Origin of the sequence: Bradyrhizobium sp. B124 (assembly GCF_038967635.1) — a bacterium.
Lineage (GTDB): Bacteria > Pseudomonadota > Alphaproteobacteria > Rhizobiales > Xanthobacteraceae > Bradyrhizobium.
Window position 1 is genome coordinate 7,878,868 of the sequence record NZ_CP152413.1, and the last position, 115,343, is coordinate 7,994,210.

The 115,343-nt window shown below is 58.6% G+C and carries 83 protein-coding genes and 19 pseudogenes (2 of these 102 only partly in view); 48 read left to right on the plus strand and 54 right to left on the minus strand.

The genetic code is table 11. From position 1 onward, the window contains the following. A protein-coding gene (locus AAFG13_RS37175) for a CmcJ/NvfI family oxidoreductase (protein ID WP_342709979.1) crosses the window boundary here: on the plus strand, positions 1–522 show its 3' portion. It extends 342 nt beyond the left edge of the window; 522 of the gene's 864 nt are visible here — the last part of the coding sequence; its start codon lies off the left edge, out of view; the stop codon is at positions 520–522. Here AAFG13_RS37175 and AAFG13_RS37180 read toward each other — a convergent pair. The 4 genes and pseudogenes from AAFG13_RS37180 to AAFG13_RS37195 form a co-directional block, all read right to left on the minus strand. Beyond that, positions 513–779, minus strand: coding sequence for a hypothetical protein (locus tag AAFG13_RS37180; protein ID WP_342709980.1), 267 nt, complete (start codon positions 777–779; stop codon positions 513–515). The genes AAFG13_RS37175 and AAFG13_RS37180 overlap by 10 nt on opposite strands. A 431-nt stretch (positions 780–1,210) precedes the next feature. Further along, positions 1,211–1,363 (minus strand): hypothetical protein, encoded by a 153-nt coding sequence (locus AAFG13_RS37185; RefSeq protein WP_342709981.1) that lies wholly within the window; start codon positions 1,361–1,363, stop codon positions 1,211–1,213. 284 nt (positions 1,364–1,647) lie between these two features. After that, a complete protein-coding gene (locus tag AAFG13_RS37190) occupies positions 1,648–3,096 on the minus strand; it encodes an IS4 family transposase (protein ID WP_342709982.1) in 1,449 nt (482 codons plus the stop codon). Positions 3,097–3,270: 174 nt separating this feature from the next. Next, a pseudogene (locus AAFG13_RS37195) lies at positions 3,271–4,342 on the minus strand (transposase). Positions 4,343–5,617: 1,275 nt separating this feature from the next. Between AAFG13_RS37195 and AAFG13_RS37200 the strand changes: the two are divergent. Both AAFG13_RS37200 and AAFG13_RS37205 read left to right on the plus strand, forming a co-directional pair. Further along, positions 5,618–6,331: an SDR family oxidoreductase gene (locus AAFG13_RS37200; RefSeq protein WP_342709983.1), complete on the plus strand. Its 714-nt coding sequence runs from the start codon at positions 5,618–5,620 to the stop codon at positions 6,329–6,331. 643 nt (positions 6,332–6,974) lie between these two features. Continuing rightward, positions 6,975–7,180, plus strand: a pseudogene (locus AAFG13_RS37205) (IS110 family transposase); the annotation flags it as partial. Between the two features lie 12 nt (positions 7,181–7,192). On the opposite strand, the pseudogene AAFG13_RS37210 reads toward AAFG13_RS37205, so the two are convergent. Beyond that, positions 7,193–7,417, minus strand: a pseudogene (locus AAFG13_RS37210) (transposase domain-containing protein); the annotation flags it as partial. Positions 7,418–7,505: 88 nt separating this feature from the next. Between AAFG13_RS37210 and AAFG13_RS37215 the strand changes: the two are divergent. Together AAFG13_RS37215 and AAFG13_RS37220 are read left to right on the plus strand one after the other, a co-directional pair. Then, positions 7,506–7,724 (plus strand): annotated as a pseudogene (locus AAFG13_RS37215) (transposase); the annotation flags it as partial. 78 nt (positions 7,725–7,802) lie between these two features. Further along, positions 7,803–8,840, plus strand: coding sequence for an IS110 family transposase (locus AAFG13_RS37220; RefSeq protein WP_342713483.1), 1,038 nt, complete (start codon positions 7,803–7,805; stop codon positions 8,838–8,840). 282 nt (positions 8,841–9,122) lie between these two features. On the opposite strand, the pseudogene AAFG13_RS37225 reads toward AAFG13_RS37220, so the two are convergent. The 3 genes and pseudogenes from AAFG13_RS37225 to AAFG13_RS37235 form a co-directional block, all read right to left on the minus strand. After that, positions 9,123–9,434: pseudogene (locus tag AAFG13_RS37225) on the minus strand (transposase); the annotation flags it as partial. 74 nt (positions 9,435–9,508) lie between these two features. Continuing rightward, positions 9,509–9,853: an IS66 family insertion sequence element accessory protein TnpB gene (gene tnpB, locus AAFG13_RS37230; RefSeq protein WP_342709984.1), complete on the minus strand. Its 345-nt coding sequence runs from the start codon at positions 9,851–9,853 to the stop codon at positions 9,509–9,511. After that, entirely contained in the window at positions 9,850–10,197 is a 348-nt protein-coding gene (locus AAFG13_RS37235) for a transposase (RefSeq protein ID WP_342709985.1), read from the minus strand. The genes tnpB (AAFG13_RS37230) and AAFG13_RS37235 overlap by 4 nt, the downstream gene beginning before the upstream one ends. Positions 10,198–10,318: 121 nt before the next feature. On the opposite strand from AAFG13_RS37235, the pseudogene AAFG13_RS37240 reads away from it, so the two are divergent. From AAFG13_RS37240 to AAFG13_RS37260, 5 genes and pseudogenes are all read left to right on the plus strand, one after another. After that, positions 10,319–10,970, plus strand: a pseudogene (locus tag AAFG13_RS37240) (transposase); the annotation flags it as partial. 516 nt (positions 10,971–11,486) lie between these two features. After that, entirely contained in the window at positions 11,487–12,692 is a 1,206-nt protein-coding gene (locus AAFG13_RS37245) for an acyl-CoA dehydrogenase family protein (RefSeq protein ID WP_342709986.1), read from the plus strand. Between the two features lie 38 nt (positions 12,693–12,730). After that, positions 12,731–13,879 carry an acyl-CoA dehydrogenase family protein gene (locus AAFG13_RS37250; protein ID WP_342709987.1) on the plus strand — a complete coding sequence of 383 codons (1,149 nt, stop codon included), beginning with the start codon at positions 12,731–12,733 and terminating at the stop codon, positions 13,877–13,879. A gap of 168 nt (positions 13,880–14,047) precedes the next feature. Then, positions 14,048–15,280 carry a CoA transferase gene (locus AAFG13_RS37255; protein WP_342709988.1) on the plus strand — a complete coding sequence of 411 codons (1,233 nt, stop codon included), beginning with the start codon at positions 14,048–14,050 and terminating at the stop codon, positions 15,278–15,280. A gap of 126 nt (positions 15,281–15,406) precedes the next feature. Next, on the plus strand, positions 15,407–16,060 hold the full coding sequence (locus AAFG13_RS37260) for a hypothetical protein (protein WP_342709989.1): 654 nt from the start codon (positions 15,407–15,409) through the stop codon (positions 16,058–16,060). A 502-nt stretch (positions 16,061–16,562) separates the two neighbouring features. On the opposite strand, the gene AAFG13_RS37265 is transcribed toward AAFG13_RS37260, so the two are convergent. Together AAFG13_RS37265 and AAFG13_RS37270 are read right to left on the minus strand one after the other, a co-directional pair. Next, positions 16,563–16,754 carry a hypothetical protein gene (locus AAFG13_RS37265; RefSeq protein WP_342709990.1) on the minus strand — a complete coding sequence of 64 codons (192 nt, stop codon included), beginning with the start codon at positions 16,752–16,754 and terminating at the stop codon, positions 16,563–16,565. Between the two features lie 467 nt (positions 16,755–17,221). Continuing rightward, on the minus strand, positions 17,222–17,701 hold the full coding sequence (locus AAFG13_RS37270) for a MarR family transcriptional regulator (RefSeq protein ID WP_342709991.1): 480 nt from the start codon (positions 17,699–17,701) through the stop codon (positions 17,222–17,224). 452 nt (positions 17,702–18,153) lie between these two features. On the opposite strand from AAFG13_RS37270, the gene AAFG13_RS37275 reads away from it, so the two are divergent. Beyond that, on the plus strand, positions 18,154–19,686 hold the full coding sequence (locus AAFG13_RS37275; protein ID WP_342709992.1) for a porin: 1,533 nt from the start codon (positions 18,154–18,156) through the stop codon (positions 19,684–19,686). A 15-nt stretch (positions 19,687–19,701) separates the two neighbouring features. Here AAFG13_RS37275 and AAFG13_RS37280 read toward each other — a convergent pair whose 3' ends face one another. Further along, positions 19,702–20,334, minus strand: a complete 633-nt coding sequence (locus AAFG13_RS37280; RefSeq protein WP_342709993.1) for a hypothetical protein — start codon at positions 20,332–20,334, stop codon at positions 19,702–19,704. A 4-nt stretch (positions 20,335–20,338) separates the two neighbouring features. Between AAFG13_RS37280 and AAFG13_RS37285 the strand changes: the two are divergent. From AAFG13_RS37285 to AAFG13_RS37295, 3 genes and pseudogenes are all read left to right on the plus strand, one after another. After that, a pseudogene (locus tag AAFG13_RS37285) lies at positions 20,339–20,757 on the plus strand (ATP-binding protein); the annotation flags it as partial. A gap of 564 nt (positions 20,758–21,321) precedes the next feature. Next, on the plus strand, positions 21,322–21,591 hold the full coding sequence (locus AAFG13_RS37290) for a transposase (RefSeq protein WP_342709994.1): 270 nt from the start codon (positions 21,322–21,324) through the stop codon (positions 21,589–21,591). 1,264 nt (positions 21,592–22,855) lie between these two features. Further along, positions 22,856–23,092, plus strand: a complete 237-nt coding sequence (locus AAFG13_RS37295) for a tyrosine-type recombinase/integrase (RefSeq protein WP_342709995.1) — start codon at positions 22,856–22,858, stop codon at positions 23,090–23,092. A gap of 633 nt (positions 23,093–23,725) precedes the next feature. Here the strand turns inward: AAFG13_RS37295 and AAFG13_RS37300 are convergent. The 4 genes from AAFG13_RS37300 to AAFG13_RS37315 all read right to left on the minus strand — a co-directional run bounded on the left by AAFG13_RS37300 (position 23,726) and on the right by AAFG13_RS37315 (position 26,764). Then, the gene (locus tag AAFG13_RS37300; RefSeq protein ID WP_342709996.1) at positions 23,726–24,061 is read right to left on the minus strand and encodes a hypothetical protein; all 336 of its coding nucleotides are present in this window, start codon (positions 24,059–24,061) and stop codon (positions 23,726–23,728) included. Positions 24,062–24,379: 318 nt separating this feature from the next. After that, on the minus strand, positions 24,380–24,784 hold the full coding sequence (locus tag AAFG13_RS37305; RefSeq protein ID WP_342709997.1) for a hypothetical protein: 405 nt from the start codon (positions 24,782–24,784) through the stop codon (positions 24,380–24,382). After that, complete coding sequence (locus AAFG13_RS37310) at positions 24,735–25,430, minus strand: transposase DNA-binding-containing protein (protein WP_342709998.1); 696 nt, start codon at positions 25,428–25,430, stop codon at positions 24,735–24,737. The genes AAFG13_RS37305 and AAFG13_RS37310 overlap by 50 nt, the downstream gene beginning before the upstream one ends. A 287-nt stretch (positions 25,431–25,717) precedes the next feature. Beyond that, entirely contained in the window at positions 25,718–26,764 is a 1,047-nt protein-coding gene (locus AAFG13_RS37315) for a RimK family alpha-L-glutamate ligase (protein ID WP_342709999.1), read from the minus strand. A 997-nt stretch (positions 26,765–27,761) separates the two neighbouring features. Here AAFG13_RS37315 and AAFG13_RS37320 point away from each other — a divergent pair. The 3 genes from AAFG13_RS37320 to AAFG13_RS37330 are packed head-to-tail and all read left to right on the plus strand — an operon-like array spanning position 27,762 to position 31,442. Continuing rightward, on the plus strand, positions 27,762–29,858 hold the full coding sequence (locus AAFG13_RS37320) for a 3-hydroxyacyl-CoA dehydrogenase NAD-binding domain-containing protein (RefSeq protein ID WP_342710000.1): 2,097 nt from the start codon (positions 27,762–27,764) through the stop codon (positions 29,856–29,858). 40 nt (positions 29,859–29,898) lie between these two features. Then, the gene (locus AAFG13_RS37325; protein WP_342710001.1) at positions 29,899–31,053 is read left to right on the plus strand and encodes a thiolase domain-containing protein; all 1,155 of its coding nucleotides are present in this window, start codon (positions 29,899–29,901) and stop codon (positions 31,051–31,053) included. 8 nt (positions 31,054–31,061) lie between these two features. After that, on the plus strand, positions 31,062–31,442 hold the full coding sequence (locus AAFG13_RS37330; protein WP_342710002.1) for an OB-fold domain-containing protein: 381 nt from the start codon (positions 31,062–31,064) through the stop codon (positions 31,440–31,442). 605 nt (positions 31,443–32,047) lie between these two features. Here the strand turns inward: AAFG13_RS37330 and AAFG13_RS37335 are convergent. Both AAFG13_RS37335 and AAFG13_RS37340 read right to left on the minus strand, forming a co-directional pair. Continuing rightward, entirely contained in the window at positions 32,048–32,929 is an 882-nt protein-coding gene (locus AAFG13_RS37335; RefSeq protein WP_342713484.1) for an acyl-CoA thioesterase II, read from the minus strand. A 1,148-nt stretch (positions 32,930–34,077) separates the two neighbouring features. Further along, entirely contained in the window at positions 34,078–34,281 is a 204-nt protein-coding gene (locus AAFG13_RS37340) for a hypothetical protein (RefSeq protein WP_342710003.1), read from the minus strand. Positions 34,282–34,487: 206 nt separating this feature from the next. Between AAFG13_RS37340 and AAFG13_RS37345 the strand changes: the two genes are divergently transcribed. Further along, positions 34,488–37,004 (plus strand): CoA transferase, encoded by a 2,517-nt coding sequence (locus tag AAFG13_RS37345; protein ID WP_342710004.1) that lies wholly within the window; start codon positions 34,488–34,490, stop codon positions 37,002–37,004. A gap of 621 nt (positions 37,005–37,625) precedes the next feature. On the opposite strand, the pseudogene AAFG13_RS37350 reads toward AAFG13_RS37345, so the two are convergent. Beyond that, positions 37,626–38,401 (minus strand): annotated as a pseudogene (locus AAFG13_RS37350) (IS5 family transposase). A 134-nt stretch (positions 38,402–38,535) separates the two neighbouring features. Between AAFG13_RS37350 and AAFG13_RS37355 the strand changes: the two are divergent. Continuing rightward, positions 38,536–39,636 carry an IS5 family transposase gene (locus AAFG13_RS37355; RefSeq protein WP_342713485.1) on the plus strand — a complete coding sequence of 367 codons (1,101 nt, stop codon included), beginning with the start codon at positions 38,536–38,538 and terminating at the stop codon, positions 39,634–39,636. A 302-nt stretch (positions 39,637–39,938) separates the two neighbouring features. Here AAFG13_RS37355 and AAFG13_RS37360 read toward each other — a convergent pair whose 3' ends face one another. Together AAFG13_RS37360 and AAFG13_RS37365 are read right to left on the minus strand one after the other, a co-directional pair. Next, the gene (locus AAFG13_RS37360) at positions 39,939–40,730 is read right to left on the minus strand and encodes an SDR family oxidoreductase (RefSeq protein WP_342710005.1); all 792 of its coding nucleotides are present in this window, start codon (positions 40,728–40,730) and stop codon (positions 39,939–39,941) included. Between the two features lie 704 nt (positions 40,731–41,434). Next, a pseudogene (locus AAFG13_RS37365) lies at positions 41,435–42,359 on the minus strand (IS630 family transposase); the annotation flags it as partial. A 580-nt stretch (positions 42,360–42,939) separates the two neighbouring features. On the opposite strand from AAFG13_RS37365, the gene AAFG13_RS37370 reads away from it, so the two are divergent. Beyond that, positions 42,940–43,338 carry a hypothetical protein gene (locus tag AAFG13_RS37370; protein WP_342710006.1) on the plus strand — a complete coding sequence of 133 codons (399 nt, stop codon included), beginning with the start codon at positions 42,940–42,942 and terminating at the stop codon, positions 43,336–43,338. A 196-nt stretch (positions 43,339–43,534) separates the two neighbouring features. Here the strand turns inward: AAFG13_RS37370 and AAFG13_RS37375 are convergent. Next, a pseudogene (locus tag AAFG13_RS37375) lies at positions 43,535–43,675 on the minus strand (transposase); the annotation flags it as partial. A 627-nt stretch (positions 43,676–44,302) separates the two neighbouring features. On the opposite strand from AAFG13_RS37375, the gene AAFG13_RS37380 reads away from it, so the two are divergent. The 5 genes from AAFG13_RS37380 (at position 44,303) to AAFG13_RS37400 (ending at position 54,428) form a co-directional block, all read left to right on the plus strand. Further along, positions 44,303–46,819 carry a CoA transferase gene (locus AAFG13_RS37380; RefSeq protein ID WP_342710007.1) on the plus strand — a complete coding sequence of 839 codons (2,517 nt, stop codon included), beginning with the start codon at positions 44,303–44,305 and terminating at the stop codon, positions 46,817–46,819. 1,712 nt (positions 46,820–48,531) lie between these two features. Further along, positions 48,532–49,416 (plus strand): crotonase/enoyl-CoA hydratase family protein, encoded by an 885-nt coding sequence (locus tag AAFG13_RS37385; RefSeq protein ID WP_342710008.1) that lies wholly within the window; start codon positions 48,532–48,534, stop codon positions 49,414–49,416. Positions 49,417–50,485: 1,069 nt separating this feature from the next. Beyond that, positions 50,486–51,172, plus strand: coding sequence for a hypothetical protein (locus tag AAFG13_RS37390; protein ID WP_342710009.1), 687 nt, complete (start codon positions 50,486–50,488; stop codon positions 51,170–51,172). Between the two features lie 380 nt (positions 51,173–51,552). Then, positions 51,553–52,926 (plus strand): aspartate aminotransferase family protein, encoded by a 1,374-nt coding sequence (locus tag AAFG13_RS37395; RefSeq protein ID WP_342710010.1) that lies wholly within the window; start codon positions 51,553–51,555, stop codon positions 52,924–52,926. 212 nt (positions 52,927–53,138) lie between these two features. Then, a complete protein-coding gene (locus AAFG13_RS37400; RefSeq protein WP_342710011.1) occupies positions 53,139–54,428 on the plus strand; it encodes an aminotransferase class I/II-fold pyridoxal phosphate-dependent enzyme in 1,290 nt (429 codons plus the stop codon). Between the two features lie 213 nt (positions 54,429–54,641). Here AAFG13_RS37400 and AAFG13_RS37405 read toward each other — a convergent pair whose 3' ends face one another. Then, positions 54,642–54,851: a hypothetical protein gene (locus AAFG13_RS37405; protein WP_342710012.1), complete on the minus strand. Its 210-nt coding sequence runs from the start codon at positions 54,849–54,851 to the stop codon at positions 54,642–54,644. 169 nt (positions 54,852–55,020) lie between these two features. Between AAFG13_RS37405 and AAFG13_RS37410 the strand changes: the two genes are divergently transcribed. Further along, on the plus strand, positions 55,021–55,809 hold the full coding sequence (locus AAFG13_RS37410; protein ID WP_342713486.1) for an SDR family NAD(P)-dependent oxidoreductase: 789 nt from the start codon (positions 55,021–55,023) through the stop codon (positions 55,807–55,809). 1,087 nt (positions 55,810–56,896) lie between these two features. Here the strand turns inward: AAFG13_RS37410 and AAFG13_RS37415 are convergent. The 5 genes and pseudogenes from AAFG13_RS37415 to AAFG13_RS37435 all read right to left on the minus strand — a co-directional run bounded on the left by AAFG13_RS37415 (position 56,897) and on the right by AAFG13_RS37435 (position 61,356). Then, a pseudogene (locus AAFG13_RS37415) lies at positions 56,897–58,491 on the minus strand (IS66 family transposase). A 74-nt stretch (positions 58,492–58,565) separates the two neighbouring features. Next, positions 58,566–58,910, minus strand: a complete 345-nt coding sequence (tnpB, locus tag AAFG13_RS37420; protein ID WP_342709984.1) for an IS66 family insertion sequence element accessory protein TnpB — start codon at positions 58,908–58,910, stop codon at positions 58,566–58,568. Further along, positions 58,907–59,254: a transposase gene (locus AAFG13_RS37425; RefSeq protein ID WP_342709985.1), complete on the minus strand. Its 348-nt coding sequence runs from the start codon at positions 59,252–59,254 to the stop codon at positions 58,907–58,909. Before AAFG13_RS37425 ends, tnpB (AAFG13_RS37420) begins: the two co-directional genes overlap by 4 nt. A gap of 1,187 nt (positions 59,255–60,441) precedes the next feature. Then, complete coding sequence (locus AAFG13_RS37430; protein WP_342710013.1) at positions 60,442–60,723, minus strand: helix-turn-helix transcriptional regulator; 282 nt, start codon at positions 60,721–60,723, stop codon at positions 60,442–60,444. 111 nt (positions 60,724–60,834) lie between these two features. Further along, positions 60,835–61,356 carry a hypothetical protein gene (locus tag AAFG13_RS37435; RefSeq protein ID WP_342710014.1) on the minus strand — a complete coding sequence of 174 codons (522 nt, stop codon included), beginning with the start codon at positions 61,354–61,356 and terminating at the stop codon, positions 60,835–60,837. Between the two features lie 31 nt (positions 61,357–61,387). On the opposite strand from AAFG13_RS37435, the gene AAFG13_RS37440 reads away from it, so the two are divergent. Together AAFG13_RS37440 and AAFG13_RS37445 are read left to right on the plus strand one after the other, a co-directional pair. After that, positions 61,388–61,657, plus strand: a complete 270-nt coding sequence (locus AAFG13_RS37440; RefSeq protein WP_342710015.1) for a DUF2285 domain-containing protein — start codon at positions 61,388–61,390, stop codon at positions 61,655–61,657. 301 nt (positions 61,658–61,958) lie between these two features. Then, positions 61,959–62,606, plus strand: a complete 648-nt coding sequence (locus AAFG13_RS37445; RefSeq protein ID WP_342710016.1) for a DUF2285 domain-containing protein — start codon at positions 61,959–61,961, stop codon at positions 62,604–62,606. Positions 62,607–63,617: 1,011 nt separating this feature from the next. Here AAFG13_RS37445 and AAFG13_RS37450 read toward each other — a convergent pair. After that, the gene (locus AAFG13_RS37450) at positions 63,618–63,860 is read right to left on the minus strand and encodes a helix-turn-helix transcriptional regulator (protein ID WP_342710017.1); all 243 of its coding nucleotides are present in this window, start codon (positions 63,858–63,860) and stop codon (positions 63,618–63,620) included. A 361-nt stretch (positions 63,861–64,221) separates the two neighbouring features. Here AAFG13_RS37450 and AAFG13_RS37455 point away from each other — a divergent pair, with 361 nt between their 5' ends. Both AAFG13_RS37455 and AAFG13_RS37460 read left to right on the plus strand, forming a co-directional pair. After that, the gene (locus AAFG13_RS37455) at positions 64,222–64,500 is read left to right on the plus strand and encodes a DUF2285 domain-containing protein (protein WP_342710018.1); all 279 of its coding nucleotides are present in this window, start codon (positions 64,222–64,224) and stop codon (positions 64,498–64,500) included. A 286-nt stretch (positions 64,501–64,786) separates the two neighbouring features. Further along, positions 64,787–65,452: a DUF2285 domain-containing protein gene (locus AAFG13_RS37460; protein WP_342710019.1), complete on the plus strand. Its 666-nt coding sequence runs from the start codon at positions 64,787–64,789 to the stop codon at positions 65,450–65,452. 452 nt (positions 65,453–65,904) lie between these two features. Here the strand turns inward: AAFG13_RS37460 and AAFG13_RS37465 are convergent. The 3 genes and pseudogenes from AAFG13_RS37465 to aepX (AAFG13_RS37475) form a co-directional block, all read right to left on the minus strand. After that, positions 65,905–66,820 (minus strand): annotated as a pseudogene (locus AAFG13_RS37465) (IS630 family transposase). A gap of 593 nt (positions 66,821–67,413) precedes the next feature. Beyond that, a complete protein-coding gene (locus AAFG13_RS37470) occupies positions 67,414–68,202 on the minus strand; it encodes a phosphocholine cytidylyltransferase family protein (protein WP_342710020.1) in 789 nt (262 codons plus the stop codon). A 183-nt stretch (positions 68,203–68,385) separates the two neighbouring features. Further along, positions 68,386–69,324, minus strand: coding sequence for a phosphoenolpyruvate mutase (gene aepX / locus AAFG13_RS37475; protein WP_342710021.1), 939 nt, complete (start codon positions 69,322–69,324; stop codon positions 68,386–68,388). 484 nt (positions 69,325–69,808) lie between these two features. On the opposite strand from aepX (AAFG13_RS37475), the pseudogene AAFG13_RS37480 reads away from it, so the two are divergent. Then, a pseudogene (locus tag AAFG13_RS37480) lies at positions 69,809–69,935 on the plus strand (transposase); the annotation flags it as partial. Between the two features lie 167 nt (positions 69,936–70,102). On the opposite strand, the gene AAFG13_RS37485 reads toward AAFG13_RS37480, so the two are convergent. The 3 genes from AAFG13_RS37485 to AAFG13_RS37495 form a co-directional block, all read right to left on the minus strand. After that, a complete protein-coding gene (locus AAFG13_RS37485; protein ID WP_342710022.1) occupies positions 70,103–71,137 on the minus strand; it encodes a hypothetical protein in 1,035 nt (344 codons plus the stop codon). A gap of 247 nt (positions 71,138–71,384) precedes the next feature. After that, complete coding sequence (locus AAFG13_RS37490) at positions 71,385–72,236, minus strand: Crp/Fnr family transcriptional regulator (protein ID WP_342710023.1); 852 nt, start codon at positions 72,234–72,236, stop codon at positions 71,385–71,387. A 671-nt stretch (positions 72,237–72,907) separates the two neighbouring features. Beyond that, positions 72,908–73,384 carry an Lrp/AsnC family transcriptional regulator gene (locus AAFG13_RS37495; RefSeq protein ID WP_342710024.1) on the minus strand — a complete coding sequence of 159 codons (477 nt, stop codon included), beginning with the start codon at positions 73,382–73,384 and terminating at the stop codon, positions 72,908–72,910. A gap of 1,482 nt (positions 73,385–74,866) precedes the next feature. On the opposite strand from AAFG13_RS37495, the gene AAFG13_RS37500 reads away from it, so the two are divergent. Beyond that, the gene (locus AAFG13_RS37500) at positions 74,867–75,070 is read left to right on the plus strand and encodes a DUF2285 domain-containing protein (RefSeq protein ID WP_342710025.1); all 204 of its coding nucleotides are present in this window, start codon (positions 74,867–74,869) and stop codon (positions 75,068–75,070) included. 16 nt (positions 75,071–75,086) lie between these two features. Here AAFG13_RS37500 and AAFG13_RS37505 read toward each other — a convergent pair. The 3 genes and pseudogenes from AAFG13_RS37505 to AAFG13_RS37515 all read right to left on the minus strand — a co-directional run. Further along, positions 75,087–75,868, minus strand: a pseudogene (locus AAFG13_RS37505) (IS481 family transposase); the annotation flags it as partial. A gap of 251 nt (positions 75,869–76,119) precedes the next feature. Further along, positions 76,120–77,028, minus strand: a complete 909-nt coding sequence (locus AAFG13_RS37510) for a LysR family transcriptional regulator (protein ID WP_342710026.1) — start codon at positions 77,026–77,028, stop codon at positions 76,120–76,122. A 375-nt stretch (positions 77,029–77,403) separates the two neighbouring features. After that, the gene (locus tag AAFG13_RS37515) at positions 77,404–78,246 is read right to left on the minus strand and encodes an isocitrate lyase/phosphoenolpyruvate mutase family protein (RefSeq protein ID WP_342710027.1); all 843 of its coding nucleotides are present in this window, start codon (positions 78,244–78,246) and stop codon (positions 77,404–77,406) included. 1,276 nt (positions 78,247–79,522) lie between these two features. On the opposite strand from AAFG13_RS37515, the gene AAFG13_RS37520 reads away from it, so the two are divergent. From AAFG13_RS37520 to ltrA, 7 genes are all read left to right on the plus strand, one after another. After that, positions 79,523–81,103, plus strand: coding sequence for an ABC transporter substrate-binding protein (locus tag AAFG13_RS37520; RefSeq protein WP_342710028.1), 1,581 nt, complete (start codon positions 79,523–79,525; stop codon positions 81,101–81,103). A 5-nt stretch (positions 81,104–81,108) separates the two neighbouring features. Beyond that, positions 81,109–82,110, plus strand: a complete 1,002-nt coding sequence (locus AAFG13_RS37525; RefSeq protein ID WP_342710029.1) for an ABC transporter ATP-binding protein — start codon at positions 81,109–81,111, stop codon at positions 82,108–82,110. Beyond that, positions 82,110–83,099 (plus strand): oligopeptide/dipeptide ABC transporter ATP-binding protein, encoded by a 990-nt coding sequence (locus AAFG13_RS37530; RefSeq protein WP_342713487.1) that lies wholly within the window; start codon positions 82,110–82,112, stop codon positions 83,097–83,099. Before AAFG13_RS37525 ends, AAFG13_RS37530 begins: the two co-directional genes overlap by 1 nt. Then, positions 83,099–84,034, plus strand: a complete 936-nt coding sequence (locus tag AAFG13_RS37535; protein ID WP_342710030.1) for an ABC transporter permease — start codon at positions 83,099–83,101, stop codon at positions 84,032–84,034. The genes AAFG13_RS37530 and AAFG13_RS37535 overlap by 1 nt, the downstream gene beginning before the upstream one ends. Before the next feature lie 38 nt (positions 84,035–84,072). Continuing rightward, complete coding sequence (locus AAFG13_RS37540) at positions 84,073–84,912, plus strand: ABC transporter permease (protein ID WP_342713488.1); 840 nt, start codon at positions 84,073–84,075, stop codon at positions 84,910–84,912. Between the two features lie 320 nt (positions 84,913–85,232). Further along, on the plus strand, positions 85,233–86,627 hold the full coding sequence (locus AAFG13_RS37545) for an FAD-binding oxidoreductase (protein WP_342710031.1): 1,395 nt from the start codon (positions 85,233–85,235) through the stop codon (positions 86,625–86,627). 574 nt (positions 86,628–87,201) lie between these two features. After that, on the plus strand, positions 87,202–88,524 hold the full coding sequence (ltrA, locus tag AAFG13_RS37550) for a group II intron reverse transcriptase/maturase (protein ID WP_342710032.1): 1,323 nt from the start codon (positions 87,202–87,204) through the stop codon (positions 88,522–88,524). A gap of 155 nt (positions 88,525–88,679) precedes the next feature. Here ltrA and AAFG13_RS37555 read toward each other — a convergent pair. Further along, positions 88,680–89,136: pseudogene (locus AAFG13_RS37555) on the minus strand (transposase); the annotation flags it as partial. Here AAFG13_RS37555 and AAFG13_RS37560 point away from each other — a divergent pair. Together AAFG13_RS37560 and AAFG13_RS37565 are read left to right on the plus strand one after the other, a co-directional pair. Next, a pseudogene (locus tag AAFG13_RS37560) lies at positions 89,132–89,266 on the plus strand (transposase); the annotation flags it as partial. The pseudogenes AAFG13_RS37555 and AAFG13_RS37560 sit on opposite strands and share 5 nt — an antisense overlap. Before the next feature lie 418 nt (positions 89,267–89,684). Next, on the plus strand, positions 89,685–89,921 hold the full coding sequence (locus tag AAFG13_RS37565) for a hypothetical protein (protein ID WP_342710033.1): 237 nt from the start codon (positions 89,685–89,687) through the stop codon (positions 89,919–89,921). 71 nt (positions 89,922–89,992) lie between these two features. Here the strand turns inward: AAFG13_RS37565 and AAFG13_RS37570 are convergent, their stop codons facing one another. The 4 genes and pseudogenes from AAFG13_RS37570 to AAFG13_RS37585 all read right to left on the minus strand — a co-directional run bounded on the left by AAFG13_RS37570 (position 89,993) and on the right by AAFG13_RS37585 (position 92,243). Then, positions 89,993–90,586 (minus strand): hypothetical protein, encoded by a 594-nt coding sequence (locus AAFG13_RS37570; RefSeq protein WP_342710034.1) that lies wholly within the window; start codon positions 90,584–90,586, stop codon positions 89,993–89,995. Positions 90,587–90,662: 76 nt separating this feature from the next. After that, a pseudogene (locus AAFG13_RS37575) lies at positions 90,663–91,385 on the minus strand (SOS response-associated peptidase family protein). A 1-nt stretch (position 91,386) separates the two neighbouring features. Next, a pseudogene (locus tag AAFG13_RS37580) lies at positions 91,387–91,835 on the minus strand (hypothetical protein). A gap of 30 nt (positions 91,836–91,865) precedes the next feature. Then, entirely contained in the window at positions 91,866–92,243 is a 378-nt protein-coding gene (locus tag AAFG13_RS37585; protein ID WP_342710035.1) for a hypothetical protein, read from the minus strand. Between the two features lie 186 nt (positions 92,244–92,429). Here AAFG13_RS37585 and AAFG13_RS37590 point away from each other — a divergent pair, with 186 nt between their 5' ends. Then, positions 92,430–93,110 (plus strand): hypothetical protein, encoded by a 681-nt coding sequence (locus AAFG13_RS37590; RefSeq protein WP_342710036.1) that lies wholly within the window; start codon positions 92,430–92,432, stop codon positions 93,108–93,110. Here AAFG13_RS37590 and AAFG13_RS37595 read toward each other — a convergent pair. Both AAFG13_RS37595 and AAFG13_RS37600 read right to left on the minus strand, forming a co-directional pair. Further along, positions 93,082–95,490 (minus strand): ThiF family adenylyltransferase, encoded by a 2,409-nt coding sequence (locus AAFG13_RS37595; RefSeq protein ID WP_342710037.1) that lies wholly within the window; start codon positions 95,488–95,490, stop codon positions 93,082–93,084. The two genes, AAFG13_RS37590 and AAFG13_RS37595, sit on opposite strands and share 29 nt — an antisense overlap. Next, entirely contained in the window at positions 95,483–96,625 is a 1,143-nt protein-coding gene (locus AAFG13_RS37600) for an MBL fold metallo-hydrolase (protein WP_342710038.1), read from the minus strand. The genes AAFG13_RS37595 and AAFG13_RS37600 overlap by 8 nt, the downstream gene beginning before the upstream one ends. A gap of 419 nt (positions 96,626–97,044) precedes the next feature. Between AAFG13_RS37600 and AAFG13_RS37605 the strand changes: the two are divergent. Both AAFG13_RS37605 and AAFG13_RS37610 read left to right on the plus strand, forming a co-directional pair. Then, a pseudogene (locus tag AAFG13_RS37605) lies at positions 97,045–97,373 on the plus strand (transposase); the annotation flags it as partial. A 332-nt stretch (positions 97,374–97,705) separates the two neighbouring features. After that, on the plus strand, positions 97,706–99,199 hold the full coding sequence (locus tag AAFG13_RS37610) for an alkaline phosphatase family protein (protein WP_342710039.1): 1,494 nt from the start codon (positions 97,706–97,708) through the stop codon (positions 99,197–99,199). Positions 99,200–99,360: 161 nt separating this feature from the next. On the opposite strand, the gene AAFG13_RS37615 is transcribed toward AAFG13_RS37610, so the two are convergent. From AAFG13_RS37615 to AAFG13_RS37630, 4 genes are all read right to left on the minus strand, one after another. Then, positions 99,361–100,509 carry a PLP-dependent aminotransferase family protein gene (locus AAFG13_RS37615; protein ID WP_342710040.1) on the minus strand — a complete coding sequence of 383 codons (1,149 nt, stop codon included), beginning with the start codon at positions 100,507–100,509 and terminating at the stop codon, positions 99,361–99,363. A 229-nt stretch (positions 100,510–100,738) separates the two neighbouring features. After that, positions 100,739–101,071, minus strand: coding sequence for a hypothetical protein (locus tag AAFG13_RS37620; protein ID WP_342710041.1), 333 nt, complete (start codon positions 101,069–101,071; stop codon positions 100,739–100,741). A 345-nt stretch (positions 101,072–101,416) separates the two neighbouring features. Beyond that, positions 101,417–102,226 carry a hypothetical protein gene (locus AAFG13_RS37625; RefSeq protein ID WP_342710042.1) on the minus strand — a complete coding sequence of 270 codons (810 nt, stop codon included), beginning with the start codon at positions 102,224–102,226 and terminating at the stop codon, positions 101,417–101,419. Next, positions 102,219–103,424 (minus strand): hypothetical protein, encoded by a 1,206-nt coding sequence (locus tag AAFG13_RS37630; protein ID WP_342710043.1) that lies wholly within the window; start codon positions 103,422–103,424, stop codon positions 102,219–102,221. The genes AAFG13_RS37625 and AAFG13_RS37630 overlap by 8 nt, the downstream gene beginning before the upstream one ends. Positions 103,425–104,269: 845 nt before the next feature. Here AAFG13_RS37630 and AAFG13_RS37635 point away from each other — a divergent pair. From AAFG13_RS37635 to AAFG13_RS37645, 3 genes are all read left to right on the plus strand, one after another. Continuing rightward, positions 104,270–104,410, plus strand: coding sequence for a hypothetical protein (locus tag AAFG13_RS37635; RefSeq protein ID WP_342710044.1), 141 nt, complete (start codon positions 104,270–104,272; stop codon positions 104,408–104,410). A gap of 214 nt (positions 104,411–104,624) precedes the next feature. Next, entirely contained in the window at positions 104,625–105,137 is a 513-nt protein-coding gene (locus AAFG13_RS37640) for a hypothetical protein (RefSeq protein WP_342710045.1), read from the plus strand. Positions 105,138–105,557: 420 nt separating this feature from the next. Further along, positions 105,558–107,822, plus strand: a complete 2,265-nt coding sequence (locus AAFG13_RS37645; RefSeq protein WP_342710046.1) for a pentapeptide repeat-containing protein — start codon at positions 105,558–105,560, stop codon at positions 107,820–107,822. Positions 107,823–108,576: 754 nt separating this feature from the next. Here AAFG13_RS37645 and AAFG13_RS37650 read toward each other — a convergent pair. From AAFG13_RS37650 to aepX (AAFG13_RS37675), 6 genes are all read right to left on the minus strand, one after another. Beyond that, entirely contained in the window at positions 108,577–109,764 is a 1,188-nt protein-coding gene (locus AAFG13_RS37650) for an MFS transporter (RefSeq protein WP_342710047.1), read from the minus strand. 11 nt (positions 109,765–109,775) lie between these two features. After that, positions 109,776–110,558, minus strand: a complete 783-nt coding sequence (locus AAFG13_RS37655) for a methyltransferase domain-containing protein (RefSeq protein ID WP_342710048.1) — start codon at positions 110,556–110,558, stop codon at positions 109,776–109,778. Between the two features lie 409 nt (positions 110,559–110,967). After that, positions 110,968–111,573, minus strand: a complete 606-nt coding sequence (locus AAFG13_RS37660; protein WP_342710049.1) for a CDP-alcohol phosphatidyltransferase family protein — start codon at positions 111,571–111,573, stop codon at positions 110,968–110,970. Next, complete coding sequence (locus AAFG13_RS37665) at positions 111,567–112,376, minus strand: phosphocholine cytidylyltransferase family protein (RefSeq protein WP_342710050.1); 810 nt, start codon at positions 112,374–112,376, stop codon at positions 111,567–111,569. The genes AAFG13_RS37660 and AAFG13_RS37665 overlap by 7 nt, the downstream gene beginning before the upstream one ends. A gap of 85 nt (positions 112,377–112,461) precedes the next feature. Next, positions 112,462–113,634, minus strand: coding sequence for an aminotransferase class I/II-fold pyridoxal phosphate-dependent enzyme (locus tag AAFG13_RS37670; RefSeq protein ID WP_342710051.1), 1,173 nt, complete (start codon positions 113,632–113,634; stop codon positions 112,462–112,464). Between the two features lie 310 nt (positions 113,635–113,944). After that, a complete protein-coding gene (aepX, locus tag AAFG13_RS37675; protein ID WP_342710052.1) occupies positions 113,945–114,874 on the minus strand; it encodes a phosphoenolpyruvate mutase in 930 nt (309 codons plus the stop codon). A gap of 341 nt (positions 114,875–115,215) precedes the next feature. Between aepX (AAFG13_RS37675) and AAFG13_RS37680 the strand changes: the two genes are divergently transcribed. Continuing rightward, positions 115,216–115,343, plus strand: the 5' end (the start) of a protein-coding gene (locus tag AAFG13_RS37680) for a glycoside hydrolase family 18 protein (RefSeq protein ID WP_342710053.1). It continues 1,060 nt past the right edge of the window; 128 of the gene's 1,188 nt are visible here — the first part of the coding sequence; its start codon is at positions 115,216–115,218; the stop codon falls past the right edge of the window.

A 115,343-nucleotide genomic window follows, 5' to 3' on the forward strand; every position in this document is an offset into this window, starting at 1 on the left:
ATTAACTTGCGTTCTCTCGGAGGGGAGGGCTTCTTCACTCGCCCGACGGACGACACCAAATCCGGTATCAGGAAGACCGGAACCAGTCATGCCCACATCGATTACTCGCCGGTCGGGGGGCCGATGATCGCTGCGCGGGACTGCCAGCTGCAGGGCATCGAGATCCGGGCGTATTCCCGCCTGATGATCATCCAGGCGTGGCAGGCTCTTTCGCCGCCGCCGCAGGACCACCCCCTCACTTTCTGCGATGCCGGCTCAATCGAGGCCGGCGACTTGGTCGAAGTCGACTACCGAGGCCATGGCGTGACGCACAAGTCATGGGCCCTTCGCCACAATCCTTCGCATCGCTGGTACTATCTGCCTGACATGACACACGACGAGATTTACCTGTTCAAAGGCTACGATTCCGCGGACCATCACCACCGATGGTCTGCTCATTCGACATTCGAAAATCGCGGCGCCTATCCCGACGCCAAGCCGCGCGCCAGTATCGAGAGCCGGTTCTTCGTGTATTACGAATGACGTTTGGCAGCTTTGGGACAGGAAGACTGTGGATGGTTGTAACTCCTTTCTTCCTGATCGTCGCGATCCCTTGATCGCTCGCGGCAAGGCGCAAAGGCATAGTCCGAAGCGGGGTGCCAAGAGTGGCGCGATGAATCAGGCTGCGGCGCGTGTCCACGGTAGAGTAGAAGCGTAGCCGTTGGTCGCCGGAGTGATCTAGCCGCGTTATTGGCAGTGGCCAGATGAAACTTGCCGGTGCCCCACCCGCCGAGCAGCACGACATTCTGCGCAGTCTCGATGAAGGCGCGCCGGCCAGCCGCCTCAACAGCTCGCGCTCAGCGACGAATCCTCGAACTCGAAGCCGGCCAGATCGCGATAGCGCGGCGTGGTCCGTGGCGTCGACGCGTAGCATCGGGTCCATCAGCCAGCGGCCGCCTTGCTCGCTGAGCTCCGCTCACGTGACCACCATGCCGTGCAATCACAGCGCCTTCAGCTGCGTGATGACGCCTCCGAAAAATGCTCGGTCTCCTCAAATCGTCGCAGCCGATCGTAACGCACGGGGTCGCAACCCGGCGCCGTCAGCAATGCCAGGCGCGTGTCGGCTGCCGCCGGGACGGCTGCGCGTTCAGCCGCGCCAGCGCATTGACCACATGCCCGACGCTCACGCGTCCGGACGGTGGCGCTTCCTGCGCCGGCTGCGCGGTCATCACTACAGCTTCGAGGCCAGCTCCAGACCAGCGTCAGCACGCGCCATGAGGCAAGCGCCGCCGTTTTCGCGCAGCAAACTGCGCAGCGCTTCGGTCAGCTCCGCGAGCAGTGTGCCGCTGGCGCGGCGCCCCGGGCTTGAGGGCGCCAGCGGCATCTAGTGCTGCCGTGGCGCGTACGGCCCTTTCGGTCAGGCAGCTCTTGCTGCGCCACTGCCACCGATGGTTCGATGCGGTCGTAGTAAATGAAACGCGTCTAGGCCCTGAGAGAGCGCGAGAGGACGGGCCGGATGGCCGTCGGCGAGCTTGATCTTTTTGGCTGATGAGAGCCTGTTTGGCGCAAGGACAGGCATCGATCTTCGGCGAGCGGCCAGCTGCTGCCGCACCAGACGGCGTTCCTTCGTACGCATACGACGAAGCTTACGATTACCCACATTTTGAGTCAGAGTTTCGCGCCCGTTGCGATATCGATGAATCGCGATAATCCGCGCCACATGATCAGATTCCCTGGTGGCGGATCGTTGGCGCGGGCGAGATAGCCGCCGAGCCTGGCGATCTTGATGAGATAATGCGACAATGTCTTTCGTTGTGTGCTGACTGTCTTCTTGTCTTTGACGAGCCGATCAAGCAATTGGATTTCAGCTTTGGTCAGCACAAATTCCGGTGAGGCATTTGGCGCTGAACGATTGAGCATCGTCATCCAAAAAATGCGCCAGCTCACGATGCAGAATACCGAGATCAGATTCGTCAATCGCTGAGCAGTCCGCAGTTGCGAGTCCTCTGCCCTACATCCGGATTTGAGTATCTTGTGGAAGACCTCGATCTTCCATCGCAGGGAATACCATTCGAGTTTCTCGATCGCATCCCCGCGCGATTGCACCGGAAGATCGGTCAGGAGTTTCCATTCAATCTTCTTTCTGTTCTTTGGCGCTCCTCTTTCGTCAGCGTGGATCACTGTCAAAGTCAAAGCTGGATACCGCGACTGCTTGCCTATCGGTGGTAGAATACGGATTTTACGATACCGGATTTCAAGAACAGCCTGGTCTGGATTGCCCTTGCTATCCTGGACTTCGATCCGATGGAGACCTTTGACCACGACCTCGTCCATTATCGTTGCAACGGTATGGTCGCCATCGCCTGCCAGGCGATTGACACAGGTCCTTACCAAGAAGTGCGTTCCAACCTCTTGGGCGGCGCAAAACAATTCATAAATATCGGCCTCACGATCACCGATATGGATGCACTGCGATGGCTCCTCGAAAAGCTCCGTGGATTGCTTGAGGTTCTCCAGCCACCGAATGCTCTCCTTGGTTTCAATGGGGATCCGTGTCAGGTTGACCTCGCGCCTGAGCGCAGCGACCCCTCTGAATTTCTTTCTGGTCCAGAACTTCACGGCGCTGAGCCCCAGTGGAAGCCCCTCGAGGGTCACCGCAAGGCTCGAATGCATCAATATTCCGCATGTCGTGTATGTTTGGGGTTTTCCGTCCAATCTTCGAGAGTTGCTTTTGGGGATACGCTTAATCATCCCGATCAGATCCGGGCGCTCTCTTTGATAGGTGAATTCGGTCGTATCATGCAGGACAAGAACAGGCCCTTTCGCGGCCGCGATACGTTCCCGCGTCGATTTAAAATGACCAGACAGGATGTCGGCCTCGCTTACTCGTTCATTGGAGAAGAAACGATAGGCCGCCTTGGTGTTCGCCCAGTCTTGGCAAACCATCGGAATGCTCTGTCCGATGTCTCCACCAATCTGCTTCAGCAGCATGCGAAATCTCTCGCCAAGTCGAGCGTCCTGGAATTCGCACAGCGCAGCTTCGCGGTCAAACCAGGTCACCGCGTCAGACCCCAACCGATGCGCCTTCTCATCCCGGGCGCGTGAAGTCAGTCCCATAGAGCACCTCTTCTCGAATCAGGTGCCCATCAAAGAATCACAAGCGATTCTGGCGACTCAAGTTTTTCGACTCACTGCACCTCAAAAAATGTGGGTAATCGTAAGACGACGAAGACCGCCTGATTGACGCATGCGCGCGGGCGCGGCGAGCTCTATGATGGCGTTGCGTGAAGGTCAGGCAGCCTGCTGATCGGCGGACTTGTCAGCTAGGCGCAGGAGCTTCCATTCCCAGGGCAGCAGTTCGTGCAGACGCGATGCGGGAAGATCGGCGATACGGGCGAGGACGTCGGCGAGCCAGGCCTTGGGATCGACGTCGTTGAGGCGACAGGTCGTGATCATCGTCAGCATGATGGCGGCACAGTCGGCGCCACGTTGGCTGCCGGCGAAGGTCTAGTTGCGCCTTCCCAATGCGATGCCTCCCAATGCGCGCTCGGCACAATTGTTGGTCAAGCAGATCCTGCCATCGTCGAGGAAGCGGGCGAAGTCGTCCCAACGCCTGAGCATGTAGTTCATGGGCTTCAGAACCTCGGAGGAGCGCGAGAGGGTTTCGCGCTCACGCAGCAACCAGATGTGCATGTCGTCGAGAAGCGGAGCGCGCGCTCTGGCGGTTGAGCGGGATATGCATGCCGAACTTGTCGAACAGGATCGTCGCCAGCAATTGTGGGCCGATGAAGCCGCGCGGCGTGGCATGGAACGGCGCAGGCGGCTGGCTGATCTTCTCGCAATCGCGGCAGGTGAACTTCTCGCGCACTGTCTCGATGACCTTGAAGCGACGCGGGATCTCCTCCAGCGTCTTGGTCACATCCTCGCCGACCTTCGCCAGCCGCGATCCGCCGCAGCAGGCGCAGCTTGTCGGAGCGTCAATGACGACGCGCTCGTGTTCGATGTCGTCCGGCCAAGGCTTGCGCACCGGCCGCTTGCGCGTGAAGGGGCGGACGTTCTGCGTCTTCGCCGCTGCGGCCTGCGCCGCAAGCTCATCCTCGCTCGCCGTGGCGACGAGGTCTTCGAGCTGCAGTTCCAACTGCTCGAGCAGCAGCGCCGTGCGCTCGGAGCGCTGCCCGTACAGTTCGCGTTTGAGCTTCTCGATCCGCAGCTCGAGATGCGCGACCAGCGCCTCGTTGTCCGACAGCTCCGCCCGCGCACTGGCAGCCACCGCCTCGGCTCGCAGCCGCGCCTCACGCTCGGCCTGCAGCGCCGCCAGGGCACTGACAAGGTCCGATGGAAGATCGTCCGGCTTTGATATCACGAAGCCATTGAATCAGATCAAGCAGCACCTGTAAAACGACTAACCGACCCGCGTCGGACGCCGGGTTTCTTGAGGGTTGCGCCAATCGATCCCGGACAACGAGGGCATCGGGAGATAGTTCGAGCAGGTGGCGCGATTTAGGCTCAAAGGACGACATATGCTGATGATGGTGCAACGACGGCGCGAAGAGGATCATGTAAAGTAAGAGCCCACTCGATGCAGCCTTGCTGCGCAAGAGATGAGGGTAGGTCCACGGACTTGGATTACAGGATCGGGGTCCAAACCACCGCAAGCTGCTCGCTTCAATGACTGGCTTGGTGAGCGTTACGGAAAATGCGGGTAAACCGTCAGGTTCGTGCTGGCAAGGCAAACGCAAGTGAATCGTTGACGACGTGTCGAAAGCGTGGGGACGTCGCCCAAGCGAGCCTCCAGTCGTTGACTTGGAATGAAGCTCAGAGGAGGCCTGCCGACTGTCCGAGTGGTAACCGAATGGAGGCGGCGTGAGGCCAGTGAGAGGGTCTTGGGTGGAACCTGGAAACCTGTCGCGTCGATCCAAAGGGCGAACTCCAAGTTGCTGACCTATGAAGAGCGGACTACTGATGCGGATACAGGGGCGGACGGGTCTGTACCAGCGAGGAAGCCTTGTAACACGGGTGGAGCAAAGCGACACCACTCTCCAACCACAGACGCTGGCCAACCAGCATCGGATGAGCCGGTGTCTGAGACAAAGCCGTCTGAAATCCGGAAGCGGCTTGTGTGGGAAGCCTACAAGCGGGTGTGAGCGAACCGCGGTGCCGCGGGCGTGGTTGGTGAGATGACTCGCGCGGCGTAGCTGCCACCACAATCCGCCTTTGGTCGCGCTTCCAGGCCGTGCCCTCGCGACATCAGCTGCGACCAGTTCTCACACGCCGCCTCACTCAAGGTGGCCGTCATTGGACGTCGTCAGACGGATACGAGGTTTTCGAGTATGCCGGAGTAGTGACGAGACTCGCCCGAACATGCATGATCGCAAGTTCCGCGCGGATTTCATCAACTTGCGCAGAATGTAAGCTCGAGAAGCACGAAATTGTCGGCGATCAACCTACCTTGTGCACTATATTGGACGTACTAATTGGTGGTTATGTGTCTCATATCGTAACGTTGCGCAGCCGAGGCAACATTGACGCGCGACGGTACGTGAGCCGAGCGAAGAGCTATGACGCAGTGGTGTGTTCCCCGTCACCTTAAGTCGAGTACTTGTGCCTGATCTTTGGCGCTCATAAGAGGAGTACAGTGATGAGGGGGCGTGTTCTTGTAACAGGTGGCTCCTCGGGCATCGGTTGTGCCATAATGTCAAGGCTGGTTCAAGACGGATTCGATTGCGTCAATCTCGACAAAGCTGCACCACTTGAATTGGCCGATCGCTGGGTCCCCGCCGATCTGTCCACTTCCGAAGGAACCATCGAAGGTCTCAAACAAGCTATGTCACATGGGCCGATTGCTCGTCTCGTTAATAACGTGGGGGTCGTACGCCCTGCGTCGATCGAAGATGCGACTTTGAAAGATCTCGAGGCTGTCGTGTCATTGAATATTCGCTGTGCTTTGCAATGCATGCAGACATTGCTGCCCGGGATGAAGCATCTGGGCTTTGGACGCGTGGTAAACATTTCCAGCCGGGCCGCGCTTGGCAAGGAAATGCGCTCTCTTTACGCTGCGACAAAGTCTGGCCTGCACGGGATGACCAAGACGTGGGCGTTGGAGCTGGCACGGCACGGCATAACTGTAAATGCTGTGGGCCCCGGTCCAATAAGAACCGCGCTTTTCGAAGCGGCCAATCCTGACGGAGATCGACGCACGCAGGCTATAATCGACGCTGTCCCAACTCGACGTATGGGTCAACCTGAGGAGGTCGCACACGCTGTTGCAATGTTCCTCGATGAGAGAGCTGGCTTCATTACTGGACAGGTTCTGTATGTCTGCGGCGGAATGACGGTGGGACATGCAGTGTGACAGATAGCAAATAGGGTATGGCAAAACCACGACGCCGCCCCGTGGCGTGCCACTGTAAGTGCGTCCGGAGACCCAATTTTTCATGTAACCTGCTTTGAGCCTTCCTTCGATCAGACCGATGAACCTGTCGTCATCCGCAGTCTTGTGAAGAGGCTGGCGATGCGATATCGGACCACGAGGGGCAAAAACCATGGCGTTGCTGCCAATGAGATGAAGAACCAAAACAGCCTCACGATGCTGCGTCACGCTCAGCACAACTCGTGATACTAGCAAACTGCTAAAAGGACGAAAGATAGCGACAAGACGCCTCCGGTATGCGCGCCGGAGGCTATTGTTTTGTCCAGCTGCCATCTGTCAAGTGTGCGCAAGTGCGCGCTCATGATGATGACGCGCTCGTCGATCGAGGCTCGGGAAATGCCGCTCCACGCATGCCTGACCTTCGGATTGATAAGATGAGCACTATGAGCTGCTGGTGCGCCACGGGCCCGTGTGCATCTTGGAGGGGGCAATGCAGCGCCAAGTCCTTTTATGCGATCGCGGTCTCTGTGGAAAGCCTTGGCTTCTTGATGAAACGCCGTTGAGGCTCGCGCCAGCGACGGTCCGCAAGTGCAGCAGAGAAGGGCGCATGTCGAGCAGATTCCGCGTGGTGGCGCCATCGCTGATCCCAAGGAAGCCGGGCGATCGCGTGAAGACGAACCGCCGGGACGTCGTTTCTCTCGCGCGGCGGTACGCGCCGGCGAGCTGACGGCTGTGTGGGGTCCCGATGAAGGTCACGAAGCGATGCGCGATTTCGTTCGCGCCCGATCGGCAGTGGTTGAGACGCTGCGGATTCACCGGCAGCAGGTAAGCGGTAAGCGGCCGTCAGGCGGCGTGGTTCCATGGCATAAGCGCGTCGATTTCGCTGCTCGGCCAGCCGTTGGCGATACGCTGAAGTGTTAGGCGGGGCCAGGCGAATGGATCGACGTTGTTTATTTTCGCTGTCTGCCGCAGTGTTGCGATGGTTGCCCAGGTTCGTTCGCCGCCGTCGCTGCCCGCGAAGAGGCTATTCTTTCTCGCAATTGTTTGTGGCCTGATGGCGTGTTCGACGTAAGCGTAGCGCCGAGGCCCTTGAGATTGTTTGTGCTTAGATTTGGGAGGATCGCTAGAAGAGTCACCTTCGGCAAGGGTGCTCACAATGGACGACCATTCGGACGACATAAGACGACCGTTGTCGCCGCGTATCGAAGTGTATGCTGGCGTAGGTCGAAAGCGCTGGCCGGATGATTTGAAGGCACAGATTGCGGCGGAAAGCCTCGAGCCGGGTGCGATTGTCACAGATGTCGCCCGCCGCCATGGCTGCCGGCCCCAGCAGGTGCATGACTGGCGCCGTCGAGCGCGTTTGGGCCAGTTGGTGCTGCCGGCTTCGGCGGATACCTTATCGTTTGTGCCTTTGGTACCGGAAACGACGCTACCGGCGGCTGCGGAGCCCTCCGTGTCGCCGGTAGCAGCCGTCGTTAGCATCGTTGGTTTGGATTTGGCTAAGAACGTGTTTCAGGTCCACGGCGCGGGGCAGGATGGAAGGATGGTCCTGCGTAAAGAGCTCAACCGCAGCAGATTGCTCGAGTTTTTCGCCAAGTTGCCAAGGTGTGTGGTTGCGATGGAGGCCTGCGCCAGCGCTCACTATTGGGGACGGGAGATCGGTAAATTGGGGCACGAGGTCCGGCTGATCCATCCCTCCTACGTGAAGCCCTTCGTTAAGCGTCAGAAGAACGATGCAGCGGATGCGGAAGCGATCGCCGAAGCCGCGTCTCGACCAACGATGCGCTTTGTCGGCGTCAAGAGCGCCGAGAAGCAAGCCTCTTCCATGGCATTCAAGGTTCGTGATCTCTTGGTTCGACAGCGTACACAGGCGATTAATGCTTTGCGCGGACATCTTGCGGAATACGGCTTGATCGTTGCTCAGGGCGTGAGACATATCCCCCGCCTGGATGAGCTCTTGGCAGCATATCCGGACCTGCCCGATCTTGCTCGTGGCCTTTGCCAGAATCTCTTGAGGCATGTGGAAGCCCTGTCGCAGCAGATAGCAGAGCTGGAGAAGGGGCTACGGATGCGCGCTCGACAGGACGAGGTCGCCTCTCGCTTAATGACTATTCCTGGGATCGGGGCAATCTGCGCCACAGCGATAGAGGCCTTGGCGCCCTCGGCGAAGACCTTTTCCAAGGGGCGTGATTTTGCGGCCTGGATTGGTCTCACGCCCAAACAGAATTCTTCCGGAGGCAAGGACAGGCTTGGCAAAATCTCCAGGATGGGTCGGCGAGATCTCCGACGCCTCCTTGTGCTTGGTGCGACCGCCGTCGTGCGATGGGCAAGACGATATGGATCGCCAGCAGGATCCTGGCTGGCGAGAATTCTCTCGAAGAAGCCTCCAAAGCTGATTGCGGTCGCTTTAGCGAACAAATTGGCGCGTACCGCTTGGGCCTTGATGGTCCGCGGTGGCGCTTACCAAGCTCCAGCGTCTGGCACTGCGTAGCGCAAGGCCAGAAGCCGAGAGACGTCGGGAAATGTGGTAAGGTCTAACGGAGGATTATGGGCCATCGGTCAGGGACTGGGATTGGAAGAATCAATAAGTGGATGAGTGCCACGAGCACGCATAGCCGAATTGGATCCAATCCACGCATTCCATAAGGGCCCGCGACGTGTCGAGGTCGCATCAAAGAGGCCGGACACACGTCAGCACCCGACCACATGCCTGTTCCGAAGTTAAATTTTGCTTGCATTTAGTGGGGCGTCCACACACGTCCGCCTGCTCACGGCCCTTGCTGACCTGGGCCTTGATCGCAGCGATGCCGGTCTCGATTTCCTCGAAGACAAAGCTCTGCTGTTCATCGTCACCGTTCGCAGAGCCGAGCTTTTCCGATCGTCGGCCGAACCGGGCGCGGTCGAAGGCCTTCAGGATCTGCGTCAGCCGCGCGATGCGCGCATCGGCATCGGCGTTGCGCGCCCTGAGATCGGCGACTTCGCTCTCCAGAGCATCGGCGCGGGCCGCCTTCTCGGCCATGGCAAGTACCATGGCCTTCAGCGTCTCTATGTCATTCGGGAGGCTGAGATCGGGCGGCGGCGTCATTGGCCCGACCCGAGCACATTTTGCCCCGGTTCTCTTGCCCTTTCAGCTCACTGATTCACTTCGCCGCAGCGCTTTTACCCAACAATCTCCGGCGGCTTGACCGCCACGGTCCGGACCCGCTTCCAGTCCATTCCATCCACCAGTGCCATCAACTGCGCAGGATTCATCTGCACCCGATGATGCCCGATCCGCGGCCAGCAGAACTTCGCCTTTTCAAGCCGTTTTAAATAGAGGCACACGCCGGAGCCATTCCACCATACGATCTTTATTCTGTCGGCTCTTTTGGCCCGGAAGACATAAAGCGCACCGTCGAACGGATCTGAGCCCGCATCGCGCACCAGCGCAACAAGGCCATCGATACCCTTGCGGAAGTCGACTGGATGGCTGGCCAGGAACACCTTCACACCAGAGGGGATCATGCCGAACGGACCGCCGGGATCACCCGCTGCAAGTGCGCCTCGTCAACATCCACGCCGGCGCGCACGACCACCTCGCCAATCGCAATTTCGATCACCGCGCCTGCCACAGAAGCCACCACACCCTCGCAACTCGAGGGCCGCGAGCGATAATGCCGCTCGGCCCGAGCATCACGGCGCCAGGCGAACAGCTGCGACGGGTGAATGCCGATCCGGCGGGCGATCGCCGAGACGCTCGCGCCAGGCTCCAGCGCCTCTGTCACAACTTGCGCCTTGAACTCGTCCGACCAGCGTCGGCGAAGCTGACGCGGCGCTCCCTCAAGACGGTCGGCGACCGCTTCGATCATATGGAAGGTTCTAGTTCCAGAACTAGGCGCAGACATAGAAGCTCACATCGGCTCACAAACTCAGCAGCCGATAGCCGATCGCTCACCCACTCCGCCAGACGGCGTCTCTTTGCCGCTGGCGGTAAGCGCCTTCATGCTCAAGCATGGCCGCACCTGTCCCCGCAAAAAGGGCTGGACGATGCGCTATTTGCGTGGCTCCAGGAAGCAGTTCGATCACCCCGCACATCAGATCGCACTACAAGAAATGGTCGAAGCGGTTTGTGTCGCCAGGAACCGGGTCGACCGGCTCGAGCGCACAATCGAAGAGTTCGTCTCGGCCTGGTCTCTGGAGCCACTCGTGCGGGCGCTTCAAACTTTGTGCGGCGTCGATCTGCTCGTCGCAGTGACGATTGCGACCGAGGTTGGTGACGTGAGCCGTTTGAGGCCCGCGTCAACTTCTGGTCACCTCGGCCTGGTGCCAGGCGAACGATTGACGGGAGAATCTGTCAGGCGTGGCGGCATCACCAAGTCCGGCAACTCCGTGTTCGCCACATGTCGGTCGAACGCGCCTCGACATATCGACACCCGCCGAAGATCGGCTAGACAAAGCTATACCGGCTCGAGCAGGCGTCGCCAGCAGTGCGTGAGAAACTGCTTGGGAGGCGCAGAGCCGCTTGACGGCCCGCTGCCGGAAACTAGCTTTGCGCGGCAAACGAACGACGGTGGTCTGCACAGCTATCGCTCGTGAATTGGCCGGGTTCAGTGGGCGGTTGATGCAAGTGCAGAAAGCTTGATTGGGCACCTTCTTATCAACGTGCATGGGCGGAGGCGGAATCACGGCAGAGAGAATGCTCGTCAGACCCTTTGTGGCCGGAAACAGCGCCGACGACCGCAGCGGGATAGGAGCAGACCTCGGACGCACAGTCGGGAATGCGGTACCCAATCCGCGCATCAGAGCTTGATCACCGACGTGCTTTGGTTCCGCCTCCACCTATGCACGACCATCTCTATGAACAGCCGATCGACGATCGGACGGTACTCTGCGTTCTAATCCTTGACAGCGGGCATCAGAGCGCTGTTTTCGGGCCACAGTTTTGAGGTCGTAACGGTGATAGGCCCCTTGAAAAGCGACGATGTAGAGAAAAACCGCGCCAAGCGCTACTCAGCTGCGGGCTTTCTGCAGTCGGGAATACATCTTTTCCGCCTTTGATTGGAGGACGTCTTTATACTTATCTCGGCGCAATCGCGCGCGCAGTTCTTGCCTAGAACTGCCCACGATTTGAAGACTCGCTTTGAGGAGATAGTAGACCTTGGACTTCGAATTGACTGACGCTCAACTGAAATGGCGCGACGAAGTGCGGGCGTTCATTCGTCATAACGTCACGCCAGAACTTCTTCATGAGCGCGACAAGTCTCCGGAGGGCATGTTGCGATATGGTCCCGAAGGCTTGGGGTTTCGCAAGAAGGTGGGGCGGACCGGATGGCACGGCTTGGCATGGCCAAAAGAATATGGCGGCATGGGAAGGGGTGTCATCGAGCAGTACATCTTGGTTAGGGAGCTCGATTACGCCAAAATCAGTCCCCATACGGTCTACGACATGACTGTGACCGTTGTGGCGCCGACGATCATGCGTTATGGCACGGAGCAGAATAAACAGGAATTCTTGCCGGCGATAGCTCGAGGCGAAATTCGCACTGCGTTGGGCTATTCAGAGCCTGATGCTGGAACGGATCTCGCCAGCTTGAGGACGCGAGCGGAGCTCGATGGTGACGAGTGGGTCATCAACGGATCCAAGATCTGGAACAGCTCAGCGCATGGCTCGACCCATCAGTGGCTTCTGGTTCGGACTGATCCGCAGGCGCGAAGGCATGAGGGTATCTCCATCGTTATGGTGCCGATGACGGCAAGGGGCATCGAGGTGCGGCCGCTCATCGCTTGGAGCGACTACCAAACTAATCAGCTGTTCTTTACGGATGTTCGTGTCCCCCGCGGGCACCTGATCGGCGAAGTCAATAAAGGGTGGCAATACATTGTGGGGGCGCTCGATCTTGAGCGCGGCGGGCTCGCGGAAACTGGTGATTTGAAGCGTGAGTTGGACGAATTGATCGAGGCTTGCCGCGCGGTGCGAATCGGCGATGCTTCGCTCATTGATCAGCCGCATGTGGGGCGGCGTCTCGCCGAACTTGATGCCGATGTTGAGGTTGCTCAGCTGTACGGCTTGTACGGGGCGTCATTGCTTGAGGGCGGCGAGGTTCCGTCGACGACATTGACCGCATCAAAGGTATATAGCAGTGAACTGCGTACGAAGATCGCCGACTTCGGGATGCAGATCTTCGGTATTCATGGGCAACTCAGCTGGCGAGACCCGGATGCACCTGGTCGTGGAGCGATGGAGCGACTCTACAGGAGTGCCCCTATGAACCGCTTTGGGGGCGGGACTAACGAGGTGATGAGGGACATCATCGCGCAACGTGGGTATGGAATGCCGACTTACGGAAGATCTAAGCGCAACTGATCTCATGCGCTGTCACGTTTATTTCGAGGAATTAATGCATGAAGGCTACGCTTTCCTACGAGCAGAAAGAGTTCGTTCGGTCGCTCCGGCGCCTTTTTGCGGACGAGTGCCCGCCGTCTCTGGTCCGAGAACTCCAGAACCCGGCAGCGAATCCTAAGCCTGCCTCGCTTTGGAGGCAACTTACGAAAGTCGGAGTGTTCGAGCTGGCGCTCAGCGAGGTCAGCGAAGATGGGGGCACGCTTTTCGATTTGGGCCTTGTTTACGAAGAGGGCGGACGAGCACTCTGCCCGACCATCGTATACACCACGATCGAATTGGGCTTAGCACTATTTCGCTTTGCCCCGGCATCCAAGTGGCTGCCTAGAGTCGCGGCCGGCGAGGTTCTCGCAACTAGTGCACTTGCTGATGCTGGCGATAGCTCGAATACTACTCCGTCACTGCGTGCAGAGCGTCACGGCTCGAAATGGCTGCTCTGCGGATTTCTCGACTTCGTTCCAAATGCCGATGCTGCGGACGTGCTTCTGACAACAGCTCGAGTCCAAGATCGGAGCGGAGTACCATCTGTTCTCGCCTTCCTCATTCCGCGAGAGGCCATCAAGGCGCAACGGAGACTCACGTTCGCTCGGGACACTCAGTGTCGGGTCGATCTCAATGGCGTACAGATAGATAGGACGCACGTACTTGCTGAGGGCGTAGGCCTGAAGCAAGAAGATCTGCACTGGGTCGCAAACGCGACAACGGCGCTCCATTGCATGGACATGGCGGGTGGAGCGCAGGCGGTAATCGATCGGACCGTCACGTTCCTGAAAGACCGACACCAGTTCGGGCGGCCAATCGCCAGCTTTCAGGCCGCGCAACATCACATTGCGAACATGCATATTGCCGTTGAGGGGGCCAGGCTGGCTGCCTATAGCGCAGTGTCGCTGCTGGGAAAGAACAGGACGGCCGAGCGTGAAACGGCGATTGCTAAGCTGAAGGCGAATGAGGCATACAAATTCGTCACATTGACCGCCCATCAGCTTCACGGAGGCATGGGCTTTATGCGTGAGTTTGACTTGCATCTGTGGTCGGAGCGCGCAAAAGCCATGGAACTTCGTCATGGAGCCTGGGATACGCAAATCCGCCGAATCGCGTCGGAGCTGACGGAAAGACGCCGTGAAGAGTGGGTGAGCCATCAAGCACCATAAAGTGAGGGACCGGGAATTTCCACTGCAAGCGGTTGGCTAGCAGAAGTGGTGGTGTTTGAATGGTCAGGCTACTTTCAGCTTTCATCTCAGCTAAGTTGAACCGCCGCGGGTTGCAAAATCTATGCGCTTAGCTTCTTGGGGCGACATACAGCAACAGAGAGCATCCTATTGAACAAATCAGCAATGAGCCCCACAGCAGACGAGATCATGCGGCAGCCGCTGAGGGGGGTTCGCGTAGTCGATCTAACCCACGTTCTTGCTGGCCCCTACTGCACCACAATCTTGGCTGACTTGGGGGCGGACGTTATCAAAGTCGAGAGGGTCGGTCTCGGCGATATGGGCCGCAGGGCTGATCCTTTGCGCGGGGGCGAGAGTTACAACTTCGTTGGCCTAAATCGGAATAAGCGTAGCGTGGCGCTGGATCTTAAGAATGACGCGGCCAAACAGATACTTGAGCGGCTAGTACAGCGTGCGGACGTCCTAGTAGAGAACTTCCGCCCCGGCGTCCTAGAATCGCTCGGCTTCGGTTCCGAGCGGCTCCTCGAGCTAAATTCCAAGCTGATCGTTTGTTCGATCTCGGGCTTTGGCCAGAGTGGACCGATGCGAGACCAGCCGGCTTTCGATCTCGTGGCGCAAGCGATCGCGGGAGTCATGAGTTTGACCGGGGAGCCCGGACGTCCCCCGGTGCGAGCGGGAGTGCCGATCGGAGATATTCTTCCGGGCGTTTTTGCTGTGGCCGCGATTGCGTCGGCACTCAACGGACGCATAAGATCGGGGCGAGGCTGTTTCATCGACATGAGCATGTTCGATTGCCTGCTCGCGACGCAATCGTATTTTGCGAGCCGCTATTTTGCCGATGGCGATATTTTGCCGCCGGTTGGATCAGGCGACCCTAAGGAATGCCCCTATGGAGCATTCGAGGCCGCCGACGGCTACGTCGCGATTGGCGTTTATGGCGATCATTTTTGGCCGCTGTTTTGCGAGGCGGCCGAGCTGCCCGATCTTGCTGTCGATCCACAGTTGAAAACGGCGGCCGGTCGTGTCGAACGACGGGAGGAGGTCGAGTCTGCCGTTGGCAAGTGCCTGAAGCAGAGGTCGGTCGCGGAATGGTGCGAGGCCTTCTCCCGTGTAGGGATTCCGAACGCCCCTGTCCTCGACGTCGGCAAGGCATTGGATCATCCGCAAACGCTCGCGCGGCGTATGATTTTGGAATTGCAGCACCAGAAGTCCGGGAACGTAAAGGTCGTCGGTAGCCCGATCAATGTTAATGGCAGATCCATCACGGAATCCGCGAAGCCGGCACCGATGCTCGGAGAGCATACTGAGCAAGTACTGTCGGAACTAGGATACGACGAGGCAATATTTAATCGGCTGCGTACCGAGGGTGTGATCGGAGCATGACCACATCATCAGGAGAACTCCTCGGGGGCTAGGGCGAGGGTTCGTGCAGCACGGTCCTCCAAAGCGGGTCAAGAGCGTTCTACCTAAATGAGACTGAAAACAGTTTGAACGACAAATGAAGGACCGATGATGGTTGAAATCATGCACTTGGAGCGCGAGAGCATGGAGTTCTCGCAGTTTTTTCGCAATGCTGGCGGGCAATACACCCAATGCCGGCCGGTGGTTCCCGACATTGGTGCAACGCTCGGTGCCACAATCGCTACGTATGACGGCTGTTCCATCGAATGGACGACAAAATATGAACAAGCTGCCATCGTGTTGGAAGGAGTTCTTCGAATCCGCACAGGCGATGATTTTGCCCGTGTGATCGAAGCAAGGCCTGGCGACGTGCTTTGGTTCCGCAAAGGAACCAGGTTGAAGTATGAGGGAGAAAAGGCAAGGGCGTTTTTCGCCATCTACCCCGCGGACTACCGCATCAACATTGCGAATACCCTTGTTGATGCTGCAGCAAAGCACTTCCAAGACGTGGGTGTCCAAGGTGAACTGATCAGGGGCACGAGAGCGGACACTTGGACTAGCTATGAAGTAAAGGCCTTCCTCGATCGTGTCTTTACTGAGAGCGGCAATGCCAAAGTGCACGTAAAGAGTCTTCGCATACCGCGAAGATGGCTCAGTACGGTCGGTGCCGCGGAGGATTCAGTGCACGAAGAGACATTCGGTGGGGTACCTTTGGCGCTGGCAAGCGATGACGACATAGAGATCGTGTTTCAACGGTCTTGACCGGGCAGGCATGGGGACGCCTCTGCCGGATTTTCTACAACGCACTTGAATGCCGTCGGCAGGCGCGGATCGGTACGACTGCCGCGCCAGTGCAGCCGATAGCCGATCGCTCACCCACTCCGCCAGACGGGGTCTCTTTGTCGTTTACGCTTCGATCTCCCATTTTATCCCGTCGGCGTACCGACGCGCTGTCGGAGGATATTTTTCACCCAGGTATCGAACCTCATCGTTGCTCGGCAATCGCAACTGCATGCCGATCTTTGGCAACATCCAAACCTACGAAAACCTAGTTATTGTCTTCCACGGTTCGTCCTCCAGGCGATAGGCTCTTTGAGTAACCCTCATTTCAATACCGCGTAGGGTGAACCACCTCACCGGCGGCATCCAGAAGAACAGAGACGCTACGCATCTCGAAGCACTGGCGGGCATTTTCCGGGAGACGGTTATCAGGGAGCCGCTGCCAGATGCTCGCGAACTGCTTAGCGTCGCACAACGACCATTGCTAGGACCGCGGAGATGGCCCCGGCGATGAGCTGTTAATTTCGGCAGACATCCACTGGCTGTCTGCCGGCCAGCGCCGCATACCGTCAATCCAACGGGACTCCACATAATCGGCGCTCGACAGCGACATCGGGATCAGCGTCAGATGAAGCAGTGCCAGCAGCAGCAATACGAGCGCGACGAACATGCGCATGTGCCGCGCCATCCAGCTAGTAAGGGCTCCGCAGGCGCGGACGTCGTGCGATCTTCGCACCGTCGCCGCGTGACAGCGACACGTGTATTACAAGTCGTCCGCCAGAGCTGTTGTCAAAAGCGCCGGAGTTCTACTCACATCTAGCGACAGCTGTCGAACACGTATCCCTCTAGATGAGGTAGGGGGGCTGCCAATCCCGAAGGTTTGCGCTATTCTCCAAGTCAATCTTCATTTCGAAGCGCCGCTCGGCCTCGCACAGGATTCACGGCCAAGATCGTTGTCGTGGATGCAGTTTTGGTCGTGCGTAATCAACTAGAGACCATGCCGGTTTCAATGAGTCGAAGTTGTCGCTTCCGTTATGCAAGCTTACTTCCGTCCGGCACGTGCGTGGCAGGACGTTATCGTGCGCGGGCAATCGTGGCTTGCGACTTGAAGACGACTTTGCGACAAGCACAGTCAGTATGCGCCTACAATACGCCTATGTTCAGTTTTTGAGATGCTAGTCGGCTATTCTTGGCGATCGAGGTCAGCCGTCTATTGAGATAGTCAAGCGACTCCTCATCAAGGCCGCCGAACATGGTCGAGTAGAGGGCTTCTCTTTTTTCTGATAGCTTCGTGATTTCTGCTCGCGCCTTTTGAGTCAGCGAGATCTGCAGGAATCTTGCGTCATCAGGCGACGTTACGCGGGTCAGGAACTCCATGTTCTCGAGTTTTTTCGTCTGATTAGTAACGAAGGCGGCGTGTATTCTCAGCTTATTTGCGACCGCAATTCCCGAGACGCCGCGACCACGGTCGAGCTCGTCAATGGCCATTAGGATCAACCATTGCGGTTCAGTCATTCCTAGCATCTGGGCCCAGCTTTTGTGTATTGCCTCAAGTTGGGAGTGGAGCTCGACAATGTTCCAGATGAAATCCGTAACGGCTCTATCGAATTGTTCTTCGGCCATTTGGTCTTTCCGTCTCAGGTGCCCATGCACCGCATGCTCTCATCGTTAAATCGCACATATCCGTCTCGGATGCTCTCCCGACATAAGCGGCATGTTATAAGCTTACTTACACAATTAATATAGCCAACCGTTGGTGCTCCAATCCGTATCTCCCCAGCTAACGTCTTGGCTGAAATGGGGTACCTGCGCAGGCCCAGAGGCAGACAAAGTGCCTGTCAGCTCGCTTTTTCTGCTCATCCCAGGCCCGGATGTTGCTGAATTGTGACATATTCGCAGTGAAAAACGACTACTCAAATTAATTAATTGAAACAATTGATATTCGTAAGTAAAACTTAGTCACCAAGGGGGACGACTCGAAGTTGTTCCGTCAAGCAGCCGCCCGCGGGCAAGGGCTAGTCGCGGCGGGTCTTGGAAGTCACGTAAACGATATTTCCAGCCTGGAGGTCTTATCAATGAAGCTGACAAAGCGTCTTGTCCTCTGTTCTGCAGCCGCGCTTGTCGGAGGCGGGGCACAGGCGGCGGATCTTCCCGTGAAGGCGAAGGCGATGGAGTATGTGAAGGTCTGCTCCCTCTATGGCCTGGGATTCTACTACATTCCGGGCTCTGACACTTGCATCAAGCTTAGTGGCTATGTGCGTATGTGGACCAGTGTGCGCTCGAATGTGATCGCTGCCACCGCCGATAGTGGCGCGGGTGGCGCACAAAATCGTCTTACAAACGACTACACCATCCGAACTCAAGCGAATTTTGGCATCGATACGCGCACCGCGACCGAGTATGGCCTCCTCCGCACCTACTTCCTGGCTGGTTTCAGGTGGACTGATGCGAGCTACAGCGCGCAAGGAAACGGAACGACCGTTTACCAGTCGATCGGCGGCGTTCAGGCGCCGAACAACGCTAATCCAGGTTCTGTTGCTGGCGGTACAGTCGCCGCCTACTACGCCTTCATTCAGTTCGCTGGTTTCACAATCGGTAAGGCGCAATCGCAATTCTCGCCGCCCTGGGCCGACTATCCGGCCAACTGGTACGACGTGGTTGGCGGCAGTGGCTGGGAGCCCGTCAACCAGTTCACGTACACCGCCGACTTCGGCCAAGGCGTCTCAGTCTCCGTCTCCGCCCAGGATCAAGTTGCCAACTACACAACCAACATCTGGAACGTGAGCGCGGTAACGCCCGCGAGTCTCGCCTCCGGTACCTATGGCGGCAACGACATTGGCGGAACGCGTGCGCCAGATCTCGTCGCCATGCTTCGTGTCGACCAGGCTTGGGGACTGTTCCAGGCGTCAGCTGCTGCTCACGACAATCACGCGGCTTTCTATGGCGCAACTGAGCTGACTGGCCATCCGGACGACAAGTGGGGTTGGGCTGGTCTGCTGGCGTTGTCGATCAAGAATATCCCGACTGGTCCGGGTGACACGATCAATATGGCGGGCGTGTACACAAAAGGTGCAAGCCGTTACAACTTCAACAGCTATATTGGCAGCACCTTCGCGATGTACGGCGGTACGAATTTGCAGGGCGTTTACCAGAGTGTCGGTCTCGCCGGTCTTTCCGACTCCGTGTTTGCCACCGCCTCCAGCCAGGAGTTGACCACCACCTACGGCTTTAACGGCGGCTATACCCACAATTGGAATCCGCACTGGGCCACCGCGATCTACGGCGGATGGGCCGCTGTGCGTTATAACGGTACCGCCAAGGGCTACATCTGCAATGCGGTAGTCACAGGCCTTGCGTTGTCGAGGGGGTTCGCCGGCTGTAACCCCGACTTCAACTATGCGAGTGTCGGTACATACACATCCTGGACTCCGGTCAAGAGCCTGACCTTCTTGGCTGAGCTCAACTACACGATGCTAGACCAGAAGTATGCGAGCGGAAGCACCGTGACGCTGCCACAGCAGTCCGGCATTGCCAAGCCTGGTGCCGCCTATGAGCTGAAGAATCAGAACAGCCTTACGATGCTGCTCCACGCTCAGCGCAACTGGTAACGCGCTGGCAAACCGCTAAAAATGCGAAAGAAAGCGACCTCCAAAGAACGCCTCCGGCATGCCGCCGGAGGCTCGTTTTGTCTGCCGAGTATAAACGACAGCCTGGACGTGGAAGTCCTCTATCCAGCCTGATGGAAGGGTTCGCAAAGCGCAAGGCGTCACCGCGAGGTGGGGCCTGAAGAAAGCGTGGAGCAAAGCCACGTCCAATGGACAAGATAAGAGGCCTACCCGGCGGGTTCGCGCGCCAAGGAAAACTGCGCCCTCGGCGTCACGAGGAATTGCCCCCTCCTTGGATAGCCGAGGAGAGAGCGAATGAACGAGGAGCGAATCACGGAAGGCTCGTCGTGGATTGATCCACGGGCAGGTGATGAAGACGCGAGATGACGTGGCGGAGATATTGCGCCTCAGGGCGTGCGGGTGGGTCTGAAGCGGATCGCGCGGCAGCTGGAGTGCAGCCTCCACACGGTGAAAGGCTACGTGGCGGCGGGCGGGGTGAATCCATTCAAGTCGCCTGAGCGTCCGAAGCGGCTCGATGGCCTTGAAGGTTGGCTGCGCGAGAGGTTCATTCAGCACCGCGACGATGCGGATGTGAGGCGTCAGGACCTTTTGGCCGAGGAAGGTGTAGCAGTCAGCCGGCGAACGCTGCATCGGCCTCGCCAAGGCGCATGGCGAGCGGCGCCAGGACGAGAAACTGCTCGCGCTGGCGAAGCGGCGAAGCCAAAGCCAAAGCTGCTGATCGTCGACGAATTCGGCTACCTGCGGCTAGGGCCCTACGCGGCGCATCTGTTCTTCCAGCTGGTCAGCCGCCGCTACGAAACCGGCGCCATGCTGAACACGTCGAACCGCAGCGGTGCCGAATGGGGCACCGTATTCGCCGATTCTGTGGTCGCCACCGCGATCCTCGACCGGCTCCTGCACCACAGCCACGTGCGGGTCCGCGGCGACAGCTACCGGCTCCGCGCCAAGCGAAAGATCGGCCTCATCAAGCCGCCGGCCGCTGACGGCCCTCCGGTCGGCTCCGCCTCCCTCCGTCCCGTCAGCGGCGGAGCCAACCTTCAACCGACATCATGAACCCGAGGGTGGGGCAGTTCTTCATGACGCAAAGGGGGCAGTTCCGGATGGCGTTTGGCAGCGGGATGAGCGGGCGAAGGAACGCGGTCCATCAAAACCGGGGTGGTAAATCCGGCGGGCGTGCGGCGAAGGCGGTCGATCTTACTCAAAGGGACCGAAACCCCGCAAGGCGGCCTGACCGCAGCGCAGAAGTCAGCCGAGGGCACAGTGTGCGCTGGGCAGCGCGTGAATCACGAGGGTTGAAGTCCCTTCGGTGCTCGAATGCCGAGCACCGTATCCGAAGACGGGGTAATGCCTCGTTGGTCAGGCGCGATAGCGTTTGAGAACAGAGTGTCCGGAGCGATTCGGAATCCGAAGGGTTTAAGGAGAAGTATCGGGCTGTATCGAGGGTAACTCACAGATGAATAGGTCGCCCAAAGAGCAGCCGGCTTTCGCCGGACGGGAGCCGATGGATCGCGTGCCGCCCCGGCTATCAGTCGTCGTACTCTCCCGACTCTTGCGGCGACTATTTCTCGAAGGCCAGCAAAGGGCATTCGAGGCCGGTGAGTTGCGACTCTTTTGTCATTGGAACGGCTGCGCGATTTCGTCGCATTCCGGCGCTATCTGGATGCCGTCCGTCAGGTCAACTGGGTGGTATATGCCACGTCACCCTTCGCGGGCGCTGAGCAGGTTCTGGAATATGTCGGACGTTACACACATCTGGTGGCAATCGCCAACAACCGGATCGTCAATATCGAAGATGGCAAGATGCGCTTCCGGTGGAAGGACTATCGCAACGAGAACCGGCAAAACGCTCGACGCCGGGGAGTTCATCCGAGCGGAGGGCACGGTTAGGCAGAGTTGCGGCGAGCCGATCGGAGTTCTTTCCTTCTTATCAACGGCCTAGACCGAGGCCAGCGGGATCTGACTCAGCATAATTCGAAGTTTCCTTAGCTGTCTTGATAGCAGCGAGAGTACGCCAACGATGGTCAAGCCGAGGCAAGGTTGCAGCAATCATCAACGTAATATGGACGCGGGTGACCTCGCACGCTAGTGACGCAGCTCATGGCCCATCTCCGGGCCCTGGGCATTCCTGCTTGACGGTGAGCAACTACCAGGGTCTGCTCGCCACCTCGCCTGCTGGCTCGTCAGGGAAAGGCTTGCAGTCGGCAACGTCGATGTCGCGTCATTTTGCGCGGCATCGCTGTCGCTGTCCCGGCATTCGCCGAGTGAAAGGACGTATCCGAGAAATACGTGGGAGAGCGCGCAGGCCTTGGCTTGCGAGCGGACGACATTCTCGCACCTCGTCTTCACGACTTCGATTGGCAGCACGCGACACTCACCGTTCGCGGAAAGGGCCGAGACCTGGATTCCGCTTCCTCAGGATGCTGGTGATGCTGTACTCGACTATCTCAAGCGAAGCCGACATGCGCGGACCAACAGGAGTTCTTCCTCACCTCGAATGCTATATTCCGTGTGCTGTCCGGCTCGACCGTCTCAAGCGTTGTTCGACGTCCGGTAGACAGCAGTGGCATCGTCGCTCCAGCTTCGGCATTCGGCCGCGCCGGCGATAATGCGAGGGGGCGCCACGCTTGACATGGTCGGCGCGTACTGCGTCACCGTTCGCTGGACACGACCGCACATTATACCAAGGTCGACATCGTGATGCTGCAGCAGATCGCGCAGCCCTGGCCGGAAGATGCGTGATGCTAAGCGGAGATCTTGCGCGATACCTGAACCAGCAGCGCCCGCTGGGCTTCAAGTTCCGCGTCTAGGAGATCCTGCTGAGAGGCTACGGTGCCTTCGTCGAGGAACTTGGCGATCGGCATATCTAAGGACAAGCGTGTTCTTGAATGGGCCGCACGCGCGGCACCCGGAGCAGCGCCGCAACCGGCTCCTCACCGCGCGACGGTTTGCGCTGTGATGTGGGCTGAGAACCTGCGCGATCAAGCTCCGGCGACGGACGCGCTCAGCCACGCTGTCTCCAAGCGTTGCTCGCCGTACATCTATAGTGCGGACGAGCTTGCGCGACTTCTTCGCGCGGCAGGGGCACTCCGGCCGGAGGGCTCGATCAGAGCGATTATGTGCGCACAAAGCTCTTCTGCTCGCCGCTACGGGCATGAGGATCGCAGAGGGATTGGCGTTGCCAATCGACGATGTGATCACCGACCGACCCGTCGTACAAGAGACCAAATTCCAGAAGAGCCGGCTGCTGCCACTGCACGCAACGGCACGGCTGGCACTCCAAAGGTATCTGGTCGCCAGCCAGAGGTTGGCCGCCATGGATCGCGCTCTCTTCATATCGGTCGCCGGCCGACCGCTGTCATACAACACCGTGCGCGGTGTCTTTCCGTAACTCCTCGATCGCACCAATCTCAGGGGCGCACACTCGGGGCGAGACCCGCGCATCCACGATCTACGCCACACCCATTGCGGTCCGATCGCTGGAGCAGTGCAGCCACGACTCGTTCTGCAATCGTTCGGCGTATCGTCGTGCTCGGCACCTACCTCGGTTATGCGCACGTAACCGACACCTATTATTTGTAGTTTGCGGGCGACGCCGGCTCCGGTGAGCCAGATCGCCGAGGCGGGCGAGGCGTTACCCACCGAAGGTGCCGCTGACTGCGCTCGCGCTCCTATTCGAGCGACTTCTTGCGCGAGCATCTGCCCAAAGAGCGCAAGGCAAGCCAGCGTACCTGTGAGGCGTACGCGCAGAGCATCTAACTCCTGCTTGTCTTCGCAACTGGCCGGCTCAAGACCATGCCGGCCAAGATCGAGCTCGAGCAGCTCTATGCGCCGCTGATACTGGCATTCCAGGAGCATTTGGAGAAGAAGCGCGGCAACTCAGCGCGAACACGCAATGCCCGACTCGCTGTGATCAACTCGTTCTTCCGCTTCCTGGAGTACAGACTGCCATCTTGCCTCGACCAGTCGCGGCGGATCCATGCTATCCCGATAAAAAAGACAGATCGGGCCCTTATCGGGTACCTCACGCGCGAAGAGCTGCAGCAGCTTGCTCGCAGCCAGCGTCGTCACATAGCCTCTTTTCGGTTCTCCCTGGCTCCGGCTCAGTCAAAGCCGCGACAAATCCCGGTTTCCCGTCGCTGGCGCCAAGCGCGCCTTGTCGCGCCAGCCGGCGCCACCCGAACAGATGGCTTGGGAAAAGTCCGTGCAACGACAGAAACAGGATCGCGCAAGAATACATCTCCTCCACAATCCGGCGCATCGCTTCGACGCTGAACCGCCGACGCCGTCCCGTGTCGATGATCTCCAGAACCTTCACGTCATTGACAGTCGATATGGTGTCCATATCGCCTGCAATCATGACAATCGCACACTTCTACAAGGCGGCCTCGCTCGGCTTTCAATTACCAACATTTCCAGCCGATGCGATTTCGGCGCCGAGTTCGATATCTGTGAGTCTCGAGGCCGCGCCAGATGACAACATTTCTGGTGGCGGATCGCCGGCCCTGGCCAAGTAGCCACCTAGTCGTGCAAGCTTGGTAAGGTAAGATGCAAGGGTTCCAGGGCGACATCGTCGATGGCTGGCGCCGCTGATGAGTTGATCGAGCAATGCGATCTCGGTGTCCGTCAATGCGAGCTTCGGTGACCCGTCTGGGGCGATGCGATTGAGCATGGTGAGTCAGAGGACGCGCCAGCTGAGAATGCAGAAGACCGCCATTAGATTGGCGAGTCGCTCCGCGGTCCGGAGTTTTGAGTCTTCCGCCTTGCAGCCCGATTTCAGGATTTTGTGGAACACCTCGATTTTCCACCGCATGGCGTACCAGTTGATCTTCTCGATTGCCTCGGAGCGCCCGCAGACGGCCAGGTCCGTGATGAGCTTCCACTCAATCGGTTTACGGCCCTTTGGCGTGCCGCGCTGTGGATGGACTATAGTCAGGTCGAGGGCTGGATAACGTTTCTGCTTCCCGATGGGAGGCAAGACTGCGATCCGCTTGAATTTGATTTCCAGCGCGGCCTCCTTCGTCTCGCCCTTGTCATTGCGCACGTCGATATAATGCAAGCCTTTGACGCTGGTCTCTTCCATCTCGATTGCAATCGTATGACCGCCATCGCCCGCCAGCCGATCGACGCAGCCGCGATACAAGGAAGTGAGCGCCAAGCTCTTGCGTCACGCAATACAATTCGTAGATGTCGCTTTCGCGGTCACCGATATGAATGCAACACTCCGGCTGTCCGAGGAGCCGCTCGATCGATTGCCTGAGATTGTCGAGCCAGCGAACGCTCTCCTTCTTCTCGATCGGAACGCGGGTCGGGTTGATCTTCTTGAGCTGCGCTGTGCCTTTGAACTTTTTCTGTGTCCAGAACTTCACCGCCGCCAATCCCAGCGGTAGGCCCTCGACAGTCACGGCAAGACTGGAATGCAGCAGCATTCCGCAGACCGTGTGATGGCGCCAACGGCCATCCTTGTCCCGGCCGGTGTTGTGACGCTCTTGGTGGCCGATAGCGCTCGTGTTCGCGCGTTGGTAGGAGAATTCCGTCGTGTCGTGAACGAGGAGAATTCGGCCTGTACAATCATCGTAACGCGCGCGTGTGGCGGCGAAGTGGCCGCTGAGGATGTCGGCTTCCTCCACGCGCTCGTTGGCGAATAAGCGGTAGGCCGCCTTCGTGTTCGCCCAGTCCCGGCACGCGAACGGTATGCTCCCGCCCATGCCGTCACCAATTTGCTTCAACTAGCTCGCCAAATCGCTGACCAAGACAGGCATCCTTGAAAGCTGTCTTGTCGATCTCGCGCTCTGTCCAGTGTTCGACGACGCTTTCATCACCATCATCCCGGCGACCATCCGGGCCGGCCGACCAACGAGACGTCGTTCCGCTTGAACACATCAAGGCACCTCGTCGTCGCGATTCAGGTGCTCGACAATGAATCACAAGCGATTCATCCGATTCAAGATTTTTCGATTAGGGCTACTGCAATCGAATCAAGCATTTGTGGGTAATTGCAAGCTCGCTCGGACGCTTACTGACAGTGATGAGGTCCGCGCCCCAATCCTGGATGACAATGCTTCTCGAAGTGAGCAATGATTAGCTCCGCAACCTGGTCCGAATGATCTATCCCAGAAGTAAATTTCGCATCGTATAGCCCCGCAGGATTTGCAATATTAAGTTCTAGTATATAGGGATACGCCATATCTATTCCGACGAAATTGATCCCATGTGTCATCAGCTTTCGACCGATCAACTCCGCAAGCTCGATTTCACCGGAATGTAAATCGACTGAAATCGGCTTTCCTCCTTGCGTTATATTCGACCTGTGATCGTCTGGAGGGTTGCGTCGACCATGCCAAGCAACCGCCTTTCCACAAGCCACGATAACGCGCTTTTCTCCTTGAGCTACTTCCGGGATAAATTGCTGAAGAACAGCGTACTCTGCTTTGAAGCCGGCTGGCCCATAGCCGAATTGTCCGGCAGTGTCGAATTCGTCTTGTGCGACAGTGTTTCCGGTAAGGCATTGGAGGATCGTCCGAACGTTCGGACCGTTCGGAGGAAGTAAGAAGACGTTTTGCCCGCAAAAGGCATTTGGCGGCTTTGCCACCCACCACTGATCAGGGCTCTGCTGATAGCGTTTCCAGAGTAGCGAAAAATCATTTGATATATATGAAAATGCCCTGTTCTCTTTTGGCAGGACATAGCCCAGTGCATGTTTTGTATCTAGAAACATCATACCTTCAATGCTGTTAACAAAGGCGGTATGTTGGGAAGCTAGCCACAGCATTTGCCAGACGTCTCGGGCCATGCTGTCCTGGGGCATATCCAGGACCCAAATAAGCTGGCATTCGTCAAGGAAATATGCTCCACGATTCCCCAAGGCCGCAGAGCCGGGATGGTACGGCTCGCCGTTTCCTTGTACGAGCACTCCTCGCGTGAAATAGCGATAGTCATCTGCCGCAATAGCATTGATCTCGCCGAAAATTACTTCGCAGCCGAAACGACGGAAGCCGTTACAGATAGCTGCATCATTTTGACCTAAGCAATCGAGGTGCTTTGTGAGTATGAGCAATCTCATTGCGTGCTCCTCGCCAGGTAAAGTAAACACAGAGTGAAGCTGCATGATCCAGAGCTTCTATGACATCGAGAGGGCTATCTGCCGTCGCTACGAAATAGGCGGACATCCCCTCGAAGTGGACCTGCGCTCCATTCTGCGTCGTTGAATCAACGTAGCAATCGCTGTGCCAGCGTTGTCTTCACTCCGTAGGTTGACTGATTACGCGTAGAAAGGGCCTGATCGGGCAAGATCATGTATTCTGAACCTGAAAACAGTCCTCACGCTGCAACGGCCGTTGTTTCGAACCTGCCAGCCGCTCTGCCGATGTCAGAAACTGGACAGGATCAGGTTTGCTTGCATCCAAAAAGCCGTACCTTGCGGCGATTGTCGCAACAGATTAGAGGGCGAAACTTTAGGGTCATTGACAAAACCGGTCAGGCTGGATGCGAGACCTCAACTAGGACGAATCCACATTCAACGGAGCCAAAATGCAGATTGCGGCGAGCTGGACGAAGGCGAGGAAGCCGTGGCAAAGCGGCGGAAGTGTTTGAGCTTGAACAGCGCTCGATACGGTTGCGTAACTTGTAGGTCGTCTCGCCGTGTGGGGGATGAAGCGACCATCGGATCACGGCTGATTGGCCGAGGCCTACAAAGGTTCGCAGTTGAATCGTGGATCGTCTTCTTCAAAGTGCAAACCCGGAGCAGGCCGGCGGTCGCCACGTTCGTCGAACTGAAGCAGTCGCGTTCCATGGCAATGTAGACGAGGAAAGGCAATGCGATTGACCACGAGCATCTCGGCGGTGAAGGCCCAGATCGGCCAGTCGGAGAGGGCCGTCGGTCAGCAGTCGATCCGGCTCCATAGCTGCATCGGCAATGGACTACAAAATCAGTTACTATCTCGAGCACGTGCCCGTGATCGATATGTCGTTCGGGGATGCTGATCATTGCTGGCGGCTCGCTTCGCTGGGAGCGTCTCATTAGTCAGGAAGCAATAGAAAGACAATGGAAGGATCGTAGCATGAGTAAAGTGGTCAAGCTCGAGCGTCGTGACGTCATCGCCATTGTGACGGTCAACAATCCTCCTGTGAATGCTCTAAGCGCCGCTGTCGAAGGCGGCATCCTAGAGTGCATCAATGCCGCAATAGACGACTCCAAGGTGATGGCTGTCACGCTAACCTGCGCGGGCCGCACCTTCATTGCCGGCGCGGACATCACCGAATTCGACAAGCTGCCGAAGGCGTCGGCCTGGAATGACCTTCTGGCGGCGATTGAGAACTCGCCGAAGCCTATCGTCGCAGGAATCCACGGCACCGCGCTCGGCGGCGGGCTCGAGCTGGCGCTAGTCTGCCATTTCCGAGTCGCGATCAACGACGCCAAGCTCGGCCTCCCCGAGGTCAAGTTGGGCCTCTTGCCGGGTGGTGGCGGCACGCAGCGCCTGCCGCGCGCGGTTGGGCCTGAGCTCGCGGCGAGGATGATCGTTAGTGGTGATCCTATTTCAGCGACCGAAGCCTTGAAATTCGGCCTGATTGACGAACTCGTCGAAGCCAGCGAGACAGGCAGTGAAGCCTTCGCGCGAAAAGTGCTGGCCGAGAAACGGCCGTTGCGAAAGCTGCGTGACGATAGTTCAAAGCTCGCTGCTGCGAAGGCGGACCGCTCGATCATTACCAATGCGGTCGCTTCCATGACCAGGCGAGCGCGCGGGCTGGAAGCGCCGTTCGCCGCGGCTGAGGCGGTGAGGGCCGCCGTCGATCTGCCGTTTGAGGAAGGATTGAAGAAGGAGCGCGAGTTGTTTCGGAAGCTGGTCGGTGGCGACCAATCAAAGGCGCAGCGTTACGCCTTCTTCGCCGAGCGCGAAGCCAAAAAGGTTGTGGGCATACCAGAGGGGACGAAGCCGCGGCTTGTCGAACGTGTCGCCATCATAGGCGCCGGCACTATGGGCGGAGGCATTGGGATGTCCTTCGCCAATGCCGGCATTCCAGTGACTCTAATCGAGATGGGTGAAGAGCAGCTCAAACGCGGCATGAGGGTAATGCAGAAGAACTGGGAGGCCTCGGCAGCGCGTGGCGGCATCCCGGCGGATGCACCTGCCAAATGCATGGCGATGATCAATGGCATGGTCGGCATTGAGAACGTCAGGGATGCCGACTTGGTGATCGAAGCGGTGTTCGAGATGATGGCCGTGAAGAAGGAGATATTCGTCCAGTTGGACCAGTTCGCCAAGCCCGGCGCAGTACTTGCCTCAAACACGTCATATCTTAATATCGACGAGATGGCGAACGAAACAAAGCGCCCACAGGATGTGTTGGGGATGCACTTTTTCTCGCCGGCCAACGTGATGAAGTTGTGCGAGATCGTGCGCGCGGCGAAGACGGCACCAGACGCGCTGGTGACCGCGGTGACGCTCGCGCGCAAGATCGCCAAGGTGCCCGTGGTCGTCGGCGTTTGCGACGGATTTGTCGGCAATCGGATGCTGGACCAGCGCGACAAGCAGGCGCAAAAGCTACTCTTCGAAGGCGTCCTGCCGCAGCAGATCGATGCGGTGGTGACACAATTCGGCCTACCGATGGGACCATTCGCGATGAGCGATCTTGTCGGTCTCGACGGCGCGTGGCGTTCGCGCAAGCGAATGGGTATCAAGTCGGAAATCGAGGATGCGCTGTGCGAAGCAGGCCGCTTCGGCCAAAAGGCCGGCAAGGGCTACTACAGATATGAAGGCGGCTCACGCGCGCCGCTTCCGGATCCCGAGGTCGAAAAGCTGATCGCGGAGACGCTGAGGCGGCTCGGGCGCAAGCCCCACGCCGTCGGCGACGACGAAATGCTCGAACGCATGATGTATCCGGTTATCAATGCGGGCGCGCTAATTCTCGAAGAGGGCATTGGGACGCGGCCGGGCGATATCGACGTCGTTTGGCTGTATGGCTTCGGTTGGCCGATCTATCGCGGCGGTCCGATGTATTGGGCCGATCAAGTCGGCTTGAACCGTATCGCGGACCGGCTCGCCTTCTACGCTAAGAAAACCAACGATCCCTCGCTCGAGCCGGTGTCGCTGCTCAAGCGCTTGGCCGCGGAAGGCAAGGGCTTCGCCACGCTCGCATCCGCCGTGAAAGCGGCATGAGGATTAAGGATCACCACATACCTTAGCGGAAGGCAAATCAATGCCGAGCGGTAGACAAACCTACATAGTTGGTGCGTGGGAGCATCCAACCCGAAGCGCGCCAGACAAGTCGGTCGTGCAGCTTCATGCGGAGTGCGTCGCCGGCGCGCTCACGGACGCTGGACTGACCAAAGACGACGTCGATGCCTACTTTTGCGCGGGCGATGCGCCGGGGCTCGGCCCGCTCACCATGGTAGACTTTCTGAACTTGAACGTGCGACACTGCGAGTCGACCGATATGGGCGGTTCGGCACCGTTGCAGCATGTTGCTCATGCTGCCCAAGCCATTGCGGCCGGCAAATGCAATGTCGCTGTGGTTACCTTGGCGGGACGGTCCCGCCACGGATGGAGGAATCCCGAGCTGAACCCGACTCAGCCGGACCAGATGTGGGAGAGCGCCGTTCAGCACAGGCTCCCGGATATTTACGCGCTCTGCGCACGCCGTCACATGTATGAGTATGGGACCACTAGCGAGCAGTTGGCGTGGATCAAAGTTGCCGCTTCTCATCATGCGCAGCATAATCCACGCGCCATGCTTCGCAAGGTTGTTACCGTCGAAGATGTGCTGTCATCTCCCATGGTCTCCGATCCCCTGCACCGCATGGACTGCTGCGTTGTCTCGGACGGGGGCGGCGCAGTCGTGGTGGCCCGCCCGGAGATCGCCAGGAGCCTCAAACGCCCGCGGGTGAAGGTGATCGGGGCGGGCGAAGCTGTTCAAGGTCAGTCGGCCGGCCAGGTCGAGCTGACTGCTTCGGCGGCCAGGCAGTCAGGCGCTATCGCTTTCGCCGAGGCTGGAGTCAAGCCCAGCGATATCCGCTACGCGTCGACTTACGACAGCTTCACGATTACTGTCCTCATTGCGTTGGAGGATCTCGGGTTCTGCGAAAAGGGACAGGGCGGTCATTTTGTTGCAGATGGCGGCCTCATTTCCGGCGTCGGCCGCTTGCCTTTCAATACCGATGGCGGCGGCCTGTGCAACAATCACCCGGCCGGCCGGGGCGGAATTACCAAGGTGATCGAAGCCGTCCGCCAGCTGCGTGGCGAGGCGCATCCAGCTGTCCAAGTCAAGGATTGCGCGCTTGCGCTTGCCCACGGCACCGGAGGCTGGATGGGCACTCGCCACGGCAGCGCGACTCTCATTCTCGAACGGGAGTAATCCAAAAAATGCTTCGCACAGAGCATGTTGAGAACAGTCCCGAAACCAATCCGTTTTGGGATGCAGCCGCTACCGGCCGCTTCGTGCTACCAAGGTGTCGGCACTGTCATAAGACTCACTGGTATCCGCGAGGTATTTGTCCGCACTGCCTATCGACGGCGCTCGATTGGCAGGAGTTTTCCGGCGAGGGCGAGATTTATTCGTTTTCCGTGAACCGGATGGGGAAAGAGGCTTACGTCCTCGCGTATGTGGTGCTAAGCGAGGGACCAATCCTGCTGGGCAATGTGATCGATGTTGATCCGGCCACACTGTCAATCGGCAGGAACGTCAAGATGATCTTCAAGCCAACCGCGGGGCAAGCCCCTGTTCCGATTTTCGTCGTGCGTTGACGAGCCAAATTCTTTTGACTAGGGGGCAACCCGCCAGGCGGTCCAGTGGTTGCAGCGGTGGTGGAATGGCTGGTGCGAACGCAGGGCGATCCGGTACACATCTTGCCTATCGAGACAGATGTGTTGCGAATCCTGACGCTGATGCAGCGATTGCCTCCGTCCCCCGGGTCGCCCTGACGCCAGCGTGAGGTGAGGCGCGCCGGACCAATAACGGCTTGGACGTTGACGTGTCTTCGGTTCCTTCTCGCCCGTCGGGTTGATGAGTTCGGGTTCTGTTTGGCCCGTCTTCGCCGCTACGGACACAGCCAACGTCCAGTTAACAAAGCCGCCTCGACAGTGCTGCGCCTACGGGCCTCATTTACGTATTGATTTGAATTCCTGGCTGGGGACTGAGGGACCGCGCCATCGGTAGTCATGGATTCTTGGACCTCTTCTTTGTTCACCATAATCGGCGTACCCAAAAAGCATGCGCGGCGTGCTTGAACGGATGAAAAATCCGAGCTTCATGCCCCGGAGCACTTACATTGAACGCAAACCTCATCAACCGGAGAATAACCGGCCACGACGACAAGGCCGTGCGACAGTGTCCCCCTTGAGAGCTGTAATCATGTTTTGGAGCACAGGGAGGCGCGTCGCTCGCGCACCGAGCCTTCCTGAGCAACGGATGCCACCAGCGTGCCGTCGGGCTTGAAGATCAGGCCGCGCGTGAGGCCGCGCCCGCCTTGCGCGCTCGGCGAATCCTTGGCGTAGAGCAGCCAATCGTCGGCACGGAACGGCCGGTGAAACCACATTGCGTGGTCGAGGCTTGCCGATATCATGCGCCCATCGAACAGTGTGCGACCATAACGCGCCATCACCGCATCGAGCAGCGACAAGTCTGAGGCATACGCCAGGGCATACATATGCAGCGCCGGATCATTGGGCAGCTTCGCGGCGGTCTTGATCCAGATATGAATGCGGCCGTCGTTGACCTTCTGACCGACATAGCGGCCGATCTCGACCGGACGTAATTCAATCGGACGATCGGGATCATAATAGCGGCGGATGCGTTCCGGCAGCTCGGGAAACATCGGCTGCTTAGATAATTCCTCGGCGGTGAGCTTTTCCGGCGGCGGCACGTTGGGCATTTTGTCCTGGTGGTCGAAGGACCCCTGCTCCTCGGCATGAAACGAAACCATCATGGAGAAGATCGCGTTCCCATGCTGGGTCGCGGTGACGCTCCGCGTCGAATAGCTTTTGCCGTCGCGCAGCTGTCCCACCTGATAGATGATCGGCAGCTGCGGGTCGCCAGCATGGATGAAATAGCCATGCAGCGAATGTGGCAGTCGGCCTTCCACCGTGCGGGATGCTGCTACCATCGCCTGCCCGATCACTTGGCCGCCGAACACTCGTTGCAAGCTTGGGTTCGGACTGTAGGCTCGAAAGAGGTTCACCCCGGTCGGTTCGAGGTTGAGGATGGCGAGCAAATCGATCAGGCTTTTGGACATTGATGTGCTTTCGATCTGGTGGCAATCCGTGTATGGCACAGCCATGAACCTGAAAATCTCGAGATGGTGGGGGCGGCTCTCCCCAACCGTCACAGAATTCCAGTTTGGCCCGTTGGCTTTTGTGACAGCATCCACGTAGCCATCCCACTGCAGGATTTGGGCCAGCGCTAGTGGTGCGGATTGATATCGGCTTGGCCTCGCGCAATGTCCCATTCACAACACGTTGGTCGATCTGAAACGAACCGCGCTTTTGCCTTCCGACAGAAGCACGAGCCGCGCGTTTGCGCTGACGCATTCGGAATGGGCCCGCCTCTTACCTCCGTGGCTAGATAGTGCAAACCAATGCTTTCTCAAAAATTGTGAGCTGCGGCAGTCGAGTTCGACGCGGTTCGAATGTTTCAATGAATTGATTCCCGGAAGAACTACGTCATCATTCTCGGTACCAATGAGATTGCGTCGAGATGCAGCTCGTGCGCGCTGCAGGCTTCGCGGTGCTGTCATATGCCCAATCCTACCTGTCATCAGGCGCAAGATTGCCTTTCGAGGCGCTCTGTTTGCCGAGATCACCTAGGATTGAAGATGCCGTCGCCAAACGTGACGATGATACTGTGCAGGAGTCAAGCGCGCCTCTTTACGAGGCCCTACAGGCCACAAACAAGCGGCAAGGCCGAGCGCTTCAGCGCCTATGATCGCTCAGACTTGGCGCGCCAAAGACCTGCCAAGCTGGCTCCATCGCTCAACTGGCATCGCCCGCACGGCAGCCTCGAAGCTAAACCGCCCATCAGCCGCCTCGGCCTCTCAGGGGACGACCCATTGACACTCCGCAGCTAGCCGGCGAGATCCGCCACAAGCCGAAGTCCCTATCGCTACCAAGGCACCGCTCTCCAAATAGCTAACACAATCGTGCCACTAGAGTAGGTAGTGTGTCGATTCCTTGTTTGATGTATGAACAAGTTACTAACTCGCCGTATAGCCTATGATCAGCTCATCAAGATATGACAACGTATGGCAATGGCATCCGTAGTTAATCCGTTGCGCGTCTCACACTTCCTTCCACACATGACGAATGCCGCTACCAAAAAAAAGATCGCCAGGCTCTCGATGTCTCCATCGCAGGGGTCTGACCGAGGCACAAGATGTAGGCCGCATCATCTATCGTTCGCGTCTGCCGTGGAGCGTAGCCCGCACGTGCCAGTAAGACCGGAGATCGCAAGATCGCCGCTGAACAGAATACGCCAGATCGGCAAAATCTTGATCACAGCCGCCACTTCAAGCGTGTAGAATGGAAGCCAAGGCCAATCGACGCCGATCTCGCGAAGCTTGCGGGCGACGTCGCCAACATCATCATCCACCCGCTCGGTGCCACGAAGATGGGCCGTTGGCGGTGGTCCAGGGGCTGATTGCGCGTTGTGGACGAGGCGTCATGCAGAGCTCACCAGCGCGAATAGCAATGCTCCCACCTATCGCCGAGAACGCAGCGGGCTTCATTCTACGTGAGTCCCATCGAGATGCGTGACGCCAGCAACACCGCCGCCGGGCGGACAACGAAGTGATAGCTATGCAACGTTCGACACTTCCCCTCTTTGGCGTCAAGGTCGTCGATTTCGGCCAGTACATTGCCGGCCCCGCGGTTGCGATGATCCTCGCCGATCTTGGCGCCACGGTCGTACATATTGACCCACCATCCGGGCCCCTCTGGGACAGCTCGGCCAATGCGGCTCTAAATCGAAACAAACTGATAGTCCAGATCGACTTGAAGACTGAGGAGGGCCTTTTGCGAGCGCAAACCCTCATCGAGGAAGCAGACATTGTAGTAGAGAACTTCCGCCCGGATGTGCTCAGGCGCCTCGGCATCGATTTCACAGCCCTGCGCCAAGCGCGGCCTGACCTGATCACCGTGTCTATTCCCGGCTTTGCTTCCAACGACCAACTGCGTCGCGAATGGCGCGCCTTCGAGACCGTGATCGCGGCATCCTCGGGAGTGTTCACCAGCGGCATCCTCGGGGGGCTGAACCGGGTGCTGATGGGCATCAGTCCATCCTTCTCGCCGCTGCCCCTGGCATCCGCCTATGGCACGATGCTCGCGGTATCGGCCACGGTGTTGGCGCTTCAGGCAAAAGAGCGCGGAGGAACCGGTGACCATATCGAGGTGCCTCTCGCATGCGCGCTAATGGAAGGCCTCGCCTACAACTCGATCACCATTGATGACCTTCCGCTCCGCTATAAATCACAATTTGAGTTCGAGTTCGAGAGGCGGCGCGCGGAGGGCTTGCCAATGGATCTTTCTTATGGGGCGTTGCAGGAACTGCTCGATCCATTTTGTCGCCACTACAAATGCAAGGACGGACGTATGTTTTATGCCGTCTGTCACAGCCACAAGCGCCATGCCAAGCGCTGCTTGCAGGTTCTAGGCCTGTACGACGAACTCGTGGCCGAGGGCCTTCCAGAGGAGACCGATAGCTATCTTCCGATCTGCGAATGGCGATCCGACGCCTCAATAAATGTTTTTCCCTTGCCAAAATCCTGGGCCGACAAGATCGCGGGGCGGATGAAGGCCGCCTTCCTGACCCGAACCGCAAAGGAATGGGAACGCATCTTCGGGGAAGGCCAGATCCCCGGCGCGCCGCACCGCTGGCTACGGGAATGGATCAGTGACGATCACGCACAGCGCGCGGGCCTGATGATCGAGGTCGACGATCCCGTGTACGGGCGAATGATCCAGCCCGGGCCTGTGGCCTGGCTGGAAGAATCCGGGGAAGCGATGCTGAGTCCGGTGCCTCGGAAGTGGGTGACCTTCGATGAGGCGCTCGCCACTCTCTCGCCGTCATCTGCTGAGCGATCAGCGGCTCCGCCGGACCGCGCGCGGACCGGATGGCTCGACGGCGTAAGGGTTCTAGACCTGTGCAATGTCATAGCTGGCCCGCATTCGGCGTCCTATCTCGCCCGTTTCGGTGCGGAAGTGATCAAGATCGACCCGGCGATCCCGCTTTACGACTGCTCGACCACGATCATCTACGGCATGACCCACATGCGCGGCAAGCGCTCGGTTCTGGTGGATATCAGCTCATCCGGTGGCCGTGAGGTCTTCGAGAAGCTGGTGAAGTCGGTTGATGTTGTGGTGTGGAATGCGACTGACCGACAGGTTAAGCGCATGGGGCTCGATCTGGAGGGCCTGAAGGCCCTCAATCCAAACGCGATCTTCTGCCAGCTCGATTGCTTCGGCGGAATTCGTCGAGGTCCGCGCAGCGACTATTTCGGCTATGACAATCTCGTCCAGGCGGCGACAGGCATCACGCTGAGGTTCTCTAGTTCCGCAGAGACGCCCGAGGACCACGCGCCCACGGCAGGTACGATCGATGTCATGTGCGGGTTCGGCGCGGCTCTCGGCATTGCCGCTGCACTGTACCAGAAGGCCAGGACCGGGCACGCAGGGCGGGCGCGGACATCGCTGTCGGCGCTGTCCGGCTTCTTGCAGACGCCGTTCTGCTATGACTACGAAGGACGGGGGCCATTCGACGAGCCCGCCGGTCCCGATGCCAAGGGCTATGATGCCCTGACCCACCTTTATGAGACAAGTTCCGGCAGCAGCCTCATGCTCAGCGCCGTCGCGGGTGACCTGCCTCGCCTTGCCCGAGTGGAAGGCCTTGAAGGACTTGCTGATGTTTCGAAGGAGGACCGGAGCTCCTTCCTTGCCATGGCCATCCGAAAGGCGTCCGCCGAGGATTGGTTGTCGAGATTGAATGCAGCCGATATCGCTGCCGCAATCTGCGAGAATATAGATGCCATACGCTCGGCAAATTCCAGGCCTGCGGATGGTGCTTCGGGAACCGAACAGGACAGCTATTCCTTCTCAACAGATCATGACCATCCCAGCGGGCACGCCGTAACGCAGGTTGATCCTTACGCAATCCGCTCGGCGGTCGGAAAGGTCTATTCGCTGTCCCCCGCGGAAAAATACGGCGCCTCGACGCGACGAGTTCTGCGGTCGTTGCAGTACACCGAAGCTGAAATAGATACGTTGCTCGCGGCAGAAGCGATAAGCGAAAGCTGGAGTCGCGAGTACTTGCCCAGCTGACGAAGGCAGCAGCTGACTTAACCGGTTTGTGTTCGGAACAGTGCAACGATTCAATGCGCTGCCAGTCGTGTATGCAGGACATCGCAGATTGGTTCCAGACGTGGCGCGTTCTTTCTTGCCGCCGCTGACTCTCCTCATTCTACGCCGCTTCCTCCGAGCCGCAGAGCAAGTATGGCCCAGAAGTAAATCTGCATTCGACAATCTGCACATCCAATAGCGGTTTCCGAAAATTTCGAAACAGGTGTTCAACCAACTCTCGGACTACTGCTTAGTCGGGACGGGTGGTCCCTCGGGTACCTGCTCGACACCATGCGGGGTTGTTTTTGACGTTCTCGGCTGTCGTCAAGAGCGCAACGCTTTTTGCTTCGTCCACAACGATGCGAAGGCGGTTGTCGAAGCGGGCGAGTGCCTGATCCTCAAATGGGCGGGCATGCGCTAAAGCCCCGCGGCATGGCGACCTAAGGGCACAAGCCTACCACAACTGTCAGTTGCCCGCTTGGCCGACGGCGATCAAGTTTGCAGACTGCTTTAGCCGGACTCCCCAGCGCGGTGGGGCTGCGTCGCACCAACGAAACCGATCGTCCAAGCCGCACGGCACCATGCGCTAGGTGGTGTGGACACTTATCGCATCCATAAGACGATGGCTGCGAGAGTGACGACGGCCAGGTAATTTCGGGCGGTCTTTTCGAAGCGGGTTGCAACGCGGCGGAACTGCTTGAGCTTTGAGAAGCAGCATTCGACGAGATGACGCTGGGCATAGAAATGCTTGTCGAGTGGATATTTGAGCGCGCGTGACGGGTTGTTGGGGATCACTGCGAGCGCGCCTTTGGCGGCGATAGCTTGGCGCAAGTGATCGGCGTCATAGGCCGTATCGGCCATGACGACCTCGGCGGATAAGCCTTCGATCAATGCGGCGGCTTGCGGTGCATCGCCCTTCTGACCTGCGGTGAGCTTGAACCGCACCGGACATCCCAAGCCTCGAACGGCCATGTGTATCTTGGTGCTCAGGCCGCCGCGCGAGCGGCCGATCGCTTGATCTTCCGCTTGATCTTCAGACCCCCCTTTTTGGCGCCGGCGGCGTGCTGATGCGCCCGAACAATGGTGGAATCGACGATCAGATATTCGAAGTCCGGATCATCGGACATCGCCTCGAAGATCCGCCACCAAACACCCTTGATGCTCCATCGACTGAAGCGCCGGAACACGCTGTTCCAGTCCCCAAACACCTCCGGAAGATCGCGCCAGGGAGACCCCGTACGCACGATCCACAGCACACCTTCCACGAACATCCGGTTGTCGCGCCCGGTGGAGCCCTTCTGATCGGGGCGCCCTATGATCAGCGGCGCTATCCGCTCCCACGCCGCGTCGCTCAATACCAAACGGTCCATCACACCCAAGGCGGCCTCCCCAAAAGCAGCCTTGAATCTGATTTGCTCCTAAAAGGGAACCCTTAGAGTCCACACCACCTAGCAGTTTGCTGAAGAACTGTCTCGTCACGGATGGGGTTTGATGATTCACTTTATCATCTCGAATCGGCGCAGACGATCATGCGCGGGAGGTTTACGGATCAGGGCGGCTGTTTTCGTACATCGCGCCGGATAAGCGTGTGCAGCGAACCATCCGCTGCGGAAGGTCCGGGAACTTGTCCGTTATGTTTTTGAGTGATTTGAACCGCAGCCTTGGGAGGCTTTACGCCAGCGAGGGACGTCCTTCGATCCCTCCGGAGCAATTGCTGAGCGCGTTGCTGCTGCAGGTGTTCTACGGCATCCGCTCGGAACGCCAGTTGATGGAGCAACTGGACTACAATCTTTTGTATCGCTGGTTCGTGGGACTGTCGCCGGACGATCCGGTCTGGGACCCGACCACCTTCACCAAGAACCGGGAGCGGCTGCAGAACGGCGATGTGTTCACGAGGTTCATGAACAGGCTTCTGAACCATCCGCAGGTCAATCCACTATTGTCGTACGAGCATTTTTCGGTGGACGGAACGCTGATCGAGGCCTGGGCATCACAGAAGAGTTTTCGTCCCAAGGACGGCAGCGGTGGCGACGATGATGGCGCCAACTTCCACGGCCAGAAGCGCAAGAACGACACCCATGCGAGTACCAGCGACCCGGACAGCAGACTTTATCGCAAGGCGGCCGGACGGGAAGCCAAGCTTTGCTATATGGGCCACGCCACCATGGAGAACCGGCATGGGCTGGCGGTCGCCGGCAGGGTCACACATGCCAACGGCACCGCCGAACGCCGGGCTTCGGAGACCATGCTGAAGGCGAGACGCAAAGCCGCAGGCCGCCGCATCACGGCTGGTGAGGACAAGGCATACGATACGGCCGACCATGTCGCCAATCTTCGTGCCATCGGCGTGACGCCGCATGTGACTCAGAACCAAGCCGTCACCAAAACCGGCAAGAACCGCAGCAGCGCCATCGACGAACGAACCACGCGGCATCCGGGGTACGGCATGTCGCAATCACGCCGGGCAATGGTCGAGTGCATCTTCGGATGGGGCAAGCAGCATGGGACCATGCGCAAGACCAAACATCGTGGCATCGCCCGCGTTGCCGCCGACTTCCTGCTCAATCTGATCGCCTACAACCTGATCCGCATTCCCAAACTGCTTGCCGCTTAGTCTAGCATCCCGCGTCAGGCCGCACCCAGCACAAGGTTAGAAAATTACATCCAACTCCACTGCGCCGCCCCAACAACCACCGGCGAGAATGCGAAAGCTCGTCATTTCAAGGTTTTTCAGCAAACTGCTAGTGCATTTCGTTGTTGGACTGCTCGCGAGAAATCCGGTGCAACACACTTATCCGCGTCATCACGACGTCCATTATGATCTCGCGGTGCATGTCAGATGAATTCGTCGCGAGGTTGCCGAGCCATTCCCGCATCTCTGTGGCTGCCTCCGAACCAGGGCCGGCGGGCTGTTGACTAACGCCCTTTCAGCGGCACATATCCGAGATGGCTGCCCGCATCGACTAACAGGATCTCGCCGGTAACGCCGGAGGCGCTAGTCAGAAAGAACACGGCGGCCTCGGCGGACTGTTCGGCGGTGCCGGCCAGGCGCAACGGCGTGTTCTGCGTCATCTTTTCCTTTAACTTCTCGTATTCCGTTTCTCCCATCCCATTGAGCAACCATCGCCCTTGGACGATGCCAGGACAAACCGTGTTAACTCGCACCGCAGGACCGAGCCATCGCGCCAGTGCAAGCGTCATAGTATTGAGACCGCCCTTAGACGCGACGTATGGAATCGAACTGCCATTGCCCGTGGCGCCACCAATCGAAGAGATGTTGACGATAGAACCGCGCTCCTCGCGCTCCTCCCATTGCTTCCTCATCGTGGGCCAAACAGCACGAGTCATCATGTACGGACCTGCAACGTTTATACGCATGATACACTCGAAGTCTTCGGGAGTGACATCTTCGAGGTCTCCCTCCTTCTGGAACTTAGTGGTCGCAGCATTGTTGATGAGTCCGTCGATTCGTCCCCACTTCTCCAACGTCGCGGCTGCCAACTTGCGGCAATCCGCGTCCTGTCCCACGTTTGCCTGCACTAGGATGGCATCCACTCCCTTGGCCTTGACCTTCTCGAAAGTTTCCTCAGCATCTTTCTTGCTCTTGCTGTAATTGATTGTGATGTTCCAGCCGCGATCTGCTAATTCGATGGCGCACGCGGCACCTAAGCCCGTCGCGGATCCGGTCACGATCGCCACCTTGGTCATGCCCACCTGCCCTTTCGCTGAGATGCAGGGAGAAGAATAACGCGGTTCGCGCGTCGGTTTCAGTCGATATGGCTGCAAAAATCGCCGTAATGCTGCGTCTACCCGAAAAAATAAAATCTTGCGTTGCTAGGTGACCTTGCCCGCACGGGCTTAATCCAATTTGAAGTTCGTTCTGGCCCATGACGTAGCGCGTTTTGACTCACGATCTGGACCTCGATCCAGAAAAGGAAAAGTCATAGTTTACGTCGGCCTCGATGGTTCGCTGAATTCTATCGCGATATGTGCGGTGGACGAGACCGAAAGGCTCATCCCAGTCGGACGACGTTGGCGGACGCGCAATCGATTATGCGATACCCCGAACTATGGGCTGGTCAAATTGAGCGGGTGGGCTCGGAGCAGGACCGACCTCGGAATGGCTGACCGCGCGGCTCCCAGCAACAGTTTGGAAGCCCTCCAGGTCAAGGCGGCACTTTCGGTCATGCCGGTGACGCGCTCGTGGGATCGCGCAGTTGGTGAGAACGAGATAGTTCAAATCTGTCCGCGTCAAGAGTATCGGAAGCTAAAGGGCGCGGACATTGACGGCTTCTCGTAAGCATATCATCCGCTCCGTCGCTGCCGCCGAGCAAGTCATCCTGGTGTCCTGAACCAGAAGTTCGCAGAATCGCGTCGTGTTTTGCCGAGGCATTGTATCGGTAGAAACACTCGATGGAGGCAAGGATGTCGTCGGCGGATTTGGTCCATCGGAATAGTTTGGGATCAGCGGTTGTGTCGTTCGATGAACGAGGTGATGTCGGCCCTGAGCGAGGCGACACTGCGATAGATGCTGCGCATGATCTTCTTGTCGGTGAGGAGCCCGAAGAAGCGCTCGACTTGATTGAGTCATGACGAGCTGGTCGGGGTCAGGTGCACGTGCCAACGCGGGGCTTTTAGCCAGCCATCTGCGGATCCGTGGGGTCTTGTGATGACGTAATAGTCCATGACGAGATGGACGTCGAGGTCGGGCGGCACGGCGGGCTCGATCTCATCGAGGAACTTGCGGATTTCGGCGGCGCGGCGGCGTCCATAGCGCTTGCCGATGACCCGTCCGGTCGCAATGTCGAGGGCCGCAAACAGCGATGTGGTGCCGTGCCTCGTGTAGTTATGGTTTCTCGAGCCGGCTGGCCGGGACGCATCGACAGCATCGGCTGACTGCGGTCCTGCGCCTGGATTTGGGACTTCTCATCCACGCACCGAACGCTGGCGTGCTCCGGCGGCGAGACGTAAAGTCCGATGGCATCGTGCACTTTGGCCACGAAGTTCGGATGGGTGGCGTTCTGGAGGCAACTTTCCAACGTCCTCACGATCACCGCTTCGATGCGGGCATCGTCAATCGTGCGCGGCGCGCCGAAGCGCGGCTCGTCGTGCTGCCCGGCCACGCGCTGCTTCACAAAACGCTGCCGCTTGCCTACCGTCTGCCGGTCCAGGCCAGCTTGGCCACCACTTCCTTGTTCTGACCACCTTCTGCGCTGGTCAGCACGATCCGGGCTCTCAGAGCCAGCGCCTGCGCCGTCTTCCGCTCCATCGTCACGACGTCAGTTCGGCCCGCTCATCATCGCTCAATGTCAAGGGGCCAACTTGCCGGACCGCGATTAGATACTCGTTGCCGTTGGCCTCTATCCTTGGCACGTCGACGCGAATCTACTGCGCATCTACGATTGCTATCTTGTGAGTCGAGACACTAGGAAATGAAGGCGGCGGAAGATGCACACCGCGGAACCTGGCCCGTCCGCCAGCGCTGCGACCTCGGTCGAAGTAGCGGCGTCCTGCTCAATATCAACTGAGATGGGGATGACTTCGCCAAAGCATGGGCAGAGCGAGCTTGGACGATAACTGCAAGCGTCAACGAAAAAGTCGGTGGTGCTCGACGTCAATCGGCTCTCACATCGCGCGCTCGGTGAGTGATCGTCCGGACGGCCCCCCGAACGTGATGGTTTAGCCATGAACAGCCGGAACAGTGCCGACAAGGCCAGAAACCCATGGACGAAAGTTGGTGGCGATACAAGGCGAGATGTCATGGGTGTGCTTGATGTTTTCCATCGAAGGAGGAATGCGCCGTGACCGAGACGAACGTCTTCCAACTCTCCCAAACGGAAGCTTTTGTGAATCCATCACCGAGGTACTTCGCAACGGCGCGTGAGCGTTGTTGCGATCGAGACCGAAGTTTCGGCCTTTGCTGAGCACGTATTCCAACAAGCTGATCGAGGATGGCCGTCAGCGGCTGGTGCGCCACGGACAATTTCCCAAGCGCCAGATCATGACCGGCATCAATCCGGAGGCCGTGCGCCGCCCACTGGTGCGCGACCGCTTCGGCGAAGGTATGGGCCGCGACGCGTTGTCGCCTTTTACGACTCCCTGGCCGAGCACTGGAAGCATCAGCGCACGACGGAAAAGATGGACAAACGCTTTCTTCATGACCGAGACGAGACGATTGCGGAAAACGCCGCAAGTCCATTCTTTTGATCGGCTGCGCCCCGAGTCATTCTTCCGTTCCGGCCGTCGATCCCGCGACCGCCGCGCGCAGGGCTGTCAAGGGTGGCCACATTTGCGGCACCGCAAGGCTTGGCCTTGACCGGCACGAGCACGGCGGCATGCTGGCAGTAGAACGGCACTGCATTCCTGGCGTGCTGGAATTGCCGTCAGCCGCGATTATGGTTGTCGGGCTCGGCGACCTCGTGGAGAAGCGTGACGCGTCGGCTGCAAGCGTCACCGGACTGCCGCGCCGGGCGCCGATCCGCATGAAAAAGCGTGCAGTGGACCGTCGCCTTGGCTGCTGCCCAGGCCGCCTCGATCAGCATGGCGCGCGCATGACTGCGGCCGATCGTGCTGATGCGACCGTGATGGGCGGCTCCGAGTCCCCACTGCCGCACCCGCAGGTTCACCCCGAAATAGCTCACCAGCTTCCGCGGGCGAAAATGCGAACCGAGCGTCATCGACAGCACGAGTGAACCGCGATCATTTGGGGTGCGTGCAGGGTCGAGTTGGCTTTGCTCGACGTACACCGGACGAGAGAGCTCCCGCGCGTGATCCTCATCCCGGATACGACTATCGACGTCACGATTTGCAACGTCCGCCTGATCGTCGATGAGCTATCGCTTGACAGGCAAGGCTTCACTCTCTTTCGGCACAAGATATATCCTGTGAATGAACGTGATCCCAGGTCGCCTATAGCTCCTCGGTGCCTTGTGCCTGCTCAATCCTCCTAAAGCTCAGACATCCTCGTGTGAAGAGATAAATCTTCATGTTATGGGGGGGCGCACGCAGAAATTCCGCATTCCATAGAGGCATATTAGCTGATTCCAGATCCCGGAGGCAGGTACGATTTATTGAAAACACATCGTCGGTCTGGCGGGAGAAGGTGAGAATGGTTTTTCCGAGGTGTTCATCGTCTGCGCGGTCACAAAGGCAGCCGGTATATTCCGGTGGCGTCGGTGGAAAACTCAGCGGTCGAGGCGCCAAGCTACGTGCCGCGTGAGTCCCATCGAGATGCGTGACGCCAGCAACACCGCCGCCGGGCGGACAACGAAGTGATAGCTATGCAACGTTCGACACTTCCCCTCTTTGGCGTCAAGGTCGTCGATTTCGGCCAGTACATTGCCGGCCCCGCGGTTGCGATGATCCTCGCCGATCTTGGCGCCACGGTCGTACATATTGACCCACCATCCGGGCCCCTCTGGGACAGCTCGGCCAATGCGACTCTAAATCGAAACAAACTGATAGTCCAGATCGACTTGAAGACTGAGGAGGGCCTTTTGCGAGCGCAAACCCTCGTCGAGGAAGCAGACATTGTAGTAGAGAACTTCCGCCCGGATGTGCTCAGGCGCCTCGGCATCGATTTCACAGCCCTGCGCCAAGCGCGGCCTGACCTGATCACCGTGTCTATTCCCGGCTTTGCTTCCAACGACCAACTGCGTCGCGAATGGCGCGCCTTCGAGACCGTGATCGCGGCATCCTCGGGAGTGTTCACCAGCGGCATCCTCGGGGGGCTGAACCGGGTGCTGATGGGCATCAGTCCATCCTTCTCGCCGCTGCCCCTGGCATCCGCCTATGGCACGATGCTCGCGGTATCGGCCACGGTGTTGGCGCTTCAGGCAAAAGAGCGCGGAGGAACCGGTGACCATATCGAGGTGCCTCTCGCATGCGCGCTAATGGAAGGCCTCGCCTACAACTCGATCACCATTGATGACCTTCCGCTCCGCTATAAATCACCACGTGAGCGAGAACTCGAGAGGCGGCGCGCGGAGGGCTTGCCAATGGATCTTTCTTATGGGGCGTTGCAGGAACTGCTCGATCCATTTTGTCGCCACTACAAATGCAAGGACGGACGTATGTTTTATGCCGTCTGTCACAGCCACAAGCGCCATGCCAAGCGCTGCTTGCAGGTTCTAGGCCTGTACGACGAACTCGTGGCCGAGGGCCTTCCAGAGGAGACCGATAGCTATCTTCCGATCTGCGAATGGCGATCCGACGCCTCAATAAATGTTTTTCCCTTGCCAAAATCCTGGGCCGACAAGATCGCGGGGCGGATGAAGGCCGCCTTCCTGACCCGAACCGCAAAGGAATGGGAACGCATCTTCGGGGAAGGCCAGATCCCCGGCGCGCCGCACCGCTGGCTACGGGAATGGATCAGTGACGATCACGCACAGCGCGCGGGCCTGATGATCGAGGTCGACGATCCCGTGTACGGGCGAATGATCCAGCCCGGGCCTGTGGCCTGGCTGGAAGAATCCGGGGAAGCGATGCTGAGTCCGGTGCCTCGGAAGTGGGTGACCTTCGATGAGGCGCTCGCCACTCTCTCGCCGTCATCTGCTGAGCGATCAGCGGCTCCGCCGGACCGCGCGCGGACCGGATGGCTCGACGGCGTAAGGGTTCTAGACCTGTGCAATGTCATAGCTGGCCCGCATTCGGCGTCCTATCTCGCCCGTTTCGGTGCGGAAGTGATCAAGATCGACCCGGCGATCCCGCTTTACGACTGCTCGACCACGATCATCTACGGCATGACCCACATGCGCGGCAAGCGCTCGGTTCTGGTGGATATCAGCTCATCCGGTGGCCGTGAGGTCTTCGAGAAGCTGGTGAAGTCGGTTGATGTTGTGGTGTGGAATGCGACTGACCGACAGGTTAAGCGCATGGGGCTCGATCTGGAGGGCCTGAAGGCCCTCAATCCAAACGCGATCTTCTGCCAGCTCGATTGCTTCGGCGGAATTCGTCGAGGTCCGCGCAGCGACTATTTCGGCTATGACAATCTCGTCCAGGCGGCGACAGGCATCACGCTGAGGTTCTCTAGTTCCGCAGAGACGCCCGAGGACCACGCGCCCACGGCAGGTACGATCGATGTCATGTGCGGGTTCGGCGCGGCTCTCGGCATTGCCGCTGCACTGTACCAGAAGGCCAGGACCGGGCACGCAGGGCGGGCGCGGACATCGCTGTCGGCGCTGTCCGGCTTCTTGCAGACGCCGTTCTGCTATGACTACGAAGGACGGGGGCCATTCGACGAGCCCGCCGGTCCCGATGCCAAGGGCTATGATGCCCTGACCCACCTTTATGAGACAAGTTCCGGCAGCAGCCTCATGCTCAGCGCCGTCGCGGGTGACCTGCCTCGCCTTGCCCGAGTGGAAGGCCTTGAAGGACTTGCTGATGTTTCGAAGGAGGACCGGAGCTCCTTCCTTGCCATGGCCATCCGAAAGGCGTCCGCCGAGGATTGGTTGTCGAGATTGAATGCAGCCGATATCGCTGCCGCAATCTGCGAGAATATAGATGCCATACGCTCGGCAAATTCCAGGCCTGCGGATGGTGCTTCGGGAACCGAACAGGACAGCTATTCCTTCTCAACAGATCATGACCATCCCAGCGGGCACGCCGTAACGCAGGTTGATCCTTACGCAATCCGCTCGGCGGTCGGAAAGGTCTATTCGCTGTCCCCCGCGGAAAAATACGGCGCCTCGACGCGACGAGTTCTGCGGTCGTTGCAGTACACCGAAGCTGAAATAGATACGTTGCTCGCGGCAGAAGCGATAAGCGAAAGCTGGAGTCGCGAGTACTTGCCCAGCTGACGAAGGCAGCAGCTGACTTAACCGGTTTGTGTTCGGAACAGTGCAACGATTCAATGCGCTGCCAGTCGTGTATGCAGGACATCGCAGATTGGTTCCAGACGTGGCGCGTTCTTTCTTGCCGCCGCGGCGAGCGATCTCTCAGTCCCATCAGACGTTCGCGGCGATATCGATCAATCCACTTCAGTGCGGTCCGCGGGCAGACGCCTACGGCACGTGTGGCGGCCTTCGGCGTCCGCCCGCTCTACACCAGCCGAACAATGCGCGGACCATCGGCGTAAGGTCGGCAGCCCGGTCGATCGTCCACGCCAGTTTGGCCAGCGCATCGTTCATGTCGATGATCGCGTCCAACCGCGAGCGCGGAAGGTCGGCCTGTCGCTGTCGTGTGTCGCTCCTTCGATCGCATCGCTCCCACCGACGCGACGACGGAATCACGACCTCGATTCGAGGGAATCCCAAAAATGAAATTTGCAAGCGTATGAGGCCTAAAGCCTCAAAAAGCCTGCAATCTCAGACGCCACCTCAACCGACAAATCGACTCCCGCTCAATGACTTGGGACGCTCTTCACGGCCGACTTCTTATGCTCGAAAGGCATGATCGTCTATGCAATAGAGGCGACAGCGCGCTGAAGACGATGCCAACTTGTTCATTATACACTAAAATGCCTCATTATGAAGACAGGGTCGTTGTCGGTATCCAGACCCAAGTGCGGAAACGGTAGCCGTTTACGAAGTTTAGTCAGGATTGTGCTCAACAACCTCTATTCGCGCACCAGAAGTGACGCGCATTCCGTCCAGCCGGTCGTGATGTCCGTGAGAACGAGCGTATGGACGATACTGCCCGCGAAGGAGCGCTGTGATCAAGATGATCGGTTTCGACGAAACTGGGGCGTCGGATGTTTCCAGTCTGCTGAAGTACGAACAGGAAGGCTGCGTCGTAGAGCACTTGCTACAGAGCGACGTCGCTCTCGTGCTTTGCTCACGAGCGCATTGATCGATCGTTGCCGCACTTGTAATAAATTGACACGTATCTCTGGCGCCAAGTCGATATGGCGGTGCCGCTCCATCTTCAATCGAGATCGTCAGCAGGCTTTCAGACGCTGCCGCGCACCTAGTCTGCGCCCTCTAGGGAGTATCAGCGCGTTTCGCTCGGCATCTTGGCAAATGTGCCAGTGACTGCCGCGCGGCACCCCACCGAGCGCGATCGAGCGATGCTACAATTTGTGCTTCGCCGCGGAGCCTTGAATCTCGGAGCTGGTACAAGCTCTGATAGCAATTGAGTTGGCAACAGACATCGGGGCCCATGCGTTACGGGGATGATGCGGCAGCCTTAACAAAGGTCTGTGCGTACCAACCGTCACAAATATTGTTTGGAGGTACTCCATGGGAAAGCAGGACGTCAGGCTCCTATACGGACGGCGGCCAAGCCAGAGAGCCCTGGCCTCCATGACTGCCAGGCAGCTTTGCCAGCTACACCCTCCACCAATCGCTCCCGATTCCTTCAGTTCGGAATCAGCTTGTCCAAAGAATGGCCGCAACATGCGCAACTCTCTAACGAAGAGAAAACTACGAAGCTTAGTAGGTTCGCTTTCCCCATTGTTATGTAAATGATTGGAGGCGTGCTGGGAGGCGCGTGTCGTCCAACACAAGGCCTACCGAGATGGGTTTCGCAGCAATCTGACCGTCGCTATTCATTTGGGAAAAAAGGAAGCACCATGGTCTACGAGACCATCAAATATGAACTTGTCGAGCAGATCCTGACGATCACCTTGAATCGGCCAGAGAAGCTCAACGCCTGTACTGTCACTATGGAGCTCGAATTGATCGACGCATTCGATCGCGCCGATAAGGACGACGACGTCCGCGCTATCATCGTAACCGGCGAAGGCCGCGCATTTTGTGCCGGAGCCGATCTTGGCGCCGACTCATTTGACACTGACGTGAAGCGGGGACCGGTGAAACGGCTGCCCAATGGCACGGTGGACTACAGTGATCCGAAGGTCAGCGAGACCGGTGGCCACCTCGCGTTGCGGATATTTGAGTGCGTTAAGCCAGTGATTGCTGCGGTGAATGGGCCGGCCGTCGGCATGGGAGTGACCATGCAACTCGCGATGGACGTCCGCATTGCGTCTGAGGCCGCAGCTTTCGGCTTTGTATTCTCCCAACGTGGTATTGTGCCAGAGGAAGCCTCGAGCTGGTTCCTACCGCGCATCGTAGGAATCGCGCAGGCGCTCGAGTGGTGCTACACTGGCCGCGTCTTCCCAGCGCTGGAGGCGCTTGCGGGGCGTTTAGTCAGTAAGGTGGTCCCGCCTGATCAATTGCTGCCGACCGCTCGCACGCTGGCGCGCGAGATCGCCGAGAAGACAGCCCCGGTCTCGATCGCGCTGATCCGGCAGATGATGTGGCGCTTGCAGGGCGCCGACGATCCCATGGAGGCTCACAAGATTGATAGCCGGGCGTTATATGCGTGCGGCCGTTCCGCTGACGCCAAGGAGGGCGTGAGGGCGTTCCTGGAGAAGCGGCCCGCGGTATTCAAAAACAAGGTGTCTGTCGATATGCCGGATTTTTTTCCGTGGTGGACGGAACGGGAATACAAGTAATCATCATCCGTATCTCCGGCCTGTGGAGTCTCAACAGGTCGTCTTCCTGGCAGGGCGAGGCGGCTGGTGGGCGGTTTGGCGTCCAGGTTGCCGTGCGGACGATGCCAGTTATAGTGATGCAGCCAGCTCGGCAGGTCTTTGGCGGGCTGGTCTGAGGTTTCATAAGGCCGGAGCATAGGTCCGGTGGCGCGGAGCTACGCGGATAAAGCGCTCGCCCTTGCCGTTTGTCTTGCGATCTGTAGGCCGGGTGATGATGTGCCTGACGCGCGGCCTTTGCACATCTTGGCAAACGCGTTAGCGCGATAACAGGAGCCGTTGTCGGTCGTGATGCCGGTGATCTTCGTCCCGACGGTAGCAAGTAAACGGTGTCTTTGAGAAAGGCAATGGCGCTCTCGCTCTCGTCGAGCCGGATTTGGGAGAAGGCCAAGTGCGATGCATTGTGGATCACGACATGGACGAACTCCTAGCCTTCACTGCCGCTTTCGCTGGCGATCGCGAATGACCCGATGGGCAGTTCTTACGAACCTGCCGAGCTTTTTGATGTAGATATGGATGAGTTCGCCGGACTTCTTGCGTTCGTAGCGGCGCGCCGGCCCAGCCGGTTTCAGGCCATGAGCTGGTTGAGGCTGAAGCGCGCTCGTCGGTCAGCCGAATGCGGCAGAGAGCACCTAGCGTGAGTTGTTTCGGCATCATGCATTGTCAGCGAACGATAAATAGTTGAGGGGCATCGCCAAGCGCGAGGGCAGGCTTGCTTGACATTGAGAAGCGCGCCGGCGGCTCGTGGTTCCTCGATCGTGAGGTGGCGGGCCTTCCTGGTTGTGGCGGGTTGATGAGGACGCATGCTCTCCACCCTTACCGGTTCTCGGATGGCCATCATCTGCTGCAAGCTGCAGTCCGATCCGCCCTGTTACCGCTTTAAGAACGGCCCGGCCGTTGAATTCTGAGATGTATCAACACTACTTCCTCCAACATCGAATCCAATACTCCTCACCAGAGTAGGTAGTGTCTCGATCTATTGTTCATGTTGTAGTTATCGGTTGGTAGCTCGGCATGTAGGCTAGGTGGAGCAATGACAGGCGTAGTTAACCCGTTGCAAGTCTCACGCTTCCTGAGAGTGTATGACGACGTGGCGGCTCAAAATGGCATCAAGCTTTCGATAGGATTCGATTTTCATGAATATATCTCGATCACACGGGCCCTTCCAACAAAGAGGCCAACATATCCAAGTTTCCGACCAGACCGCTCGCCAATTAAGCTAGGTGAGGGGTACTGGATGATAGGCGTCGACAAGAATAACGAGGTTGCGCTTGTAGAGGCTGCTCGACTCTATGACCTTGCGCACACCAACTTTGCGGAACATCTTCAATCTTTGAAGGCGTTTTATGGTGACCCAACGATACATGCACATCCTCAGGACCGGTGTACCTGCACGGCACCCAGCGCGAAGATGATCAGTGGGAAAGTGGCCTACCACGGGGATTTTTGGTTACGCAGAGATTTTAGAGGACAGGGTATGCCAAAGATGATGGCGGCAATACTACGCGGCGTGTCTTTTGCCATGTGGGCTCCCGACTTCATATGTGGACTTGCCGCGCGCTGGACGTTGGATAAGGGCGTTCTTGCGCAATACGGACATACGCATTATGAGACCGGCGGGTCGATGCTGCAACTGGTGGAAGAGGATATTGTGGACGACGACTTGCTTGTTTGGCTAACAGGCGAGGAGTTGAGGAGTCTTGTTGGTCGCGCGCCATAAACAAGATGGTTTTAGCCTGATGTGTCTCGCCAACATGGCGATGCCTATGCTACGCGCATTGTCAAGTGGTTCCGAAAGCCACCGTTCGTCGCAGGGCCACCTCTTAGGCACCACTGCGGTTCGCGGGTTAGTTCGCGGGTTACCTCCATAGCGCCAGTGTTTGAGTGAGATCGAGCCGATCTGAACATCGCGACGATTCCCTTAAAACGAAAGTGGGACGTTGATAGGATTAACTGAGCTTTTGTGGGCCACCATCGACACGTCCAGGAGATGCAGTTCTCGCGCCCACTGACGGACGCTGTTCGCGCGGGTGGGTAGCCACGCGATTTCGGTGTTGTTTGGCCAACTCCAGAATTAGCAAATAAATTGACGAGGAAATCGTGAGCAAGAGGTTTGCAGGTTCTAGTGTGGCGGCAAACGAGCGTGTCGGACAGAAATCGAAGGAGAATTTTGCTCGCGCGCAGTTGGTTTTCCCTGACGGCACGTCGCGAATAACCATCGACCGGGATCCGGTTCCGATTTATGTCAAGCGCGGAGTAGGCAGCTATCTGTTCGATGTTGATGGCCGCCGGTTTCTCGACCTCAATTGCAACTTCACGACGTTGATCCATGGTCATGCCTTCGCGCCCGTCGTAGAAGCGCTAACCAATCAACTCCAGCGCGGCAGCTGCTTTGCAAATCCGACCGAGAGCGAGATACAACTCGCCGAACTACTCTGCGATCGAATTCCACAGGTTGAGCGTGTTCGCTTCGTCAATACGGGGACTGAGGCCGTGCTGTTTGCGATCAAGGCTGCTCGGGCATTCACGGGACGTTCGAAAATCGCCAAGATCGAGGGCGCTTATCATGGTGCCTACGACTGGGCTGAGGTGAGTCTGGCGGCGATGCCGGACAATTGGGGCGATCCAGCCGCACCTAAGTCAACGGCGTTCTATCACGGAACGCCGGCGAGCGTGCTTGATGAAGTGGTTGTACTCCGATTCAACGACGTTGAAGGTGCGCGCCGGCTATTGTCTTTGCACGCGCACAAGCTCGCCGCCGTCGTTTTGGATCCTATGCCAAGCCGCGGCGGTCTAATAGCGCCGAAGCCTGAATTCATTGCTGCGATTCAGGATACTGCCCGTAAAAATGGCATTCTGGTGATTGCTGATGAAGTGCTGAATCTTAGGCAGAGTTTAGTGGGGGCTTCCGCCCGCTATGGGCTTGTTCCGGACCTCGTTACGATGGGCAAGATCATCGGCGGAGGTTTGCCGATTGGAGCAATCGGCGGGCGTAGGGACGTGATGAAAACATTTGATGCGTCAGCGGGACGGCCACTGCTTCCGCAAGGCGGTACATTTTCCGCCAATCCTCTATCAATGACAGCGGGTCTTGCTGCAATGCGGCGTCTTGATCATGCGGCTTTTGCACATCTGGAGATGCTCGGGAACTTTGTCCGAGATGAGGTTGGTCGGGCTATCTCAAACCGGGGCGCGCCGCTGTGCGTGACCGGAGCGACCTCACTCTTTCGCATCCATCCGATGGTGCAAATCCCGAATGACTATCGCGAGGCCCATCCCGCGCCCACCGGGGCAACTCTAATGAAGCAGCTCACGCGCTTTTTTGCAGAGAACGGCATCATCCTGCCGCATGGCGCTGTCGCGTCAATCTCGACACCAATGGTTCGCGCGGACGCCGAATTCATTGTCGATGTGTTCGGGGGCTTTCTCGACAGCCATCAAGACATGCTGAACGCGATAAGGTGCCAAACATGAGCAGCTTGCGCAATCCGAGACCGGAAGGCTTGCTGCACTATCCAGCCCATCCGATCTGGTAGCTGCCCAAGGTACTTAGACAGTGGCTTAGTTCTTTTGGAATAAAGGGGGACTAATCGAGTTGCGGGTAACATTTGTACACAACCTCCACGCGACCTGACGTCATCAAGCCGCCTGCTCACTCATGCTTGGTAGATGTAATGGAGAATGAAATGCAACAGCAAAGCGAGTCGTCTAGTGCCGGTCGGTTGATCCGACATTTTCGGAACACGAAGTACATGATCAATGAGAGCAGGGCGTTTTTTGATGCGGCCCATGCGGCTGGTATCATGGCTGTGCACGGACGTTCCACGATCGGACGTGCCTTTGCTCTGGGTACCGGCTCACTTGACAGTCGATCTCGGGTGATTGATTTCGTGCGATGCTCTTACCTTGGCCTCGACAACCATCCAGCTATCGTCGCTGCCGCGATAGAGGCCATTCAGGCACATTGGTCATTGCACTGGTCCTGCGCACGAACGCGGCTCAATTTCGATCTGCTGGCAGAGCTTGAGGCCACTCTGTCGGACATGTTTTCCGCCCGCGTGCTAGCTTTTTCCACTGTCATGCTCGCTAATCTAGGTGCGATGCCTCTCCTTGCTTCCGGCCAATTGACAGGCGGCTGCAAGCCAGTGGTTGTGTTCGACCGCATCGCGCACGTCTCCCTTGCCTATCACAAGCCGGTGGTTGCTGATGAAACCCAGGTGGAAACGATTGCGCACAACGACATCGACGCTCTCGAACGCTTGTGCCGCAAACATCCGTTGGTCGTCTATGTATGCGATGGTGTTTACTCCATGGGAGGAACTTCGCCCATCAAAGAACTGCGCCAGCTACAGGATCGTTATGGGCTTTTTTTGTATGTCGACGATGCTCATGGCATATCGCTGTTTGGACGGCAGGGCGAAGGATTTGCGCGCTCTCAGTTTCCGCAAGTGCTAGGTGACCGCACGATTATTGCAGCCTCGCTGGGTAAAGGATTCGGCGCGTCGGGCGGCATATTGATGCTCGGAACCGCCGACCAAGAAGACCTGTTTCGACGCTACTCCATTCCGTATGCGTTTTCCGTGGCTCCCAATCTGGCCGCGGTGGGCGCTGCACTGGGCTCGTGCAAAATTCATCGTTCAGTAGAGCTCAGCGAACGGCAGATGAGGTTAGCGCAACGGATCTCGATCTTTGATAGTCTTGTGGCGACCGCCGAGCAAGGCAATTCACTTCCGATCAGAATGATCTCCATCGGATCGGAAGCCAAAGCGATTGCAATCGTAGGAGAACTTCTCAATGCTGGCTTATATACTTCCGTAACATTCTTTCCAACCGTTGCGCGAGGAAGGGCAGGGATCCGTGTGTGCATCACGGCCGATCATGAGGTCGATGACATAGAGCGGTTGTGCGACTGCATCTTGGAAAAAGTACCCGATGCGACAGCCAAGCCCACCCCTTTGGCGTCGGTCCCTCCTTAAAGTGACAACGGACAACGGCGACGCAGTGGAGGAAGTCTTTATGGCGCGGCGGGTACGACTAGGTTGCTGCTGTTGGCGGCGAGAACTGGGCATTAAGCACCGATCCATCGTTCGACTTCAAACGCAACTCTTGCAACTAATCACTGTGGCGGCCCGCACGGAGCGAAGAATACTGCTAGACAGCGTGCACCTGTACCTGCTTGACTCATAGAGTCAGTGCCGGTACTCGCGGCTGTGTTGCATCGCGAGTCGTGTGGTAAGGGCCATCGCCGCGGTTGTGGTATCGTATTCTTCAACAGGTGCAAGCATCTGCTGCATGAGATCTCCGAGGATGTCTTCTATCACAAACACTTCTGTCGGCGAACGAGGCGCGTTACCAAGCCCGCGGATTCCTAGGTTCTCATCCAAAAAAAACTGCCTCATTGTGAGGTCTGTGAAGCAATGCTTGGCTGGTGGAAACAAATGTCCGACTACTCCAACTGGGTCGACATTTCGCAGCTTAGCTCTGCGGATCAGGTAACGAGAACATTTCATTTGACGTACGCCGCCTTGTGCGCGCGCGCCTTACGGGCTTTGTGACTGTTCGGTGACTATGTTGGAAGCAGGTGAGCTCGTAGCCCATGCCGTCCGACCGATTGCTCTCGTGACCGGAGGAGCACGCGGAATTGGACTTGGGATCGTACGCCGATTCTTGGCCGACGGCTATCGAGTTGCATTTGTTGCGACGCGAGCAGAACACGTGAATAAGGCGCTTGACTATCTTAGTTGGTCGGAAAATCGACTCTATGCCGAAAGGCTCGACGTAACGCAAGCAGACGAGGTGCGAGGATTTGTTGATCGGGTCCGATTGCTTTGGGGCGAAATTGGGATTCTGGTGAACAATGCAGGCATCTCACCTAAGCGCGTGGACCAGGATACACCCTGGCTGTCGCAGACGTCCATCGAGGAGTGGGCGCGGGTCATTGACGTCAATCTCAACGGCCCCTTCACTCTTATACGACTATTGGCGCCAGCGATGATTACGAAGGGCTACGGACGCATCATCAATATTGGTTCAGTTGCGGGGCGGGCCATGCCAATGATCGCAGGGCCGCACTATGCCGCTTCGAAGGCAGGACTGGTCGGATTAACTCGGGCTGCTGCGCGAGATCTCGCTCCACACGGTATTACCGTAAATTGTATCGCTCCTGGGCGAGTGCTCAGTGATCTGACTGGACCGCCGGAAGCTTCGGTTAACCGCTCCGCTCTTAGCCGGATTCCGGTTGGCCGTTTTGGAACAGCTGAAGAAGTGGCGCACCTTGCGGCCTTTCTAGCCTCGTCGAAAGCGGGCTTTATCACCGGTGCAACGATTGACATTACGGGCGGCGAATTCGGCGCCTAAGCTTATCTGTATCGATTTGACGCGAATAGTATCATTTCACGAGCGACGCGTGCAGGCGCTCGGTAGGGGCAGATATTTTTGAGCCCGCTGAAAACATCATCGCGATCGTTGGTCTCGCGCTGTAGGCGTCGCTCGCCGGGCACTCCAGATCGTTCCAGTAGGACACGAACTGGGCAATCGCTTGGGGCGGGAGGTGGTGGAAGGTTAAGTCAAGGCGAGCGATCGATCATCCTTTTTAGTGTGAGGATCATGATCTCATCCCTAACTCCAGGCAACCTGGCGCATTGATAGCTCTCGACGAACTCTGCGGCCACGCGAGTTCCAGCGCGGGCGCGTGGTGCACAATTAGCCTATACATCCCTCAGTGCTTACGTTGATCGCATCAATCGATCACGCGCGCGTAATCCGCACCGTTATGCGCGGCCGTCGGGTCGTCGTTCACTCGAAACCGTGGGTCTTCGACGACTGACCGGTGACCGTACACGCTCGCGGCTTTCTGCTCAAGCACGCCGCAGGCGATCGTCTGGGTCGTAGCGCTTAGCGTCCGTGATCGCACACTGCAACACCGGTTCATGGTAGGCGTTTAATTGGCCAGAGCATTCGCCGATCTGGGTGAATTGAAAGGGATTGAACGAAACCGCCAGCGCGGAATTTGAGGAAAGATGGTAACGGCCGTCTCCTGTCGGAGAGGATTGAGAGTCTCCAGAGCCGATCCTTCAAACAGGAGGTTTCTGATGGCCTCGGTGAGCCCTCTCGGCCGACGCATGATGATGCTCGGGGTGGCCTTCTATGGCCGAGCTGTCGCCGATGTTTCGCGACGGAATGACGGCCTGTTCTAGCAGGGAACGACGGCAGGCAAGGAGTGGGGAAACGACGGCATCGATTATCGGGATCTTGTTGCGAGCAGGCCGGAGGAACAGGGGCGATGGCCGTTGGTCAGGAGCTGCTCTATGAGGCGCTCTCGTCCTTCCCCGCCGGACACCTCCAAGTGGAAGCCCAGCTGAAGGGCTGCCTCCATCGACTCGGCCAGCCGATCAGGATCGTCGAGGCTTAGCGCCAAACCAACGTAAGCGGCAAGCTGAGGCCGTCAGGCGGCGTGGTTCCATGGCATAAGCGCGTCGATTTCGCTGCTCGGCCAGCCGTTGGCGATACGCTGAAGTGTTAGGCTGAGCCAAGCGAATGGATCGACGTTGTTCATTTTCGCTGTCTGCAGCAGCGTTGCGATGGTTGCCCAGGTTCGTCCGCCGCCGTCGCTGCCCGCGAAGAGGCTATTCTTTCTCGTAATTGTTTGTGGCCGGATGGCGCGTTCGACGATGTTGGAGTCGAGCTCAATGCGGCCGTCGGTGAGGAAGCGTTCGAAGATGGCACGGCGCGAGACGGCATAGCGGATCGCCTCGGCCAGTTTTGATTTGCCGGAGATCCGCCGCAAAGTCTGCTGCCAGAGGTCGAAGAGATCTGCGACGACCGCCGCGGAGGCTTGCTGACGCGCGGCAACGCGAGCGTCGGGGCTTTGCCCGCGCACGGTCTTCTCGACCTGCCAGAGCCTTGCCATCCGCTCGACCGTCGTCGTTGCCACTTTCGAGCTCCCTGCCACATGCAGCTCGTAGAACTTGCGTCTGCTGTGTGACCAGCAGCCAGCCAATGTGATGCCATCATTGCCGCGATCGGGGCGCGCCAACTTGTTATAGGCGGCATAGCCATCCACTTGCAGGATGCCCCGATAACCATTGAGATGGCGGACCGCGCATTCGCCGGAGCGGCTGTCTTCGAAGCGATAAGCCACCATCGGGGGACCGCTGCGGCCAAAGGTTCGTCATCTCTGGCATAGGCCCATAAGTAGGCCGTTTTCGTCGATCCGGAGCCGGGAGCGAGCGTCGGCAAGGTGGTTTCGTCGGCAAAGACCCGTTCGGCCTTCTTGACCTCGCTGAAGACGTAGTCGGCCACGATCTCCAGCTCGAAGCCGAGCTTGCCCATCCATTGCGCCATCAACTGGCGGTCGAGTTCGACCTTGTCGCGGGCGTAGATGGCCTCCTGCCGGTAGAGCGGCTGGCCATCGGCATATTTGGCGACGGCGATCTGGGCCAGAAGCGCTTCCGTCGGAATGCCTCCTTCAATGATATGGACCGGGGCCGGCGCCTGGATCACGCCGTCCTCGTTCTTGAACGCGTACTTGGGACGGCGCGTAACGATCACACGGAACTTCACCGGCACCACATCCAGACGCTCCGACACGTCCTCGCCGATCAGCACCTTCTGCTTGCCGGCATGCTCAGCCAGCTCTTCCGGCTCAATGACCGTTTCGATCCGTTCCAGATGGGGCGCAAAGCCCTTGCGCCGACGCGGTGCACGCTTGCCGTCCGCCTGCTCACGGCCCTTGCTGACCTGGGCCTTGATCGCAGCGATGCCGGTCTCGATTTCCTCGAAGACAAAGGTCTGCTGTTCATCGTCACCGTTCGCAGAGCCGAGCTTTTCCGATCGTCGGCCGAACCGGGCGCGGTCGAAGGCCTTCAGGATCTGCGTCAGCCGCGCGATGCGCGCATCGGCATCGGCGTTGCGCGCCCTGAGATCGGCGACTTCGCTCTCCAGAGCATCGGCGCGGGCCGCCTTCTCGGCCATGGCAAGTACCATGGCCTTCAGCGTCTCTATGTCATTCGGGAGGCTGAGATCGGGCGGCGGCGTCATTGGCCCGACCCGAGCACATTTTGCCCCGGTTCTCTTGCCCTTTCAGCTCACTGATTCACTTCGCCGCAGCGCTTTTACCCAACAATCTCCGGCGGCTTGACCGCCACGGTCCGGACCCGCTTCCAGTCCATTCCATCCACCAGTGCCATCAACTGCGCAGGATTCATCTGCACCCGATGATGCCCGATCCGCGGCCAGCAGAACTTCGCCTTTTCAAGCCGTTTTAAATAGAGGCACACGCCGGAGCCATTCCACCATACGATCTTTATTCTGTCGGCTCTTTTGGCCCGGAAGACATAAAGCGCACCGTCGAACGGATCTGAGCCCGCATCGCGCACCAGCGCAACAAGGCCATCGATACCCTTGCGGAAGTCGACTGGATGGCTGGCCAGGAACACCTTCACACCAGAGGGGATCATGCCGAACGGACCGCCGGGATCACCCGCTGCAAGTGCGCCTCGTCAACATCCACGCCGGCGCGCACGACCACCTCGCCAATCGCAATTTCGATCACCGCGCCTGCCACAGAAGCCACCACACCCTCGCAACTCGAGGGCCGCGAGCGATAATGCCGCTCGGCCCGAGCATCACGGCGCCAGGCGAACAGCTGCGACGGGTGAATGCCGATCCGGCGGGCGATCGCCGAGACGCTCGCGCCAGGCTCCAGCGCCTCTGTCACAACTTGCGCCTTGAACTCGTCCGACCAGCGTCGGCGAAGCTGACGCGGCGCTCCCTCAAGACGGTCGGCGACCGCTTCGATCATATGGAAGGTTCTAGTTCCAGAACTAGGCGCAGACATAGAAGCTCACATCGGCTCACAAACTCAGCAGCCGATAGCCGATCGCTCACCCACTCCGCCAGACGGGGTCTCTTTGCCGCTTACAAACCAACGGCGCATGGTCGACCCCACTGCTCCAGGACCTCAGGCGCCCGTGGTTGCACAAACGGCGGAATGAGCTTCACCGGCATTCGAGCCACGCTTGCCTGGGCGAAGAGCTCTGTCGGATCACCGTGCAGAAAGGCGGGTTGGACCAGTATTAGCCCGGTGATCGCGCAACTCTGCACAGCACCTTCCAACAGCTCCAAGGAGCCGTCGATGACGGGCGCCGCGTGCCGGACTTCGTGGCGGAAGGCGTGGGCCTCGCAGTCAGTCCAGATGGCGCGCACTTGCCGCAGAACGCAACCGGCAGAGCCCCCCTTTGGCTGTGGTTCACTCGAAAGGGCAGGTTGTCGAAGGCTGCCCGACGGCCGTAGACGCTGTCCAGCCTATGCTCATCCGCGTCGTAGGCGACGCCCCGCTGCGCGTGCGGACAGCGGCGCTCGGCCTCCAAGCCGATACGGCCGAACCCCAGGAGGGAAATGCTCGCGCGCCATCTCAATACGGCCTCGCTGTAGATGCTCATTTGGCTATCTACCCAAGGCTTCCATCATTGGCTGTTTCTCCTTATCGCGAACTGGAAATAGGGACAATGCCAGGGAGGAGGCAGATCAATTGTTCGTACGTTTCAGACGGCGTGATGTGTGAGCTCTTCCCGTTGTGTGCAGACTATCGCTGAGCTCTAAGAGCAGGACAGGGCCAACAACATTCCTCCCAGGCTCGCGGAACCGCGACCAGCCCATATCGTCGTATCTTGGCGCCAAGATATCCAATAATACCTTCATGCTTGACAGGCGTCCTGATCAGGCAATAGCGTAATGCGCGGCACATTGCGAGCCGTAGAGCCGTTCGCGTAAAATCATCGCGTCACGGCAGCGGGATGTGCCAACCACGATCCAAATCGCTGATAGTGTTGTTGAGTGAAGCGGACGGCTCCCGAGAGTTTGTTCTGCGTGAGCTCTTCTGCTTCCTTAGCTTGACGGGCTCATGGCTCTGCAACGTTCAACTCAAGCCGAACTGTCGCCGGTCCTGCTGCAGGCTGGTGCCATCAAGTGGCCGTCATGTGAAGAGTGCTATTTCTTCTTGCGACGTGGAGGCGCCGGCTTGCGACCCTTGGGAAGGGTTCTGGGAGTCGTCGCTCCTTTGGGCGGCTGAACAAAGAACTCGGACAGATGAACACCTAACGTTTCGGCGATACGGTCCAGGAGATCAATTGTCGGATTCTCCGATAGCCGCTCAAGACTGCCCATGTAGGAGCGGTCAATGCCGGCATCGTATGCCAATTGCTCTTGCGAAATACCGCGATCTACGCGGATCCGGCGCACATTCCAGGCCACAAGCGCACGAGCTTTCATGCGCCAAAGCAGCCATTCGGAAGACCATAAAACCACTGGATATAGCCATACTATTGTGTTAAGTTCGTCCAGGGTGCAGATGAGCCCGCGCAAGGTTCAATGAGAAAGCCCTCAATGGATCCAGACGTCGTCGCACCAAATGAGCCGGTGCTGACGACCCACGACGAGGATCGGCGACTTCCTGATGTGGAAGCCGATAAGGTGCTCGGATGATGCTGACGATCGATCCAGATGGCGAGCGCGCGCTCGCGGAGCGTTCGATAGCCATTTGGCGCGCAAAATAGTTGGCCGACCACGGCTATCGCGGATTGCTTCGCAGCCGCGCCACCAGATCGCAAAGCCCGTCGCCTGGAGTTCGCAAGTGAGAATAGAAGTAGTCGCAGCCAAGATATCGACCAGCGAGGCTCGTGTAATGCCGCTAAATCGCACGCACCGGTCCCGCCAGGCGAGCAAGAAGCGAACCCATGCCGGACGCAGCGTCCGTTCATCGTGCTCTGGAGCGATATCGTTGGAAGTAACGACAGGAGTCGCAGCGCCAGGGTATCTTGTGCCAGCCAATGAATAGACGTTTGGCAGGAAATTTTCCTTCAGATGATTCGGATCGCTACGTAAACACCTGAATTCGCCTATCATGGTCTTTTCAGTATGGTAGGAGTTCCAAGCCGTGCCGCCCGATCCCAAGGTTGCAGATTTTGCGCCCGACGCGCCCCAGCTCACACAGTACGACGAGCAACACGCCATCACTTATATGCGTCTCCTCGATGCCGAAGCCGACAAGGCTGATTGGCGCGAGGTCGCGCGCATCGTGCTTTGTATTGATCCCGCCCGAGAACCAGCCCGCGCCCGCCGTGCTTTCGAGAGCCATCTGGCTCGCGCCAAATGGGTGACGCGTCACGGCTACCGTGACCTCCTGCGCGGGGGACCTAAAGAGTGAGTAACGAATGCGTTTGGAAACGGGCGATACTTCGTGTCGAGGTTCAATCGCAAAAGTAGAGCGTTCCATCAATTAAGTGCATCAACACCGAACAAACGCACTGGCACAACCAGAAATCGTCACATTTGTCGGGCTGCAATTCCTCTTGCGTGACCGAACGGGGAAAATGAGACAATGGCAGGTGCCAACTGGAGATCAGAGCAGGCATATCCTGACGCCCGGAAAGCAGAGACCGCGGACATAGCCTGGGAATGGCTTCGCCGTAATCGGGAGTACCAGAAGGACTATAGAATCTTCGTCCGTGGCGGACGGTCCAGCGCGATGGCGGATCACTTCCGCCGGAAGTGGGGGCTTACGTTTCGCGGCTGACCCGCAAAAGACGTTCGACCAACAGGCTATTTTCTGGGCTCCTGAGGCGCTGTCGACGGTGCTGGCTGTCTCTGCGGCCGCGTCCAAAGAATACGAATTGGACATCGCCAAACTCGCGGACAGCAAGCTTCGTCATGCGCCGGATGGATGGCATGCAATCGTGCCGCTCGGAGGGGTAAAGCATCGCCTTTGGCTAAGAGAGCTTCCAGCGAGCGGATCGATGGTTGCGGTCGAGCTGCCGCTCGACCGCAATTTCGATATTCGCTTGCAGGCTGCACGTCGATTTTGGCTGGCGCTCGAACAGCGTCCCCTTGGACCACCCCCGCTTGCTCTACCGATCCTGACCCGGCGGCGGCTCATTCTCGCTATGCGAGCAGCGGATGGACGGCTGGAAGGAAACAGCTATCGCCAGATCGCGCAAGGCCTGTTTGGCGCGCATCGCGTTCCCGATCGAGGCTGGAAAACGGACAGTCTGCGCAGCAAGATTATTCGCTTGGTCAAGATAGGGCTACGTCTCATGCGGGGTGGCTATCGTGCATTGCTCCGTCACAAAGGAAGAGACAGGAACGATGCGTCCTGAGCTCTGGCCGATCGCGAGCTACCGCCTTTCGCCGTGTATGCAGATCCTCGCTCACTGTCATTCACGTCACACTTTGGACGTTGCTGATAAATGGCGTTTCGTCCGTCCCTATCACCGCGAAGCTGGTCCAATTGTTTTCATACTGTCTGCCCCCGCTGCGGAGGAGTTGCAGTTCGGCGGCAAATGCGCGGCCTCAGTCCCTCCTGGCAGGCACAGCCGGGTGCGGTTACCCCTGCGCTCGGGCCGCCAGAGTGCCGATGACATTAGCTTGCTCCAGGGGGCGACGAAGCGCTTCGTCAAAGACGTGCATGCAGCCCTCGTTGGAGTGATGCTGGAATGCCCCAAAAGCGTTGAAGATGCGAATATCGATGCCGCTCTCAGTTAGTCGTGTCGCGGCGGCCTGACAAAGCATGTGAGGTGCAATGTGGCGCTTGATGCTCTCGATCCGAGCAAGTTTGTAAGCTCGAAGCGGACCGCGCCGAAAACCTCGTTCATTAAGGAGCAGTGCCCCGTGATCCGATAAGCGAGTAATGCGCCAATGAGCTTATGCTGATCTTTCCTGCGAGCAATGTTCGTCGCGTAGACGACGCGATCGCGGGAACCTTTTCTGCAAAATGCTGAGGCTTGCCGCATCCAGCGAGACGTCCACGGTGTCCAGCTGGCAGACCTCGCCGACCCGTATTTCGGCGGCGATCATCCGCGCCACCTTGGTTCTGTCGATAAAATTTTGGCTTCTTTCGATGGAGCGAAAAGCCCGTGGCGGCCAGAGACGTACCGGCCCCGTCGCGGGGTCGGGCCCGGGGCAATCTCCTACCTTGGGCAAGTTTGCCGATGTCGCCACACAGATCGTCACGACCACGCCAAAGTCACATCGAAGGCGCGCCCGCACTCGGCACATTGCGAATCCATGTTCGCCGCGGGAAAGCCTAATACGCGACCGCCAGAAATCATTTAGGTCGGCCTTCAAACGCCATGCACAAGGATCGGGGCCAGGCGTATATTGGGCTTGGCCTACCTGGCGCGGCCCCTCTTTGCCGGCCGTTTCAGGAACTCATCTGGTTCAACGTCGAGCTTGTCGGCAAGGCGGCCTATGACTTTTATGCTGACGTAGTACGCGCCCTTTTCAAGCTGACTCAAATAGCTGCGGCTTATTCTGGCCTCCAGGGCAAGCTCGTCTTGGGACCATCCCCTCGCATTACGCAGACGGCGTAAATTATTCGCGAATGTCTCCCGCAAGTCCATGCGGCAAAGCATGCCGCTTGCTCGATATACTGCACCTCGATATACTTAACAAAATGGCATCCCATGCACGTTATGAACGGAAAGCCCACGCGGCTACCCCGCTTGGTAAGCAAGAAACGAAGCTGAACCATGCGGGACGCCAAGTCTGCTGGTTGCGAGCTTCGAGCAATTTGGACTGTGATCAAACGTCGTCTGAGAAAGGTCGGGTTGTCGAAATCGAAATGAGCGACACGAGCCGCCGCGCTCGGATCGCCGCCAGCCGCAGCCTGACGGTCTGTTGGGAGATTGGCCTGCAGTGCGACATTCGGATCGCTACGAAGAGACCCTGAGTTCGGCTATCATAGCCTTTTCAATTTAATAGGAGTTTCAGGCCGTGCCGCCCGTTCCCAAGATCGCAGATGTAGCGCCCGACGCGCCCCAGCTCACGCCCTACGACGAGCAACACCCCACCACCTACATGCGTCTCCTCGATGCCGAAGCCGACAACGCGGATTGGCGCGAAGTCGCGCGCATCGTGCTTTGTATTGATCCAGCTCGTGAACCGGATCGCGCCCGCCGTGCGTTCGACAGTCATCTGGCTCGCGCCAAGTGGATGGCGCGGCACGGCTATCGTGATCTCCTGCGCCGGGGCTGGCCGAAGAGTGAACAGTGAGTGCGTTTAGAACGAACAAGACTTCGTGTTGAGGTCCAATCGCAAAAGTAGGGCGTTCCATCGATTAAGTGCATCAACAACGAGCAAACGCACAAGCACGCCACAATTCGTCACATTTTTTGAGCTGCAATTCCCCTTGCGTGAAATGCACTGGGAAAACAGTTGATGGCAAGTGCTGATTGGAGATCAGAGCAAGCATATCCTGATGCCAGGAAAGTAGAAGCGGCGGACATAGCTTGGGAGTGGCTTCGCCGTAATCGGGAGTACCAGAGAGACTATAGAATCTTTGTCGGCAGCGAACGATCCAGCGCGATGGCGGAGCACTTCCGCCGGAAGTGGGGGCTTTCGTTTCGCCGCTGATCCGCAAAAGAGGTTCGACCAACAGGCCATTTTCTGGGCGCCTGAGGCGCTGTCGACCGTGCTACCCGTCCGCGAAGTTGTCTCTCCGGCGGCATCTAAACAATACGACCTGGATATTGCCAAACTACCGGGCGGCGAGCTTCGTCATGCGCCCGATGGATGGCATGCCATCGTGCCGATCGGAGCGGTAAAGCATCGCCTTTGGCTAAGAGAGCTTCCACCGCGCGGATCGATGGTTGCGGTCGAGTTGCCGCTCGACCGCGATTTCGACATTCGTCTGCGGGCAGCGCGTCGATTTTGGCTGGCGCTCGAACAGCGTCCCCTCGGACCACCCCCGCTTGCTCTATCGATCCTGGCCCGGCGGCGGCTCATCCTCGCTATGCGAGCAGCGGATGGATGGCTGAGAGGAAACAGCTATCGCAACATCGCGCAAGGCCTGTTTGGCACACTTCGCGTTCCCGATCGAGGCTGGAAAACGGACGATCTGCGCAGCCGGACCATTCGTCTCGTCAAGATGGGGCTACGTCTCATACGGGGCGGCTATCGTGCACTGCTCCGTCACAAGAGCAAAGACAAGCACGACGCGTCATGAGCGGCTCGGCTGATCGGTTGGCTGCAACTGGCCTCCGAAATGTCGGATTAGGCCAGGGACCCCATCATTGCGCGCGGTATCCTTTGGACCCTCACTTTGGCTCGGTCCTCGCGGCGGCGGAACTTGGCCTTACCGTCGCATGTGAAAAGTGCAGACTGGTTTGCACCACTCGATTCCCGCCACTTGAACGGACGTCTGCCATCGAATCCATTGACCACCTGTCTGACATAGCCTGATGCGAGGTCAGGCAGATTCCGGAATCGCGGCCTTTTTGCAGAGCCGGGCGACCCATCGGCAAAGGCTCGCGCGACTTCGGGATTGTCACTGCGGTCGACCGCATAGGCCCGATACTGCGTGCCATTGGACGTTCGCGATCCGGGTATCACATGCAACGCGCGCTCGCGCACAAGATCGCTGACAATGATTTCAGGTGCAACTAGAGCATTTTCCGATCACGTTGCGTCGTAGCCAGCTGCGGCGAGATAATTTTGACATTCCTGGGGTGAGAAGCGTTTGAGAGCGTTGGCGATTGCCTGCCAGAGATCGGGCATGGTACGGGCTGCCACGGCCCGCAACAGCGCCTTCAATTTAGAGAAGGCCATTTCGATCGGGTTGAAGTCTGGACTGTAGGGCGGGAGATAGAGCAGGCTTGCTCCGACCGCCTGGTTGGCCTCTCGAACGCCATGGACCTTGTGAGCGGGCAAGTTATCCATGATAACGGTATCGCCCGGCCGCAGCGATGGGGCCAGCAATTGTTCGACGTAGGCCAGGAAGGCGTCGCCGTCCATTGGACCGTCCAGAACAAGCGGCGCGATCAGACCGTCGGAGCGCAATCCAGCGGTGAATGTCGTCGTCTTCCAATGCCCGTGTGGGACGACTGCACGACATCGTTCGCCGCGCGGCGAGCGCCCGTAAAGCCGTGCCATCTTGGTGTTGGCGCTGGTTTCGTCGACGAAGACGAGACGCTCAGGATCAAGATCGATTTGCCCTTCGAACCACTCCTCACGCCCAGCATTTATATCGCCGCGCCGTTCTTTTTTTAAGTGTGATCTTTCTGCGCTAGAAGAAACGCCAGAGCGACGCGATGCCGGCCGATATTCCACGACGTTTCAACAGTTCCTGCAACTCGGCGAGCGTGATATCCAGCTTCGCTGTCACCGCGTCCAAAATCAACTGCGAATGGGCTTCGATGCGCTGCGATTTGCGGTCACCGCCCTGGCGTTTAGGAACGATGTCGCCAACTTCCTTGAGGCGACTGCGCCAGCGGATCGCGCTGGCCGCGCTGACACCAAAGCGCTCGGCAGCCTGTCGACAGGACAGGCCACCGTCAATCGCGGCTACCACCCTTGGCGAAGTGCCGCGCGGCAATCAGGATGGAAGTGCGTATTCCCAGCCAGATTGTCGCGCTATAGCGAAGATCGACCGAAAGCGCCTTGGTCATACATGCTGACCTCCTTCGCCAGCATGCAGCCTGAATCTGGCTCGCGGCCTTTTGGGAATCCCCAACCGATTCATTCCGGTCGGAAAATGCTCTCTAGGCATCGAGGGCGTCCCTCTGGTCGCCGGCTTCTATCATTTGCAGGCGTGTTCACGTGCAGGCCGGGTGTGAGACATCCTGCAGTCTGATCGCGATAATGCCGCCTTCGCCACCGACAAGGACTATTGGGCGCCGTGAGGTCCAGAGCATCGCCGCAACGTCGACCCCCAGCTCACCTTTGAGGGCCAACCGCACGTCTCCCCGATATACGCGGACCTGCGTTATCGGTCCGGAAGCGTTTAGGGATCACTGCAAACCGCCCGAGCCTCAGCTGGCTTGCTCTACATTGTTCTGGCCTTTCCGCCGCGTTCAGTGCAGTCTCGATCTCAAAGGGTGGCGGGCAGAGGAGGAGAGAGCCCATTAAGGTCGCCAACAACTGGCAGGGTTGAAGGATCTCCACGCAGTGATCCTCTCAGCTTTTCTGTTAAGTCGGTGGTGGCGGCAATGCTGGTCGGCCCGCAAATATGCTCTCGGCGATCCGCCAATCGGCGGGAGTGTCGATCTCATACCACCTCAAACCATCGCACCGCGCCCCCGCAAGCTGCAGTCCGCGTCGTTCAATCAAATAAGCCAGGAGTTCCTCGGTATAGGATCGCGTGGCGCCGGAGGCGATGATTTCGTCGAGAGCTGGAACGATCGTGCCCCTGAGGGTCGAGGCGGCAAACCGCAGCAAATTCATCGTTTTGTAGAGAGTTGGACCGTCGACAACGAGGTTTTCCGCTGTTTGCTTCATCCGGAATTCGGAAATCAAGCCAGTATCCGACATTAAAACGGCCGATCCTTCCATCATTTCATTGAAGGGCACCACGGCAGCTGCATCAGGAGCGTCGCCCTTCATCAAGTAGCGCAGAACATCCAGCTCGAAAAAGACGTCTCCTTCCAGAACGTAGCAGTCGCCCGATAGCAATGTGTCGCGCGCAAGCCACAGCGAATACGCACTTCCGGTACTGTCAAAGGCCGGGGAGTCGACGTAATTGATCTCAAGCGTGCCGAAACGGCGACCGCACGCGTATTCAATAGCGTCCTTGCGGTAACCGACGACGATCGTCACCTCTTCCACGCCGACAGCGTCCAGACTTCGAAGCGCATTATGGAGGATAGCCGTGCCGTTGACCTCGACCAAAGGTTTCGGCCGTAGATCCGTTAGCGGTCGCAGGCGAGAGCCAAGGCCAGCGGCGAGAATGATCGCGTTTTTGGGAGCATTGATAGCCATTTGAGTTCGCTCTGCCGTCGGGAATATCTCGTTTCGTTTGAGGCGATCAGGGGATGTCGGCGCGCAAGGACCTAGTCTTACTCATCAGAACCGTGAACGAGCCATGCATTGAAGGGGAGCGGAGCGAGTTAACGGCGCCGGCGGCCGGCGTCGCCTTCCCAGAAGGGGCGTGAACGCAGTTGGCTATTGCCTTAACTTGTCAGGATGAAGGTATAGCGCTTCAGCGCTAGCAAGCTCTTTGTAATTGATCATGTTAAAGACATCGTCGAGTGTCGCGATGTCGGGCTCGACGTCCGTAGCGTTCTGGTCAGCAAATATGCGATCGCAGACCTGCCGCATTGATGCCAATGCGGCGCGCATGGAGTGGTTGGCCCAGATGACTGTGGAGATACGGGCACGACAATACTCAGAAGTGGGTGTTCGGTAGTATGTTGTTGGAACAACAACGACCGGTAACTTGTTCTGCCAGGTGCGCGTGAACGAAAGGATTTCATCTGCAGAGCTCATTCGCGAGTGAATGAGGATCGCATCGGCTCCTGCCTCAGCGTAAGCGTGAGCGCGTGAAATTGCTTCGTATAGTCCGTGGCCGGCGATTAAGGCCTCGATGCGGGCCACGAGCACGAGATCGTCCGCGACCGTGTCCTTCACGGCGCGCAAACGACCAGAGAACTCATCGATATCGGCGAGAGGATGCCGATCGCCGACGAAAGAATTTATCTTCGGAAAACAATTGTCCTCGAGCGTGACGCCGGCAGCACCGCGCTGATGCAGTTTGCGGGCTAGCAGGCGAGCATTGTTGAAATTCCCGAAGCCGCCGTCTCCGTCGACCAGGACCGGAAGCTGGCCCGAGTCCACGATCCGCTCAACGGCATCGACAAGCTGACCCCACGATGCTTCGTTGGCGTCGCGGTAGCCTAGAGAGGAGGCAATCGATCGACCTGATGCCCAGAGGCCCTTGAAACCTGCGCGCTGAGCGATCGTCGCGGAGAGGCCGTCATGCGCCTCCATCAGGAACGAGAGTGTGTTTTTGGAGCAGACCTGAGCGCGGAGTGTGTCAGCGAATGAGGAATCAGCGCATTGATCAATGCCGTCGGCGAGGAGAGATTGTGAATGGTCTTGCATGCCGGACCCCTTAGCCGCTGACCGGCCGACGTTCGTCACTTGACAGGTGATATGTTTCTGTCCTCTCGATCAATTGCCAGAGTTGGCAGTTGACCAGCGCAGACCAACGCGGCATCTCGCTATGGATGCGGCATGGGATTTTGCGCTAGGCACTTATTCTACCTCCGGTGGTTGGACGACCGCCCGTCGCTCAGAGGTGCAACGCCGCGCTTGCGTACGAAATGAAGTTGCTCCAGAACGAAGTATCAATGTGCCGTTCTAAACAATTTTATCTATTCGTTTGCCAAGGTTAACACGTGCCAGAGCGTATAGCGCGGTTGACTTGCGTTAGGGGTCTGGCGCGAGAGCCTGTTCTCAATAAGGATTCTCAGGCGAGCTAAATCGTGACTCAAGGCTTCCGATAGAGGCGAGCTTGAGGCGCAAGCAACTATAATGGTTTAGTGACGCGGACTCGAAGCGCCTTGCCCGCCCTGGGCGGCCACGTGATCGACGCGGGGGTGATCGGCGGGATCGTGCATATGCTGCGATCGGACGCGCGCTGGCACGATTGTCCGCCGGAATTCGGTCCCTACACGACGATTTGCAATCGCTTCAATCGCTGGAGCCGGCAGGCCATCTGCGGGTGTTGCGGCGTAGGGCAATTCAGGCGGATCTCATGGAAATCGACGAGGACCTCACATCGAGTACGTGTTCCACACCGACAAGGCACACTGCGGAAGCAGTTCTCCTCATTTCTCGCTCAAGCGTCTCATCTTTGGTTCGAAGGATTGAGCGACTCTCATGTCGTCGGCCTAATGACGGGACCGCTAACGAATTCCGTTTGACCGGCCCATGCGCAGCTGGATTGTGAGAGCCTGCGCTCTAGCCATCCAAAGATGCACTCATCCGACGATACGAAATTTTCGACTTCTTCGGCCGCGACCCGGAATATCGACGGTGCGGCCAAATCGATGTCGACGTGCTCCGCCGAGCAGTCAGCCTGAAGCTTAAGCGCCTCCGACATGCTGACAAGGCCGCGTCCACCAGCCACTACGAGTACTGGGCATTTCAACCGTCGCGCCAAGCGTGAGCGAAGCCTCGACACTCCGTCCTCGTCGGCAACCTTTGTCAGACAGCCGACAGATGCCAGCATTCGCGCCCAGTCCCAAAGGCCGCCGTCGCAAACAGCCGCAGCTAGGCGGCAATCGGAGGCTGTGAAATCAGTCGCAAGAGCAGCCGATAGGCCTTCTCCATAGATGCCGATGCGAGCGGCATCAACGTCGGACCGAGCTACAAGATAATCCAGGCAGCAGGTCAGCAAAAGACCCGGTTGGATATCCGGCCGGCCCGCAACGTCATCGTGGGAGACAGCCAGAACTGACATGCCCCGGCCAACCACCGCGGGCAACAGCCTGCCGAACAGCGTTGCTGCGCTTTCCTGTTCGCAGCTGATGCAAACGACTGCCGGCGCCCGTGAATCGTGATTGCCGGCGGGAGAATAATACGCTTGAAAGCCTGCCTCGTCGTAGCATGTAATTTCGACACGCTCAACGTTTTGCCGCAGAGACGGTCCGAACCTCTCTATGTTGGCCTCGGCTTTCGCGGAAATGTCGTCTCTTTTCGGATCGCCGTCACCAACCAGACGCCTGGCTACTTCAAAGGCAGTTAAACCACAAAGCCAAGCTTCGGTCGCCTCATCGAAGGCCATCTGCTTGATCTTCAGGTCAGCACGGAGGCACTGAGCATCTCCAATCTCTGTCCATCTTGTAACCCAGCTCTGCCGATGTGCCGAGCCATAGGTGGAGATCTTTGCGGCTAAATCGTCCAAGAACATCGCGGCCCCTCGCCGCATGGACGCAAGATCGCCTCTCGCATGGACCCAAGGTGTGCTCTCCATCTCCACGACCCCCCAACCGTTTTAAGCTCACTCTGAGCGCGTAACCGTCACGGAAGAGACCGATCACCTTGTCCCGGAATCATTCCTGACCCTGTCGACCTTTCTCGAACGAATTGATGGATTGCCTCAGCAATTGGTGTCACAGAAACCGAAGAGTTGGCGCAGACCTGCCTCTCGCGCGTTGCTAGCTCGTCTGTTCCTTGATGAGGGGGCGGACCGATGGGGAGGCATAGGCACCCGAGACGAGCTTGTAGCAACAGCATGCGGTTTCCCCGAGCGATTTGTGTTGATCGATCTGCACGACACCGCGCATCTTGCGAATCAGCCCTTGCTCCTCGAACCTGGCCAATGTCTCCGTTACCTCGGCGCGGCGCATCCCCAGTGCTAAGGAAAGATAATCATGGGTAACTGGCAGCATGCAGGCGTCAACAGCGTCACTCGCAAGACACAGCCAACTCGCAAGCCGTTGTTCACGATGATGCCGAACCCCACATAATCCTGTCTGGACGCACTGAAATGTGAGCGCTTGAACGTACTTAGACAGATGTTCTCGGATCTCAGGATGCGCCTTCATCACGCGACGCAAATCCTCAACCCGGATTCTGTGGGCGCTTCCGGGGAAGACCACCACCGATTGATGCGTCGAAAGATGTCTCGACCTCAAAAACGAAGCGCCAACCGCGCCCCGATATCCTATGATTGCCGTTTCAAGCAGGCGTCCCGCGGCGTTAACTCTCAGCGAGACGAGGCCCGTCTCTATAAAGTAGACGTGCTCGACCTGCCGTTTTGGTTCTTGCAGAACCATGCGCTCTTTCAAGGTGATCGGTTCAAGGCACTCCGCTATTGCCGCGAGGTGTTGCACGGAAAGACGCGCCAGGATCACGTTCTTCAAGATCACGTTCTTCGCAAAGGGCTGCTTCGTAGGACGTGGCGCAGGAGGCCGGTGAAGCAACGGCCGCGTGCCGGGCCGCTGCTTGAGAGCTGTATCTGCGGAATAGTCAAGCGCTTCGGGGACGGCGGGCACGCGATCAATCATGGCCCCTCTTCCTGGTAGGCGGCTTTTGCTAGTCTGCGCGCTGCCGTAACGAGAACTTGATTGAGATTGTAACAACATCTTCATCTCGATTGGTGCGACGAGGGTCGCATCGACGCTCCGTTCCTGCGTTGAGAGGCCTGTCTTCGACGAATTTCAGCGAAGCCGAACGGGATGCGTGCCTCGGCTAGGACGATCGGCGCCACATTATTGGATTTGTACCTTGTTACTACCGCGACGATGACTGCGCCCACAAGCATTGTCGGTATGATCGAGGCCTATATCGGTTGCGAGCGCGGGATGACCGCATCATTCGATCATCCACAGATTTGAGGGGTGAGAAGCTGCGCAGATCGATGGTCTGCCGTCTTCAATGCTGCAGTAATAAGCGAGACAAGTCTTGATAGTCGCCTCCCGACCTATCGAAAAAAAGCGTGGCGTTTTCTTCAAAAAGGCGTGCGATCGTTAGGCCATTTCGCTAAGATGTCGATGCGTTCCTCGTGACGGCCGCTCACCTGCACTTGGGATCGAGTATTTACGCACAATGGCGCGCCGCCCTGAAATTGTGTGTCCTGCTCGATACGTGCGTGATTGAGATCATCAAGAGGCCGCGTGAGGGCCAGCGGCTAAGTCAGCGCCTCGATTGTCGGGGCGAGACGCCTGCATCAATGCGATCAATCGCCCGAAGGAAGCTCAACTGGAATAGCGAAGCCTACCTTTACGCGATCCAATATGACCATCGTCTTGAAGCCCTTGATGTCGCGATTTTCATAGAAGAAGCGCCGGGTGAACTGCTCGTACTCCTCCAGGGTCGGCGCGGTAATGTACAGGACGAAGTCGGCATCGCCCGTGACGTAGAAGCCATTGACGACGTCGACTGACGATCTGATAGCTTTCTTGAACCTATCGATGATATCGGCACTTTCCCGTTCCAACGTCACTAGCGCAAGCACTTGAATAGGTCTTCCGACCGCCTTCGGCGATACAATCGACACATCCGCCTGGATGATGCCTTCCGAGCGGAGCCTCTTCAATCGTCGTTGGCACGCGGTAGGAGAAAGCCCGGCCATCTCGCCGATCACATCTGAAGTTAGACGGTTGTTCTTTTGCACGATCTCGAGGATGCGGGCATCTATCCGATCATATTGCATGATCACCTCCTGCCTGAGGTGAATTTCGCCGCGAGATGACTACTCAGCGCAGCAAATCCTCCAGGGTGAAAAAATACGAGGAAAGCGTCTGTGACAAAGCCCCAACTTCGGCTGGTCCTGTCGCGTCGCAATATCCGAACAAGGGCGAGGACGGCAGCGTTCGGATGCTGCGAGCCAGTGAGCGGAGCAAGCGCGGCAGCTGTTCGGACGTGGCTTGAGCTTTCGTTGTCGACGGGGATGTGAACCAAAGCGAAGTTGAAACACAACCAAGCGCGCCGCGTTGCAAATTCGTGTGGAGACAGCATCGTGATTGGGCTCAGCCAAGTATTCGCCCGGTGACAAGCGGGATGCTAAGCGCCTTTTTTACCTTTGAAAGGCGCACATTCAGAGCCTCGATTTTGCCCTTCAGCTCGCTAACAGCTGACAGAGCCCTCCCAAGCGGCGCCCCTACCAACATTGTCGCAACGTCGCCGCATCAGCGGGATTGCCGCCGCTCAGCTCCTGCTCGTTTGGTGTCGTCCCCTCAGGAAGATTGATGCGGTGCTTGCAGTGCCCCTCGTTCTTTGCAGCATCGCACGCGCAGCTCGTTCGTACTTGGTCGTCCGTTCGAACTGCGAGTACCTCGTGGTCCCTGTCGCCCGAACTGCTCTGAACTCTAAAATATTGCATGCGTCCTCCCATACGCGTTGTCCCAGGCACGTTGTTGGATTTATCTGCAGGATGACGCGCATCCTGCGAATCAACCCTGCGTTCTTTGGATCGAATTAGCGTCTCCGTTAGCGTAATGCGGCTCAATCGCAAGAGGGAAAGGCAATCTCGGGCACTGGTAGTATGCGAGTCTCGGCGGCATGACTTGTGCAGCTGAATTGTCCTGACGAGGGCCAGCTCGCATGTTTGCTCGGATCGCCTGGACTACTCCCTGGGTGCCGTGTCGGGCCGCTTAATATCTCCTGAATGATCGTACCTACTGCATCTCCAACCGTTGCGCGGAGAAGTTCGCAACCCGAAATGTTCTTTCGGAACCTTGTCATCGCCGATGTTCGTGCCGTGCAGACAGTTCGCTTCGGCCGAACGTCGGAATCGAAGCAAACAAAATTGAGCGTCGAATACCGCGGGCCATCACTGCGATCGCCTACGGGCCAGCCGCTGCCGCCCGTCCCCTGCGATTCAATCGCGAGCGGCGGAGGCTGAAGCCTGCTCGTAGCCTATTTTGCCGGAGTCGCGAAGGGATGCTCCCGACAGCTCGACTTCTGAGCGATGATGTTGTTGCTATCAACGCACAAGTCTGTACGTATCGGACAAATGCATGCGCATCCCTCCTCGGTGATTTACTCGGCGGAGATAGTACGGTTCGTACCGAGCCATCAAAGCGCAGGCCGATCCGATTTGGCTCAAATGAGTCGAGCCGCGATTTCGTTCGTTGACGCGTGGTCGGGACCGTCCGCCTTGTCATGCCAGGCTGTATCCCAAGCAAACTGCGGGATGACGAGGTGGAGGCCTCATGCCGGTTTCGGGTGGCTGGAAAGCAACAGCTATCGCAACATCGCGCACGGCTTTCTGGGCAAGCACCGCATTCCCGATCGGGGTTGGAAAACAAACGATCTGCGCAGCCGGACCATTCGCCTGGTCCAGATGGGACTGCGTCTTGTGCGAGGCGGCTATCGTGATAAGGACGACACGTCCTGAGCTGTTTGCTGGTTGGCTAGCTGTGGAATCTCAAGAGGTCGTCCTCCGGAAGGGCGAGGCGGCTGATTGGTGGTTTGGCTTGCAGGCTGCCGTGCGGGCGATGCCAATTATAGTGAAGCCAGATTGGCAGGTCCTTGGCGCGCTGGTCTGAGGTGTCGTAGGCGCGAGCATACGCCCCCTCGCGTAGCGCAGTTTGGATGAATCGCTCGGCCTTGCCATTTGTTTGCGGCCTGTAGGGCCTGGTGAAGATGTGCTTGAGGCCGAGCTTCCTGCACGCTCTGGCGAAGGCCTTGGCACTGTAGCAGGAGCCGTTGTCGGTCATGATGCCGGTCACCATCATGCCCGGGCTTCGGTAGTAGGTGACGACGTCGTTGAGGAAGGCGATAGCGCTCTCCTTCTTCTGATCTCCCCGGATCTGAGAGAAGGCCAAGCGCGAAGTATCGTCGATGGCCACGTGGACGAACTCGTGGCCGGCGCCGCGGCTTTCGCCCTTCTGGCGATCGTGTGTGATGCGGTGGCCGGGTCTTACGAATCTGCCGAGCTTTTTGATATCGATATGGATGAGCTCGCCGGGCTGCTCGCGCTCGTACCGGCGCGTCGGCTCGGCCGGCTCCAGATCGCGCATCCGACTCAATCTGAAGCGGCGAAGGATGCGGCTGACGGTGGCCGGTGACACTTCGACTCGACTGCGATCTGCTTGCCGGTGCGGCGCTGCCGGCGCAACGCTTCGACAGCCTTGCACGTGGCGGGCGGTGTTCGGCTCGGCGATGAATGGGGCCTCGAGGAGCGATCAAGCAACTCCCTCCGCACCTTCTGCGCGGAAGCAGCTGCATGCTGCGGCCGTCGACGATGACATCTAGCTGAGCGAGGTCGTCGAGGCGCGCGGCATCCTCTGGGCATTCGGCTCGCTCTTCGCGGCCGCCGAAGGGGCATAGTCGAAGGTAAGGGCCCATTCGTTGCGTCCCGTGAACGGGCAATCGATCCCACGTTAAGCAACTGCTTCTAAATCAAATCTATAGATCGAATTTCTGATGTCGTCCGATAGGTTGTTAGGCAGCTTCCGGAAGTGCAGTCTTTTTGCAAAGTCGCGCGACCCATCGGCAGAAGGCACGCGCAATTTCGGGATTGTCGCTGCGATCGACCGCGTAGGCCCGATACTGCATGCCACTTGGCGTGCGCGATCCCGGTATCACATGCAGCGCGCCTCCGCGCACGAGATCGCTGACAATGATTTCAGGCGCCACCAGTAGGCATTTTCCCGTCATGACGGCCGGCAGAGCAAGGTAATTGTGATCGTATCGGGCTCCCGATTTTATATCTTTCACCCTCAGGTTCATCGCCCTCAGCCATGTGGGCAGTATATCGGGCCGGGATGTGATGTTCAGAATTGGCATTGAACGAGCAATTGAGAGCGGTTTTCCCGCGACGTGATTTGGAGAGCCTACGCAAACGAGGGTCTCATTGTAGATTTCCCAATTGTCTGCCGGTTCGATGACGGAAAGGTCGCGCGTAATCAAGATATCGAAATCGTCCGAAGATGTCGGCGGAGAGAGCGAGCTAATGACATCCACAGTGACGCCGCCGACCTCAGCGGAAAATGCTTGGAGATTTGGAATCAAAAGGGAGAAAGCGAAGGTAGAAAGCGACGTGCGGACCACAATCCGATTGACGTCAGGACGATTCCGCCGGCGCATTCTCCTCGCGGTAAAGCAGATCGTTTCGAGTGGTTCGGCGACCGTGTTGGCAAATACCCTTCCAAACTCGGTTAATTCGCTCCGCCGACCTCGTCGCTCGATGAGGTCTGTGCCGAGATAGCCCTGCAGCACGGCCAGGTAGCGGCTCACCGAGCTCTGTGTTGTTCCCAGTGCATTAGCCGCTCGCGTTACGCTTCCTTCTCTCGCAATGGTCACAAATGCCCGGATTGCATTGAGGGGCACTTCATCGTATTCGGCGGCCATCTTCTGCTCCGGTAGCTTCTGGAATATCTGCTCGTTGCGACGGCAGACCATTTGCCAAGAATGAATGCTCCATCACATTATTCGATGTCTTTCGCCGGATTACTGCTTATCGACGGCGCGCCGCGCATAAAATCGGTTTTATGGTGCAATCCGTACGCTTTGGCTCGCAAGCTCCGTTCGCTGTCGGCGGCTTCTTCAAAGATGCACCTTCAGGCGACCGATAGGCATGGTCGGCTGTTCCTGCTTCGACAGCCTGCAATTTCTATGAGAGAGGCCGATTCCTCAAACTTTGCCAACAGCTGGCGCCGGAGCGGTGCTCGGGGGCGAGGACCCTTTGAGAATCTCGTTTGTTGCGGAGAATACCAAAGGTTGCGTTCAGGGAAGGAAGCGAGCTTCAGCGGCCCTGACCTCGTGCATGTTCTGAAGCCTGAAAATCTCGTCTACTGGCAGAATATCCTTATGCACGTTCTGGACGCCGCCATCGGCGATGATCCGACGGAAGGTCTCCTGCATGCAAGTAGCCGCAGCGCGGATCCCGTAGTTGCCGTAGATCATCATGCAGACATTGCCGAGTGCCTTGACCCGCTCTGCATTGAGATCCGGGTAGGCGTTTGGCACGATCACCAGCGGTACCGATCCCGTCCAGGCCCGCGAAAAGCTTTCGATTTCGGAAGGGTCGCTCTTTTTCGAATGGATCAGGATCATGTCGGCGCCAGCCGCCACATAGGCGTTCGCCCGATGCAGAGCTTCCGCCTCGCCAACTCCCGCGATCAGGGCTTCGGTGCGGGCGATGATGAGAAAATCCGGGTCCCGTTTTGTCGCAACAGCGGCCTCTATCTTGCCCTGGAACTCCTCAATGCGCAGTAGTTCCTGGCGCCCATTCGCAACAAGGCTCGTCACCTTCGGAAAGGTCTTGTCCTCGATGACGACTGCGCTGGCGCCGGCGCGCTCGTATTCCCTGATGGCGTGAATGACGTTGATCGCATTGCCATAGCCCGTATCGATGTCGGCAACGATCGGCAGCCTCGTGCGCCCGGCGATCGCCCGTAGCATATCCAGATGCTGCGTCATCGAGATCAGGCTCATGTCTGCAAGCCCGTAAAGTGCTGCCAGTTCGAAGCCAGAGGCCCAAAGGCCATCAAATCCAGCTTCCTCCGCCAGGATCGCAGAAAATGGGCTATGGGCGGCCATGATGTGGACAAGGCCGGTCTCGGCCATGCGGGCGCGAAGGCGTTTGACAGGGTACATTCGGAAAACCTTTCAAAACAGGTCTGCTCGCGCAGCGATACTCCGATCTTGGGACGTGAAGTCCTCGATCGACGAAGTATCCAAACTGCGCAAATCGCGCGCGGCCACGACGCCGTTTCCAAGCTATCCCTTCTCAAACCGGCTAAACCAATTTTGTGATCTCATTATCAAGTGGGGCGAGCTAAAATTTCGATGCCTTGTGTTGCTAGTCCTGAACGACGCTGACTCCATCCGGCGGTAAAAAGACGGGCAGATTGTCGCGCTGGGGGCGTATTGCATTTTGCTTCAAGCAGGATGTCCGGCGGGGGCGCCCGGCGGAGACCCCGCGGGTAGGCCGCTGTGAGGATTTTGCAGGCGATCAGGAGGCATATCCGGTCGGTGCCACGGGGAGCACGAGATGATCTTGGTAAATATTGTGAACTGCGCAGGCTGCCGCCATCCTTTATACCTATTGGCTAGTGGACAGCGCGCTCGGCCAGGACCTCAAGCGTGGCCGCGGAATGATGCGGAATCCGCGACAGGTTCACCTCCGACGACGTCCGCTGACCCCGTGTAGACTTCCTTTCATGAGAGATGCCCCACGCCGGACACCCGATTGCAGAGGCTCGCGCGTGATCACAGGTAGAAGCTTGGGGGCGTAACAGCAAGCGGGTGGCGTCGATCCTGTGACGCCCTACCTCGCATCAAAGAGTCGGATGCAATGAACCTATGGGCTCGAGGGCCCAGTACGTACGCGTGATGTTCATCTCTGTCATGGCGGATTGCGGCTGGGAATCATCATGTTTGGGGCTTGAAACCTCGCCAAGATCGATCTGGTCGACGTGGCGCCCGGACGCCACTCGCTCAGCTGCCAGTTGAGACCGGCTCCGGCAACGCGATGTGACGGCTGACCGTTCTCCAGGTGAACGGGTGCGTTTGCCGCGCGCGTTGCGCCTTATTCGAGACGTCTACAGACGGGTGTCGATAGACGTCGTTTCCTAGCTTCATGCGTCATCGCATCTTTTCAACTTAGCATTGACTTATTCAATGAGTGTCATCGGCTTGTAGCAAGTCGAGCTTCTAACGGCGCGTGCATCGATGATCATGTCCAACCGAGATCGCCAAGAATTCATGTCGGTTGTTCGCAAAGATTGCATGACCATTTGGATGTCGCCCGCCATGGCAATCGGGATGGTGGACAACACTAAAGTGCCCCCGGTTACGAGGGAATGATGTTCAGCGGCCGAGTGAAATCCGGGAGATGGTAATGAACGGTATCGATCTGTCGCGACGGCGGGCCCTTGCTGGCGTCCTGGCCGCTGGCATGTTTGCCAGCATGGGTGCGCAGGGTACCGAGAGCAACGCGAAGCCTGCGACACGCCGGCGGCTGAAGGTCGGCATGTCCGGATATCCGCGCACGTTCGACCCAGCTGTCGCGACCGATACCGCGATACGACGGATCATGCCGCAGCTTTTCGATACGCTCATCGGCTTCGACCACGCTCGTGGCATGGCGCTGCGGCCTGCTTTGGCGGAACACTGGGAACGAATCGATGCGCAGTCGCTGCGGGTTGTCTTGCGCAAAGGCGCGACTTTTCACGACGGATCGCCGCTGACCGCCGAAGATGTTGCCTTCAGCCTGGGTCCAGATCATCTGTTGGGGCCCGGTCGCAGCGGAATGACTGAGGCGCTGCAGTCGCTCGATCGGCTGGATCGGGTCGAGGTCATCGATCCCTACACAGTCGTCATTCATGCCAAGGGTGGGGACGCCCTCCTCGAACAGCGCCTTGCTGCCTGGGGAGCGGAAGTTGTCAGCAAGCGCGCCTTCACGGCGGCGGGCTCCTGGGATCGATGGACAGCATTCCCTGTGGGAAGCGGCCCCTATAAGCTCGTCAATCACAAGCTCGACGTCCACGTCAGCCTTTCCGCGAACGATGCCTATTGGGGCGGACGGCCGCCATTCGAAAGCATCGAATACCGCATCATCCCCGAGCTTGCCGCGCGTATGAATGGGTTACTTGCCGGCGAGCTTGATCTTATCACCGACGTTCCACCAGACCAGTTTGCCGCAATCATCAAGCGAGCTGACCTCGAAGTCTCGGGCGGTCCCGTGCAGAACATCCGCAGCCTTGTTTTTGACAAGACCGGACCGGTGCTGAAGAATCCTCTCATTCGGCGCGCAATGAGCCTGGCAATTGACCGCAAACTGTTGATCGAGACCCTCTGGGACAACTTGCTGCCAATCCCGAACGGTTATCAGCTGCCAAGCTACGGCCAGGGTTACATTGAGGAGTTTCCGCAGCCGGCCTACGACCCGGAAAAAGCCAGGGCGCTGCTTGCGGAGGCCGGCTACAAGGGCGAACAGATCACCTATCGATTGGTCAACAATTACTATCCCAATCAGATCTCGGGCGCGCAGGCCATGATCGAGATGTGGCGGGCGGTCGGTCTGAACGTGAAGATCCAGATGATGGAAAGCTTCGCCCAGATCGAAGAGAGGCCCGTCCATGCAATTTACGACCACTCGAACACCGCATTGTTCCCTGATCATCTCGGCCATCCTTGGCGCGAGTACGGGCCAAACGGCTATCTGCCCAAGCTGGTTGGCGTGTGGGAGAACGAGGAGTACTTCGCCCTCGGCATGAAGCTGCAGGATATTGTCGAGCCCGACAAGCGTCGACCGATCATTCGCCGCATGCTCGAGATCATCACCGAGGTTGACCCGCCTTGCGCGGTACTGCACGTGTCGGGCCAATTCTATGGCAAACGCCGCGATCTGCCGTGGTTGCCGGGACTGACGCTTGATTTGAACTTCGGTCCGTCCAACCAAACCGTAAACAGGATCTGATCGCGATGACGGATGCTCCCAACGAGCCGATCATCCAGATTTCCGATCTGCGCGTCGCATTCGGCGCTGTACCGGTGTTGCACGGCCTCGATTTCAACTTGCGGCGCGGCGAATCGGTGGGCATGGTCGGTGAAAGCGGCTGCGGAAAATCCGTAACATGGCTGGCGGCGCTCGGTCTCTTGCCGCAACACGCCAGAATATCAGGCAGCGTGCGGGTGGCCGGCGAGGAGCTCCTTCATGCGCCAGCTCATCGCCTCGACAAAGTTCGCGGCGGTCGTGTCGCCATGATCTTTCAAGATCCGGCAAGCGCGCTCAATCCGGTGCATAAAGTGGGCGACCAAGTCATCGAAGCCTTGCGGCTCCATCGCGGCTTGGAGCGGGGCGCTGCATTGGCCGAGGCGCGGCGCCTGTTCGATCAGGTCGGCATTCCGGACGCAGCGCGTCGGCTTGAAGCCTACCCGCACGAATTCTCCGGCGGTCAGAACCAACGCATCATGATTGCTATGGCGCTAGCCGGGCAGCCCGACGTTTTGGTCGCGGATGAACCGACAACTGCTCTGGACGTCACGATCCAGGCGCAGATCCTCGACCTGCTGCAGCAGATACAGCGCGAGACCGGCATGGCACTGGTTCTGATCTCGCATGATCTTGGCATCATCGGCGAGATCTGCCGGCGGGTGCTCGTCCTTTATGCGGGCAGGGTGGTCGAGGAAGCGCCGGTCGATCGCCTCTTTGCCGAGCCATCGCATCCTTATACGCGGGGCCTGCTGGAAGCGCTGCCGAGCCTGGATGCACCGCGGCGTAGGCTCGCTGCAATCCCGGGAGTTGTTCCGAATGGAGCTGACCTGCCGTCGGGCTGTCCTTTCGCGCCCCGATGCGAGCTACGCTTCGAGAAGTGCAGCGAAGCAGCCGTTGAGCTTACTGCCGTGCGTGATCATGACCATCACAGGAGCGCCTGCCTGCACGTTCTTGGTCAGCCGGCCATCGAAGAGGTTGTCGCCGCATGATGGCACCGCCGCTCCTGCAGGCCAACGGGCTCGTCCGTCGCTATCGCATGCGAAGGGGCTTGTTCCGCCAGCCTTTGTATGTGGAGGCTGTCAACGGCCTCTCACTGTCGTTGACAACCGGCGAGACGCTCGGACTTGTTGGAGAATCCGGTTGCGGCAAGTCCACGACCGGCCGCATGCTTGCCGGCTTGGAGCGGCCGGATGCCGGCACGATTGCCTTTTGCGGCGAAGCGATGCCGCCCGAAAATCATGTCCGTTGGCGTCGCCTCAGAGCACGCATCCAGATGATGTTCCAGGATCCGCTTGGAGCGCTCGACCGTCGTCTGACGATTGCCACTCAAATCGCAGAGCCGCTCGATATTCATCGGATCGGCAGCAACAGCGAAAGGGTCGATCGGGTCCATGCACTGCTCGCCGATGTCGGTCTGAGACCCGATCACGGGACGCGCTATCCACACGAGCTCTCCGGCGGGCAGCGACAGCGTGCTGTTTTGGCGCGCGCACTCGCGAGCGATCCAGACCTCATCATCTGTGACGAGCCGGTCTCAGCACTTGATATTTCGATCCAGGCGCAAGTGGTCAACCTCCTTACCGACCTGAAGGAGCGGCGGCGCATGGCCATGATCTTCATCAGTCATGATCTACGTGTCGTGCGGCAGATCAGTGATCGTATCGCCGTGATGTATCTCGGCGCGATTGTGGAACAAGGTTTGCCTGACCAGGTGCTACGAGACCCTCTGCATCCCTATTCGCAGGCGCTCGTCGCCGCAGTGCCCTGGCCGGGGCGTCGTCGCGACCGTACGGTTCTAAGAGGCGATCCGCCCAATCCGGCTGCACGGCCGAGCGGTTGCGCCTTTCACCCGCGCTGTCCAGCCGCACATTCTGTCTGCAGCCAGATCGCGCCCGAACTTGCCTTTATCGGAGAGGGGCGACAGGTCGCCTGCCACTTGTTCAATGGCATCGGGCAGCAATGCAAGGTGGCGGTATGATGGCGCGCTTCGTTGCGATGCGACTGGCACGTGCGCTGCTGACCATCGCCATGGTCGTCACCTTTGCCTTCGTCGTGCTGCGCGCCTCCGGCGACCCTGCGCGTGCGATGCTGTCGCCGGAAGCCCCCCCGGTCGCGATCGAGGCCTTTCGAAAGGCCTGGGGTCTGGATGCGCCCCTTTGGACGCAATATGCCAGATACCTCCATGAGATGGTCCATGGGGGTCTCGGCCAATCCATGCGCGACGGGAGACCTGCCATCTTGGTTGTTACCGAGCGCATTCCCGTCACGCTCTTGCTCACAGTGCCAGCGCTCCTGGTCAATCTCCTGCTCGGCATCCCGGCCGGTGTCTTTGCAGCCCTTAAGCGCGGCAGCCTTGCAGATCGTCTGCTCATGGCCATCGCCGTAGCTGGCTTCAGCGTGCCTTCCTTCGTACTTGGCCTCGTCCTCGTGCTGGCATTCGCGGTCGAGCTTGCCTGGCTGCCTTCGGGCGGGGCGGGGAGCTTGCGTCATATGGTGCTGCCTGTCCTTACACTTGGTCTCGGCGGCGCGGCCGTTCTTGCCCGCTTCACCCGCAGCGCCATGCTCGAGGTGCTCGGGCAGCCCTATATCCGCACGGGCAACGCCAAAGGTGTGCCGTGGTCTGGCGTCGTGATCCGGCACGCGCTGCCCAACGCGGCGATTCCGGTGCTGACGATTGTCGGATTCATGGTCGGCAACCTCATCGCAGGAACGGTGCTCGTTGAAAGCGTATTTTCCTGGCCCGGCCTCGGCAGCCTACTGGTTGTCTCGGTCATGAGCCGCGATCTCGCCGTGGTCCAGTGCATCCTGCTCGTCGTAGCGGCCGCTATGATTACCACCAATGTCACCGTCGATCTGCTCTATGGCCTGCTCGATCCACGTCTGCGCGATATGGGCCCGACTGGAGGAGCATGATGTCGGATGTATTCGCCGGACGCATCGTGTCGTCATCGATGACCAAGCGATTGGGGTGGTCGCGAGATCGCGCGGTGCCGGTAGCCATGGTTTGGCTCGCTCTCATGCTTGCAATAGCCATCTTCGCCGATCGCCTAGCTCCCTATGACTACGCGGCGCTCGATCTGCGTCATCGGCTTGCCGCGCCGGCCGGTTTTGGTGGTGGTTCCGCGCATCTCCTCGGTTCGGACGAACTCGGCCGGGACGTGCTTTCGCGGCTGCTCATATCCATCCGCATGAGCCTCCTCATCGCGTTCGGAGCCACTTTGATAGCAGCCTCCCTCGGCACCATGCTTGGCTTTCTGGCTGCCCATTTCCGGGGCTGGAGCGAACATGTGATCCTCGCGGGCGTCGACTTTCAGGCAAGTATGCCATTTCTGATTCTCGCGCTGGCGGTGCTGGCCTTTTTTGGTAATTCCCTGCCGCTGTTCGTCGCTCTGCTCGGCCTCCATGGCTGGGAGCGCTATGCCCGCCTCACGCGTGCACTTGCAATGAGCGCGGATGCTCAAGGGTATGTGAAAGCTGTACGCCAGCTCGGTGCAGGCCCATGGCGCCTCTATCTGCGCCATGTCCTGCCGAACATCGCCTCCACCTTGATCGTGACCATGACGTTCGCCTTTCCCGACATCATCTTGCTCGAGAGCGGTCTGAGTTTCCTGGGACTTGGCGTGCAGCCGCCGCTCACCTCGCTCGGAAACATGGTCGGCTACGGTCGCGACTATCTCACCCGCTCGCCCTGGATCCTCGTACTGCCCTCGCTCGTGATTTCGCTTACGACGCTCTCCGTCTCGCTCGTCGGCGACTGGATGCGCGATCGGATCGACAAGACGATATCGTGAGACCTCCGTGACCAATCCAGCCAGACAGCTTCGCGTCGTCGTTGTGAACTTCGGCGCGCTGTGCCCACGATCTCATCAATCCCACCACGATCTCGCATCTCCACAGGCTGAGGGGGAGCCATGCCACGCTGGCTCGGCCGCGAACTGTCGAGAGGCAACTCGAAAGGCATGATCCAGAGCGTCTGGGCGTCGGCTGCACGTCAATCCGCGCCTCGACCGCTACACCACCTTTTGTCGAGACCGCCGCTGGCTCGGGCGCCCGTGAAGAGACGCCCCATGCCGTCGGTGATTCCATCATCCAACCATCTGAGAGCCTCGCCATGTCCACGCTTGCCGCCCAACCAAAACAGCCACCGAAGCATGTTGTCGTGATCGGAGCCGGCGCCATTGGCGCGGTGAGCGCTGTTGAACTGCTGCGCCTCGGCCATCGAGTCACGATTCTGGATCCGAAACATCCCGGCGGTAAGCACGCTGCGAGCTACGGCAATAGTGGCTGGGTCAGCCCAAGCCTGGTCGTGCCGCTGTCGCAACCCGGCCTCTGGCGCAAGATACCGCGATATCTGCTCAATCCCGTCGGTCCGCTCAGCATACGCTGGCGCCATCTACCGCGCCTCGCCCCCTGGCTCGTTCGTTTTCTTTGGGCAGGACGCACGGCCGCGCGCGTCGAGAGGACGGCGCTGGCGCTCAAGCCTCTGGTTGCCGACTGTCACCTTCGCCACGACGAATTAGCCGGCGAGGCCGGCGTCGCCGATCTCTTTCTACGCACCGGCCAGCTGCAGGTCTATCGTAGCCGCCTCGACTTTGAGGCTGAAGCGTTTTACTGGCATTTGCGCCGCCTGACGGGCTGCAGCTGGACCGAAATCGACGAGGCAGAACTGCGCCGGCAGGAGCCGACGCTCAACCCGCGCTATACCTTTGGTGTCGTGCTCGGCGGCTTTGTTTGCGTCAAACCCGGCGCCTATGTCAGTGCGCTCGTCCGCCTTGCCGAGCGCCGGGGCGCCTTGCTTCGGCAGGGGCACGCGCTTGGCTTTCACGTCGAGGGCGATCATGCCACTGCTGTGAAGACAGACGTCGGTGACATTCCTTGCGATGAGATAGTCATAGCCGCCGGCGTTCGCTCAAAGGCCCTGGCGATCGCTGCTGGTGATTGCGTCAGCCTCGTAGCTGAGCGCGGCTATCATGTCGAGCTCGTCGGTCTTGAACCCATGCCGCGCAACCGCGTGTTGCTGATGGACCACCGCATGACCAATACACCATCCCGGTATGGATTGCGCGTCACCGGCCATGTCGAGATTGCCGATGTCGACACCCCCGCCGATTGGCGCCACGCAGCGGTGCTGCGAAGGTTCACGCTGGGTGCCTATGGCTTCGACCGTGAGCCGACCGAGACGCATTCCTGGATGGGTGAGCGGCCGTCGACCCCGGACGGTTTGCCGATCATCGGCCGAGCCAGCAAGCTCGGCAACGTCATCCATGCCTTCGGACACGGCCATATCGGCGTCGCCGCCTCACCCAGCACCGCCCGTGCTGTTGTCGATCTGGTCGAAGGCCGTGTGCCGGCTTTCGATCTGTCTCCGTACTCAGCGCAGCGGTTCCGTCTTTTTGGCGCTGTCCCGCACTCTTCCGCCGCTGCACGAGCGGACGACGCATTCGCCCAATTAAGAGCAAGCGCCGGACCAGCGTCGCCCAAGCGCCGCGCCGAGAAAAGGGCATGACCAGTTTGAATCGTATTGGAGAACTCCTTCGCTTCCTTGCTTACTAGCACTACTTTGGGTGCGCCGGGAGACCGGCAAGGAATAGATGGTGGAAGTCCATTGCGATGAAGGTGTAGCGAACCACATCGGCCCCGAGCCGTGCGCAGGCGTCCGCGAGGGTGTCGGCGAAGCGTCGGTAGGGGAGCATGCAGGCCAGCCATTGAGCCGCGAAACAGTGTTATCTCGGGAGCCGACGCTGTCCAAAGAGCGGAAGGCAATATGGGCGAGTGCGCAAACGCGAGCACCCGTCCAACCCGGCGTGGTCGTAGACCCTGGCATGTATGGAAGCTCCTTGTACGGGAACCGGGATATCTCCGGGTCGGCCATCTTCCTTCTCGGAGGAGATGGTCCGCAGCGGGAAGGCGAGGAGCTGTAGCCGCTGATGCACGACACGGAGAAGTCTGACTCTGGCATAGTAGCTGAGAAGCCAACGAACAAAGCCGGATTACTGGCGGCGGAGTGGGCGGAGCCAAGGCCGGGGACCAAGGGAAACGCGGAACAGCAGCGCATGCACCGGACACAGGGCCGGGCTCGCATGACCCAGTCGCTGGACCGCGTACGGACAGCCGCAAGGCTGAGGAAGAAGGACCGGTTCACCGCGCTCTTTCACCACATCAATGTCGATACACTGCGGGCGGCGTTCTTTGCGCTCAGGCGTAAGGCTGCTCCCGGAGTGGATGGCATGACGTGGGAGGACTACGAGGAAGATCTCGAGCCCCGGCTCGCCGATCTGCACAAACGGGTCCAACGAGGAGCGTATCGCCCGCAACCGTCTCGCCGGACGTACATACCAAAGGCAGACGGCAAGCAGCGCCCGTTAGCGATCGCGGCTCTCGAAGACAAAATCGTCCAGGGCGCCACCGTCATCGTGCTCAACGCCATCTACGAAGGAGACTTCTGTGGCTTTTCCTACGGGTTTCGGCCCGGCAGAGGACCACATGATGCGTTGGACGCGCTCTGCACAGCGATCGAGACGCGGCACGTGAACTGGATCATTGACGCCGACATCCAAAACTTCTTTGGCGCAGTCAGTCAACCTTGGCTGGTTCGCTTCTTGGAACATAGGATCGGCGACAAGCGCATCATCCGCCTCATTCAGAAATGGCTGAAGGCGGGTGTTCTCGAAGACGGCGTCGTAGCCGCTGATGACAGGGGAACGGGTCAAGGTTCGGTGATTTCACCGCTTCTCGGCAACATCTACCTGCACTACGCTCTCGGCCTGTGGGCCAAACGCTGGCGACAGCGCGAGGTCTCCGGCGGCATGATCATCGTGCGTTACGCGGACGATGTAGTAGTCGGCTTTGAGCGCGAGGATGACGCACGTCGTTTCCTTGACGCGATGCGCGCGAGACTGGAGGAGTTCGAGCTGACGCTCCACCCGGCCAAGACCCGCCTGATTGAGTTTGGTCGCCATGCGGCGGCTCAACGCAAGCAGCGCGGACTCGGAAAGCCGGAAACCTTTGCGTTCATGGGGTTCACGTTTATCTGCGGCAAATCACGCCAAGGGCGCTTCCAGCTTCAACGGAAGACCCGTAGCGACCGCTTGCGAACCAAACTCCGCGAAATCAAGGAGGAGCTAAGGCGCCGAATGCACTGGCCGATCCCTGCACAAGGGAAATGGCTGAGGCAGGTCTTGACCGGCCACTTTGCGTACTTTGCTGTCCCGACGAATGGCCGAGCGCTCAATGCGTTTCGGTTCTATTTGACCGATCTCTGGAGGCGGACGCTTCGGCGGCGCAGTCAGCGGACCTGTCTGACCTGGGATCGCATAACGCAGATCACCGATGACTGGCTCCCCAAGGCTCGCATCCTTCATCCATGGCCGAAGCTGCGCTTCGCCGTCAAACACCCGAGGTAGGAGCCCGGTGCCTCAATTGGGCTCGCCGGGATCTGCGCGGGGGGCGCCCAGTGATGGGTGTCCCTACCGCGAACAGAATCTGTTTGCGTCAAGGTTTTTCAAGGATTTGTTTTCTGCAGTACGGGCACCGCTGAGACGGTGGCCGAAGGATGAGATCAACGATGGCGTGACGTACGGCGGGCCTCGTTGGTTGAGGCGGAGGTCCGTCGATTCTTTTTTTCCGCCCCGCGTGTGCGAGGCGACGGTGCTGCAAGAAGGCGTAGGCAATCATAGTCATTAGGGCGTTACGATGAAGACCTTGCCACGAACACCCTTCGAAGTGATCGAGGCCAAGCTCCTCTTTCAACTGATGATGGGCCTGCTCGCAAATCCATCGGGCCTTGATGGTGGCGGCCAGTGTGCGCAAATCTGCCGCCGCGAGCAGGTCAGCAAGATAGTATTTCTTCTCCCCCGAGGCGCGCTGCTCGCCAATGAGCCCCGCTTCGTCGCCTGGGAGATGCTGCTGACCCTTATCCCATATTCGCTGCGGAGGCCCGTCGGCGATACGCACACGGGACAGGCTTTCAGCCGACCCTTCGTCCCGCTGCGCCAACTCACGGATTTCCACAGCGCGCCGTTTCGACAGGGACTAACGGCACGCGGATTGGCCTGGGCGGTCGGCATCCCTCGACATCTCAAGGTTTATCCGGTTGATGTGCAGCTCATCTGGCCGGTTACCAAAGTTCGAGGTCGACCTCGAAAGCACCCCCATGAGGAAGCGCAGCGTCTGGCGCGCCGCCGGCGATTGTGCAACGAAGCCCCCAACCGTCTGGTTCGAGTAAGAGAGGCCACGATGTCCAACCCATGGGATTCGTTTCCGTTGCCTCGCCGTGGGGACGATTCCGCGAGCACCACGCACGAATGGTTCGGAAGGGCCGTGGGTCAATGGGTGCACGTCGAGTTTCAGATGTTGTATTCCCTATTCGTCGGGAGCCCGCGCATGGGGGAGGCTGTGAAGGAATTCGCCGCCGGCGTCACCTCAAGCAGAGGCTAGATCGTCTCCGCTCGAAGGCGGCGGGCTTTTTCGAAGTAAGGGACCTGCAGGCGTTCCGGACCGAATTCGAGGCTGTGTGCGTGGCGGCCGAAGGTTTGCGAAGTGACGCAATGAAATCGCCCACTCCGTGGTCTTTCCGAGCGTCTTTCTGCCGTCGTTCATCGAGGACCGGGTCAGTGGTTTCGACCAGCGGTGGGCCTTGGCACCCCCGTACTACTCGCTGAAGGATTTTGACGACCAAGGCTTTCCAAAGTACGCCTATACCTCTCGCGAGTTGAGCGTGTTGGTCGACCGATTTGCTGAGTTCAAGAGGAGGATGGAGAACTTGGAGACCGCGCTGCTCGGCGCGGTCCGCGGTCCGTGAGGGCAAAGGCGTCTTCTAGCTCTCCAACACTATGCCATCCTGATGAACGGCTATGGCGCTGCCTTGATCCGCTACTCGGCGGTCAAATTCGTTTCCTTCGGCACGTCGCGGGCATTCGTGCTGAGCAGACATCGCATCGCGCGCGCCGCGGGCGTGAACGCCTTGTCGTAGGAAAAGGCATGCCAGTCGATGTTCTCTCGGGCACCCAATTGATCTTGGTGAAGCATGTCTCTGACGCTCTTCACAGTGTCGACGTCCTCGCCGAGGTTGGACTTCGCCTCGGGATCGAATTTCTTCGTTAGAGAGGGCTTCCACTGTCCGATCGGGATGCGGTTGGCGTCGGATCCGTCAAGACCGTTCTCCCTCAGCCATAGCGCGGAGCCCAGCCCTTCGCATATCGAAAACATGCCAACGCAGAATTCGAAGTTGAGCATGTGGAAGTAGGACTCGAACAGGAGTTTGCCCTGCTTTGCGTGAGGAACAATGAGTGCGGCCTTCATCTCCAACCCGACGAGAACGTGTTTGAGATTGGAGATCAGTCGTCGCCGCACTTCCTGATGCAGACCCTCCGGCAGACATGTTCGGATCCAGGCCTCCCAATCGGATGCGGTCGAGAGGTTGACGTAGCCTGAGGGCTTCTCGGGCAGCTCGATTAGGTAGAACAAGTTCGGTCTCCGTGCGTTGTGTTTGCCCCGCAACCTTCAGGAGAGCGTGCCTTGAGATCGCAGTCAATCTGCTTCGTTACGCGGGCGCCGCGAGATCTTCTATCTCGCCGGTCGCGACGATCTGCAGCGCGCCGTCAGGCAAAGGCCGCTGCAGCGCCTTGGCTTCGTCCCACGGGGCGCGTATCCAGACGTCGTACTCGTCGACCCTCGTCAGGATCACCGGCATCGCCTTTGGATGCACGCGCTTCACCTCAGCGTTCGGCTCGGTCGTCAGGAACGCGTACATGTCGGCGGTGACTTCGCCTTCTTTCGCTTTGCGGACCGACGTCCAGTTCGTCCAGATCCCGGCGAAAGCGGCGAGGAGGCGAGACTCATCGAGCGCGAACGGGCACCTTCTTGCCGTCGATCGTGTCGTATTCCGAGAACGAGGTGAGAGGCACAAGACAGCCATTGTCTGGCCCTAGCCACCGCTTCCAGTGGCCGCTGCTGGTGTTGCGGATGTTGGTCGTCCCGCTGTCCGGCTCTCGCCGCAGCAGCTCCTTGAAATCAACCGCCTTGCCCTTCGCCTCCAGCTTCTGGGCCCGCTTCTTCGTCGCGTCCATGAGGGCCTTCGACGACGACGGCACGCCCATCTCGCCATGACTGTCTCTCTGCCATCGGACCCGTTGCGAACGATCGGTGCCGGATAGTCCGGGAAGATGCCGGGCATGCTGGGCAAGTTGCCGACGCTGCTGTTGAGGGCTCCGAATAGCCGACGGATCGCGTCAACGTTCTTGGTCATGCTGTAGAGGTTGCACATCTCAGGTCTCCGGCGCGGCCTGGCGGGCGCGTGGCGCGAGTTGAAGCAGTGTCGCGGCCGGCCGACGGTTGGCCTTTGCGCACTTGCTGCAGCGAAGCCGGCCGGCCAGATCGTGGACGAAGGTCGTCGGCGGGTGGAGTAGGGCCGAGAGGTCGACCTCCCGCCGGGTCTTGCAGCGGGAGCATTCGATCTCAAGCCAAGGATAGCCGCCGTTGACCGCCTGGTCGATTGTCGGCGACGGATCGATCGGGCCCCCATCGGCGCACATTTTTTCGTTCCAGGATTCGCAACCCAGCTTGTCGGCTTGACGGATCAGGGCTTCGCCTTTGTCCCGAGCATCGGCGGCCTGTGCGGCAAGGATCGTCGTCATCACGCCGGCCCTCCCCAATTCCTTGGTGAGCGCCTTACGGTCGCCGCCGCTGAGGGGGTCGGGTGGTGTTTCGGTGCCATAGCAGCATCCAGTAGCGGCCGCGCCGGCGACTACTCGAACGCAGGCCAGCAGCCGTCCTCTTCGTGCCGCCCCGTGCGTTGTTGGCAGGTGTTGTCGAGCAGGCGCTGACCGACCTCCTTCCAGACCGCCTGCGGTCCGTACAATCGCACGGCGTCCGCTTTCTGAATCTCGACGATCCGACTGCACCTGCCGCAGGTGACCCGCAGCAGATGGCGTGCGATCTGAGAGAGACGCTGCGTCCGGATGGACGGGGCGGGCTGCCTGGCGTCGGCGCCCGCGTCCCGTAGGAGGGCGTCCCAATACGCAGGCGGCAACGGATCCGCCGGGCCGACCGCGGGCGCAGTAGGGCTGTTCTTGCCGACCGAAGACTGCCCGGCGAGCTTTTCCATCTCTGTTCTGGTCGGCATGCGCCAGCTTGCGGGTCGATCTGCTGCTATTCCTCATGAGAATATAACGCGAACAGAGAGTCTAGTCGGACTTTGATGGCCGTGGCTGGGGATTTCGTGCGCGGAACGGCGACCGTCGCGTGCATCTGCGAGCCCGCGCCACTACATGCTGATCGAGGAAATTGCGTGATCAGGGCCGGGAATTTCATGACGAAGAAGGGCGGATCGCAGAAGCTGAAGGAGCAGAACCGAAGACAGCTTTGGCTGATCATCGCCGCGAACGCCATCGTGTTCGGTGTGGCGTGCCAGTGGTCGACGTTCGAACTGTCCGGGATCAAGGCGGCACTTACGGGTGCTGCGAACCTCCTGCCAGTAGGCCTCGCCGTCGTGGTCACCACCATCGCGAACGGTCTCCTGAACTCGGCGACGAAGGAGCGTCTGGTGTTTCTGCGGTGGAGCGACGTTCTGCCCGGACACCGCGCCTTCAGCGTCCACGCGAAGGCCGATCCCCGGATAGACTTCACCCGGCTGCAGCGGGCCTGCGGCAACAAGGTGCCGAGCGACCCCAAGGAGCAGAATAGCCTCTGGTATCGGTTCTATCTCGAGGTCCAGGACGTCCCCGCCGTCCTGCAGGTGCACCGCGACTATCTGCTGCTACGCGACTACACGGGTCTGGCCGCGCTGTTCCTGATCGGGTTCGGCATCGCGGCGCTGTTCCTCGTCGCCCAGTGGAAGGCGTTTGGCGTCTACCTCGGCATTCTGCTTTTCCAGCTGATCGTCGTCAGACACGCCGCGGCGACCTACGGCGTCCGGTTCGTCTGCACGGTGTTGGCCCAGAAGGCCGGAAAGCCGACGGCTCCTAGCGCCGCCAAAAAATCACCCGCATGAAGCCGGGCCGGCGTCGCGGCGGATCGACCACGACTGGCGGGCTCGTCGACTCGAAGAGGTGAGGCCGGATCTCCTCCGGTGTCACGATGGTCACCAGAGTGGGCTGGCCGACGCGGTCGAGAATGGATCTCAGGCTGATGACCGCGGTCTTGTCCGTGTCGCTGAGATCAGACCCGCCTGCCGGATGCGTGTGCCACTCGCCGACGTAGGTGAGCAGACCGCCGGTCCGGCGTTCGACCCGACCGAGAGCCTCCGGCAGTTTCTCGGTGCCGCGCGTAAACACCCAGGGCGTACCTCTGCTGTCGGGCGGAGCTGGGACCAGACGGGTCACGTAGATCGTCTTTCTCGTCGCGCCCAGGCGGCCGACCAAGATCCCGCCGGTCTCGCTCGGACTGTGCCGCCGCATCAGTTCCGACATCTCCCTCGCCGCGGTCGCCGCGATCCGGATCTGCCATCCGTAATCGGCGCCGAGCACCACCGTCGGGCCGATGGTCCGCGCGCTCGCGCGACTGTCGCCTTCCTGGCTCAGGAAGCTCAAATTAACGAGCCCGTCGGTCCGCGCCGGGCCGTCCTTGGCCAAATAGGGCCGCAGCCGGCGGGTGGCTGCCGCGGCGTGGAAAGACACAACCTCGTCGGCCAAGCGCATGGTCGCAGAACTGCAACTCAATCCGACCTGGATGTCCTCGAGTCCGCCGGATCCGACGCGATCGTCGCGCGTCGACCTGACCTCTTCCAGCCAGGCGGCGACCGCGTTGTCCTCGATCGCGGAATCGTAGATCAGCGTCTGAAGGTCGTCGATCCGAGGATTGCGTCCTACTCCCTCGATCGACAGCAGTCCGAGCTTGCCGCGATGCGCGATCTCGGCGCGGTGGACGCGCACCGTGGCAGGAAGAGCGGCGTCGCGGAGCGCGTTGAACACGATGTTCGATGCCGTCATATCGACCAGGTTGGCATAGCCGTCGAAGAAGGCGGGCTTGCGCAATCGGGAAAGCGCGGACGTGTTCTTGCCTTCGATGGGAAGTTCGCCTTGGCCGGGATAAAGTTTGATGAGCTCATCCTTTAGGGCTTCCGCCTTCGACAGGCCGACGGCGCGGCCGCCCAGCGCGTGTCGGACGAGGTTGTGAGGCGCGATCTTCGCGTTGTCGACGATCTTGAGCGCGACGCTGCCGCTCCGGGCGAGATGGCTCGCGACCTTCGAGCCCAGCGCGCCGGCGCCGAAGATAACCGTAGGTTCCGCGGCTCCATCGGCGGGAAGGGCCGAGATCTCGCGGGCGAACGCCGGCGTCAGCGGAGTGCGATGGTCGGCGAACCAGACGCGAGCCGCTGGATCCCATGCGCCGTCCTTCGGCCAGTGATCTCCGGCGGCGGAGACCAGGAAGTTCAGCAGTTCGACGTCGGACGCTCTGCCCAGAACCTGTTGGGGGCGCCTGACGGCAAGCACGATCGGGACGCCGCCGAAGAGGTGGAGCTCGTTGACGAGATACGAAGCCATCGCGGCCCGGAGCGGAAACCCGAGTGCTTCGGCCCAGGTCTCCAGATCTCCGAGCGTCGCTGGCAACTCGCCGAAATGTTGCCTACAGATGTCGGCCTCTGGCGTCCACAGCAGCAGGCCGAAGAGGCGGCGCTGGAATTGTCCCTTGTACTCCGGCTTTTCGGCCATTTCGTTCAGCACGTTGGCGACGATCTTGTGCTGTTCGAGGTTGTCGGCGGCGGCGAAGGCCGCATGCCTGATGGTGTATTCGGTCTCGCCGATCTCGGCCTTGCTCTCGGTGTCGAGCAGTTCGTAGGCGACGACGGCACTGCCTGCGGTCCCGCCCTGCGCTGCGCGGAGCTCTGCGGCCTTTGCGAGGAACGCCTCGGGCGGGTAGACGAAGGTGCCGAACGTGTCCGGAGAACGGGTCGGCTCGAAGCCGTCTCCTTCCGGGACCAGGCGGTTGCGAGCGGCGTCGCGCAGCCAGCCCCGCGCCCGTTCCACCAGGTCGGTCACCGTGTGCTCGGCGAACCAGGTATCGATCGAACCGCGGTGCAGGCAGAGCGACGCCGGCACGTTGGGCGGCGTCGGGTTGAGGTGGGGAAACGCGGTCTTGGAGAAGTCGCGGCGGTCCGAATAGACCCGCGGCGCCAGGTAGGGAAACGACTTCTTGGAGAACAGCAGCACCAGCGGCTCGCGCTTGCGGATGTCGACGCCGTTGACGGGGCCGCGCCCCGGCAGTTCGACGTTGACCGAGATCGGCACGGCGACATAGGTGTCGTTCCACTTCAGAACCGGAACGGCCTGAGCGGGGTACTTCGCGCGCAACTCCGCCACCGCCGAGCGGATCGCAGGCGACAGGCTGTCTTCGTTTTCTTTTTCCTGTGGCGTGGAGTGCAGTTCATCCATAGGTCTGCGGCGTACTCGCGACCTTTTTGACAGCGTCGTCGACGTGATCGACGTCCTCCGGATCCAGCAGTACCGGCCCGTTTTCGCTCATTTCGAACGTGGTCGGCAGCGCGCGCTTTTCGTCTCCCACCTCAGCGAGGCTGATGAAATTCTCCTCGCCGACGACGTCTTCGTACTCCTCCTTAGCCGCGAAATGCGGAGGATTGTCGTCGTCGTCCTTGATCGGCTTGCACGACGCGATCACGCGCGCGCCGTCGAGACCCTTGCCGAGGATGGCGAGCGAGTCCTCGGCCGGAACCTTGTTGTACTTGTACTCTTCCTCGCTGAAGAAGGTCCACGAACAGTGGTGCGGCGCGAGGAAGAGATCGAACGCCAACTTGTCGTCGTCGCTGAGTTCCAGAATCTTCGACCAGATCGCCGCGCCGGCGTCGCCGCCGAACATCGCGAGGCCGGCGTTCTTGGTTCCGCCAACGTCGAAGCAGGCCTGTAGCACCACGCTGGTGTCGTTGCGATCGGCCAGCTTGTCGTCGACCTCCTTGCGGAACGGCGCATGGACGAAGAAGCGAAAATCCTTCTTCGTCTTGCGGTCGATGACGTCGATGTAGTTGCCCGGCGTAATGACCAGCTCGCCGAGCCCCTTATAGGCCGGGTTGTTGCTATGACCGACGACGCGGATGCGGTTGCCGGCGTCGTTGCGCACGGACGAATTCGCGAGATGGAGATCGATGCGGCGTTGCGCTTCCTTCTTGAACGCCTTAGCCCACTTCGACAGCTCGCCCTCATGGTTCGCGAAAATACGGTGGGTGAACCAGAGCTCGTCGATGAGGATCAGATCTTCCTTGGAGTGTTTCACCGTATATTTGGACGGGTCGCCCGTGTAGAACATCGTGTCGAAGCCGCGGCAGTGATCCTGGTCGGCGTGGGTCAAGATGAACACGTCGACGTGGGGAATCTTGCCGCCGAGCTTCTTGCCGAAATCGAGCAAGTGCTGATGCACGTCGTAGCGGCTGGGGTCGTCTTCATCGCTGGCTTCTTGGGTGGTGTTGCAGTCGATGATGATCTGGGTGTTGTCGCTGAGGGTGATCAGCGAGCAGTCGCCGTTACCGACGGGGAAATAGGTGATGCGCGGGTCCATTGCAGCTTCCCGAATCTAGAGGACGTGATTGAAACTGGCGGTTGAAATGGCTTCGGCCAGACCCTGCCGCAAGAGGGCGAAAGCCCAATATTTCCTTGGAAAAGAGTGGTTTGAATCGTTGACTTCGAGAGAATCGGTCGATGATCTCGAGGCCAGCGCCTCATGCGAACACGCGATCATCGGGTGAGCCGACAGACCAGTCGCTAGTCCTACCTCGCGTCATCAGGGAATGCCCGACGAGCCTGGTTCGCGACCGGGCGGAGAGTGCCGCGTCCATTCCTTTGGGCCGGGTTGTTGTACCTTGCCGGGCGCGGCCGCATTATGCGGCAATCCCGTATGGTAGAGGTGGGGGTAATAGTGATCGCGCCGAAGCGTCCCGTCGCCCCTTTCACCCCGCAAAAGGCCTCGTTTGGTAACAGATGGTAGCGTCGAAAAGGGTCATATTTGGTCGCTTCGTTGAGCAGGCGGATCGTGGGCAGTGGACGCCATTGCCAGAATGTCTCGACGATTTCATTGACGAGAGCAATCCTGTTCGCGTGATCGACGTGTTTGTCGATGCGCTCGATTTGGCTGCGGTGAGCTTTGAGGGGGGGAGCCGGCGGCGACTGGTCGGCCATCGTACCATCTCTCGGTTCTCCTCAAGCTTTACATTTAGGGCTATCTGAACCGGGTGCAGTCGAGCCGGCGGCTCGAACGCGAGGCCGGACGCAATGTCGAGGTCATGTGGCTGCTGGGTCGGCTCGCACCCCATTCCAGATGACTAGTGGCGTTGTGCAGCCCACCACAACCGGCTGGCAATTGCGCGCGGGCTGTCGACCCAGGCTGGATCGTGACAAGGGCCCTCGCTCTTTTTGGACAAATTCTGCTCGATATCGAGCTTAGGGCCCTTGTGCTATCGTGCGTCCGCGGCTCTTCAGCTTGGCTGAGGATCGAGGCGCGTGCGACTATCTCACCCCTGAACGCTGGATGCTCGTCCTGCTATGCAGGAGCCTTCAATGACGTCATTCGGTGAGCAGCAGAGCGAACAGGTCGCCGAGAGATTATAATGCGGGCTATTGAGCACGCGACCATGAGGCCGCTTTGACCAATCCAGTCGGACAACCCCGCATCATTATTGTGAATTTCGACGGGTTGCGCCCCGATCTCGTGGGCCCGGCCACAACTCCGCATCTTGACAGGCTGAAACGGAACGGCGTCACGCTGGCCCGGCAGCGCACCGTCTATCCGAGCGAGACGCGGGTGGCCCTGCCGAGCCTTGTCACCGGTACCCCTCCGGGGCGCCACGGCATGGTCGGCAACAAATATCTGGATCGTACGGCGGCGCCGGCGCGTTATATCGATACTGCGGATGACCGGCTGATCGAGGCGGTCGATGCGGCCAGCGGCGGATGCCTCATGGCCGTGTCGTCACTCGGTGAAATTCTCGCTGCTCACGGCAGGACGCTCGCAGTGCTGGCCTCCAACTCCGCCGGCGCGACCTGCTTGCTCAATCACAAAGCTCGCTCTCTCGGCCACCACACGATCTCTGGCCATTATGCGCGAATCTGTACCTCTCGGCCGCTTCTCGAGACTCTGCAGGCTCAGCTTGGTCCCCTCCCGACGCCTCCGCCTCCCGGCCGGCCTGACCTTACCAGCCAGAGTTTTCTGACCTCTGCTCTGCTCAACACGGTCTGGCCACAGCTTCAGCCCGATGTCGCAATCCTGTCCTATGCGGAGCCCGACATTTCGTCACATGATTACGGGGTGGCCGGCACACGAACCCTGGATGCCCTCGCTTGGGTGGATCATCAATTCGGGCGCGTTCTGGAGTGGTGGGAGACTGAGGGAAGGCAGAAAAACGTCCATCTCATAGCGCTGTCCGACCACGGCCATGTGACCGTTCACTCACATGCTGATCCGCACGAAACCCTCAAGGCCGCTGGGCTTCAGTGCGGCCCGGCTCCTGGGCCGGATGTAGATACGGTTGTCGTGCCCGGTCAGGTGGGCGCAATCTATTTGGTAAACCCCTCGGAGAGGAACATTCGACGCGCAGTGGCCGCGATGATCGAGGCACCCTGGTGCGGACCGATCTTCACCGCAGCCCGCAATGATGTCGATGGCATCGCGCCCGGCAGTTTAGCGCGCGAACTCGTCATGATGGACCATGTTCGGTCTGCTGACATCCTGTTCTCCTACCGCTCCGACGACCGAACCGATCCATTCGGTCTCGTCGGCGGTACCTGGAGTAACGACGCACCGATCGGATGTGGTGTGCATGGTGGCCTGCACCCGAAAGAAATGGCGTCGCTTGGCATTGTCGCTGGGCGCGCCTTCCGATCGGATAGCGTATCAGAGATCCCGTCCGGCATTTGCGACGTCGCGCCCACAGTTCTGAACCTGTTGGGAATCGCCACGCCCAATTGGATGCAAGGACGCGTTCTCACCGAAACCTTTGCAGCGAGGGGAGTTGGGCGCCCCTCCATCGCAGAAACCACATATGTGGTAAGCACCTCCATTTATCGTCAAATTTTACGCTGCGTGCAGGTGGAAACAGCGACCTACATCGAAGGCGGCTGGGCAAATTGCGACTTGTGATTGGGCACTATCGTTGATTGTCATCGGGTGTGCGCGTCCATTTTTCGGAGGGGGCAACTTCGGCGGGAGCGAACCTCGGTGTGGATCAGCTGAAAAGCCACCAAAGGTCGACGGCGAGCATCATTCGCTCTTCTCCGGCGTCCCCTTAGACTGCCGCCGGGCTAGGGGAGTGCGAGGCGAATTCTCGAAATTGCTTGTTCCAGGACTGAGCTTGTCTCAGGATTCCCAATGCCAAATCTTATTGCTTCTGGTGGTGTCCAGCCATCACTGGCATAGGAGGCGCTGACCGCAACCTGAACGCCATGCGCGAGAAGCCCGGCGGCGATTTCGCTGCTGGATAAGCCATTCATCGGCATCCAGACATGTAGGCAACCTGGGTCGCTAGCCAGCGGCCTGCCCTTGAGGCCATTTACAACAAGGCGATGACGCACCGCAAGTTCGCGTTTTACCGCAGCAAGAATCTCCAAGTCGTCGCCACTCGAAATCAATTCAGCCATGAGAGCCGCGCTCAACGGGCTTGCCATCCAATCCGTTGCCCGAAGGCCGGGCCAGAAGGCTCGCGCTGCCTCCGCCCCACTCGGGGCGACCACGAATGCGAGCTTCAGGCCCGTAGCAAAGCTCTTTGCTGTCCCAAGCAAATACCAGGAAAGCTCGGGCACGAGCGATGAAATAGGCGGAAGCGGCGATCCCGCGAGCAAACTGTAGACATCATCTTCAATGAGTTGGACTTGATAGCGGCGAGCGATCTCAGAAACACGTTGCCTGCGACCGAGAGACATTGTGACTGTTGTCGGATTTTGGTACGTCGAGAGCAGGTACAGAGCAGTTGGTCTCTCCTGTCGACAAATCTCGTCGAATGCGTCTGGATTGAGGCCATCTCCGTCGATTGCAACGTCTACGACCCGGATGCCATAGCGGGCAGCGAACGAGCGAATTGGTGGATAACTCAATTGTTCGACGGCAAGCGACCGGCCGTTTCGCAAGATAGCTGCGAGAAGCACGTGAAGTGCGGCTTGCGTGCTATGGGTGACGACTACTCGATCAGGATCTGGTATTGCCCCGAGGCGACGCCCTGCAAAAATAGCCCCTTGCTGTCTGTCATGTTCAGTGCCCATCCATCGATGAGTTGCCATTAGTTCGACCGGCGGACTTTTGACCAAAACGCGGTTCAGAGCCGCAAAAATCCTCGGATTGAAGACATCGGTGATTGGAGGAGGGTGGTTCAGCGCGAGCCGAATCACGCCATCAGGGGAAACCGCTCTGTCTCTGCTGCTTTTCGAGCCAGGGCTTGAGACCGCTCTCGTATCCATAATCAATTCCTCGAAGCACAACTGCGCCAGATACTGAGGAGGGCGAGAGCAAGGCCGGTCACGGCTCGTGCCGGTATCGCCGAGTTCGTTGACTCTTAAATTGTCAAAACGATCAATGCGGTCGCAAATGGGACGGACTCTGCTGAATTTTCATTCAACGGACGTACGACCATCACTATTATATCGAGATAGATGTCGCTCATGAAATTGGAGTTGTTGTTTGTAATCATCACCTTTTTGGACCGAGTGAGCCGCAGCGAATTTGCAGAAGGAAGACAGCAAAGCTCGCGAGATCCGATATCAGCGAGCGGTGACCACCCGTCAGCCCATTGGACAGTTCTTGCTTGCATGCATGCAGTGCTTGCCGGAAGCCTTCGAAGTCGACCCACAATAAGCCGTCAAAGGTTGCCATGCCTTCCGCATTTGGATCAACTGTTGTCGTTGGTAGTTGACTGTCGCCTGAAAACTGATCGGTCCAAGACAAATTTCTGTGCCGCGGTTCTGTCCCGCCGATGTGAACTAGGAATGTCGTCGCGCGGGGAGCGACCGGATAGAACACCAAGGGAGAGGATCAGCAGGAGAGACCGTATTGGTTTGGCTGATACAGACCACATTTCTGATCGCAGCCACTTCGTCGCTGCATTAAGCCCCGTTAGCGACGGCGACTTGGGCAAGAGACCTGATCGTAACGAGAGCGGTCCTGCGTAACCGACCAAAGGCATATGCCGGAGGATTGGAGAGGCAGCGTAGATTAGAGGCGCTGGAACGGCCAATGCCAAGACAAGCGGCCGACCGAACAGGTGCTTATGGGTTCTCCGCTCGAGTAGTGCCGGTTGCGCGATCCGAAACTGTAAGAGTCCGTCGGCGGTTGCATAACTGCGGCGAAACGTCGGCTCTTCCAGAAGCATCAATCAGGGTTGGTGCTAGGCGAGAGTTTTGGCTGTTTAAGCTTGCCGGTTCGAACTGCCTTAGGCTTGGCCGCCGCGACATCCTTTCTGAGAATTGGAGATTCGGTGCTCATCAGGAGTTGGCGTGCGCAAGTGCGAGATGCCTCCTCGACCGCCGAACGTGTCGAGAAGATCGCCAGGTAGGCTGCGTGCAGGAACGCGATGACAAAAACCGGTAGCGCGTCAATAGGCACGTGATTGGCCCATGGATAAAGCAGGTAGATGGCACAGCCTATGACGATCAGCACATTCAGCGCGAGGGCAGGCAACTTAAGCGCGAAAAGGTTCCGGCGATAGCCGTAGGTGACGTTCTCATTGAACAAGATGTCGAATTTCTTCTTGTTGCGCGTGTTTTCGCGCAACCAGTTGCCGGCGCGGGCATAGAAGCCGTCAGCGAGTTCTGGGGCGGCCAGTTCTTGTTCATAAGATGGTGCGGCTTCACCCAGTTTCGCCGCCAGCAAGCCGTGCATACGGGTCTTTATGGCTGCATCAAAGGTCTTATCGCGATGGCGAAGCATCGTAACGCTTGGCAGCCCGCCCATTTGCTCGTTAAGGCGCGGCTCGATCGCCTTGCCCCTGCGCCTGGCAACGTCGGCCAGCACCATCAGGAGCACCGTCAACGCGGTGCCGGAGATGGCCTGCACCAGCCTTACCTCCTTGCCAGCAATAACGGCCCAGGCGAGCGCAATCGCCGGGGCGGCCGCTATGATGGCAGGAAATAGACGCGCATAGACAGTGTACGTGTCGAATTTCGGCAGAACCCTAGTCATCCTCTACGTCCGGGCTGAACGGAATGACGTCGGCGTCCTTCATGCCTGAACGCCTGTCGTATTCGTGAACGAAATTGATCCACCCGTCGTGCGTGGCATAGACCTCGTAGCCGCGCCGCGTGAATGCGTTCGCCACTTTCCTGCGAGGATAGATGTCGGCGTTTTTGCCCACCGACGCAATCGCGTGACCTCGGTGCTCGGCGGGATACTTGCCAAGCCAACGGTTGAGTACGGTCGGCGTCACGTTTCTGCGGCTGCCATGATGCGGAATCTGCGCCAGCGTCGGCTGGATCTGCAGACTGATTTGCTCGGCGTAGTCAGCTGCCTCGGCGAGGCCTTCTGGTCCGACGTCTGCGGTCAACAAGATACGCTTGTCACCGAAGCAAGCCCACTGGACCACCGATGTTTCATTCGAAGCTGTGGTTGCCGGCGGGTTATCGTCCAGCGTTTCGTAACCCAGGCTCTCCAGGACCTTCTCCGTAACGTCCGCCGCTGCCTTGAATAGGGAGCCGAGAACTCCCTTGGATGCACTGGCATACGAGGTCGGCGTCTTGTCCAGATCGGGAATCAGCTTGATATAACGCTGGCGGCTGGGAGCGAGCACGGTGAACGGGCCGATCTTCGCGCCCTGCAGAGGAGCGTTGATGGTGATGCCGCGCTTATTCGCGATCTTCTCCATTTCCACCAAGTAGGGGTGCATCTCGCGCATTTTCTTGATCAGGCCTTCGCGGGTATAAGCGCCATGAAAGCTATCGATCACTTCGTCGACGTAGTCCCACGGTTTGTTCATCCAGAGGTTGGAGATCGTAAAGTTCGAGTGTTCGAGGACCTTAATCAGGCCAGGTGCGTGGTCGTTGTCGGCGTGCGATAGTACCACGTTCGCGATCTTAGCGGATTTGGCGTAGTGCTTCTCGACATGCTCGATGATCTGATCACCCGTGTCGGTAAACCCGCCGTCGATGATGTTGATGTAAAACGGTCCGTCCTTGGTTTCACCCCACCTCATGATGATGGCGTCCCCACTGCTGTCTCCTGGACGCAGAAAATCGATCTCGTAAGGCAAGGCGCGCTCCTTCGTTCGGTCGCCTTTACGGGCGGTCGTTATCTTTGCTTCGAAGTTGGAAAACTCGAGCGAGCATCCCACCTGCTGATGCGCGATGTAGTTGGCGCTGTAGAACCAAACAAGGTTGTATGACAAAAATTCTCAACTTGATTTGCAGCCTGATAGGAATTATCGACTCAGCTCCAGGTGCTGACAGGACTTTACCGACTTAGCCCCAGAACCCAATCCGCTCTTTATCAATCAGCTGCATCTGGGTAAGCACGACCGTGGGGTCCTGGATGACGCGTCGACGATCATGCGCTCGCCGCGCTCATCTAGGTTGGCCGCCGGAGTTTTCAAAGAGCAAGCCCTTCACGGGAGCCGGCGGGTGACTTGCAGCGAACATACCGGGAGGCCGCGCAGTAATCTCATCAACCTCGGCCGTCCATTGCGGACAATGCCTACTAGCCCGCTTGTTTTTGCAGTTTTTCTGCACTTCAGGCAGGAATGGAAAGGTATCGCATGTACTTTATGAATTCGCACCGTGGTTCGTGCGCGTATTCGGTCCGCTGTTGCGCGCAATGGCGGACCTCATCAGAGGTCGGAGTTCGGCGCAGTTCGAGTTGCCCGCGCTGCCACCCGAGCGTTATATGCAACGCTTTCGACTGCTTTACCGGTACGTCGCAACTTGAGCAACGAAAGCGCTCTGACGAGGTCGATCGAGGTCAGATGTGGGCCGCCAACTCCCCGGCTCGCTATGACAGTTGCTAGCCGCTTGTGCGATAGGCTCAACGAGCGTGGTCGGCAACATTGTCGTTTCCCCGACGATCTGAGACATTCGGCTCACGTCAAGTCGCCTGGGTGTGGTTCATTCCGCGGCAAAGGCCCCCAAGGAGGACGATAAGGGTCTGGGCGGAGAGATCGCCGTTCGACCTCAAAACTCCTCACAACCTCGGCTTCGAGCGACGAGAGCGGTGGCGGACCCCGATCGCGGTGCGTCGATGTCGACGAAAGCAAGCTGTAACGAAATCGCGCTTCTCAAGGCCGAGATCTATCTGCGGGATATGGAGCCGCTTGCAGACCTTGGCGGCGGCGTTCGACCGATTTTCGGTCAGGGCGTAAGGCTCGGCGCTTCCGCCTGATCTTTGAAGTTGGTGCCGGTCACGAGCAGATTCTCATTTTCGCTGGCCCGCTAGATCGAGATCCACGGCAGTCCGGCCGGCGCCGAGAAGGCACTCGACCTTCGCCGGCAAGACGAGGTTGACGTTGATCTCTGGCAAGCCCACCTCACCAACGAATACTCATTCATCAGCGGAGATAGAGCGACGAGCAGGATGCAGGAAATCCTCCGAATTAATGAGAGAGTTGTTCCGCAAACTGGGATACGCCCCTATAAGTGGGTACGGTTTCGCAATTGCGGACGCCTCGCGAACGACCGGCGGCCCTGTCCAACACTCGCCGAAGTTTTTGTACCATGATCTAATCTATGGTTATCAAGACGACGAGATCATCGGCTATGGCAGCAGCGCATTAAGTCACTTTCGAAGGTTTAACCTTCAGAACATCAGTACCCGGAAGGCGCACGTACGAGAACTCCTGGTTAACCGAGAGCTGCCCCATGCCGCATTCGGTCCTTTCAATGCTCCAGAGCGTGGCATTGTCTCGTTTCCGTTTCGCGGAGAGCTCGAAAAGGAAAGGATTGCGTGGAATGCCATTCCCAAAGAGACAGCAGCGGCGCTGAAAGATGCTATTGACGCCGATCTCATAACCGACCAGGGCAGCACATACGCCCTCACTGAGGCAGGTTGGCTATTCTACGTAAATCTCATGTATTTGCTTGATGCCGTCGACAGGAAAGAAGTGGATTGAAGATAAGATGGCCCTGCACGGGCAGATCAGCGATCACTTTGGTTCAACCGATTTGGATGATTTGAGGCGAGCGCAGGTCAGTGTTGCAATCTGATGCCGTGCGACGTTCCGATCTCACGAGCGCAGAAGTGCCCGATCGCTTAAGGCAAGCGACACTAACGTAGCGGATGATTCGAGGCTCCGGTTTCGGAGCTTGAATCACGTCTTGAGCGGCGCCGTCAACCGGCGACGCCCCGTGGCCGTGCTGCTAATGCTCTGAATATACTTCCGCTTTCGGCGGCGTAGCGGACTTGGCCGGACTTGCTACTCGCTCGCCCCGGTCGCGAATGACCCGAAAGAGACCTTATGTCTTCAGCATGACGCTGGACTTTGGCGAGGGCTTCAGAGATTCTCCGATTGGCAGAACGAGGTTCCTGTTTCATGGACAAAGTTCCGAATTTGAGCGCCGAATCGGAAGCCAAAGACATTCCCAGGACAAAAGAGGCGCCCAAAGAGCCTGATCCGTACGATTTCAACGCGATTGAGAGGGCCGTAAACGAGGCGGCCAAGAGCGTGAACAATGTATGGATCGCCTTTATATCGCTCTGCGTGTACATCTTTATCGCGACCTACGGTGTAACGCCAGCGACGCTATTCAGGGACTCGACAGTCAGACTGCCAATTTTCAATGCCGATTTGCCCCTGAAGGTCTATTTTTTAATGGCCCCGACCCTGATCCTCGCCGTACACGCCTATCTCATCGTATTGACAAAAGGTCTGTCCGAAAAAATCCAGACATATGAAGATGCTCTGAGACAGCCACGGAGCATGGCGATAAAAATCGCTGCGGGCCGAAGAGCCGTCCGCGCAAGGCTCGATAACTCGATCATCTCGGCAACGGTGAGCGCGCGATATCGCGAGACATTTGGCGGAGTGTCTATTGCAAATGGTTTAATCGCTGGCCTCACAATGACTGCGATGCCGGTAGCGTTGCTCCTGCTGACGCAGTTGATCTTCTTGCCATATCAGCATGAGCACATGTCGTGGCTCCACCGAAGTTTTGTTCTCATCGATGTCGGCGTGTGTTTGTGGTTCCTGTGGCCTTTGACGGCACGTCCTCTCGTTCTCTTCGGACGAATTTTGGCTTTGCTGTTTATTGGGGTTGTAGCCACAACTTCGGTCTTCCTAGCGGTCTTTCCAGGTGAGTGGATTTACAACAAGCTCGAAGGACATTTCCCGCACGCAATTACGGACAAATTATTCGAAGGATCATCGGATCCGATCGACTACGTTAGCAAAGGAGGCGTTCTTCCGTTCGCCAATCGGCTTATTTTGCCGGATGACCCAAAGCTTGCTGAGGTCACGGGCGCTCCTTCTAACAGCGTTTCCCTGTCGGTGCGCGGCCGCAGTTTCCGCAGGGCAATTTTCGACCGCTCAAACCTCGTCCGTGTTGATTTTTCGGCCGCTGATTTGCAGCATGCATCCCTGCGAGGCACAAGGCTCGAAGGTTCCAAGTTCGATTGTGCGGGGTCCGCAATCGTGACCTTCCGCGGCCCGACAGGCGGTTTTGAATTGACTTACAAGGAAGAGGGCAATTTCGTTTGCGCGAAACTCAATGGCGCGAACTTGGCGTACGCCCACCTCGATGGGGCCTCGTTTGAGGGCGCACAGTTGAGTGGCTCCGCCCTGAACGATACGACCGTTACCGGCACAGACTTTAGTGACTCTGTGCTTTTGGGCGCAAGATTTAGTGGCGCTGTTGGTCGCGGGCCAACGTTTTCCGGTGCGCGACTGATCGCCGCCGATCTTAGCAATGCTCAGCTATTTGCAGCCGATTTCGAACGCGCAAGCTTGGAAGGTGCGAGCCTCGCTTATTCTTCCCTTCAGGCCGCGAACTTCCGAGATTCCCGGATGCAAGGTGTTGATGCGAGCAACACGTTGCTGCAGGGATCGTCCTTCGAAGGAACGTTTCTTCACGCCGCGAGTTTTCTTGGTGCGCGCATTCAAGGGGTATCCTTCAAAGACGCTGCTCTGCCAAACGCGTCGTTGATGTGCCTCGTACCGTTTCGAAACAACTTCCAGAATGCTGACCGCTCTCAAACGGTGGTCAAAAAAGAAGAAGAGTGTTCAGCTGGATGGTTTGACTACACTTTCTACGAAAATGTTACTCACCCGCTCGACGAGAAATATAGTTTACCGACGGACGCGTTGCCGAGTAAGCGGGGTTATGTCAAAAATGATTTCCAGCCCTATATGAGCGGAGCCGTAGCGCCGGAATTTCTACGGCCGGAGACTCTCGACGATGAGACTTTTTCCACCGTTCTCGAAAAGTCGACCTCCGATTTGCCAGGAATTGCAAAGGCGCGCGCTACTCAAGGTTTCGAACCCCTGAGGCCCAGCGCTCGGACTAAGTTGCAGGATGACGCGGAGAAAGGGTTCTGGACCGACTGGGCCAAGCAATCCGCGACGCAGAAAAGCCACGAAGAAGCCCTCGCCGCACGGCTCGAATCTATTGCCTGCGTGGCGGTGGGGGCCCCCTATGTCGCACGTCATGTCGTTCATCGATTGCTACGGGCTTGGCCCTCTAATTCCGTCGACACGAGTACGGAAGCGAACGAACAAATAAACCGGAGTATCGAGCGCATCAGGAAGGCGCGCGACGGCAGCGATCCCGACTGTCTTGGCGCAGTAGGTCTTGTCGAGTAGTTCAGGTCAGGATCGCTCCCGGTCCCCGCTCTTTGACAAACTAGAGGGCGTGATGGCGCCTGGAGAACGTCATTTGCGCGAGAAGAGTATTTGAGGTTGACCTAGGATAGATGTCTCTTATTGGCCCATCGCGTCATTTCGGTGCGCTGCGGAATTTGGTCGCTATCGGGGCATAGCGGCTGTCCGCCCGGCAGATTTATGGGTTCACGGCTAGATTTAGATTAAGGAACCATAATCCGTCGACTACAACTCCTAGCCTTCTTGCTCCAAGACTCTGCCGTACGAGCAACGACAGGACCACATTTAAGCCTCTGGCAAGCAATGGAATCAGTGAACGACAATGGAGCGCAGCCTACCAGGAGAGGGCTGTCGCGAGCGGAAGGACATCGGCTGAATGGACGGTCAGTTGACCCGTTACAGGGCTTCTCTTTGTTGAGAGGATGGCTGACGGTTATCGTCCAGCGCGGCATCCACCGATAGCAACTTATTGGAAGAGGCGGTCTCATCGCTAGCCATGATCGGTGAGATCGCGCTCGCACCGATTCGACGATCGAACCCTTAAGTTCAACCGACTCGATGAGCCGGTCGATTTCGAGGCGCCATCCAAGCGCGTCCATATCTTATTCCAGCTGGCATCGATTAAGTTGGAGTGCTGAACGTTGGACGGAGAAAACACCGAGCTTATTACAAATGACGAGCTGCTCGGAAACTCCCTAATCGTCGAATCGAGTCATCCCTTTTGGATTGATGTTGATCAAGCGCGACGACGATACGGTACCAGGAGCACAAACGCGAATACGCTTGCCGCTCCGCAGAGCACAAGCGACGACAAGGCGATCGTTATGCCATGCCGACCTTGGATAGAACTGAAAAAGACTGGGGCAAATGATGCCACTAATAATCGGATACCGCCGATGAACCCAATCCAATTCGCATATCGATCCTTCCCAAATACTGAAAGCGGCAGAGTGCCGCGACAGATACTGTTAAGGCCGGAGCTGAAACCGAGCAAGACAATGAAGGTCGCAGCGCCAAGGAGAGACCGTGGCCATAATAGAATGACCACCGTAGCTAGAAAAAGCAGAACACATGAAACAATAGTGAGTTGAATTGCGGTCATTCTCTCGCTGAGCGAAGGTACAAAGAGGCGCACCAGAAACTGAGACGGTCCGAACAGGGCCGAGACCACGGCTGTCTCCTGACCCAAACCATAAGATGAGAGGATTGGGAGCATCTGGCCAACGAACGCCGAAAAGACAAATGCCGTGAGCGAAAAGCCGGCGGTTATCAAGACAAAATCAATCAACCTGGGACCAGACGTCAGGAGCGCTTGCGAGCCGTAGAATCTGCAGTGATCTCGCGGGCCTGCGGATCGTCTCTGAAGAGCCCATGCGACCAACGGGAGAGCAACGAAAACGTTGGCGCCAGCATAGATTCCAAAGATTGCTCTCCAGGACATCAAGGTAAGCAGCCCGGATGTGAGCGGCCAGAACAATGTTGACGAAAACCCGACAATCAACGCCAAACGAGTGATCTGCCGCGGCGCTTTGACCGCATCTCGCTGGACTAAAAGTACAAATCCGGCCTCATTGAAGAGAAAAGTAGATGCTATTTGCATGCCAAAGAGCGCGAGGGAGAATTCGATCACATCCCGAGATGCTGCCGCCATTCCTAGGCTGACCGCTCCGGCAACCGAGGCGATCTTCATCGTTGTGCCTGCGCCGTGTTGGTCCATAAGGCGTCCGGCTATGAACGACGTGAGTGCGCTTGCACATAGTGCAAAAGAGAAGCATGCGAATATCCATTGATTTGTGATTTCAAAATCACGAGAAATTTCGTTGGCAACGACAGCAACGCAGTAATAGAGCGTGCCGTAATGGATGATTTCTGCAAGCCCAAGAGCAAGGACAATGGATCTGTCATCCTTGTCGCTGCTTTTCATAGCCGAAAGGCTCAGTTGCGTTGAGCATGCCATGCCGTTGAGCGAAATCGCAAACTCGCCGGCTGTCTGCTTCGGAACATCTCCGCGATCATTTGCAATATGTAATGCCAAGTCTCTGGGGGCACTTGATTCGGGATATCAAGTGAGCTGGCCCAATAATCGACATATCGCTCCTCGCTCGTGGATATCGCTTCGGTGCTCGCCAAAGAGATGCAGTTACCAAAAGCGGGATACTGGTTGAGAAGTGCTTCGTAAGTCTCCATTTGAGCGGCGATTGAAGGGCGGGCTCGCCTCAGACCTGGTGCGATATCGCGTATCCGATTTTCGATTTCGATGTGAAATGGATCAGTCTCAAGGTCCGTAAGGAGGTTTGCAATTGTGACGCATCCGTGGGGTCGTAGGATGCGGATACACTCACGAAGTGCTTCACTCGTGTTAATCCAGTGGAACGAGGTGCCGTAGCAGACCCAATCCACCGAACTGTCGGCCAGGCCAGTTCGCTCCCCGGGCGCATTAATCCACGATACGGCTGGATAGGATAAGCCGAGCCTGTGCCCCGTCGCTAGCATCTCTCTATCGGGCTCGACAGCGTAGCCGGAAAGACCCATGTCAGCGAGCGCATAGGCGATCGCGCCCGTGCCAGCCCCGATATCGGCGAAGGTCGGGCTGTTTGAAATCGTCTGTACCTGACCAGCGAGCATCTTGAGCATTCGCCTGGAATAAGGTGGGCGCTTCGGATAAGCCTCCGCGACCTCCGAGAAGCTTCCAGGGAAGGGCATGTTGGCAATTTGCATTCTGTCCTCGATCACTTTCGGGATCGAGGGGCTGCAAGAGCCGCGCCAATCGGCGGCCGACGTAAATTGATGAAGTGTGCGCTAGTTTGCCTTGGGGCCTCAACGGCGAATGGTGTGGCAGGCGGTCCGTGTCAGGGGCTCGACATGTCCGACAGAGAACGTAGGGAGCACTACTTGATCTCACACAGTAAGTAGCTCACAGCAGGAAAGAACCGTGCCGGCCGAGCATATTTCGCTGGCAAGCTCAATTCGATCGCGCGGCCGGGCTAATGCCATAACTAGATCCGGCCGATGCGCGCTCCCTCCGCGTTATTCCAGCCGGCTTGGCTGCGGTGGCGAGGTCGCGAAGCCCCAGGTTGATCGGCTCGGATTGCCATGAGGGTAATGAACAGGGCGAGAACCTACGGGTTCACAGGCCGCGGCTTGCTAAGCTTGCCGAGGCCGCCACCGCGAATACGCTGATTGCCGCATATGCGGGGGCGCTGGGGGCTGGCACGCGAAGGGGGGCAACGTGAGCGATAGCGAGCAACAAGAAGCAGATATTTACGATAAGCGCAAAGCTTTCACCAGGGATCATCGGTTGGAGAAGAAGAAAGAGCGCAAGTAGCGGTACGTCGTATGACAACGGCACGCCCAAGAAGCGTCCATCGGGAGATCGGCCGAAGTTCGCAAAGTAGCTAAGCCTCGTTGCTCCCGCGACGAGTAGCGTAGTTGCTGTTGCCAGGGCAAGAACGGAGGCCTGACTAAGTTGGATCACATTCGCTGCGGGCAAGACCGCTCCGTAGATGATGTCACCGAAGCCATCGAGGCTCTTTCCAATCTTCGCAACATCTCGGTCACGATTCCTTGTGCGAGCCGCCACGACGCCATCGAGATGGTCTGCCAGCACAGCCCAAAGCGCCGCTGCAATGGAAAAATCGATTTGTTCGGAGAGCGCGAAAAATAAGCTCGCAGAAGAGAAGAGGAGGCCTCCGATTGTTATAGCGTTTGCTGGATCCCAAAGGTATTTCAGCATTCGATCCCCCTATTCTGCAACGTGGAAGGGATCGTGGCTGTCGCACTTGAAAATATGCGCTCCGCGATACGAAGATCTTCGGTGCTGTCGATTTCGTACCACCTCAGTCCGTCGCAGCGAGCCGCCGCCAGCTGTAGGCCGCGGCGTTCCACAAGATAGGCGAGAAGCTCTTCTGTGTAGGCCTGCGTAGCTCCGGATCCGATGATCTCATCGAGCGCCGGAACGAGCATGGTCCTCAGGGTTGTCGCTGAAAACAGTAGCAGGTTCAGCGTCTTGAAAAGATGTGGGCCACCCGGAACGAGGCTTGCCGCGGTCTGTTTCATGCGAAAAGCCGTGATGAAGCCTCTGTCTGACAGCAGGACTGCCGACCCCTCCATGGGTTCGTCAAACGGAGCGACAGCTGCCACAGCGCTTGCTCGGTCCATCCTCAAGTAGCGCAGCGCGTCTTCCTCGAAGAATATATCTCCCTCGAGAAGAATGCAGTCTCCAGACAGAAGCGCGTCGCGCGCCAGCCACAGGGAGTATGCGCTGCCGGTCTGGTCAAAGGTAGACGACTCGACATAGTTGATTTCAAGTCCACCAAAGCGGCGGCCGCAGGCATACTGGATGGCGTCCTTACGATAGCCGACAACGATCGTTATTTGCTGGACACCAACCGTTTCCAAATTGCGCAAGGCATTGAACAGGATCGGTGTCCCGTTGACCTCGACTAGGGGCTTCGGCCGTAAATCCGTCAACGGCCTCAAGCGAGAACCGAATCCTGCGGCAAGAATGACGGCGTTCTTGGGAGCATCCATTGTCATCGCAGTATCCATCATTGATCGGTGTCGTGTCCTCGTTCCGACTGTTAAGGAGCAAGACAAGCCGGCTGCAGGTGGACCGAAGAATTCAATTCCACGTGTTCAGGGTTACCGTCAGACGGTGCAGCGCCTTGCCGAGCAGTTCGGGATCGACACCATAGGAAAGACGAATCCCGGCCGGATCGCCAAAGGCTGTGCCCGAAACGGTCGCTACGCCAGCGTCCGTCAGCAACACGTTAGCGACGTGATCGGCATTGAACTCGGGACCAGCGCTCTTGGCGCACCGCTGCCAGCCGCTGAGATCGAGATAGAAGTGAAACCCACCTTGGGCGGTTGGTTGGGGGATCGAGCTTAATGTCGATAAGATCGACAGCCCGAGCGTTCGTGCGTCGGCGACATGACGCTGTAGTTTCTGTTGGAAACTGGCATCGGCGGATTCCAAGTGATGGAGTAGCGCATGCTGGGTAATGACGTTCGGACTGTAAGTTGTATGGCTTTGAAGTGCCTTGACAGTGCTGATAACAGCCCGGGGGCCGGCAACATAGCCGATCCGCCAGCCGGTGAGGGCCAGCGATTTGGAGAACGAGTTGACGATCAGAGTACGAGCGCGTGCGGGAGGAGCGACTGAAACGATTGGATGATGGGTATGTGGGGTATGGGCAAAAGCCCCATAGCATTCATCGAAGACAATCCAGAGATCCCGGTCGATAGCAAGCTGGGCAATATCAGCAAGCGTGTCGCGGTTGTAGATCGTGCCGGTCGGATTGTTGGGCGTGTTGACAACAATTGCTTTAGTCTTTGATGTCACGGCTGCAGCTAGATCTGTTATCTTCGGTACAAAGTTGTTTTGACGGGTCTGGATGAAGATTGGCGTCCCGCCCACCAGAAGAATCTGCGCAGGGAAAGGCGTCCAGTGTGGAGCGGGGATGAGCACCTCGTCACCAGGATTCAAAAGAGCCATAGCCACATTGAAGAGGGCCTGTTTGGAACCTCCCGTCACGGCGATTTCGTCGGCCGACCAATCTTGATCAGTCTCTGCAGAGATCTTTCGTGCCAATGCATGGCGCAACTCCGCCGGTTCGGTTGTAGTATTGCGATTAATCGCGATGATTGTACCTTCCCGCACCATTGGTGCGAGGTCCGTTCGGATCTCTTCGGCCGTCAAGTCGATGATTTGCTCGGCGCTCGCCGCCGCCGCTTCGGCTGCAGTCCACGCTGCGCCGGCGTCTGAGTTCAACATGGCCGACCGCTGCGACAACACGTGCGCCCTCCGTTCAATTCAAGATGTCAGGCTTACACACGCGGCGCCGAACTTGTCTGACACCTAGCAAGGAAGCCCACTCGTTCAAGGTGATAGGGTTCATCGTCCTCATCGTTTCTTTGGCAATTCGATTCCATTGAGACGGTGAGCAGGCTGCGCCGAGGGAAGGCGTAATTTACGGCTACGCCACGGAAAACTTGTTGCCGCTTCACGCTACGTCGATGCAAGCTGCGAGCCGTTTACGTCGGCCGCGCGGACTGGTAGGGCAACAAACGGTTTCATGACAGCGATCATCCAAAATCGTAAAAACTTAGCACCGTAGCTCGGGCAGATATCGCTCTTCCGCACGGGCGAGTTCGTTGTACCTTAGCAGTTCGAAGACCTCGTCGAGCGTCGCAATCTCGGGCTCAATGCTCGCGGTGTTCTCCTCAGCGATAATGCGGCCGCAAACTTGCCGCATAGCAGCCATTGCCGCTCGCATGGAGTGGTTGGCCCAGATCACTGTGGAGATGCGGGCTTTGCGATACGCAGAGACCGGTGTTTGATAATATCTCGTTGGAACGATCACGATCGGTAGCCTGTTCTGCCAGGCCCGCGCGAAAGCAAGGATCTCGTCCGCGGCGGTCCTTCGCGAATGAATCAGAATTGCATCGGCGCCAGCGTCGGCGTAGGCGTGGGCGCGCGAAATTGCTTCGTCCATTCCATGCCCGGCGATTAATGCTTCGATGCGGGCCACGAGGATGAGATCGTCCGCGACCGTGTCCTTCACTGCCCGCAGAAGGCAGGAGAATTCATCGACGTCGGCGAGCGGATGTCGGTCACCAACGAACGAGTTTATCTTCGGAAAACAGCTGTCCTCTAGCGCGACGCCGGCCGCGCCGCGCTGACGCAGTTTGCGCGCGAGCAGGCGAGCATTGTTGAAGTTCCCGAAGCCACCGTCCCCGTCAACCAGAACAGGCAAGCGGGATGAATCCACAATCCTCTCGACCACATCTACAAGTTGGCTCCACGATGCTTCGTTGGCATCGCGGTATCCCAGAGAGCACGCAATTGACAGGCCTGACGCCCAAAGACCCTTGAAACCTGCGCGCTCAGCGATCGCGGCGGAGAGGCCGTCATGCGCTTCCATGAGGAACGCGAGTTCGCTGCTGGAGCAGACCTGAGCGCGCAGCGTTTCGGAATGTGAGATATCAGTGGAATCAGGGCCGTTGGCGAGGACAGATTGTGATTGGTCTTGCATGCCGAGTCCCTCTCCGTTTGCGGCCGACGTTCAGCGCTCGATACGTGACACGTTTCTGTCAAGGAGATCAATTACGAGAGCTGGTAGTTGGTCGGTCCCCGCAATTGTTGCGTATCGCCAAAGATGGGGAGGATCGTTTCGGCCGTTTGCGCACTTTGTACGGGCTGTCACGGCCCGGACCTCCTATCACCTGTCGACAAGTCGCGCTACCGATAGCGGGCGATATCGGAGTGGTGATTGCGTTATCGGTTGGCGGACAGGACTATCAGATGGAGGGCATAAGGTCGTAAGCCGTGATAGTTGATCGTCGAACATTCGCTGCAGCCGGATTTTCTACGCTCGTGCACGGACTCGCGCTGGTGAAGCAGGGGCGGGCCGCGCCGGCCAGGGCTCCCGTGATCGCCGGCTATATCGCCCCATGGAAGGCCCGGACGGGCGGTCCAAGCATCAAGACGATCCCGGCACGCGA

Excerpts from the sequence above, each read along its gene's own strand:
- AAFG13_RS37295 (WP_342709995.1), top strand. The coding sequence starts at position 22,856 with ATGAGGATCGCAGAGGGATTGGCGTTGCCAATCGACGATGTGATCACC.
- AAFG13_RS37235 (WP_342709985.1), bottom strand. The coding sequence starts at position 10,197 with ATGATCGAAGCGGTCGCCGACCGTCTTGAGGGAGCGCCGCGTCAGCTT.
- AAFG13_RS37250 (WP_342709987.1), top strand. The coding sequence starts at position 12,731 with ATGAAGGCTACGCTTTCCTACGAGCAGAAAGAGTTCGTTCGGTCGCTC.
- AAFG13_RS37520 (WP_342710028.1), top strand. The coding sequence starts at position 79,523 with ATGAACGGTATCGATCTGTCGCGACGGCGGGCCCTTGCTGGCGTCCTG.
- AAFG13_RS37585 (WP_342710035.1), bottom strand. The coding sequence starts at position 92,243 with ATGCCGACCAGAACAGAGATGGAAAAGCTCGCCGGGCAGTCTTCGGTC.
- AAFG13_RS37640 (WP_342710045.1), top strand. The coding sequence starts at position 104,625 with ATGAGAGAGTTGTTCCGCAAACTGGGATACGCCCCTATAAGTGGGTAC.
- AAFG13_RS37600 (WP_342710038.1), bottom strand. The coding sequence starts at position 96,625 with ATGGACCCGCGCATCACCTATTTCCCCGTCGGTAACGGCGACTGCTCG.
- AAFG13_RS37540 (WP_342713488.1), top strand. The coding sequence starts at position 84,073 with ATGACCAAGCGATTGGGGTGGTCGCGAGATCGCGCGGTGCCGGTAGCC.
- AAFG13_RS37345 (WP_342710004.1), top strand. The coding sequence starts at position 34,488 with ATGCAACGTTCGACACTTCCCCTCTTTGGCGTCAAGGTCGTCGATTTC.
- AAFG13_RS37660 (WP_342710049.1), bottom strand. The coding sequence starts at position 111,573 with ATGCTGAAATACCTTTGGGATCCAGCAAACGCTATAACAATCGGAGGC.
- AAFG13_RS37645 (WP_342710046.1), top strand. The coding sequence starts at position 105,558 with ATGGACAAAGTTCCGAATTTGAGCGCCGAATCGGAAGCCAAAGACATT.
- AAFG13_RS37525 (WP_342710029.1), top strand. The coding sequence starts at position 81,109 with ATGACGGATGCTCCCAACGAGCCGATCATCCAGATTTCCGATCTGCGC.
- AAFG13_RS37515 (WP_342710027.1), bottom strand. The coding sequence starts at position 78,246 with ATGGCCGAGACCGGCCTTGTCCACATCATGGCCGCCCATAGCCCATTT.
- AAFG13_RS37435 (WP_342710014.1), bottom strand. The coding sequence starts at position 61,356 with ATGATAGGCGAATTCAGGTGTTTACGTAGCGATCCGAATCATCTGAAG.
- tnpB (WP_342709984.1), bottom strand. The coding sequence starts at position 9,853 with ATGATCCCCTCTGGTGTGAAGGTGTTCCTGGCCAGCCATCCAGTCGAC.
- AAFG13_RS37390 (WP_342710009.1), top strand. The coding sequence starts at position 50,486 with ATGACAGGCGTAGTTAACCCGTTGCAAGTCTCACGCTTCCTGAGAGTG.
- AAFG13_RS37325 (WP_342710001.1), top strand. The coding sequence starts at position 29,899 with ATGCCGAGCGGTAGACAAACCTACATAGTTGGTGCGTGGGAGCATCCA.
- AAFG13_RS37490 (WP_342710023.1), bottom strand. The coding sequence starts at position 72,236 with ATGATTGATCGCGTGCCCGCCGTCCCCGAAGCGCTTGACTATTCCGCA.
- aepX (WP_342710021.1), bottom strand. The coding sequence starts at position 69,324 with ATGCAAGACCATTCACAATCTCTCCTCGCCGACGGCATTGATCAATGC.
- aepX (WP_342710052.1), bottom strand. The coding sequence starts at position 114,874 with ATGCAAGACCAATCACAATCTGTCCTCGCCAACGGCCCTGATTCCACT.
- AAFG13_RS37200 (WP_342709983.1), top strand. The coding sequence starts at position 5,618 with ATGAGGGGGCGTGTTCTTGTAACAGGTGGCTCCTCGGGCATCGGTTGT.
- AAFG13_RS37410 (WP_342713486.1), top strand. The coding sequence starts at position 55,021 with ATGTTGGAAGCAGGTGAGCTCGTAGCCCATGCCGTCCGACCGATTGCT.
- AAFG13_RS37320 (WP_342710000.1), top strand. The coding sequence starts at position 27,762 with ATGAGTAAAGTGGTCAAGCTCGAGCGTCGTGACGTCATCGCCATTGTG.
- AAFG13_RS37315 (WP_342709999.1), bottom strand. The coding sequence starts at position 26,764 with ATGAGATTGCTCATACTCACAAAGCACCTCGATTGCTTAGGTCAAAAT.
- AAFG13_RS37625 (WP_342710042.1), bottom strand. The coding sequence starts at position 102,226 with ATGACTAGGGTTCTGCCGAAATTCGACACGTACACTGTCTATGCGCGT.
- AAFG13_RS37430 (WP_342710013.1), bottom strand. The coding sequence starts at position 60,723 with ATGAAAGCTCGTGCGCTTGTGGCCTGGAATGTGCGCCGGATCCGCGTA.
- AAFG13_RS37500 (WP_342710025.1), top strand. The coding sequence starts at position 74,867 with ATGACGAGGTGGAGGCCTCATGCCGGTTTCGGGTGGCTGGAAAGCAAC.
- AAFG13_RS37635 (WP_342710044.1), top strand. The coding sequence starts at position 104,270 with ATGTCGACGAAAGCAAGCTGTAACGAAATCGCGCTTCTCAAGGCCGAG.
- AAFG13_RS37405 (WP_342710012.1), bottom strand. The coding sequence starts at position 54,851 with ATGAGGCAGTTTTTTTTGGATGAGAACCTAGGAATCCGCGGGCTTGGT.
- AAFG13_RS37485 (WP_342710022.1), bottom strand. The coding sequence starts at position 71,137 with ATGTTCTTGGACGATTTAGCCGCAAAGATCTCCACCTATGGCTCGGCA.
- AAFG13_RS37450 (WP_342710017.1), bottom strand. The coding sequence starts at position 63,860 with ATGCTTTGCCGCATGGACTTGCGGGAGACATTCGCGAATAATTTACGC.
- AAFG13_RS37305 (WP_342709997.1), bottom strand. The coding sequence starts at position 24,784 with ATGGAAGAGACCAGCGTCAAAGGCTTGCATTATATCGACGTGCGCAAT.
- AAFG13_RS37650 (WP_342710047.1), bottom strand. The coding sequence starts at position 109,764 with ATGAAAAGCAGCGACAAGGATGACAGATCCATTGTCCTTGCTCTTGGG.
- AAFG13_RS37190 (WP_342709982.1), bottom strand. The coding sequence starts at position 3,096 with ATGGGACTGACTTCACGCGCCCGGGATGAGAAGGCGCATCGGTTGGGG.
- AAFG13_RS37495 (WP_342710024.1), bottom strand. The coding sequence starts at position 73,384 with ATGCAATATGATCGGATAGATGCCCGCATCCTCGAGATCGTGCAAAAG.
- AAFG13_RS37330 (WP_342710002.1), top strand. The coding sequence starts at position 31,062 with ATGCTTCGCACAGAGCATGTTGAGAACAGTCCCGAAACCAATCCGTTT.
- ltrA (WP_342710032.1), top strand. The coding sequence starts at position 87,202 with ATGACCCAGTCGCTGGACCGCGTACGGACAGCCGCAAGGCTGAGGAAG.
- AAFG13_RS37300 (WP_342709996.1), bottom strand. The coding sequence starts at position 24,061 with ATGATTGCAGGCGATATGGACACCATATCGACTGTCAATGACGTGAAG.
- tnpB (WP_342709984.1), bottom strand. The coding sequence starts at position 58,910 with ATGATCCCCTCTGGTGTGAAGGTGTTCCTGGCCAGCCATCCAGTCGAC.
- AAFG13_RS37335 (WP_342713484.1), bottom strand. The coding sequence starts at position 32,929 with ATGTCCAAAAGCCTGATCGATTTGCTCGCCATCCTCAACCTCGAACCG.
- AAFG13_RS37385 (WP_342710008.1), top strand. The coding sequence starts at position 48,532 with ATGGTCTACGAGACCATCAAATATGAACTTGTCGAGCAGATCCTGACG.
- AAFG13_RS37590 (WP_342710036.1), top strand. The coding sequence starts at position 92,430 with ATGACGAAGAAGGGCGGATCGCAGAAGCTGAAGGAGCAGAACCGAAGA.
- AAFG13_RS37360 (WP_342710005.1), bottom strand. The coding sequence starts at position 40,730 with ATGACCAAGGTGGCGATCGTGACCGGATCCGCGACGGGCTTAGGTGCC.
- AAFG13_RS37530 (WP_342713487.1), top strand. The coding sequence starts at position 82,110 with ATGGCACCGCCGCTCCTGCAGGCCAACGGGCTCGTCCGTCGCTATCGC.
- AAFG13_RS37280 (WP_342709993.1), bottom strand. The coding sequence starts at position 20,334 with ATGCAGCGTTCGCCGGCTGACTGCTACACCTTCCTCGGCCAAAAGGTC.
- AAFG13_RS37400 (WP_342710011.1), top strand. The coding sequence starts at position 53,139 with ATGCAACAGCAAAGCGAGTCGTCTAGTGCCGGTCGGTTGATCCGACAT.
- AAFG13_RS37185 (WP_342709981.1), bottom strand. The coding sequence starts at position 1,363 with ATGCCGCTGGCGCCCTCAAGCCCGGGGCGCCGCGCCAGCGGCACACTG.
- AAFG13_RS37665 (WP_342710050.1), bottom strand. The coding sequence starts at position 112,376 with ATGACAATGGATGCTCCCAAGAACGCCGTCATTCTTGCCGCAGGATTC.
- AAFG13_RS37655 (WP_342710048.1), bottom strand. The coding sequence starts at position 110,558 with ATGCAAATTGCCAACATGCCCTTCCCTGGAAGCTTCTCGGAGGTCGCG.
- AAFG13_RS37595 (WP_342710037.1), bottom strand. The coding sequence starts at position 95,490 with ATGGATGAACTGCACTCCACGCCACAGGAAAAAGAAAACGAAGACAGC.
- AAFG13_RS37545 (WP_342710031.1), top strand. The coding sequence starts at position 85,233 with ATGTCCACGCTTGCCGCCCAACCAAAACAGCCACCGAAGCATGTTGTC.
- AAFG13_RS37275 (WP_342709992.1), top strand. The coding sequence starts at position 18,154 with ATGAAGCTGACAAAGCGTCTTGTCCTCTGTTCTGCAGCCGCGCTTGTC.
- AAFG13_RS37615 (WP_342710040.1), bottom strand. The coding sequence starts at position 100,509 with ATGGATACGAGAGCGGTCTCAAGCCCTGGCTCGAAAAGCAGCAGAGAC.
- AAFG13_RS37270 (WP_342709991.1), bottom strand. The coding sequence starts at position 17,701 with ATGGCCGAAGAACAATTCGATAGAGCCGTTACGGATTTCATCTGGAAC.
- AAFG13_RS37510 (WP_342710026.1), bottom strand. The coding sequence starts at position 77,028 with ATGGCCGCCGAATACGATGAAGTGCCCCTCAATGCAATCCGGGCATTT.
- AAFG13_RS37260 (WP_342709989.1), top strand. The coding sequence starts at position 15,407 with ATGATGGTTGAAATCATGCACTTGGAGCGCGAGAGCATGGAGTTCTCG.
- AAFG13_RS37470 (WP_342710020.1), bottom strand. The coding sequence starts at position 68,202 with ATGGCTATCAATGCTCCCAAAAACGCGATCATTCTCGCCGCTGGCCTT.
- AAFG13_RS37380 (WP_342710007.1), top strand. The coding sequence starts at position 44,303 with ATGCAACGTTCGACACTTCCCCTCTTTGGCGTCAAGGTCGTCGATTTC.
- AAFG13_RS37265 (WP_342709990.1), bottom strand. The coding sequence starts at position 16,754 with ATGCGCATGTTCGTCGCGCTCGTATTGCTGCTGCTGGCACTGCTTCAT.
- AAFG13_RS37535 (WP_342710030.1), top strand. The coding sequence starts at position 83,099 with ATGGCGCGCTTCGTTGCGATGCGACTGGCACGTGCGCTGCTGACCATC.
- AAFG13_RS37425 (WP_342709985.1), bottom strand. The coding sequence starts at position 59,254 with ATGATCGAAGCGGTCGCCGACCGTCTTGAGGGAGCGCCGCGTCAGCTT.